Annotated in this window: 123 protein-coding genes and 3 pseudogenes; 69 read left to right on the top strand and 57 right to left on the bottom strand. The window is 45.9% G+C overall.

The window, feature by feature from the left end; genetic code table 11:
- Positions 1-6 precede the first annotated feature (6 nt).
- The 6 genes from AC0TWI_RS14590 (at position 7) to lepB (AC0TWI_RS14565) (ending at position 4,769) form a co-directional block, all read left to right on the top strand.
- Positions 7-378, top strand: coding sequence for a GntR family transcriptional regulator (locus tag AC0TWI_RS14590; RefSeq protein ID WP_488127065.1), 372 nt, complete (start codon positions 7-9; stop codon positions 376-378).
- A 5-nt stretch (positions 379-383) separates the two neighbouring features.
- Entirely contained in the window at positions 384-1,250 is an 867-nt protein-coding gene (locus tag AC0TWI_RS14585; RefSeq protein WP_488127064.1) for an ABC transporter ATP-binding protein, read from the top strand.
- Positions 1,243-1,848: an ABC-2 transporter permease gene (locus AC0TWI_RS14580; protein WP_488127063.1), complete on the top strand. Its 606-nt coding sequence runs from the start codon at positions 1,243-1,245 to the stop codon at positions 1,846-1,848. The genes AC0TWI_RS14585 and AC0TWI_RS14580 overlap by 8 nt, the downstream gene beginning before the upstream one ends.
- A 458-nt stretch (positions 1,849-2,306) precedes the next feature.
- Entirely contained in the window at positions 2,307-3,524 is a 1,218-nt protein-coding gene (gene lepB / locus AC0TWI_RS14575) for a signal peptidase I (RefSeq protein WP_488127062.1), read from the top strand.
- Complete coding sequence (locus tag AC0TWI_RS14570; protein ID WP_488127061.1) at positions 3,496-4,071, top strand: hypothetical protein; 576 nt, start codon at positions 3,496-3,498, stop codon at positions 4,069-4,071. The genes lepB (AC0TWI_RS14575) and AC0TWI_RS14570 overlap by 29 nt, the downstream gene beginning before the upstream one ends.
- 38 nt (positions 4,072-4,109) lie before the next feature.
- A complete protein-coding gene (lepB, locus tag AC0TWI_RS14565; protein ID WP_488127060.1) occupies positions 4,110-4,769 on the top strand; it encodes a signal peptidase I in 660 nt (219 codons plus the stop codon).
- Between the two features lie 279 nt (positions 4,770-5,048).
- On the opposite strand, the gene AC0TWI_RS14560 is transcribed toward lepB (AC0TWI_RS14565), so the two are convergent.
- Both AC0TWI_RS14560 and AC0TWI_RS14555 read right to left on the bottom strand, forming a co-directional pair.
- Positions 5,049-5,807, bottom strand: coding sequence for a ZIP family metal transporter (locus AC0TWI_RS14560; RefSeq protein WP_488127059.1), 759 nt, complete (start codon positions 5,805-5,807; stop codon positions 5,049-5,051).
- A gap of 233 nt (positions 5,808-6,040) precedes the next feature.
- A complete protein-coding gene (locus tag AC0TWI_RS14555) occupies positions 6,041-6,283 on the bottom strand; it encodes a YczI family protein (RefSeq protein WP_488127058.1) in 243 nt (80 codons plus the stop codon).
- Between the two features lie 144 nt (positions 6,284-6,427).
- Here AC0TWI_RS14555 and AC0TWI_RS14550 point away from each other — a divergent pair, with 144 nt between their 5' ends.
- Together AC0TWI_RS14550 and AC0TWI_RS14545 are read left to right on the top strand one after the other, a co-directional pair.
- Positions 6,428-6,961, top strand: a complete 534-nt coding sequence (locus tag AC0TWI_RS14550; RefSeq protein ID WP_488127057.1) for a sigma-70 family RNA polymerase sigma factor — start codon at positions 6,428-6,430, stop codon at positions 6,959-6,961.
- Positions 6,948-8,228: a DUF4179 domain-containing protein gene (locus tag AC0TWI_RS14545; RefSeq protein WP_488127056.1), complete on the top strand. Its 1,281-nt coding sequence runs from the start codon at positions 6,948-6,950 to the stop codon at positions 8,226-8,228. The genes AC0TWI_RS14550 and AC0TWI_RS14545 overlap by 14 nt, the downstream gene beginning before the upstream one ends.
- Positions 8,229-8,439: 211 nt before the next feature.
- Here AC0TWI_RS14545 and AC0TWI_RS14540 read toward each other — a convergent pair whose 3' ends face one another.
- Positions 8,440-8,721, bottom strand: a complete 282-nt coding sequence (locus AC0TWI_RS14540) for a hypothetical protein (RefSeq protein WP_488127055.1) — start codon at positions 8,719-8,721, stop codon at positions 8,440-8,442.
- 210 nt (positions 8,722-8,931) lie between these two features.
- On the opposite strand from AC0TWI_RS14540, the gene AC0TWI_RS14535 reads away from it, so the two are divergent.
- Complete coding sequence (locus AC0TWI_RS14535) at positions 8,932-10,179, top strand: GTPase family protein (protein ID WP_488127054.1); 1,248 nt, start codon at positions 8,932-8,934, stop codon at positions 10,177-10,179.
- A 442-nt stretch (positions 10,180-10,621) separates the two neighbouring features.
- Here AC0TWI_RS14535 and AC0TWI_RS14530 read toward each other — a convergent pair whose 3' ends face one another.
- Positions 10,622-10,819 carry a hypothetical protein gene (locus tag AC0TWI_RS14530; protein ID WP_488127053.1) on the bottom strand — a complete coding sequence of 66 codons (198 nt, stop codon included), beginning with the start codon at positions 10,817-10,819 and terminating at the stop codon, positions 10,622-10,624.
- Between the two features lie 331 nt (positions 10,820-11,150).
- Between AC0TWI_RS14530 and AC0TWI_RS14525 the strand changes: the two genes are divergently transcribed.
- From AC0TWI_RS14525 to AC0TWI_RS14515, 3 genes are all read left to right on the top strand, one after another.
- Positions 11,151-11,426, top strand: coding sequence for a hypothetical protein (locus AC0TWI_RS14525; RefSeq protein ID WP_488127052.1), 276 nt, complete (start codon positions 11,151-11,153; stop codon positions 11,424-11,426).
- 31 nt (positions 11,427-11,457) lie between these two features.
- Positions 11,458-11,766: a hypothetical protein gene (locus tag AC0TWI_RS14520; RefSeq protein ID WP_488127093.1), complete on the top strand. Its 309-nt coding sequence runs from the start codon at positions 11,458-11,460 to the stop codon at positions 11,764-11,766.
- A 71-nt stretch (positions 11,767-11,837) separates the two neighbouring features.
- Positions 11,838-12,638, top strand: a complete 801-nt coding sequence (locus AC0TWI_RS14515) for an MBL fold metallo-hydrolase (protein ID WP_488127051.1) — start codon at positions 11,838-11,840, stop codon at positions 12,636-12,638.
- Positions 12,639-12,676: 38 nt separating this feature from the next.
- On the opposite strand, the gene AC0TWI_RS14510 is transcribed toward AC0TWI_RS14515, so the two are convergent.
- Both AC0TWI_RS14510 and AC0TWI_RS14505 read right to left on the bottom strand, forming a co-directional pair.
- A complete protein-coding gene (locus AC0TWI_RS14510) occupies positions 12,677-13,204 on the bottom strand; it encodes an isochorismatase family protein (protein ID WP_488127050.1) in 528 nt (175 codons plus the stop codon).
- A complete protein-coding gene (locus tag AC0TWI_RS14505; protein WP_488127049.1) occupies positions 13,182-13,439 on the bottom strand; it encodes a hypothetical protein in 258 nt (85 codons plus the stop codon). Before AC0TWI_RS14505 ends, AC0TWI_RS14510 begins: the two co-directional genes overlap by 23 nt.
- A 423-nt stretch (positions 13,440-13,862) precedes the next feature.
- On the opposite strand from AC0TWI_RS14505, the gene AC0TWI_RS14500 reads away from it, so the two are divergent.
- The 3 genes from AC0TWI_RS14500 (at position 13,863) to spoIIP (ending at position 16,818) form a co-directional block, all read left to right on the top strand.
- A complete protein-coding gene (locus AC0TWI_RS14500) occupies positions 13,863-14,363 on the top strand; it encodes a hypothetical protein (protein ID WP_488127048.1) in 501 nt (166 codons plus the stop codon).
- Positions 14,345-15,649 carry a replicative DNA helicase gene (dnaB, locus tag AC0TWI_RS14495; RefSeq protein WP_488127047.1) on the top strand — a complete coding sequence of 435 codons (1,305 nt, stop codon included), beginning with the start codon at positions 14,345-14,347 and terminating at the stop codon, positions 15,647-15,649. Before AC0TWI_RS14500 ends, dnaB begins: the two co-directional genes overlap by 19 nt.
- A gap of 83 nt (positions 15,650-15,732) precedes the next feature.
- Positions 15,733-16,818, top strand: a complete 1,086-nt coding sequence (gene spoIIP / locus AC0TWI_RS14490) for a stage II sporulation protein P (protein WP_488127046.1) — start codon at positions 15,733-15,735, stop codon at positions 16,816-16,818.
- Between the two features lie 34 nt (positions 16,819-16,852).
- On the opposite strand, the gene lexA is transcribed toward spoIIP, so the two are convergent.
- The gene (lexA, locus tag AC0TWI_RS14485; RefSeq protein ID WP_488127092.1) at positions 16,853-17,473 is read right to left on the bottom strand and encodes a transcriptional repressor LexA; all 621 of its coding nucleotides are present in this window, start codon (positions 17,471-17,473) and stop codon (positions 16,853-16,855) included.
- Between the two features lie 159 nt (positions 17,474-17,632).
- On the opposite strand from lexA, the gene yneA reads away from it, so the two are divergent.
- From yneA to AC0TWI_RS14440, 9 genes are all read left to right on the top strand, one after another.
- Positions 17,633-17,962, top strand: coding sequence for a cell division suppressor protein YneA (yneA, locus tag AC0TWI_RS14480; RefSeq protein ID WP_488127045.1), 330 nt, complete (start codon positions 17,633-17,635; stop codon positions 17,960-17,962).
- 7 nt (positions 17,963-17,969) lie between these two features.
- On the top strand, positions 17,970-18,638 hold the full coding sequence (locus AC0TWI_RS14475) for a YneB family resolvase-like protein (RefSeq protein ID WP_488127044.1): 669 nt from the start codon (positions 17,970-17,972) through the stop codon (positions 18,636-18,638).
- 160 nt (positions 18,639-18,798) lie between these two features.
- Entirely contained in the window at positions 18,799-19,032 is a 234-nt protein-coding gene (locus tag AC0TWI_RS14470) for a DUF896 domain-containing protein (protein ID WP_488127043.1), read from the top strand.
- Positions 19,033-19,157: 125 nt separating this feature from the next.
- Positions 19,158-21,164, top strand: a complete 2,007-nt coding sequence (tkt, locus tag AC0TWI_RS14465) for a transketolase (protein ID WP_488127042.1) — start codon at positions 19,158-19,160, stop codon at positions 21,162-21,164.
- A gap of 200 nt (positions 21,165-21,364) precedes the next feature.
- Positions 21,365-21,799, top strand: coding sequence for a sporulation inhibitor of replication protein SirA (sirA, locus tag AC0TWI_RS14460; RefSeq protein ID WP_488127041.1), 435 nt, complete (start codon positions 21,365-21,367; stop codon positions 21,797-21,799).
- A gap of 76 nt (positions 21,800-21,875) precedes the next feature.
- Positions 21,876-22,091: a YneF family protein gene (locus tag AC0TWI_RS14455; protein WP_488127040.1), complete on the top strand. Its 216-nt coding sequence runs from the start codon at positions 21,876-21,878 to the stop codon at positions 22,089-22,091.
- A 207-nt stretch (positions 22,092-22,298) separates the two neighbouring features.
- The gene (locus tag AC0TWI_RS14450) at positions 22,299-22,739 is read left to right on the top strand and encodes a GNAT family N-acetyltransferase (RefSeq protein ID WP_488127039.1); all 441 of its coding nucleotides are present in this window, start codon (positions 22,299-22,301) and stop codon (positions 22,737-22,739) included.
- Between the two features lie 254 nt (positions 22,740-22,993).
- A complete protein-coding gene (locus AC0TWI_RS14445) occupies positions 22,994-24,745 on the top strand; it encodes an ABC transporter transmembrane domain-containing protein (RefSeq protein ID WP_488127038.1) in 1,752 nt (583 codons plus the stop codon).
- Positions 24,745-26,532, top strand: coding sequence for an ABC transporter ATP-binding protein (locus AC0TWI_RS14440; protein WP_488127037.1), 1,788 nt, complete (start codon positions 24,745-24,747; stop codon positions 26,530-26,532). The genes AC0TWI_RS14445 and AC0TWI_RS14440 overlap by 1 nt, the downstream gene beginning before the upstream one ends.
- Positions 26,533-26,605: 73 nt before the next feature.
- Here the strand turns inward: AC0TWI_RS14440 and AC0TWI_RS14435 are convergent, their stop codons facing one another.
- A complete protein-coding gene (locus AC0TWI_RS14435; protein WP_488127036.1) occupies positions 26,606-26,815 on the bottom strand; it encodes a Spo0E family sporulation regulatory protein-aspartic acid phosphatase in 210 nt (69 codons plus the stop codon).
- A 317-nt stretch (positions 26,816-27,132) separates the two neighbouring features.
- Between AC0TWI_RS14435 and AC0TWI_RS14430 the strand changes: the two genes are divergently transcribed.
- The 3 genes from AC0TWI_RS14430 to AC0TWI_RS14420 all read left to right on the top strand — a co-directional run bounded on the left by AC0TWI_RS14430 (position 27,133) and on the right by AC0TWI_RS14420 (position 28,834).
- Positions 27,133-27,825, top strand: coding sequence for a cytochrome c biogenesis CcdA family protein (locus AC0TWI_RS14430; protein WP_488127035.1), 693 nt, complete (start codon positions 27,133-27,135; stop codon positions 27,823-27,825).
- 29 nt (positions 27,826-27,854) lie between these two features.
- Positions 27,855-28,214, top strand: coding sequence for a response regulator (locus AC0TWI_RS14425; RefSeq protein ID WP_488127034.1), 360 nt, complete (start codon positions 27,855-27,857; stop codon positions 28,212-28,214).
- A 140-nt stretch (positions 28,215-28,354) separates the two neighbouring features.
- Positions 28,355-28,834, top strand: a complete 480-nt coding sequence (locus tag AC0TWI_RS14420) for a CcdC family protein (protein WP_488127033.1) — start codon at positions 28,355-28,357, stop codon at positions 28,832-28,834.
- An 89-nt stretch (positions 28,835-28,923) separates the two neighbouring features.
- Here the strand turns inward: AC0TWI_RS14420 and AC0TWI_RS14415 are convergent, their stop codons facing one another.
- Positions 28,924-29,634 carry a MerR family DNA-binding transcriptional regulator gene (locus tag AC0TWI_RS14415; RefSeq protein ID WP_488127032.1) on the bottom strand — a complete coding sequence of 237 codons (711 nt, stop codon included), beginning with the start codon at positions 29,632-29,634 and terminating at the stop codon, positions 28,924-28,926.
- 150 nt (positions 29,635-29,784) lie between these two features.
- On the opposite strand from AC0TWI_RS14415, the gene AC0TWI_RS14410 reads away from it, so the two are divergent.
- Positions 29,785-30,660 (top strand): alpha/beta fold hydrolase, encoded by an 876-nt coding sequence (locus AC0TWI_RS14410; protein ID WP_488127031.1) that lies wholly within the window; start codon positions 29,785-29,787, stop codon positions 30,658-30,660.
- A gap of 116 nt (positions 30,661-30,776) precedes the next feature.
- Here the strand turns inward: AC0TWI_RS14410 and AC0TWI_RS14405 are convergent, their stop codons facing one another.
- The 3 genes from AC0TWI_RS14405 to AC0TWI_RS14395 all read right to left on the bottom strand — a co-directional run bounded on the left by AC0TWI_RS14405 (position 30,777) and on the right by AC0TWI_RS14395 (position 32,070).
- Complete coding sequence (locus AC0TWI_RS14405) at positions 30,777-31,136, bottom strand: fluoride efflux transporter FluC (protein ID WP_488127030.1); 360 nt, start codon at positions 31,134-31,136, stop codon at positions 30,777-30,779.
- Positions 31,133-31,513, bottom strand: a complete 381-nt coding sequence (gene crcB / locus AC0TWI_RS14400) for a fluoride efflux transporter CrcB (protein WP_488127029.1) — start codon at positions 31,511-31,513, stop codon at positions 31,133-31,135. Before crcB ends, AC0TWI_RS14405 begins: the two co-directional genes overlap by 4 nt.
- Positions 31,514-31,641: 128 nt before the next feature.
- Positions 31,642-32,070, bottom strand: a complete 429-nt coding sequence (locus AC0TWI_RS14395) for a DUF2621 domain-containing protein (protein WP_488127028.1) — start codon at positions 32,068-32,070, stop codon at positions 31,642-31,644.
- 142 nt (positions 32,071-32,212) lie between these two features.
- On the opposite strand from AC0TWI_RS14395, the gene AC0TWI_RS14390 reads away from it, so the two are divergent.
- From AC0TWI_RS14390 to AC0TWI_RS14365, 6 genes are all read left to right on the top strand, one after another.
- Positions 32,213-32,428, top strand: a complete 216-nt coding sequence (locus tag AC0TWI_RS14390; protein WP_488127027.1) for a DUF1659 domain-containing protein — start codon at positions 32,213-32,215, stop codon at positions 32,426-32,428.
- A 38-nt stretch (positions 32,429-32,466) separates the two neighbouring features.
- Positions 32,467-32,685, top strand: coding sequence for a DUF2922 domain-containing protein (locus tag AC0TWI_RS14385; protein ID WP_488127026.1), 219 nt, complete (start codon positions 32,467-32,469; stop codon positions 32,683-32,685).
- 63 nt (positions 32,686-32,748) lie between these two features.
- Positions 32,749-32,895, top strand: a complete 147-nt coding sequence (locus AC0TWI_RS14380) for a YvrJ family protein (RefSeq protein WP_488127025.1) — start codon at positions 32,749-32,751, stop codon at positions 32,893-32,895.
- Between the two features lie 104 nt (positions 32,896-32,999).
- Positions 33,000-34,145 carry an exonuclease SbcCD subunit D gene (locus AC0TWI_RS14375; protein ID WP_488127024.1) on the top strand — a complete coding sequence of 382 codons (1,146 nt, stop codon included), beginning with the start codon at positions 33,000-33,002 and terminating at the stop codon, positions 34,143-34,145.
- Positions 34,142-37,267: an SbcC/MukB-like Walker B domain-containing protein gene (locus tag AC0TWI_RS14370; protein ID WP_488127023.1), complete on the top strand. Its 3,126-nt coding sequence runs from the start codon at positions 34,142-34,144 to the stop codon at positions 37,265-37,267. The genes AC0TWI_RS14375 and AC0TWI_RS14370 overlap by 4 nt, the downstream gene beginning before the upstream one ends.
- 446 nt (positions 37,268-37,713) lie before the next feature.
- Positions 37,714-37,893, top strand: coding sequence for a hypothetical protein (locus AC0TWI_RS14365; protein ID WP_488127022.1), 180 nt, complete (start codon positions 37,714-37,716; stop codon positions 37,891-37,893).
- Positions 37,894-37,945: 52 nt separating this feature from the next.
- Here the strand turns inward: AC0TWI_RS14365 and AC0TWI_RS14360 are convergent, their stop codons facing one another.
- From AC0TWI_RS14360 to AC0TWI_RS14340, 5 genes are all read right to left on the bottom strand, one after another.
- On the bottom strand, positions 37,946-38,098 hold the full coding sequence (locus AC0TWI_RS14360; RefSeq protein WP_488127021.1) for a hypothetical protein: 153 nt from the start codon (positions 38,096-38,098) through the stop codon (positions 37,946-37,948).
- Positions 38,099-38,179: 81 nt separating this feature from the next.
- The gene (locus AC0TWI_RS14355; protein WP_488127020.1) at positions 38,180-38,383 is read right to left on the bottom strand and encodes a hypothetical protein; all 204 of its coding nucleotides are present in this window, start codon (positions 38,381-38,383) and stop codon (positions 38,180-38,182) included.
- Positions 38,384-38,893: 510 nt separating this feature from the next.
- Positions 38,894-39,730 carry an MBL fold metallo-hydrolase gene (locus tag AC0TWI_RS14350; protein WP_488127091.1) on the bottom strand — a complete coding sequence of 279 codons (837 nt, stop codon included), beginning with the start codon at positions 39,728-39,730 and terminating at the stop codon, positions 38,894-38,896.
- Between the two features lie 69 nt (positions 39,731-39,799).
- The gene (locus AC0TWI_RS14345; RefSeq protein WP_488127019.1) at positions 39,800-41,332 is read right to left on the bottom strand and encodes a solute symporter family protein; all 1,533 of its coding nucleotides are present in this window, start codon (positions 41,330-41,332) and stop codon (positions 39,800-39,802) included.
- Positions 41,329-41,712, bottom strand: coding sequence for a DUF485 domain-containing protein (locus AC0TWI_RS14340; RefSeq protein ID WP_488127018.1), 384 nt, complete (start codon positions 41,710-41,712; stop codon positions 41,329-41,331). The genes AC0TWI_RS14345 and AC0TWI_RS14340 overlap by 4 nt, the downstream gene beginning before the upstream one ends.
- A 243-nt stretch (positions 41,713-41,955) precedes the next feature.
- On the opposite strand from AC0TWI_RS14340, the gene AC0TWI_RS14335 reads away from it, so the two are divergent.
- From AC0TWI_RS14335 to AC0TWI_RS14325, 3 genes are all read left to right on the top strand, one after another.
- Complete coding sequence (locus AC0TWI_RS14335; RefSeq protein ID WP_488127017.1) at positions 41,956-42,375, top strand: general stress protein; 420 nt, start codon at positions 41,956-41,958, stop codon at positions 42,373-42,375.
- A 132-nt stretch (positions 42,376-42,507) separates the two neighbouring features.
- On the top strand, positions 42,508-43,332 hold the full coding sequence (locus tag AC0TWI_RS14330) for an STAS domain-containing protein (RefSeq protein ID WP_488127016.1): 825 nt from the start codon (positions 42,508-42,510) through the stop codon (positions 43,330-43,332).
- A gap of 30 nt (positions 43,333-43,362) precedes the next feature.
- Positions 43,363-44,019, top strand: coding sequence for a lytic transglycosylase domain-containing protein (locus AC0TWI_RS14325; protein ID WP_488127015.1), 657 nt, complete (start codon positions 43,363-43,365; stop codon positions 44,017-44,019).
- Positions 44,020-44,063: 44 nt separating this feature from the next.
- Here the strand turns inward: AC0TWI_RS14325 and AC0TWI_RS14320 are convergent, their stop codons facing one another.
- Positions 44,064-44,327 carry a GlsB/YeaQ/YmgE family stress response membrane protein gene (locus AC0TWI_RS14320; protein ID WP_488127014.1) on the bottom strand — a complete coding sequence of 88 codons (264 nt, stop codon included), beginning with the start codon at positions 44,325-44,327 and terminating at the stop codon, positions 44,064-44,066.
- A 419-nt stretch (positions 44,328-44,746) separates the two neighbouring features.
- Here AC0TWI_RS14320 and acnA point away from each other — a divergent pair, with 419 nt between their 5' ends.
- The 6 genes from acnA (at position 44,747) to AC0TWI_RS14290 (ending at position 49,364) form a co-directional block, all read left to right on the top strand.
- Positions 44,747-47,464 (top strand): aconitate hydratase AcnA, encoded by a 2,718-nt coding sequence (acnA, locus tag AC0TWI_RS14315; protein WP_488127013.1) that lies wholly within the window; start codon positions 44,747-44,749, stop codon positions 47,462-47,464.
- Positions 47,465-47,648: 184 nt separating this feature from the next.
- Entirely contained in the window at positions 47,649-47,777 is a 129-nt protein-coding gene (locus tag AC0TWI_RS14310; protein ID WP_488127012.1) for an FbpB family small basic protein, read from the top strand.
- A gap of 215 nt (positions 47,778-47,992) precedes the next feature.
- Positions 47,993-48,220 carry a small acid-soluble spore protein Tlp gene (tlp, locus tag AC0TWI_RS14305; protein WP_488127011.1) on the top strand — a complete coding sequence of 76 codons (228 nt, stop codon included), beginning with the start codon at positions 47,993-47,995 and terminating at the stop codon, positions 48,218-48,220.
- A gap of 99 nt (positions 48,221-48,319) precedes the next feature.
- Positions 48,320-48,772, top strand: a complete 453-nt coding sequence (locus AC0TWI_RS14300; RefSeq protein WP_488127010.1) for an acyl-CoA thioesterase — start codon at positions 48,320-48,322, stop codon at positions 48,770-48,772.
- The gene (locus AC0TWI_RS14295) at positions 48,757-49,080 is read left to right on the top strand and encodes a hypothetical protein (RefSeq protein ID WP_488127009.1); all 324 of its coding nucleotides are present in this window, start codon (positions 48,757-48,759) and stop codon (positions 49,078-49,080) included. Before AC0TWI_RS14300 ends, AC0TWI_RS14295 begins: the two co-directional genes overlap by 16 nt.
- Positions 49,077-49,364 carry a HesB/YadR/YfhF family protein gene (locus AC0TWI_RS14290; RefSeq protein WP_488127008.1) on the top strand — a complete coding sequence of 96 codons (288 nt, stop codon included), beginning with the start codon at positions 49,077-49,079 and terminating at the stop codon, positions 49,362-49,364. The genes AC0TWI_RS14295 and AC0TWI_RS14290 overlap by 4 nt, the downstream gene beginning before the upstream one ends.
- Positions 49,365-49,397: 33 nt before the next feature.
- On the opposite strand, the gene plsY is transcribed toward AC0TWI_RS14290, so the two are convergent.
- Positions 49,398-49,985 carry a glycerol-3-phosphate 1-O-acyltransferase PlsY gene (gene plsY / locus AC0TWI_RS14285; protein WP_488127007.1) on the bottom strand — a complete coding sequence of 196 codons (588 nt, stop codon included), beginning with the start codon at positions 49,983-49,985 and terminating at the stop codon, positions 49,398-49,400.
- 149 nt (positions 49,986-50,134) lie between these two features.
- On the opposite strand from plsY, the gene AC0TWI_RS14280 reads away from it, so the two are divergent.
- The 11 genes from AC0TWI_RS14280 (at position 50,135) to AC0TWI_RS14230 (ending at position 65,696) form a co-directional block, all read left to right on the top strand.
- A complete protein-coding gene (locus AC0TWI_RS14280; protein WP_488127006.1) occupies positions 50,135-50,548 on the top strand; it encodes a CoA-binding protein in 414 nt (137 codons plus the stop codon).
- A 446-nt stretch (positions 50,549-50,994) separates the two neighbouring features.
- Positions 50,995-52,968 carry a DNA topoisomerase IV subunit B gene (gene parE, locus AC0TWI_RS14275; protein WP_488127005.1) on the top strand — a complete coding sequence of 658 codons (1,974 nt, stop codon included), beginning with the start codon at positions 50,995-50,997 and terminating at the stop codon, positions 52,966-52,968.
- Positions 52,965-55,406: a DNA topoisomerase IV subunit A gene (gene parC / locus AC0TWI_RS14270; RefSeq protein WP_488127004.1), complete on the top strand. Its 2,442-nt coding sequence runs from the start codon at positions 52,965-52,967 to the stop codon at positions 55,404-55,406. The genes parE and parC overlap by 4 nt, the downstream gene beginning before the upstream one ends.
- 356 nt (positions 55,407-55,762) lie before the next feature.
- Complete coding sequence (argC, locus tag AC0TWI_RS14265) at positions 55,763-56,797, top strand: N-acetyl-gamma-glutamyl-phosphate reductase (RefSeq protein WP_488127003.1); 1,035 nt, start codon at positions 55,763-55,765, stop codon at positions 56,795-56,797.
- Positions 56,798-56,821: 24 nt separating this feature from the next.
- Positions 56,822-58,051, top strand: coding sequence for a bifunctional glutamate N-acetyltransferase/amino-acid acetyltransferase ArgJ (argJ, locus tag AC0TWI_RS14260; RefSeq protein WP_488127002.1), 1,230 nt, complete (start codon positions 56,822-56,824; stop codon positions 58,049-58,051).
- Between the two features lie 21 nt (positions 58,052-58,072).
- Entirely contained in the window at positions 58,073-58,852 is a 780-nt protein-coding gene (gene argB, locus AC0TWI_RS14255) for an acetylglutamate kinase (protein ID WP_488127001.1), read from the top strand.
- Positions 58,849-60,015 carry an acetylornithine transaminase gene (argD, locus tag AC0TWI_RS14250; RefSeq protein WP_488127000.1) on the top strand — a complete coding sequence of 389 codons (1,167 nt, stop codon included), beginning with the start codon at positions 58,849-58,851 and terminating at the stop codon, positions 60,013-60,015. Before argB ends, argD begins: the two co-directional genes overlap by 4 nt.
- A 99-nt stretch (positions 60,016-60,114) precedes the next feature.
- The gene (locus AC0TWI_RS14245) at positions 60,115-61,140 is read left to right on the top strand and encodes a carbamoyl phosphate synthase small subunit (protein ID WP_488126999.1); all 1,026 of its coding nucleotides are present in this window, start codon (positions 60,115-60,117) and stop codon (positions 61,138-61,140) included.
- Positions 61,133-64,231, top strand: coding sequence for a carbamoyl-phosphate synthase (glutamine-hydrolyzing) large subunit (gene carB, locus AC0TWI_RS14240; RefSeq protein ID WP_488126998.1), 3,099 nt, complete (start codon positions 61,133-61,135; stop codon positions 64,229-64,231). Before AC0TWI_RS14245 ends, carB begins: the two co-directional genes overlap by 8 nt.
- Position 64,232: 1 nt before the next feature.
- On the top strand, positions 64,233-65,177 hold the full coding sequence (gene argF, locus AC0TWI_RS14235; protein WP_488126997.1) for an ornithine carbamoyltransferase: 945 nt from the start codon (positions 64,233-64,235) through the stop codon (positions 65,175-65,177).
- 60 nt (positions 65,178-65,237) lie between these two features.
- Positions 65,238-65,696: a staygreen family protein gene (locus AC0TWI_RS14230; protein WP_488126996.1), complete on the top strand. Its 459-nt coding sequence runs from the start codon at positions 65,238-65,240 to the stop codon at positions 65,694-65,696.
- 177 nt (positions 65,697-65,873) lie between these two features.
- Here AC0TWI_RS14230 and AC0TWI_RS14225 read toward each other — a convergent pair whose 3' ends face one another.
- The gene (locus AC0TWI_RS14225; RefSeq protein ID WP_488126995.1) at positions 65,874-66,245 is read right to left on the bottom strand and encodes an rRNA methyltransferase; all 372 of its coding nucleotides are present in this window, start codon (positions 66,243-66,245) and stop codon (positions 65,874-65,876) included.
- A gap of 232 nt (positions 66,246-66,477) precedes the next feature.
- On the opposite strand from AC0TWI_RS14225, the gene AC0TWI_RS14220 reads away from it, so the two are divergent.
- Positions 66,478-66,591: a putative holin-like toxin gene (locus AC0TWI_RS14220; protein ID WP_488126994.1), complete on the top strand. Its 114-nt coding sequence runs from the start codon at positions 66,478-66,480 to the stop codon at positions 66,589-66,591.
- A 231-nt stretch (positions 66,592-66,822) separates the two neighbouring features.
- On the opposite strand, the gene AC0TWI_RS14215 is transcribed toward AC0TWI_RS14220, so the two are convergent.
- The 4 genes from AC0TWI_RS14215 to fabG all read right to left on the bottom strand — a co-directional run bounded on the left by AC0TWI_RS14215 (position 66,823) and on the right by fabG (position 70,063).
- Complete coding sequence (locus AC0TWI_RS14215) at positions 66,823-67,299, bottom strand: DUF2306 domain-containing protein (RefSeq protein ID WP_488126993.1); 477 nt, start codon at positions 67,297-67,299, stop codon at positions 66,823-66,825.
- Positions 67,300-67,505: 206 nt separating this feature from the next.
- Complete coding sequence (locus tag AC0TWI_RS14210; RefSeq protein ID WP_488127090.1) at positions 67,506-68,210, bottom strand: DinB family protein; 705 nt, start codon at positions 68,208-68,210, stop codon at positions 67,506-67,508.
- A gap of 27 nt (positions 68,211-68,237) precedes the next feature.
- Positions 68,238-69,083 carry an AraC family transcriptional regulator gene (locus tag AC0TWI_RS14205; RefSeq protein ID WP_488126992.1) on the bottom strand — a complete coding sequence of 282 codons (846 nt, stop codon included), beginning with the start codon at positions 69,081-69,083 and terminating at the stop codon, positions 68,238-68,240.
- A gap of 236 nt (positions 69,084-69,319) precedes the next feature.
- A complete protein-coding gene (gene fabG, locus AC0TWI_RS14200; protein WP_488126991.1) occupies positions 69,320-70,063 on the bottom strand; it encodes a 3-oxoacyl-ACP reductase FabG in 744 nt (247 codons plus the stop codon).
- 145 nt (positions 70,064-70,208) lie between these two features.
- Here fabG and AC0TWI_RS14195 point away from each other — a divergent pair, with 145 nt between their 5' ends.
- Positions 70,209-70,520: a hypothetical protein gene (locus AC0TWI_RS14195; protein ID WP_488126990.1), complete on the top strand. Its 312-nt coding sequence runs from the start codon at positions 70,209-70,211 to the stop codon at positions 70,518-70,520.
- A 488-nt stretch (positions 70,521-71,008) separates the two neighbouring features.
- Here AC0TWI_RS14195 and AC0TWI_RS14190 read toward each other — a convergent pair whose 3' ends face one another.
- The 4 genes from AC0TWI_RS14190 to AC0TWI_RS14175 all read right to left on the bottom strand — a co-directional run bounded on the left by AC0TWI_RS14190 (position 71,009) and on the right by AC0TWI_RS14175 (position 74,963).
- On the bottom strand, positions 71,009-71,815 hold the full coding sequence (locus AC0TWI_RS14190) for a CPBP family intramembrane glutamic endopeptidase (RefSeq protein ID WP_488126989.1): 807 nt from the start codon (positions 71,813-71,815) through the stop codon (positions 71,009-71,011).
- Positions 71,816-72,106: 291 nt separating this feature from the next.
- Entirely contained in the window at positions 72,107-72,946 is an 840-nt protein-coding gene (locus AC0TWI_RS14185; RefSeq protein WP_488126988.1) for a PP2C family serine/threonine-protein phosphatase, read from the bottom strand.
- Positions 72,939-73,391, bottom strand: coding sequence for an HIT family protein (locus AC0TWI_RS14180; RefSeq protein WP_488126987.1), 453 nt, complete (start codon positions 73,389-73,391; stop codon positions 72,939-72,941). Before AC0TWI_RS14180 ends, AC0TWI_RS14185 begins: the two co-directional genes overlap by 8 nt.
- Before the next feature lie 1,005 nt (positions 73,392-74,396).
- Entirely contained in the window at positions 74,397-74,963 is a 567-nt protein-coding gene (locus AC0TWI_RS14175) for a DUF6609 family protein (RefSeq protein ID WP_488126986.1), read from the bottom strand.
- A 220-nt stretch (positions 74,964-75,183) separates the two neighbouring features.
- On the opposite strand from AC0TWI_RS14175, the gene AC0TWI_RS14170 reads away from it, so the two are divergent.
- The 3 genes from AC0TWI_RS14170 to AC0TWI_RS14160 all read left to right on the top strand — a co-directional run bounded on the left by AC0TWI_RS14170 (position 75,184) and on the right by AC0TWI_RS14160 (position 77,495).
- Positions 75,184-75,585, top strand: coding sequence for a hypothetical protein (locus AC0TWI_RS14170; RefSeq protein ID WP_488126985.1), 402 nt, complete (start codon positions 75,184-75,186; stop codon positions 75,583-75,585).
- Positions 75,586-75,864: 279 nt separating this feature from the next.
- Complete coding sequence (locus AC0TWI_RS14165) at positions 75,865-76,977, top strand: NAD(P)/FAD-dependent oxidoreductase (protein WP_488126984.1); 1,113 nt, start codon at positions 75,865-75,867, stop codon at positions 76,975-76,977.
- Positions 76,978-77,000: 23 nt separating this feature from the next.
- Entirely contained in the window at positions 77,001-77,495 is a 495-nt protein-coding gene (locus tag AC0TWI_RS14160; RefSeq protein ID WP_488126983.1) for an N-acetyltransferase family protein, read from the top strand.
- Between the two features lie 364 nt (positions 77,496-77,859).
- Here the strand turns inward: AC0TWI_RS14160 and AC0TWI_RS14155 are convergent, their stop codons facing one another.
- From AC0TWI_RS14155 to AC0TWI_RS14135, 5 genes and pseudogenes are all read right to left on the bottom strand, one after another.
- A complete protein-coding gene (locus AC0TWI_RS14155; RefSeq protein WP_488126982.1) occupies positions 77,860-78,492 on the bottom strand; it encodes a type 1 glutamine amidotransferase family protein in 633 nt (210 codons plus the stop codon).
- A 76-nt stretch (positions 78,493-78,568) separates the two neighbouring features.
- On the bottom strand, positions 78,569-79,531 hold the full coding sequence (locus tag AC0TWI_RS14150; RefSeq protein WP_488126981.1) for a helix-turn-helix transcriptional regulator: 963 nt from the start codon (positions 79,529-79,531) through the stop codon (positions 78,569-78,571).
- Positions 79,532-79,592: 61 nt separating this feature from the next.
- Positions 79,593-79,846, bottom strand: a pseudogene (locus AC0TWI_RS14145) (helix-turn-helix domain-containing protein); the annotation flags it as partial.
- 77 nt (positions 79,847-79,923) lie between these two features.
- Positions 79,924-80,799 carry a putative RNA methyltransferase gene (locus tag AC0TWI_RS14140; RefSeq protein WP_488126980.1) on the bottom strand — a complete coding sequence of 292 codons (876 nt, stop codon included), beginning with the start codon at positions 80,797-80,799 and terminating at the stop codon, positions 79,924-79,926.
- Positions 80,800-81,143: 344 nt separating this feature from the next.
- Positions 81,144-81,188 carry an erythromycin resistance leader peptide gene (locus AC0TWI_RS14135; RefSeq protein ID WP_116354017.1) on the bottom strand — a complete coding sequence of 15 codons (45 nt, stop codon included), beginning with the start codon at positions 81,186-81,188 and terminating at the stop codon, positions 81,144-81,146.
- Positions 81,189-82,033: 845 nt separating this feature from the next.
- On the opposite strand from AC0TWI_RS14135, the gene AC0TWI_RS14130 reads away from it, so the two are divergent.
- On the top strand, positions 82,034-82,714 hold the full coding sequence (locus AC0TWI_RS14130; protein ID WP_488126979.1) for an AbiTii domain-containing protein: 681 nt from the start codon (positions 82,034-82,036) through the stop codon (positions 82,712-82,714).
- A gap of 499 nt (positions 82,715-83,213) precedes the next feature.
- Here AC0TWI_RS14130 and AC0TWI_RS14125 read toward each other — a convergent pair whose 3' ends face one another.
- Both AC0TWI_RS14125 and AC0TWI_RS14120 read right to left on the bottom strand, forming a co-directional pair.
- Positions 83,214-83,774 carry a histidine phosphatase family protein gene (locus tag AC0TWI_RS14125; RefSeq protein WP_488126978.1) on the bottom strand — a complete coding sequence of 187 codons (561 nt, stop codon included), beginning with the start codon at positions 83,772-83,774 and terminating at the stop codon, positions 83,214-83,216.
- Positions 83,775-83,946: 172 nt separating this feature from the next.
- Complete coding sequence (locus AC0TWI_RS14120) at positions 83,947-84,747, bottom strand: RDD family protein (RefSeq protein ID WP_488126977.1); 801 nt, start codon at positions 84,745-84,747, stop codon at positions 83,947-83,949.
- A 282-nt stretch (positions 84,748-85,029) separates the two neighbouring features.
- Here AC0TWI_RS14120 and AC0TWI_RS14115 point away from each other — a divergent pair, with 282 nt between their 5' ends.
- Positions 85,030-86,070 carry a stage II sporulation protein M gene (locus tag AC0TWI_RS14115; protein WP_488126976.1) on the top strand — a complete coding sequence of 347 codons (1,041 nt, stop codon included), beginning with the start codon at positions 85,030-85,032 and terminating at the stop codon, positions 86,068-86,070.
- On the opposite strand, the gene AC0TWI_RS14110 is transcribed toward AC0TWI_RS14115, so the two are convergent.
- From AC0TWI_RS14110 to murB, 10 genes are all read right to left on the bottom strand, one after another.
- Positions 85,988-87,346, bottom strand: coding sequence for a DUF58 domain-containing protein (locus AC0TWI_RS14110; protein ID WP_488126975.1), 1,359 nt, complete (start codon positions 87,344-87,346; stop codon positions 85,988-85,990). The genes AC0TWI_RS14115 and AC0TWI_RS14110 overlap by 83 nt on opposite strands.
- Positions 87,297-88,226: an AAA family ATPase gene (locus AC0TWI_RS14105; RefSeq protein ID WP_488126974.1), complete on the bottom strand. Its 930-nt coding sequence runs from the start codon at positions 88,224-88,226 to the stop codon at positions 87,297-87,299. Before AC0TWI_RS14105 ends, AC0TWI_RS14110 begins: the two co-directional genes overlap by 50 nt.
- The gene (locus AC0TWI_RS14100; RefSeq protein ID WP_488126973.1) at positions 88,223-89,377 is read right to left on the bottom strand and encodes a DUF4350 domain-containing protein; all 1,155 of its coding nucleotides are present in this window, start codon (positions 89,375-89,377) and stop codon (positions 88,223-88,225) included. The genes AC0TWI_RS14105 and AC0TWI_RS14100 overlap by 4 nt, the downstream gene beginning before the upstream one ends.
- The gene (locus AC0TWI_RS14095) at positions 89,355-90,008 is read right to left on the bottom strand and encodes a DUF4129 domain-containing protein (RefSeq protein WP_488126972.1); all 654 of its coding nucleotides are present in this window, start codon (positions 90,006-90,008) and stop codon (positions 89,355-89,357) included. The genes AC0TWI_RS14100 and AC0TWI_RS14095 overlap by 23 nt, the downstream gene beginning before the upstream one ends.
- A gap of 67 nt (positions 90,009-90,075) precedes the next feature.
- Complete coding sequence (locus AC0TWI_RS14090; RefSeq protein ID WP_488126971.1) at positions 90,076-91,002, bottom strand: DUF7847 domain-containing protein; 927 nt, start codon at positions 91,000-91,002, stop codon at positions 90,076-90,078.
- 110 nt (positions 91,003-91,112) lie between these two features.
- Positions 91,113-92,090 (bottom strand): SPFH domain-containing protein, encoded by a 978-nt coding sequence (locus AC0TWI_RS14085; protein ID WP_488126970.1) that lies wholly within the window; start codon positions 92,088-92,090, stop codon positions 91,113-91,115.
- A 32-nt stretch (positions 92,091-92,122) separates the two neighbouring features.
- Positions 92,123-92,911 (bottom strand): TPM domain-containing protein, encoded by a 789-nt coding sequence (locus AC0TWI_RS14080; protein ID WP_488126969.1) that lies wholly within the window; start codon positions 92,909-92,911, stop codon positions 92,123-92,125.
- Positions 92,908-93,936 carry a TFIIB-type zinc ribbon-containing protein gene (locus AC0TWI_RS14075; RefSeq protein WP_488126968.1) on the bottom strand — a complete coding sequence of 343 codons (1,029 nt, stop codon included), beginning with the start codon at positions 93,934-93,936 and terminating at the stop codon, positions 92,908-92,910. The genes AC0TWI_RS14080 and AC0TWI_RS14075 overlap by 4 nt, the downstream gene beginning before the upstream one ends.
- Before the next feature lie 62 nt (positions 93,937-93,998).
- Positions 93,999-94,676, bottom strand: a complete 678-nt coding sequence (locus AC0TWI_RS14070) for a PspA/IM30 family protein (RefSeq protein WP_488126967.1) — start codon at positions 94,674-94,676, stop codon at positions 93,999-94,001.
- 534 nt (positions 94,677-95,210) lie between these two features.
- Entirely contained in the window at positions 95,211-96,128 is a 918-nt protein-coding gene (murB, locus tag AC0TWI_RS14065; protein ID WP_488126966.1) for a UDP-N-acetylmuramate dehydrogenase, read from the bottom strand.
- A gap of 228 nt (positions 96,129-96,356) precedes the next feature.
- Between murB and AC0TWI_RS14060 the strand changes: the two genes are divergently transcribed.
- Both AC0TWI_RS14060 and AC0TWI_RS14055 read left to right on the top strand, forming a co-directional pair.
- The gene (locus AC0TWI_RS14060; RefSeq protein ID WP_488126965.1) at positions 96,357-96,728 is read left to right on the top strand and encodes a hypothetical protein; all 372 of its coding nucleotides are present in this window, start codon (positions 96,357-96,359) and stop codon (positions 96,726-96,728) included.
- Positions 96,729-96,758: 30 nt separating this feature from the next.
- Positions 96,759-97,247, top strand: coding sequence for a hypothetical protein (locus tag AC0TWI_RS14055; protein ID WP_488126964.1), 489 nt, complete (start codon positions 96,759-96,761; stop codon positions 97,245-97,247).
- A gap of 87 nt (positions 97,248-97,334) precedes the next feature.
- Here the strand turns inward: AC0TWI_RS14055 and AC0TWI_RS14050 are convergent, their stop codons facing one another.
- Positions 97,335-97,613, bottom strand: coding sequence for a DUF1292 domain-containing protein (locus AC0TWI_RS14050; protein ID WP_488126963.1), 279 nt, complete (start codon positions 97,611-97,613; stop codon positions 97,335-97,337).
- 172 nt (positions 97,614-97,785) lie between these two features.
- On the opposite strand from AC0TWI_RS14050, the gene AC0TWI_RS14045 reads away from it, so the two are divergent.
- The 3 genes from AC0TWI_RS14045 (at position 97,786) to AC0TWI_RS14035 (ending at position 100,656) form a co-directional block, all read left to right on the top strand.
- Complete coding sequence (locus tag AC0TWI_RS14045) at positions 97,786-98,739, top strand: L-lactate dehydrogenase (protein WP_488126962.1); 954 nt, start codon at positions 97,786-97,788, stop codon at positions 98,737-98,739.
- A 109-nt stretch (positions 98,740-98,848) separates the two neighbouring features.
- On the top strand, positions 98,849-99,433 hold the full coding sequence (locus tag AC0TWI_RS14040) for an HAD-IA family hydrolase (RefSeq protein ID WP_488126961.1): 585 nt from the start codon (positions 98,849-98,851) through the stop codon (positions 99,431-99,433).
- Positions 99,434-99,690: 257 nt separating this feature from the next.
- Positions 99,691-100,656, top strand: a complete 966-nt coding sequence (locus tag AC0TWI_RS14035; protein ID WP_488126960.1) for a hypothetical protein — start codon at positions 99,691-99,693, stop codon at positions 100,654-100,656.
- A 349-nt stretch (positions 100,657-101,005) separates the two neighbouring features.
- On the opposite strand, the gene AC0TWI_RS14030 is transcribed toward AC0TWI_RS14035, so the two are convergent.
- The 9 genes and pseudogenes from AC0TWI_RS14030 to AC0TWI_RS13990 all read right to left on the bottom strand — a co-directional run bounded on the left by AC0TWI_RS14030 (position 101,006) and on the right by AC0TWI_RS13990 (position 105,651).
- Positions 101,006-101,197: a hypothetical protein gene (locus tag AC0TWI_RS14030; RefSeq protein ID WP_488126959.1), complete on the bottom strand. Its 192-nt coding sequence runs from the start codon at positions 101,195-101,197 to the stop codon at positions 101,006-101,008.
- A gap of 175 nt (positions 101,198-101,372) precedes the next feature.
- A complete protein-coding gene (locus AC0TWI_RS14025; protein ID WP_488127089.1) occupies positions 101,373-101,813 on the bottom strand; it encodes an N-acetyltransferase family protein in 441 nt (146 codons plus the stop codon).
- Between the two features lie 18 nt (positions 101,814-101,831).
- The gene (locus tag AC0TWI_RS14020) at positions 101,832-102,365 is read right to left on the bottom strand and encodes a hypothetical protein (RefSeq protein ID WP_488126958.1); all 534 of its coding nucleotides are present in this window, start codon (positions 102,363-102,365) and stop codon (positions 101,832-101,834) included.
- Between the two features lie 61 nt (positions 102,366-102,426).
- Positions 102,427-103,230, bottom strand: coding sequence for an aminoglycoside 6-adenylyltransferase (locus AC0TWI_RS14015; protein ID WP_488126957.1), 804 nt, complete (start codon positions 103,228-103,230; stop codon positions 102,427-102,429).
- Between the two features lie 56 nt (positions 103,231-103,286).
- Positions 103,287-103,469 carry a PspC domain-containing protein gene (locus AC0TWI_RS14010; protein WP_488126956.1) on the bottom strand — a complete coding sequence of 61 codons (183 nt, stop codon included), beginning with the start codon at positions 103,467-103,469 and terminating at the stop codon, positions 103,287-103,289.
- A gap of 20 nt (positions 103,470-103,489) precedes the next feature.
- Positions 103,490-104,068, bottom strand: a complete 579-nt coding sequence (locus AC0TWI_RS14005) for a histidine phosphatase family protein (RefSeq protein WP_488126955.1) — start codon at positions 104,066-104,068, stop codon at positions 103,490-103,492.
- A gap of 20 nt (positions 104,069-104,088) precedes the next feature.
- Positions 104,089-104,652 (bottom strand): GNAT family N-acetyltransferase, encoded by a 564-nt coding sequence (locus tag AC0TWI_RS14000; RefSeq protein WP_488126954.1) that lies wholly within the window; start codon positions 104,650-104,652, stop codon positions 104,089-104,091.
- Positions 104,653-104,673: 21 nt separating this feature from the next.
- Positions 104,674-104,927: pseudogene (locus AC0TWI_RS13995) on the bottom strand (HNH endonuclease); the annotation flags it as partial.
- A 135-nt stretch (positions 104,928-105,062) separates the two neighbouring features.
- Positions 105,063-105,651, bottom strand: a pseudogene (locus AC0TWI_RS13990) (recombinase family protein).
- A 207-nt stretch (positions 105,652-105,858) separates the two neighbouring features.
- Here AC0TWI_RS13990 and AC0TWI_RS13985 point away from each other — a divergent pair.
- A complete protein-coding gene (locus tag AC0TWI_RS13985) occupies positions 105,859-107,457 on the top strand; it encodes an HNH endonuclease (RefSeq protein WP_488126953.1) in 1,599 nt (532 codons plus the stop codon).
- A gap of 428 nt (positions 107,458-107,885) precedes the next feature.
- Here AC0TWI_RS13985 and AC0TWI_RS13980 read toward each other — a convergent pair whose 3' ends face one another.
- On the bottom strand, positions 107,886-110,495 hold the full coding sequence (locus AC0TWI_RS13980; RefSeq protein WP_488126952.1) for a DEAD/DEAH box helicase: 2,610 nt from the start codon (positions 110,493-110,495) through the stop codon (positions 107,886-107,888).
- 38 nt (positions 110,496-110,533) lie between these two features.
- Positions 110,534-110,986, bottom strand: coding sequence for a hypothetical protein (locus AC0TWI_RS13975; protein WP_488126951.1), 453 nt, complete (start codon positions 110,984-110,986; stop codon positions 110,534-110,536).
- A 122-nt stretch (positions 110,987-111,108) separates the two neighbouring features.
- Here AC0TWI_RS13975 and istA point away from each other — a divergent pair, with 122 nt between their 5' ends.
- Both istA and istB read left to right on the top strand, forming a co-directional pair.
- Positions 111,109-112,671: an IS21 family transposase gene (gene istA / locus AC0TWI_RS13970; protein ID WP_488126950.1), complete on the top strand. Its 1,563-nt coding sequence runs from the start codon at positions 111,109-111,111 to the stop codon at positions 112,669-112,671.
- On the top strand, positions 112,668-113,435 hold the full coding sequence (gene istB / locus AC0TWI_RS13965; protein ID WP_488126949.1) for an IS21-like element helper ATPase IstB: 768 nt from the start codon (positions 112,668-112,670) through the stop codon (positions 113,433-113,435). The genes istA and istB overlap by 4 nt, the downstream gene beginning before the upstream one ends.
- The last annotated feature ends 36 nt before the right edge of the window (positions 113,436-113,471 follow it).

Genomic DNA, 113,471 nt, shown 5'->3' with positions numbered 1-113,471 from the left:
GATTTTATGCAAATTATCATTTCGAACAGTTCAAAGGAGCCGATTTATGAACAGATTGCCAATCAGGTCAAGTCATCCATTTTAGCAGGGGAGTTGCAGGAAGGAGATGCGATCCCTTCTATGCGTAACCTCGCAAAAGATCTGCATATCAGTGTGATAACGACGAAACGTGCTTACGAAGAATTGGAGAAAGCGGGCTTTATCTATTCAATTGTCGGTAAAGGTTCCTTTGTTGCTGAACAAAATTTAGAAGTCATCCGGGAGAAGAAGCTGAAGGTCATCGAGGAGCAGCTGGGCGAGGTCATCGTGAACAGCAGGGAGATCGGGCTCTCACTTGAAGAGTTGAAGGAATTATTGGGAATTTTATATGAGGGGTGAAAAGGGTGGAAAACGTAGTAGAAATGAAAAATATATCAAAGCGATTTAAAGGATTTTCCGTAAAGGACATTAATTTGGAAGTGAAGCAAGGGTTTGTAACAGGGTTTATCGGGGCAAACGGAGCAGGTAAATCGACAACGATAAAGATGATGATGAATCTGTTGCATCCTGACAGTGGAGACGTCAAAATATTCGGCTTGGACTACAAAACACATGAAAAGGAGATAAAGGAGCGGATTGGGTTCGTTTATGACGGCAATGTATTTTTCGAAGGACTCAACTTGAAGGATATCAAGCGGATTGTTGGGCCGGCGTATAAGCGATGGGACGATACCTTGTTTTACCGGTACGTCGAGCGTTTTGAATTGCCGCTGAACAAAGCGATCAAGACCTTCTCAAAAGGGATGCAGATGAAAGCTTCATTGGCAATCGCGCTTTCACATGATGCCGAGTTGATTATCATGGACGAACCGACGGCGGGTCTGGATCCGATATTCAGGCGGGAACTGCTGGACCTCTTGCAGGAATTTATGATTGACGGAAATCGGACGATTTTCTTTTCTACACATATTACAACGGATTTGGACCGGATTGCCGATTATATCGCGTTTATCCAAAAGGGGGAGTTGGTCTTTAATCAGTCCATCCATGAAGTTGCTGAAAATTATGCGCTTGTGAAAGGCAGAACCGATCTGCTTGACAGTGATACGGAAAAGGCTTTTCTCCATGTTAATCGGGCTTCCACAGGGTTTGAAGCTTTAACCAATAATAGCAGCAAAGCGAGAAAGATGTTTGGGGATAGCGTCGTCATCGAACCGGCGTCGCTCGAGGATATTATGTATTACATGAAAGGGGGAGTGCAGCATGTTTAATTTGATGAAAAGAGATCTAATCTTGCAGAAAAGACAGCTGCTCATTTATATTCCATTTATAGTATTCTTTATCATCATGAAATCACACCCAGCACTGATTTTTCTCGTTGCCAGTATAATGGTTCCCTTTAATACGTATGCATACGATGAGAAAGCAGAGACGAATATTTTGTTGAATTCACTGCCTTATACGCGGAAGGAGATCATCGCTTCACGTTATTTGGGTGCGATTGTTTATATGAGCCTGTCCGTTGGATTGACCAGCTTGACGTTACTCGCTTTTAGAAAATCGTTTACTCTAACCGATATTGCGATTGGTGTCGGACTATTTCTTCTTTTTTCCGCGTTGACGTTTCCGTTGTTTTACATCTTTAAGCCCGGTTACATCTTTCCTGCCGTACTCATCTCCTTTATCGTATTGTCGGGTGTGGGACCGGGGATTGTGAGCTTTTTGGCAGGCAAGCTGCCAGCGATCGTTGATTTTGTTTCCGGTCTGTCCATTTCGGCTCTTTATACAGCAGGAGCCCTGGTGATTGTCGTACTTTATGGTCTATCTTGGGTTTTGACGACAGCCATCTATCAAAGGAAGGCGTTTTGATTGGGATTAATCTGGAAATGTATGGAATTAGGTTTCGGACTATTGTACAATTGAAGCAATCCAACTAGAGGGGGCATCCATATGGGCTGGATTAATCTTTCGATTGTCGTCGTGATGGCCGTTGCAGCGGTTTGGGGATGGACTGCTTGGGCAAAATGGATGCAAAAGCAGGCAGATAAATTGAAGAAATAATATTGCAGAAAAGGCCTCTTAGGGGCCTTTTTTTAAATAGGATATGTAATGTTTGAGCGCTGTGGGATTGATTCTAGAGCTCTCCAGATAAGGATTGAGCAATGTATTTTCTAAATGTTCGTTACTTTTTCTCCTTTCAAGTCGTCTAAGAAGTAACAAGCAAAGTAAAGTAATGTAACTCCGTCTATATCTTGACAGAATATTGAAATATAGAAAATGAATTCCTATAAGAGGAGTCGGCAGTTGCAGAAAAGGGAGGGATCCGATTGAAACAAATACCTGAAGATGACTTGCAAAAGGGAGATGGCGAAAGTTCTTCTGTTCAAGAGCATGGGAAGTTTTCTAGGCAGGCAGCTCCTGGAAGGAGGCATCTATGGTTTCTTATTGTCTTTACCTTGCTAGTATTTTTTGCAGCCATTACAGGTGCCTATATATTTATTAACGGCGTGGCTAGCAGCGACCAGTATATAACAGATTCGTCAACACCGGAGAGACTGCCCCAAGTTCCGCAGACGGAAACTTCCTTTCTAGTCGAATGGGGCATTGATTCAATGGACAGGGGCAATCATGATTTCGAGGCACATGAGCATGGGAAATTGGTTGTTGAAAAGGCGTTCGGCGAACTGAAAAGGGGGGAGGCGGTATATTATAAGCTCCCAGAATTTGAACATCCGAACAAAGAAGCGAATATTTCCGATATGCAAATTGGAAGAGTGATCGGTCTGCCAGGAGAAACCGTCGAAATTAGAGGTGGTCAGGTCTATATTGAGGGAAAGCAGCTTGACACCTTTTATGGCAAAGCGACAATGCACGGTATGGGGGAAGAGGAATATTTCAGAGTGACGGATTCGAAAAATATTTATAATGAAGCAAGAGAGTACTTCAATACGAATATGGAAAAAGTGGAGGTCGGAGAAAACGCCGTCTTCCTTCTAGTGGATCAATGGTGGAGAGGGGTCGACAGCCGAGATTTTGGCCCGGTGCGTGTGGAACGCATTTTGGGTGTTGTTGCTGGGCATGAAGACGAGAAAAGTGAGGAGGAAGAGGAACTTTTCGATTCGGAATCTGCTGCAGTAGAAAAAGGCGTGAAGAGTGACTATGGCATTACGGATGGCGTAGTAGGGAAACTGAATTATCGAAATGAAACATATTATGTATTCCGCATTCATCAGTTAAACGGACTAGGAATTAGTAAAGTAACAGAAACCGAAAATGGGCAATTTAAATGGGAGACTTTCCCGACGAAGGTTAGCTTCGGAACAATTGATACTTCGGCCGGTTACTTATGTGCCTATATGCCAATTTCTGAAGAGGCAAACATCCTGCTGGGGCAGGTGGTAAAAGATAGTGTAATGCAGATTAACATCACCGGTTTGGATGAGAAGGATATCATTTACGACCGCACCTCCGGTTTTTTTGCAGCTATTGTTCCGAAAAACTTGGAGTCGTTTAACATTGAATTGGTTGCTATTGGAAGAAATTGAAATTGTCATCAGAAACCAAGGGGGAATCTTATTGCGCATAATGCCCTTTGCTTTTATAATCGCATTCCTTTTATTGACAGGTTGTTCGGCTGATGAGGAAAGTGAGTTGCAAGAAGAATTATACGATTCGGAAGCGGCTGCAGTGGAAAACGGCTTAAAGACTGCTGAAGCAGCAAGAGAGGGAGTTATCGGAAGGTATCCCCATGGCGAGGAAACATACTATGTTTACCGGATTCATCAAGAAAATGCAATAGGGATCAGCAAAGTGATTATAAACCAAAAAGGGCAGTATAAATGGGAGTCATACTCCCCAATGTATCGATTTGGTCCAGCAGATCCTTCGGTCGGTTACGCGGTTCTTTATAAGCCTATTTCTGAAGATACAAACATTATGCTTGGACAGGTGCTAAAAGAAGGAGTCGAGAACGTTTCAATCGTAGGGATAAATAAAGACGATATTAGTTACGACCAAAGGTCAGGTTTTTTATCGGCCATCCTTCCAAAAAGCATGGAGCTGTATGAGGTAAAATTGTCCGGTGGCGAATGAGATTAACTCGGAAGGCTGTTAGGAAAGTGGGGAAATGGATGATTGTTTTTATATATATAGGATTAATTTTATTTTCTACTATGTTTTTTTCATGGGTGGGCTTTATTGCCGGCTTGGTCATCGCGTGGGGCATTCATGTCCTCATTTTGCTATACAGGGTCTTACGAAAGTTTAATGAAATCAGCGAAAAAATGACAGAGGTTGGGCCGGGACGAATTGTTGATAGCGAATCGCCGTATCAGCCAGATGAACTTGCCAATTTCGTTGTAGACAAGGAATATGATGAGCTTAAAAGAGGGCAGATGGTTTCTTATCGAACACCTGTTGTCCAATTTAAAAGGGAAGGTGCTTCCGTTCCCAAAATGAATATTGGAAGAATCATAGCGTTGCCTGGAGAAACGGTTGAGATTAAAGAAGGCCAGGTTTATATTGATGGGAAAATGCTCGAAGCTCCCTATGGCAGGGCGACTCTCAACGGGTACAGCGAAGAGGAATATTTCAATATCGCAGGCTCACAGGCAAATTGGGATGATGCCAGCATAAGTGAATACTTTAAAACGAGTATGGAACGAGTAACGGTTAAAGTGGACACCGTCTTTGTCTTGGTGGATGAATGGTCAAAGGGTTTTGACAGCCGAGATTTTGGACTGCTGCCGATTGGAGCGATCGAAGGGGTAATTGTCGGGCACGAAGCGTGATGTGATGGAAAAAAACATCAAGAATTTCATTCTACTATTCATACCCATCCTGATCATCATTTAGCAGGAATGATTGTTCATGGAGGAAAGGGCCACTCTTTGAATAGGATGTCCAACAGCTGGCTGATAAGGGATAGCCGGTCAACCAGGGGGATGATGTCGTCTACTCCCCCTCTTGTCTGTCTTTTTCTCTCCGACTGCGCCATGCACACCGGGGAGACGGGTGCGATGCTAATTGCAAAAATCTTCTGTTGTCTTATTCCAGACTCCGTATGCTGTTTAATCGGCAGGCTTTATTTGCCAATCCACCGATACCTCCCCCTCCAGATCATCTCCTGTGACGATGATTGCGAGTTCGGCGTCTTTGTTTGTATGAATCCGCAGTCTGTTTTCACCGAGTTCTTCCATTGAGATATATTTTTTTCCTTTCCCTTCGACATGATAGCCGTGGCCGCCGCCGTTTTCGTTGGTGACGGTTATGGAGAAGTCCAAGTTTTCCCCTTTTTTCACTTGAATAGGGATTCTGTGTTCGCCGTTAAAATAAGTGAACTTGGCATGAAAGAAAGTCGGCGTGCTTTCCTCTGTCCAATCTCTTTTCACCGTAAAATCAACCGTTAAAAAGAAGGCCAATAGCAAAGGGATCCCGAAGGCAAATCCATACTTCCAGCGTTTGCTTTTTGAAGCAAGAACCGCTCCTGCAAATCCAAGAGCTGCGAAGATAGCGCCGATGAAACCGGCAAACAGGCTGAATATAGAAATTCCGCCGACCGCAAGGAAGACCGCCATTCCGAAAAAGATGTACAGAGCGATGCGAATCTTATTTTTTCGATGGTCGTGAATCCGCAAAACAAGCAGATCAACTAGATAAGAACAGAAGATCCCATAAGCAAAAAAGAGCAAATAGAGCCAGTGGTTTCCAATCAAGTCTGAAAACCGATACATGTCAAAACCCTCAGAAAGCAGGAGATAGGCTGCAAAAACGGCAAAAGAAAAGCAAGCACCGGCCCATTTTTCAAGTAAACTATTCATCCTTTCCATCAAGTTACCCCATTCCGATCGTGTATTCGGTTGTTAAGATTTATGTTTTAGCAGTTCATTTACTTGCTATAAACACCATCACGCTTGAAAATTTATCGATCACTTATTGTTAATGCTTTCTGGGATGGCAAGATCCACTACTTCATCTAATCGTTCAAAAACTAATATCCGAATATCCTGCATCTTCTAATTAATTAGTTTGGTGAAGATTACTACCCTTCTTATGTTGATGATTAATAAAAATTATGCGAAAAATATCCGTCTATTGATACATATAACGAAAATAAAAAGACAACAACTAGAAACGAGCCCATTACTTTTCGTTCATTCTTATATTCCTCGATACCCAAAACCAACATCGTAAGACCTAAAAAGAAAATCATAATATCTGCAAACGTAAAATCTTTCGTTATTACTCCATAAGAAGCAAATAAAAGAGTTACTAGTGATAATACATAACGAAGAATTTTTAACAAAATGATCCCTCCTTTACCCAAAACAAACCTGTTTACATTCTGTTAACCGCTCGAGCTTTTGTCTCTTTCATATTATCATAATTTTATTGAAAATAATCTGAACGTTTTCCTATTCCCATGGCTCTTAGGAAGAGAGGTGAAGGCATGAATGTTGGACGGCTTGTAAAAAAGGCGAAAAAAGGGGATAAAGAGGCGCTGATTGCGCTGCTGGCAAAGGAGCAAGATGCATTTTACCGGCTGGCGCTCGCGTATATGAAAAATGAGCATGATGCATTGGATGCGATTGATGAAATGACAGTACTCGTTTATGAAAAAATTGGCCAGCTGAAAAAGGACGCGGTTTTCTATAGTTGGAGCAAAACGATCTTGGTCAATTGCTGCAAAAGGCTGCTGAAGAAGCAGAAAAGAGTCGTCCTGCTGGAAAATCCGGAAACGGTAGAGGAAGCGGGCCATAATCCGTACGCAACTGCGGACCGGCAAATGGACATCGATTCGCTGCTTGGCCTATTGAATGAGAATCAGCGGGAAGCGGTTATTTTGCGGTATATTCATGACCTGGACATTGACACGATTGCCGGGATGACGGATGTGCCGCCCGGTACGGTAAAGTCGCGAATTTCGAATGCACTGAAGAAAATGCGGGAATGGAAAGGCGGGGAGTTTAGTGGCGGATATTGAAAAAAGCTTGGAAGAGCGGAGAAAGCGGATAGAAACGATTTCTGCTCCTGAAGAGATGGAAACGAGAATCCGGAAAGCGCTGGAAAATGCCCAGCCGGTAAAGAAGAAGCCGGCATGGAAGCCTTGGCTGCTTTCAGCGGCTGCCCTCTTTTTTCTCGTCCTGATCAGCTCCCAATATAACGCCCTTGCCTTTTATGGGAAGAAGCTGTTAGGCTTTGATGAAATCATGGATGCTCCGATTGCCGAGCTGAATGAAAAGGGGATGGGTCAGCCCATCGGTAAAACGGTCACTCTGAAGGGTGGGTCAAAATTGACGATTGATGGAATCTTATCGGATGACAATCAGTTGATGCTTTTTTATACGGTGACGAATCAGAATGGGATTGATTGGGACAATGGCGATCCTTTCTCACCTACTACTATTTCCGGATTCCGTACGAAATCTCATATAGAGTCTGGAACGAGCACGACAACAGAAAACGGCACTCTCCAGAAAGGGCAATTTTCTTTTGAGCCGGTGAACCCATTTGCCAAAAAACTGACATTGTCTTTTTTTGAGCGAGAAGGCGGAGTCGAACGGACCATCACTTTCCCGTACGAGCCGAACCGGGCGATGCGGGCAGGGGTGCAACAGCGGATCGGAAAAACGTTGATGGTGGACGGCGGGAAGGTTCGTTTCGATTCCATTACCGCTACACCGACGATGACGATCGTGAAAGGGAGGGCGTCTGTGGAAAATCTCGATCGGGTTTCGGATCCGTTCGGGGGGATTGACCTTGTCGTAGACGGGGAACCGCTCGCATCTACCGGCGGAGGAACCACTTCAACGATCAGCGGCGGGGTCAAATTCGAAGTTCGCTATCATCCGCTGCCCGACGGGGTGAATAGTCTGAAGCTCGATATGAGGGCATTTGCTGGCTATAGGAAACTGGATGCCAAAGAGGCGGTTGACAAAATGAGCACCATTCCAATCGGCGGGAAACGCCTTTTCATCACAGGGATGAACCAGAATGGAGATGACCTCGACATGACGATCCGGACAGAGGAAGACGTTATGCTCGATAAGGTCGTCCTTTTGACAAAAGCCGGCGAGGTGCCGCTTAAAACAACGAAGAGAATGGATTATGTGACGGACGAAAGTGGGGAGATTTGGAAAGAACGGGTGATATCCTTTAAAACAAAGGACGAACCGACACATTTGATGATCGGTGGCATGCATTATATGAAAACATACCATCAGACGGTTGACATACCGCTGCGCAAGTGAAGGGAAAGAGACGGTGGTCTCTTTCTTTTTTGTAGTGTAGGCATCTAGTCTTGATAATCGATACTTTCTTTTATATACCTCGCATCGTCTTGGTTGATTTGGTAATAAGAAATTTGATCCCAGCTTTCCCCAGCTCGCTCCCCGATAATGGCACCAGCATCGGTGAACCACACTTTTGACTCAATCAAGCGGGTATACTGCTTCGGACTGTTTACCCAAATATGGATATCCGGCTCGCGACAGCTTTTTGTTCCCCATCAGGGAGTGGCTGCTTGTGAAGGTAGATCATCATAAAGTTATCAACAACACTTTGGCTATCGAGATCAGTAATCACTTTGTTGAAATCGATGATTTGCCTTGCGTTTTTTGTATTGGCATATCCGATCATTATTTCGCGTGATGCTTCCCGTGCAGTTGTCTTCCCCAATAAAAAGCCACCTAGAAAAACGATGAGTATGAGTGCAGAGATGCTGATCTTTATCTTCCAGTGCATGACTTCCCCCCCTTTAAAATGGAAATTACTCTGATCTCTTACCATTTTACATTGTTTTTAGAGTATTTAAAATGTAATTCAGTAAATCAAACGCGAACAATTCTTACACATTCGGGGTATGTATATGGAAGAGGACCTGCTCATTCCTAGACAAGCAGTAGCGGTTCATTCATACTTTTAGACACAGAGCCATGAGGAGGAAGTCGTTCTATGAGCGAAATCGAAGAGAAAAAGAAAATGTCCGATTTAATCGGTTCGATTTATGAAGGACTGGCGAAAGCGAAAATGCCGGAGAAGATGAAGAAGACGATTCGAATTGAACTGGAGTCGCTCAAGTCATTTACGGTTGATGCCCGGCCGGCAAGAATTGCGATTGTCGGCAGAAGGGGCGCTGGGAAATCAAGTTTGATCAACGCGATATTCGGCGAAAAGCGCGCGGAAGTCGGCGATGTAAAAGCAAGGACAGGCGCCGGAAAATGGCACTCCTATTCTTCGGATGTCGGTACGCTTGATATTCTTGACACGCGCGGACTCGGCGAGGCGGACAATCCGGAGGAAGCGTTCTCTGAAACGACAGCTTTGGAAGAAGTGAAAGCATCTATTAAGGAAAAATGTCCGGATGCTATTCTGTTTCTGAGCAAGGCGAAGGAGGTCAGCTCGCGGATTGACGAGGACTTGGCCCAGCTTTTGGAATTGAAGAAAACGATTCAGGAAGTCCATGAATACGATGCGCCGATAATTGGTGTCGTCACACAGGTGGATGAATTAAGCCCCAAATCGGCGGACAAGCCGCCTTTTGACCATCCGGTGAAGCGAGAGAATATCGAGGAAGCGATGGATGTTCTCTCGAAGAAACTGCGGGATGCCGTATCAGAGCCGGTTCATGTTATTCCGGTTGCGAGCTACATGGAATTTGAAGACGGCAACATTGTCTATGATATACGCTGGAATATCGATGTGCTGCTCGATTATTTGATTGAAACACTACCGAATGAAGCGCAGATGATTTTGGCAAAGCTGTCAAAAATCCGCTCGGTCCAGAAAAAGGTAGCACGTCGCCTGGGAAAGAGTATAGCGGGGATCACAGGTGCGGTCGGGGCAAGCCCGATTCCGATAGCGGACATGCCGATCATTACCGGCCTGCAGACAGCGATGATCGCCTCGATTGCAATGATTGGCGGACAGAAGCTTGGCAAGAAGGCGATCGCTGAATTCATGGGGGCGCTTGGCGTCAACGTGGCAACCGGCATCGTGCTGCGGCAGGTAGCACGCCAGCTTGTCAAGCTGATTCCGTTTGCCGGAAGCGCCATCTCGGGCTTCATTGCATCAGCCGGAACATACGCGCTTTGCGAAGCGGCGGTCGCCTACTTCATCGACAGCAAATCGATGGACAAGGTGAAAGAAACGTATGACCGGGAGTTTGAGGAGAGGAAGCAAGAAGAGGAAGAAGGGCAATAAAGAGAAGGCAGTGCCGAAAGAGAGGCACTGCCTGTTTTTATGTAGTGCCGGGTGTAATATGGTCAATTAAAAAACTTCTACCTGATAACGATGTAAGTCAAACTCCTCCAGCTGGCCTTCAAAATACCTTTTGATTTCTTCTCCATTATTATTTTTGCAATTTACTCTAACTTGAAAAGAATGTTAACTTTTCATAATTCTCATAGCCTTTCTTCAGCCTCTTCATAAATGCCAGCCTGAAAAAACTTTTCGATTGCATATTTTTCGGTTGGTGTAATTGAAAGAAATTTAATTCCATATCCTAATACAAATAGGACAGCCAGACAGAGTAAAAAACCACGTACTTTTTTTTCATACTCAGCGCCCTCTTATACATCAACTCGCATAACGACCGATCAGTAACCAAAAGCGGAAAGGGGATAGCACCCCCTTATCCCGCTTTCTACAGGGCCCAAATTACTGAATTGATGAACAAAATGGCCAATGCAGCCACGGCAAGATACTTTCCGATTTTTTGAACCAATGGCCTTTCAAATACGCGAATAAATAAGAAAAGAAAGCCTACAATCCAGATACCATCTTTAAAGAAATTCGTAAAAGCATTATAGAATACTTTTAAGGAAAACAATAAAAACTCCACATTTAATCCCCCTTTGATTAACTAGACGTCTAACACGGGATAAAGGATTCTTTTTCATTGGCAATTTTATAATTGAACTTGGCAAGCTCAGTTCCCAATAACAATTTTTCAAACGAGAGAGTTCACCACTCTGTGTCCTTTAAGGTGTGAGTGACAATATGGCAGACACAGCATGCGGGTAGGGACCGATCTGCTTTGTCTAGTAAATGAAAATCTCTTGCTGTTATTTTCCATATAACTGTTACAATGTTTGTACACTTCAAATAATCTTCTTTTGTAAAGAAGAAAGGTGTGGGAATGGACGTCATATACTTCATTTGGAGGTGAATAGATGAAAAGAATCATCATTGGCGGTTTTTCCCTGCTGGGTGGGCTCATGCTCGTTTTGACCATTATTATTGTGGGAGCTAATTATGCACCTCACATTTCATCGTGGTCGGGACGGTCAAAGCTGTGGTATGCCATCTTTGGCGAGAAACAGTTTGCGGGCGAAACGGTCGATTCGCTATTTTTGGGCTTTCCTTTCATAGCCGGGGTGATTTTGACGGTTATCGGTCTAGTCATCTTGGGGTATGAGTATTTCCAGTCGATTCGCTCAGAAAAATGATGAGGATAGGGGGCTGATTTACTTGGGAGAGATGAAAAAAGCTGTGATTGGATCGATTGAAGGCTTATCCGTTTTGGCGATTGGCCTGCTTGCAACCGTCTATGTTTTAAAAATGGTTTATGCGAATTACGGGATTTCGTTCGAAGGGAACGTTTGGGTAAATTGGTTTGCGCTATCTTATCTATTATTCGGTTTGTACACAATTGTGATCGGTTTTTTTATCTCCAAGAAAAGCATTTTCTTTAACAAGCGGCTAAACTCGGTGCGATTCTGGCTGCTTTGTCTTGCATCGTTGTTTATCGTTGTTTTTCCTATTGCCATCGGAGAGAATCCGTTTTAGTGCATTCTCATAATCTAAAATTAGACATGCAGCTAGATTTAAGGTTTATTAGGAAAGCGAGAGGTGTTTTCATGATTCACTATCAGCAAGGCAATCTTACGGTTTTTCAAAGCGCTTTGTATAAGACAACGACGGCCGTCATCGAATCGGCTGAGGCCGTGATTCTGACGGATCCCAATTGGCTGCCGGGTGAAATTGATGAAATTAGAGATTTCGTTGATCAGCGCAAGGGCAATAAGGAGCTTTATATTGTATATACGCATAGTGATTTTGACCATATCATCGGGTCAGGAGCCTTTCCTGAGGGAAAGGTTATTGCCACCGAAGAATTCCAGCAGCATCCTACTAAAGAAGCGGCGGTCCAGGCAATTCTTGAGTTTGACCAGAAGTATTACATCGAGAGAAATTATACGCCATCGTATCCGGAAGTGAATTTCACGGTCGTAGCAGATGGTGAAACGTTGAAGGTGGGCGATTTGACCTTGACGTTTTACAAAGCTCCCGGGCATACGAACGATGGTTTGTTCACCGTTGTGGAGCCATATGGAATTTTCCTGGCAGGAGATTACTTGTCGGATGTCGAATTACCGTTCATTTACAGCAGTTATACGGATTATCTCAATACGGTGGAAAAAGCTCAGCATATTTTGGATACATACGATCTCAATCAATTGGTCCCGGGGCATGGTTCTGTGACGGACCAAAAGCGGGAGATGGAAGAGCGAATTCGTTTTTCAAAGAGTTATTTGCAGCAGCTGCCTAGTGATAGCGGAGAACTCGAGAAGGAATGCCGGGAGAAATTCCGGTTTTATGATGGAATGAAAGGCAGCCATTTAGACAATGTGAAAATGGCAGAAGAAACTAATTACTGAGCTGTTACAGTGTAAAGAGAGGGATGCCGCGGCATCCCTCATTTATTTGCTTCCGCATATTCCTCCCAGTCCAGTACTTCAATAGCCTCGGACCAGTGGAGCACCGTGCCAACAAAGTCCTTGATGTCGAGACCCGGCATTTCATATGTATATGCTGTGTTGGCCGTTCCCGTCGCACTTTCTATAAACGTCACTTCATAGCCGCGGTCAAACGCAGCGATGGCGGTGAACATGCAGCAGAATTCGGTATTGAATCCGATTATATATACGTGATTTATGTCTGATTTGCGGAGGAAGGAGTCCAGTTCTGTTTTGAAAAAAGAACTGGGTGTCGTCTTCTCAACAATTTCATCAGCAAAGTTTTTTAGCGAGTCATGCAGCTCTGACCCGGCAGATCCGCGGAACAGCGAGCTTTCTTCATTTTCATCAATATGCTTCACAAAAATAATCGGAAGGTCTTGTTCGCGAAAATCCTGAATGACCCTTTCCATCTTCGATAATTCTTCCTTGAAATCCCCCAACTCGACAATTCCATTTTGTACGTCAATCACCAACAGTGCTTTCACTCGACTCACTTCTTTCTTTGGTTTCTTTGTCTTTCAAATATTGCTCGTACACCAGCTGCGCCCTGTCTTTTTTCGGAACATGTGCAAAGGTGCGGGCGTGCAGATCGTTCAGCAAATATAAAATCCTGAACAAGCAGCCGGCAACAATGGCGAATGCGATAATTCCGCCTGCAATTGGCCCCCAAGAGAAGCAGCAATGCACCAAGAGTGGTGGCGAAAATAATGGCCAATGCAAGATTCATTCCTTTTCCTCCCCATCCAACTTTCTTCTTTTTCCACTAGCTCTTACAAGTCGAATCAGCTGCAGTCCGTCACTTTCCATTCCGTCACGATAGGTGAAAGGAAGGAGAGAGAAGAGCGCAATCAAAAAAGAATAGAGGATAAAGTTTTGGTAAAGAAACGCAAACTCTGGATTCTCCCAAACCTATAACGCCGTTCAGGTTAACACGTTAAATAAAATGCCGCCGCCGAATAGAAAGAAGCGCTGAATGGTCGAGAACTTAGAATAGCGATCACCTCTTTAAAAGTAGCAATTTTGCAATAATTTGTAAATGGGAATTAAGAGATAGGGTGTCCTTTTTCTCTCTTGCTCCCTATGTGGGAGGTGAATGGGTCGGATTGAGTTAGTCGGCCCTCTATACATAAGGAGGCGGTTTAGGTGAGTGGATGGTTTCGCATCGATCGGAAGTTGCTCGGTTCAAGAATTTGGAAGGAGCCGGTCACGTTCCGGCTATACGTCTGGCTTCTGGCAAATGCGGCGTTCCAGGAGGGAAGAGAGTTGGAGGGATATGAGGTGCAGAAGGGGGAATTCATCCGGTCCTACTCCAAGCTGGCGGAAGATTTGGCTTATCGTGAAGGAAGAGGGCTGAAGCAGCTTTCAAAAAGCACTGTAAAAAGATCGGTCGATTCGCTTGTGAATGAAGGATTTATCAGCGTTCGCGAAACGGGCTTCGGCACCGTTTTTACAGTGGTGGCGCGACCTGCGGACAATGAGAAGCCGTTCGGCGAACGTTCGGGAAACGTTTCGAGAACGTTCGCCGAACAAAAAGAAGAAGGTAAGAAAGAAAGAAGGGAAAAGAAAGAGGCCAAAGCCGATTTCTTTCAGCTCTTATCGGGATGGAAACGAGAGGGGGAGAAAAAGTGTACAACGCACATGTAGGCTTTTCCCAGCAGGAAATATGGTTCGATCCAGAAGGAATGGTTATTGGCGGAATCTTGCTTGAGCCCTCGGCTTTGGCCGGGCTCACCCTTCGACCGGAGCATTTTTCGCAAACACGCAACCGCCTGATTTTCACAGCGATGCGGGAACTGGAGAAAGACGAGATCGAGATAGATATCGTTACCATTGCTGAAAGGCTAGGGAGCAACCTGGAAAGTGCCGGAAACTACTCGTATATGACAGATTTGGCGGTAAACTGCCCATCTGCTGCAGGGGTCAGCCGCTATGAAAAGATGATCTTGCAAAAACACCGGCTCAACGAAATGGGAAAGGCGGCTGCAGGCTTTTTGCGAAGTCCGTCTGAGGCAGCGGGTGACCAGCTGCTGGAGGCACTGATCGGAATGGAACAGAAGCGGGCAAAAGAAGTCCAGACAACAAGCAGTTTACTCGCTGAGATTGAGGGTGATTTGAGAGCCGATAAGGGTGAAGTGAGCGGAGTGGAGACCGGATACAATCAGCTCGACGGAATGACAGGCGGCTTGCAAAGCGGGGATCTGATCATCCTGGCGGCAAGGCCTTCGATGGGAAAAACAGCCTTTGTGCTGAATCTCGCCAAAAATGCGTGTCAGCGTGGCACATCTGTCGACCTTTTCTCTCTTGAAATGCCGGCAAAGCAGCTTCTTCAGCGGCTGCTGAGCACCCTCTGCCAAATCCACGGATCAAAATGGCGGAATCCATTCCGTTATTTTTCGGAGAGGGAGGAGGAACTCGTCAGCCGGGCGATCCGGCATATCGAGGACTGGCACCTCCGGATCCATGACAAAAGCGGCCAATCGATTGCCGATATTCGTTCCGCCATCCAAATGACAAAGCAGGAACTGCCGGAAAGGAAACGTATGGCCATCATTGATTACTTGCAGCTGATGGATACGGATGAAAGGCAGGAGCGTCATGACCTGGCGATCGGCCGGATTACGCGGGAGCTGAAGGCGACGGCGCGCCAGCTAGAGGTGCCCATCATCCTCCTTTCTCAGCTTTCGCGCTCGGTTGAATCGCGGAATGACAAGCGGCCGATGCTCTCCGATCTGAAAGACTCCGGAAGCATTGAGCAGGACGCGGATCTCGTTCTCTTTTTGTACAGGGATGACTATTACAGCCGGAACACCGAGGAGACGAATGTGACGGAGTGCTTGATCGCCAAGCATCGCAATGGCCCGATTGGAACACTCCGTTATCATTTCCGCAAAGAGACCGGGCAGTTTACCGAAGAGAGTCTCGCAAACTAGCAGCGGCAAAAACGAACAGGAATACGAGTGGCGGTTTTACATATACATGGGATATATCAACTCTTATAAAAAGGATGAAATGGATGCTGAAAATCGCCGCAAGGTCTGTACTCTTTATCACTGCCGCCTTCCTGATCGTATCGGTCATCGCATTTTCCAGCCTGAAAATCAGTTTCCTGTCCATTGCAGGCAAAAACGCCGCCAGTTCCGAGTCTCTGCTCTATTTCATGGCAATGGAGTCGCGAGCCCTTCACTCCGTCCTGCCTGAGATGGATGATGTCTCTTTTACAAAAAGCACGCTAGAATTTCTGACCCATTTGAACGTCAGCGATATCCGCACGTTTCTCGTAAGCGAGATTCCGGGGCTGCAGGCAGCGATGCCGAGACAGCTTGTGGCAGGTGATGACGACGAGTTCGGCCACCTTCCGATCGAATCTCCTGTTCCCCCCGATTTCGGAGACTGGGAGAGCAATGAAGACAAGGAAGCGCCTGTTCAAGAAAAGCCTGAACCTCCTGCTAATCCGGCTGCCTTGATATATCACACTCATACAAGAGAGTCATATCTTCCGTTTAAGCCAGGCGTAACAGACATCAATCAAGCCTTCCATATGGAGAAGAATGTAACGTTATTCGGCAAACGTCTTGGAGAAAAGCTGGAGGAAAAAGGGATAAAAACGCTCGTCAATACGGATGATGTATCAGACATCCTCAATCAGCGGGGAATGACCTATAGTCAAAGCTATAAGGTATCAAGAGAATTGGTGACGGAAGCACTGGCGCAAAACAAGGAAGTTCAGCTTGTGCTCGATATTCATAGAGATACAGCTCGAAAGGATAAAACGACTGCCATGATCAATAATATCAGTCATGCAAAGGTGCTGTTCATCGTCGGAACCGGCCACCCTAATTATGAAAAAAACCTATTGTTTGCAGAAAGGCTGAACAGTTTACTGAAGGCGAAATATCCGTCGCTCTCTCGAGGCGTATGGGACAAGCCGCGTGATTATTACAACAATGGGATATACAACCAGGACCTTGCTGAAAAATCAATTGTCATCGAACTGGGAGGGGTAGACAACACGCAGGATGAACTGAACCGGAGCGTCGACATACTGGCAGAAGTGATCAGTGAATATTACTGGGGAGAAGCCGTTGAGGCAAATAACTAGAATAAGAGCCTGAATGTATATTCAGGCTCCGATATCAATGGATTTGATGTCTATATAGGGCAACAACTTTGCCGAGGATGGAAACAGATTCCAAAATGATCGGTTCCATCGAAGAATTTTCCGGCTGCAGGCGGAAATGGCCCTTTTCTTTATAAAAACGCTTGACGGTCGCTTCGTTTTCTTCCGTCATCGCAACAACGATGTCGCCGTTGCTTGCAGTCTGCTGCTGGCGGACAACCACATAGTCGCCATTATGGATGCCGGCTTCAATCATACTTTCCCCGACGATTTCCAGCATGAAGATATGCTCATCAGCCGGAACGAGATGATCTGGCAGCGGAAAATACTCTTCAATGTTCTCAACAGCAGAGATCGGAATACCTGCCGTAACTTTACCGACAAGCGGCACGTTGACAATATTATGCTTTGGAACCTGTTCATCATCCAGTTGAAGGATTTCAATCGCACGGGGCTTAGTCGGATCCCTTCTGATCAGGCCTTTGCTTTCAAGCCGGGCCAGGTGACCGTGCACGGTCGAACTGGAAGCAAGTCCGACTGCTTCACCGATTTCTCTGACCGAAGGCGGATAGCCCTTGGATTTCACCTCGAGCTTAATAAAATCCATGATATCCTGCTGCCTTTTGGATAGCTTCATTTCTTCATCACGCTCCGCAATTCTTTTATTATCCACATTATAGCATGGTGAGATTTGGAATACAAACATAAGTTCGAACAAGTGTTGACAACAAACAAGTGTTCGTTTTATAATCAAATCAATACATACGAACAAATATTCGATTTTGGGGGATTGGATATGTCTATCATTTGGAAAAAATATTCTTTTGTTATTTTGTTTTTCACTGCAATCGTGCTGATGGCTGCATACTTGGCTTTCCAGGAAGGGCAGGAGAAGAACCGATTTGATACAATAACTGTGAGACAGGGTGAAACATTATGGGAGCTTGCCGACCAGTATGCAGAGAAAGCTGGCATGCACCGCGCCGAATTTGTTGAGAAGGTCCGGCAAGAAAACAATCTGGCCGGAAGGATGATTAAAGACGGCGACTCGATTGTAATTCCTGCACCGCCGGAGAGCTGGCATTCAGGTGAAAGCCAGCTCGCGTTCAGCGCTAAAAGGAAGTGACAGCCAGATGAAAGTGATCATATATTGCCGGGTCAGCACGGAAAAAGAGACACAGGAAACCTCCCTTGCCCGGCAGGAGGAGGAATTGACGGCCGCAGCCCGTGCCTGGCAGTTTGAAGTGGATGCGATCATTCGCGAACAGGCGAGCGGGTATTCGCTCGACCGGCCTGGGGTGCTCGATATGCTTGACCGGATCAAAGAGGAGCAGATTGATGCCGTCCTGATTCAGGATGAGACGCGGCTCGGGCGCGGAAACGCAAGAATTGCGCTCCTGCATTGCCTGATGAAGGAAAATGTCCGGGTGTACAGTTTTGCTCATAATGGTGAATTGCAGATTTCCGAATCGGATTCGATGGTGCTCAAGATCGTCAGCATGGTGGAAGAGCATCAGCGCAAGCTGCATAACTTGAAAATCCAGCGCGGCATGAAGCGGGCTGTGGAGCATGGTTACCGGCCCGAAAAAAACTTGAAGAACCGAGGAAATTTGGAGGGGCGCGAACGGAAAGAGCTTCCCGTCGACGAAATCATCCGGCTGCGGCAAAACGGACTCACGTTCGAGGAGATCGCGGCAACGATGAGGGGGTTCGGCTATGCCGTCTCAAAAGCGACCGTCCACCGGCGCTACAAGGAGCATATGGAGGAGCAGGCCCTCCATGATAATAGTGATAGGACGTAAGAAATCCTCGTATCATCTTTGATAAGATGATACGGGGATTTTTTTATTACGGCATCGATAAAGCTTGAAATTTGTTCTCTACCGCCATTTCTAGTAAGATGGCTTTAATCAAAAAACTTTCCCTCCCAGGTTGGAAATTTTAACGAAAAGGGGTTTTTCGATGCTATCAAAAGAAAAGCTTGAGCGTATTAACCAACTGTCTAAAAAATCGAAGGAAGAGGGGTTAACTGCAGAAGAAGCGAAGGAACAATCAAGTTTGCGCGCCGAATATCTGCAGGTTTTCCGCTCCACGATGAAAGATACAATTGAGCATGTACGTGTATTCGATGAAACAGGAGAAGAAGTGACGCCTGAAAAAGTACGAAAGATCCAGGCAAAGAAAAAACTTCATTAATCTTGAAGGACTTGACCCGGCCATGCACTTGCTGTTTTCTTGCAATGTCGGATTATGTTTGTATTATCGGTCAATTCCGATTATGATGAATATTGACTATTACGTAGATGGAGAGGTTGTTGCACATGTTTGAGAAAATTGATCAACTCGCGGTAAATACGATCAGAACATTGTCGATCGATGCGATCGAAAAAGCGAATTCCGGACACCCAGGCCTGCCGATGGGTGCTGCTCCAATGGCTTACACATTATGGAGCCGCTTTATGAATCACAATCCGAAAAATCCAGCATGGTTCAACCGTGACCGCTTTGTGCTGTCTGCAGGACATGGATCGATGCTGCTTTACAGTCTGCTGCACTTGTCAGGCTACGGAGTGGAGATGGAGGACATCAAAAACTTCCGTCAGTGGGGAAGCCGCACACCGGGACATCCCGAATACGGCTATACGCCTGGTGTAGAAGCGACAACAGGTCCGCTCGGCCAGGGAATCGGTATGGCAGTTGGCATGGCGATGGCAGAAGCGCATCTTGCTGCGACGTACAACAAGGATGATTTTAAAGTAGTCGACCACTTTACATACGCATTGTGCGGAGACGGGGACCTGATGGAAGGCGTTGCATCTGAAGCCGTTTCACTTGCTGGTCACCTGAAGCTTGGAAAACTGGTCATGCTCTATGATTCAAATGACATCACGCTTGATGGCGAGCTGGACAAGTCGTTCTCCGAGAATGTCGGCAAACGTTTTGAGGCATATGGCTGGCAGTATCTGCGTGTAGAAGACGGAAATGACATGGATGAAATCGCGAAAGCAATCGAAGCAGCGAAGGCGGACACATCCAAGCCGACACTGATCGAAGTGAAAACAGTTATCGGCTATGGCGCTCCAAACAAATCCGGCAAATCTGCCGTCCATGGCGCTCCGCTAGGCGAAGCTGAAATGAAGCTGACAAAAGAGGCGTACAAGTGGACATATGAGGAAGACTTCTATGTTCCATCTGAAGTGTATGACCACTTTGAGACTGTGATGGTAAAAGCGGGAGAAGAGAAAGAAGCTGCTTGGAATGAGCTTTTTGAAAAATACAAAGAGGCCAACCCTGAAATCGCGGAACAGCTCAGCAACGCAATAACTGGTGAACTTCCAGAAGGCTGGGATAAAGACGTCCCTGTCTATGAAACAGGAAAAAGCCTTGCTTCCCGGGCTTCGAGTGAGCAAGTGTTGAATGCGATCAGCCAGAACCTGCCTACACTTTTCGGCGGTGCTGCCGACTTGGCAAGCTCCAACAAGACGATGATGAAGGAAAAAGGCGATTTTGACGCATCCAACTATGCGGGAAGAAACGTCTGGTTCGGTGTCCGTGAATTCGGTATGGGTGCAGCGATGAATGGGATTGCCCTTCATGGCGGCCTGCGTGCATTCGGCGGAACATTCTTCGTCTTCTCTGATTACCTGCGCCCGGCCATCCGCCTTGCTTCATTGATGCAACTGCCGGTCACATACGTATTTACCCATGACAGCATTGCGGTCGGTGAAGATGGCCCGACGCATGAACCTGTTGAACAGTTGGCTGCCTTGCGCGCTATGCCGGGATTGTCTGTCATCCGTCCGGGAGACGGAAACGAAACGGCGGCTGCCTGGAAAGTGGCGATGCAGTCGAAGCACCGCCCGACGGCCCTTGTTTTGACAAGACAGAACTTGCCGACCATCGAAGGTACCGATAAAACAGCTCAAGAAGGAGTCGAAAAAGGGGCTTATGTCATTTCGCCTGCTAAAGATGGCAATGCTGAAGCGCTTTTGATTGCAACCGGATCTGAAGTCGGCCTTGCGGTGGACGCTCAGAAAGAGCTTGAAAAAGAAGGTATTTCCGTGTCCGTCGTTTCCATGCCTGCATGGGATCGCTTCGAAGAGCAGTCTGCGGAGTATAAAGAATCCGTCTTGCCGCGTTCGGTGAAAAAGCGCCTTGCGATTGAAATGGGCTCATCTCTCGGCTGGGCAAAATACGCCGGCGATGAAGGTGAAATCATGGCGATTGACCGTTTCGGTGCATCTGCGCCTGGCGAAAGAATCATCGAGGAGTACGGCTTTACTGTTGAAAATGCTGTAGCAAAAGTAAAAGGTATGCTCGGAAAGTAATAGGGTGGGGCTCTGCTGGGTCAATCGTTCCAGCAATAGGGACACCATGAAAGGAGGGGATAACCATTTCCCCTCTTTTTTGCTGAAAATAAAGGGATTCGTCCTTCCATCACGAATAGATAGGATAAGAGCCCATTCGGGGCACCAAGAAGAACTTCATCCGCATGATGCGAGAGCTAACGGGGGAGTGGAAAATTTGCATGAGGACATATTACATTTATCTGATTGAAGAAGAGGTCGCGGCTCATTTCTACGGCCGTGAAAGCAAATTTTATGAATTGTTTGCAGCCAATCATAGGGATGCCCGACTGAATGATATTATCCAAAAGCAAATTGACTACATTACCAAACCTCTGCCCTATTTTGAGCTGCACCGCCATTTGGCTTCCTATCTGCCAACGAGACAAATTGCAATCCGCGGGAAAATTTACAAGGCGCTGACGCGGAGCGGCGAAGAAAGTGCCGAGCTGATGATCAGCAAACGCTGCCTAAAGCTGCGGGCATGGGGAGGCTATGATTCCGAGTCGGTTTTTTTCGAAGTTCTGCGGAAATTCGACGGCCGATTCCTCGCGCTTGACATGGAACACAACCAATACGGCTGGATCAAGCCGATGAAGGAAAGAAAATATGTCTGAAATGTTCCGCCAAGATTGTATATTTCATGCGGATTTAGTAAACTTGAAACAGACAACTTGAAGGAGGAAACACAAGATGACCTGGCAATTCATATTAACGGGGTTCATCTGCTTGCTCGCTGGGGTCGCTCTAGGCTTCTTTATCGCTCGTAAGTACATGATGAATTATTTGAAGAAAAACCCGCCGATTAATGAACAAATGCTCAAAATGATGATGATGCAGATGGGAATGAAACCATCCCAGAAGAAAATCAATCAAATGATGCAGGCAATGAACAAGCAGATGAAATAATCTGCTTCCAAAACCACTTTCCCTGAAGTAAAGGAGAAGTGGTTTTTTGCGTTCCTTCTATATTGCACAATACGCTGGTAAAGACCAGTTCCCAAAGACTGAAAAGTGTGAAGACAGTGCTGTGCAAAATAGACATTGCTTTTTCTTCCGTCTGCATTTAGCCCCTTTACCGATCATCCACGCATGTTTACATACAAGGAAGGAGTGATGAATTTGGAGATCGTCAATATTGAAGGTTTCCCTAATCAGAACATACTCGATCAAATTTTGATTTTGCATGAAAATATCTTTAAAGATTCTGTGGAACTTGTCAGCAAGGCGAAGGACAAACGGAACCTATTATTTACCGTCGGTTTGGAAAAGGACCGGGTAGTCGGATATAAAATCGGTTATGAACTGGACTCTGACTGTTATTATAGCTGGCTTGGCGGGGTTGATGAACGAGAGAGAAAGAAAGGGATCGCTTCAAAGCTGATGGACTGCCAACATTTGTACCTGAAAGAAAAAGGGTACAAGATCGTGCAAACGAAGACGAAAAACAAATGGCGTGGCATGCTTCTGTTAAATATCAAAAGCGGCTTCGATGTGATTGGGACCTATACGGACCGTAGCGGAGAACCGAAAATCATCCTCCAAAAGTGTTTGTGAACAGTCGGGAAGAAGGCCTTATCCCAATAGAGATGTGGACATAGATTAAAGGCACGCGTGCCTCTCGAGGTTGCAATGTCCGATTTCAGAGAATTCATCTAGACAGAGACCATATTTTCAGGTATATTTTTCTTAATTGTGAGAGCGGCCGGACGATTCAGATAGTTGCAGCAGAAGACCGGGTTCAAAAGTGAACTTCACTTTTGGGCCTTTTTCATGCGCGATCTTGCCGCTGGGGTATAGGGGGAGTGGGGTTGAAGGTATTTTTCGATTTGATGTGGTTTTTTAAGCAAGAGAAGAAGGCGTATCTTTGGGGCGTTGTCATGCTGATGGCTGTGGCGCTTCTTCAGCTGATTCCGCCGAAGGTAGTCGGTATTGTCGTGGATGCGATTGCGAGCGGGACTTTGACGGGCCGCACGCTTATGCTTTGGGTTGTGGTTCTTGCCGGGGCAGGTATTGTGATGTATGTGCTCCGCTATTATTGGCGGATCATGATTTTCGGTTCTTCTGTGAAATTGGCGAGGAATTTGAGGCAGGATTTGTTTCGCCATCTGTCAAAAATGTCGCCGTCGTTTTACCAGAAGAATCGGACGGGGGATTTGATGGCTCATGCGACGAATGACATCTCTGCCGTCCAAGGTGCAGCCGGATCGGGTGTACTGACCCTCGTTGATTCGATTATGACCGGAGGAGCAGTCGTCATTGCGATGGCCGCGACGATCAGCTGGAAATTGACACTGATCGCCTTAATCCCAATGCCGTTCATGGCGGTGCTGACAAGCTATTACGGAAATTTGCTGCATAAGCGGTTTGGCACAGCACAGGAAGCGTTCTCGGCGCTGAACGACAAGACGCAGGAAAGTGTATCAGGCATTAAAGTGATCAAGACGTTCGGCCAGGAGAAGGAGGAAGTGGAATCGTTCCGTGAACAGTCGGCGGATGTCGTCCGCAAAAACGTGGCGGTGGCAAAGGTTGATTCCCTGTTCGATCCGACGATTTCGCTTATTGTCGGCCTGTCGTTTTTCCTCTCCCTTGTGTTTGGTGCGAAATACGTCATTGCCGGAGAGCTGACAATCGGGCAGCTCGTTTCCTTTACAACGTATCTCGGCTTGCTCGTCTGGCCAATGCTTGCGTTCGGCTTTCTGTTCAACATAATGGAAAGGGGCCGGGCATCATACGACAGGATCCAGCTGTTGCTTGCACAAAAGCCGGAGATCGAGGACCGGAAAGGTGCGGGTACTGTCCCTCCAAGCGGAGATGTTTCCTATGCGTTGGAGCGTTTCGCGTATCCTGGCGAAGAAGTGGCCGCTCTCGAGGGCATTCATTTTACATTGGAAAGAGGCGGTACGATCGGAATTGTCGGGAAGACAGGTGCGGGCAAGACAACACTGCTTACATTGCTGCTGCGCGAGTATGACGAGTATGAAGGGACTCTATCGATCGGCGGGAAGCGAATTGAGGATGTGACCCAGTTTGCGCTCCGCTCTGCAATCGGCTTTGTGCCGCAGGATCATTTTCTTTTTTCCGCGACGATTCGTGAGAATATCGCATTCGCCAAACCAGATGCGACACAGGAAGAGATTGAAGCGGCCGCTAAAGCTGCACATATCCATCAAGACATCATCAACCTGCCGGACGGGTATGGCACGGTTGTAGGTGAGCGCGGTGTCTCGCTTTCAGGCGGACAAAAGCAGCGGATTTCGATTGCGCGGGCACTCTTGCCGGATCCTGAAATTCTCATGCTCGATGACTCGCTGTCAGCCGTCGATGCAAAAACGGAGGCGGCAATCCTTTCTTCTCTTAGGGAGGAAAGGGACGGAAAAACCACGATGATAACGACACACCGGCTGAGCGCCATCCAGCATGCCAACCTCATTCTCGTGCTTGAAAATGGGAAAATTGCGGAAAGAGGGACACATGAAGAACTAATGGATGAGGACGGCTGGTATAAAATGATGTTCATCAGCCAACAGCTGGAAGAATTAGTGGAACAGGGGGGAGCATGATGGAGAGGAAGACGATTACCGGCAAGGAACAGAAGGAGATTCTTCTCAGACTGCTTGCCTATGCCAAACCGCATAAAAAAAAGCTGAGCATCGCTTTTTTGTTGCTCCTGTTTGCTACGCTCTGTGACATAGTTGGCCCGATTTTCATCAAAGTGTTCATCGATGATTATTTGACGCCGCGTCATTTCCCGGCTGGACCGCTGATCGTGATTGCTTCGATGTTTCTTTTTATTCAGCTGGCAAATGCCGTCTTTATGTATTTTCAATTCGTAACGTTCCAGGAGGTCGCCTTGTGGATCATCCAAAAGCTCAGGGTCGATATTTTTGCGAAAGTACAAAAGCTCGGGATGCGTTATTTTGACAAGACACCGGGCGGCGGCATCGTCTCGCGGGTAACGAATGATACGGAAGCGATCAAGGAGATGTTCGTCAGCGTGCTTGTTACCTTTATCCAGGGGGCATTTCTGCTCGTTGGGATTTTCATCGCGATGTTCATCCTGAATGTAAAGCTTGCTGTTTTTTGCTTGTTTATTTTACCCCTGCTTTTTCTGATCATGAGTTTGTACAGGAAATATAGTACGAAGTTTTACATGGATCTCCGTGAGCGGCTGAGCGGGCTGAATGCCAAGTTAAGCGAATCGATCCAGGGGATGGAGATCATCCAAATGTTCCGCCAGGAGAAACGGCTCCGCTCGGAATTCGCGGCAATCAACGAGAAGCATTATGAGGCGGGGATGAAGAACATCAAAATCAACGGCTTACTGCTGCGGCCGGCGCTCGACCTCGTTTATACTGCTGCTTTGGTCGTCGTGCTCAGCTTTTTCGGGATTACGTCCTTTAATAGCCCGATTGAAATCGGCGTACTATACGCGTTCGTGAATTACCTGGACCGTTTTTTTGAGCCGGTCAATTCGATGATGGAGCGCCTTTCCTTTTTCCAAGAGGCGACTGTTGCCGCGTCTCGCGTCTTTCATGTTCTTGATGAAAAGGAACTTGCCCCCATGCAGGAGGAAGTGGAAGGCAGGACGATCCAGGAGGGGAAAATCGAGTTCCGGAATGTCAGTTTTTCCTATGATGGGAAGAGAGATGTGCTGAAAAATATATCGTTTACTGCGAACCCGGGAGAAACGGTGGCGCTCGTCGGCCATACGGGAAGCGGGAAAAGCTCGATCATAAATGTAATGATGCGTTTTTATGAATTTGATCGAGGTGAAATTTTACTGGACGGGCAGCCGATCCGAAGCTACCCGATGGAAGAGCTGAGAAGCAAAATTGGACTCGTCTTGCAGGATCCTTTTCTCTTTTACGGGACGATCGGCGACAACATCCGGCTCCATAACGGAGAGATGTCAGACCAGACAGTCCAGGATGCGGCGGAGTTTGTTCAGGCAGATGCGTTTATCGAAAAGCTAGCCGACCAGTATGACCACCAGGTGACCGAGAGAGGTTCCACGTTTTCCAGCGGTCAGCGGCAGTTGATTGCCTTCGCTAGGACAATGGCGGCCAAGCCGAAGATTCTTGTTCTCGATGAGGCGACCGCAAATATCGATACAGAGACAGAAGAAGCGATCCAACATGCTCTTGGGAAAATGCGGAAGGGGCGGACGACGATTGCCATTGCCCATAGGCTCTCGACCATCCAGGATGCGGAACTGATCCTCGTTCTTCATGAAGGGGAGGTTGTAGAACGGGGGAACCACCAGGAGCTGCTGGCCAAAAAGGGGCTTTATTATAAGATGTATCTGCTCCAGAACGGTTTGCAGGAAAAAATGGAGGAAGTGTTGTAAAATGGAAGAGAGCGTGCGCATTAAACAACCCGGCAATCAAAATTGCCGGGTAAATGTCAGACTGTGCTCTTGCTTATTTCCTTACAGGCGTGCGGCGCGAAACAGTGAGATATCTGGCATCCTGGCTGCCGGAAGTCTCAAGTCGCCGGTATTGATTCAGCAGCTGGTCGAGCTCCATGCTGTATTGCAGGGCAAGCGCTGAAGTCAAGCCGGTTTTCATGCCAATGGCGATCAATTGGGCACGCTTTTCCTCAATCTCTTCAAGAAGCTTATGAGTAGGCAATGGTAAAGTTCCTTTCTACTGAGAAATGAGTATGTCTTCTATGGTTGCCGATTTTATATGTCAGAATAAAGTATATCAAACTTCCATAGGGTTGCCAAAATAAAACCCGCTGGACACAAACCATTCACAAACTTAGAGGACCTTCTCCCGGCCATTCTCTGGTAGAATGAAGGAGAGTGCAGGTTTTAGCCGGATACCCGCAATTTGTTGTCCTCATGCAGGATGCGGGTAAAGGGGCGGAATCTGCGGTAGGTCCTGCATGGTTTCTGTTACGGAGAACCGAGGCGGACAAATGGCTTTTGGGAGTGGTTATTAGCATGAATGGTGATATTAATCTGTTGCTCGCTTTCGGTGCAGGTTTTCTGAGCTTTATTTCCCCGTGCGTCCTGCCTTTATACCCGGCATTTTTATCTTATATTACAGGGATGTCGGTGAAGGAGCTAAAGACAGAAAATGCGATGCTGCGACGCCGAAGCATGCTGCACACGTTGTATTTCCTGCTCGGATTTACGGCTGTCTTCATTATACTTGGTTTAGGAACTTCATTTATCGGCAGTTTGTTTAATGAATACAAAGACTTGATCCGCCAGGTCGGCGCTATTTTTATTGTGGTGTTTGGACTGGTTGTTGTCGGTATTTTCTCGCCTGATTTCCTTATGAAGGAAAGGCGGGTCCAGGTGAAGAACCGCCCTTCAGGCTTTATTGGCAGTGTTTTGATCGGAATGGCGTTTGCGGCGGGCTGGACTCCGTGCACCGGTCCAATTCTCGGTATGGTCCTTGGATTGGCGGCGTCAAACCCAGGTTCCGGCGTATTTCTAATGATTGCGTATTCGCTCGGTTTTGCGATACCGTTCATCATTCTCTCCTTTTTCGTCGGGAGAATGGATTGGATCCGCAAGCATAATTTATTGATCATGAAAATTGGCGGGTACTTGATGATTCTTGTCGGCATTATCTTGTTTTTCGACGGAATGACCTTGCTAGTCGGCATTTTTTCTACTTATTTTTAAGTATAAGCGCATATATTGGAGGGAACGAAGTGGCACGGATTTTAATTGTGGATGATGCAAAGTTTATGAGATTGACACTTGGTAATATGCTGGCCAATGGCGGCCATGAAGTCGTCGGGGAAGCGGAGAACGGTTTGCAGGCGATTGAGAAATACGACGAGCTGCTCCCGGATCTGGTCACGATGGACATAACGATGCCAGAGATGAACGGCATCGAGGCAGTAAAGCGGATCAAAGAAAGCCATCCACTGGCACGGATGATTATTTGTTCGGCGATGGGCCAGCAAAAAATGGTCGTCGAAGCAATCGAAGCCGGCGCAAAAGATTTTATCGTCAAGCCTTTTGACGAAGGCCGCGTTCTCGACGCAATTTCTAGAGTACTGGAATAGTAGAAGACGGACAGCGGCGAATTGCCGCTGTTTTCAATTGAAAATCAATAAGGCGGATTGACAACAAACGCCTGTTGGATTATTCTTGGTGGGAGCTTTTCCAAGCAGCATACAATTATAAAAAGCAAGGGTTGATTGCAGTGAAATTATTGTTGCCATCGATATTTGCCCTGTTGATGGGGATTGCGGTCATTTTTGTCCGGATTAAGGCCTCGGAACGGCCTGTTTCCGCCAAGAAGATTTTATTGCCGCCCGTTTTCATGAGTACAGGGGCATTGATGTTTGTCCTTCCATATTTCCGTGTGACAGGTTCCGAGATTTTGGAGGCAGTCGCGGTTGGTTTGGTCTTTTCAATCTTTTTGATCAAGACGTCTCGCTTTGAAATTAAGGACGAAGACATTTACTTGAAGCGATCGAAAGCATTTGCTTTTATATTGATCGGTCTTTTGCTAATCCGGATCGCATTCAAGTCGGTGCTGGCCCAGACAATAGAGGTCGGTCAGTTGAGCGGCATGTTCTGGATTCTTGCCTTTGCGATGATCGTTCCATGGCGGGTCGCCATGTTTGCCCAATATAAAAAATTGGAGAAGCAGCTGAAGCAATCAGTTGCGGTTTCATAGAAAAAACGGACGAATTCGTCCGTTTTTTTGTTTATAATTGACGCTCAAACAATCGTTTTCTTTGGTAGATAGGCGTGTGCCCATCTACTTTAAGCATATGATTCCTGGTAAAAATGTATATATTTCGTCAGTTCTGCGATTCCTTTTAATTGAAGTACGAGCTGCTTGCTCAGATTTGCCAATGCCAGCTGAAATGAACGTTCGATTTGATCATAGTTTTGTGTGTCTACTTCATCTACTACTTTCTTCATGTTTTCTATAAAATAAACGGTTTTTCTTAAACTGCTTATGACCAGTATTTTGCGAAGTTCACGTATCGAAAATATTCTATAACCGTTTTCATGATTTCTATCTGACTTAACCAACCCCTCATTTTCCCAGTGGCGGATAGCTGAAGTATTTACTCCGGCTATTTTTGCTGCGTCTCCAATACTCATCCCATCCGTTAATTTCACGTTTTTATATTGGGTAAATTCAGCATGATGAATCATCGTCAGGATTTCTTCCACTCGCTGTTTCTCCAATTGTATATGGAATTGTTGTTCATTCACTAACCATAGGGCTTCTTCAAAATTTGAACTTTTAATGTTTCTCATAACCTCGTAGACAACGGGGATGTCATACCCTTTTAATAAGGCTCTAATCGCTATAAAAGCTTGATAGTGAATCGTTTGATAATAACGGTGATTACTATTCGTTCTCGGCACAAGAGGAATAAGGCCTTGTTCTTCGTATCTTCTCAAAGTTGTTGTGCTTACCTTCAAGGCATCTGCAATTTGTTTAGGGGTATATGTCTCCATTGATTTACTCCTTTTTAAAGTAAAACCTTCAAGTGCTACGATAACATATTTTAAATCAAATCCTCACTATATATGGGGAGCATAGCGAAAAACCGGAATATTGCATGAATGTTATATGATAAAAGTATAAACAACGTAGGAGTGATAAATATGGAAAAGAGGATAAGACTTACGGATGGGTCTGAATTAAAGGTTGGGTTAGTTGGCAATCCCGACTATCCAACCATCATGCTTCCAGTCGCTAAGAAGTCCGTTTATGGACAAGAAGCTGAAAATGTAAAGTTGTGGGGAGTGGACCCCGAATTGGGAAAGCATTTTATAGAGGGATTAGTGGACATGTTCCAAGTTCTTTATTTCGATTACGAGGGGCACCGACTGAAACATCCGATCCCTGAAAATCTCACACCGGACAATATCGTAAAAGATTTGATAACGATTGCTGATGAAATGAACGTGAAGAGGTTTAGCTATTATGGATATTCCTGGCTAGCTTTAGTTGGATTACAATTAGCCATCCGGACAGATCGATTAGAAAGCTTGATCATGGGTGGTTTTCCGCCAATCGATGGTCCCTATAAAGAAATGAGGGTGGTAACGAATAAAACATATGAACAAGCTTTGGCTAATCAAGCCTCTCCAGTGATTGACGAATATGAGCATATGAATCCTGATGAGGTGGAGTGGGATAACATACAAGTAAAGATTGACCCGAATCAAACGAAACAATTTGTTACGATGTACAAAAATTTGATCGATTTTGATGATCGAGAAATTCAACAAAAGTTAGTTATCCCAAGATTGGCGTTCGCCGGGGAACAAGACACGATTGTTTATGGTGAAAACTTTGGCAATGTTACAGTCGACATTGTCGGTATGCTTCAAAAAAATAAACAACAATTAGAACAGCTAGGATGGGATATAGAAATCATCCAAGGAATTGATATGGATCACACGAAAGCTATGCAGCCTGGAACAGTACTCTCATTGATAAAACACTGGCTGAATAAAAATTTGATAAGAAAATGATCTGGTACTTTGCAAAGGATGAACAACTATAATTCCTTCAACCCATGAGAATCGACATAAGAAGATGATAAAAAGGGAAGCGATCTAAACTCCTTAGCGGTTTCCCGGTTGCTTGTTTATTTCAGCGCAGTTCCGAGCAAAAGCCCGAGAAACGCGAGCACAATGCCGATCAGGTAGCTTCCCGCCATATACAGGTAAGCAATCCTCTTCCTGCCGTCTGAGGTACGTTCATGGATTTCAGCGTGCATTGTTGAAAATGTCGTATAGCCGCCGAGAAAACCGGTGCCGATCAGAAGGTGAAGTGATTCAGGAACCGCTAGCCCTATCAGCAGCCCAAGAACGAAGGCGCCCGTTCCATTGACGAATGCGGTTCCTGCCGGAAAATCGGCAAACCCCAGTTTTTTGGAAAAGTTCGCAGCACCAAATCGGGCGATCGCGCCGAAAAAGCCGCCGAGCATGACAAGAATGAGATTCAATTTGCTACCTCCTTCTTACCTAGCTTGCGGCCGGCTGCAAAGCCTGCCGCTGTGAAGAGAAGTCCAGCAGCCGCACTTCCAGAAAAATAGAGGAGTGCCGTGAGCATTCTCCCTTCATTCGCAAGTGACGCGACCTCTGTAGAGAAAGCAGAAAACGTTGTAAACGATCCGATCACCCCGGTTGTGAGCGCTTTGTACAGTTTTTCAGAGACGGCCGACTTTTCGAGCCATTCTGTCAGCATGCCAAGCAAGAAACAACCTGCCAGATTTGCGATCAACGTCCCAGCCGGAAAGGAAGCCCCGGCAAGTGCCAGACCAATCAGATAGCGTAATGCGCTCCCTGCCATCCCGCCGATGCCGACCCATATATACGTCAACGGTCACCCCTCCTCATCCAATAAAAATGCCGGGCCTCAAAAGGTGAGACCCGGTAAACTGCCCGCTTCGGGCGGGCTGAGCACCATCCGTCAAAGCCGGATGCCTCCTTATGAAAAAGCCGGATGTCCTAGAACAAATGTTCATACGGCGATGAGTCGATCTTCATCTGATCGAGCTTTTTGCGGAGAAACTTGTGGTCCCGCTTCGGTGTTGCCATGATGTAGCCGCGGATGACGACATCCTCATCAATCTGCCGGGCTTTTTCCTTTAAAGCAAGTTCACCGATCTTGCCGGCAATCTTCTGCCTTGCCACATCGCGGAAAAGCTCAGGCACAGGGCTGACGAGCTCATCAAGTAAGCTGTTCACTTCCGGCACCCAGAGTCGCTTCGTCTTTTTCACATAATATTCTTCCCAGTCCATGTCTGATTTCCCGTCGGCTTTCGGCATCCGCTTTAAAAACTTGCGGAACATGAAGAAACCGCCGATGCCCATGAGGGAGATCAATACGACAACCCAGAAAAGAATGAACCATAAAAACCAGCCGCCGAGCTGCATGTCATTCACCTCTGAAAAATAGTTCTTTACCTTTCATTATAGCGAAATGCCCACGTCTCTGACAAGCGGTGGAATAGATTCATGCCGAAAGGTGTCCATTCTGTGAGCTGCCTCCTATATGATCGGTGAAGGGGGTGAGAAAATGGCACAAGCCTTTTTGACGGGGACGAAGCTGAAGCTTGTTTTCGATGATGGGGTGGATGAGAATGACAAGCCGAAGGTGAAGACGAAAACATTCGCCAATATTCGGCATCAGTTGCCTGCCGATCGGCTGAACGCCGCGGCCCAGGCGATTGGTTCGCTGTCTGCGCTGAGGCTGCAGGATGTGGAGAAGAATGAGGCCTATCATATCGGCTGACCGCATTAAGCGGAACCAGGAGGGAGGTGGGGAGCAGAATGAAAGTGCTGGAGCTTGTTTTTGATGCATCTGAAGGAAAAACGATCCGGATCAGCGTGGATCAGCCGCAGGAGCCGCTCGATGAAACGGCGGTCCGGGCAGCGATGGAGGCGATCATCGAGGCCGATATTTTCATTGATTCTGAAGGGGGCGGCCTTTCCGGGATCAAATCGGCCAGGGTTGTGGAAAGGAATATTACAAGTCTCAATGTGATTTGACTTGTCGGAGAAGGCTTTGCCGCATGGCAGGCCTTTTTCTGTTAAAAAGGAGGTGAACAAAGAATGGAACAGCTTCTCCCTTTGCTCAGCGAGGTCGGCTTTCCAGCGGTCGTCACCTTTTACGTGCTGCATCGGCTTGAAACCAAGCTTGAATTGGTGAACAAATCGATTCAGAGCTTGCCCGAGAGGATGGCGAAGGCGAAAAATTGATCGGAACTTGAAGGGATGGAGGGGGCCGCTGGCGAATTTTCGCCGGCGTCTCTCTTTTGTTTTTGCTATAATAAGAGGAAAGATAGACAGGGGATGTGAGGAAAATGAAATTTATCCATACGGCAGACTGGCATTTAGGGAAGCTTGTCCATGGTACATATATGACCGAGCAGCAGCGGCATGTGCTTGATCAGTTCATCACACTTGTGGAAGAGGAAGCGCCCGATGCGGTCGTTATCGCCGGCGATTTGTACGACCGTTCCGTGCCGCCGACAGATGCGGTCGCCTTGTTGGAAGATGTGTTTTACCGGATCAACATTGAACTCGGCATCCCGATTCTTGCGATTTCCGGAAACCATGACAGTGCAGAGCGGCTTTCATTCGGCTCGTCCTGGTACCGGAACAGCGGATTGTACATCAACGGCAAAATCGGTGACTGCTTTGAGCCGGTACGGATTAACGGCGTCAATTTTTACTTGGTTCCCTATACAGAGCCGGGCATCGTTCGCGAATATTTTGATGATGGGTCCGTCCATTCCCATGAGACGGCAATGCAGCGGGTGATCGGGAAAATCGAGGAGTGCCTTGATCCGACTGTGCCGAACGTTATGGTCGGCCATGCATTCGTTCTCGGCGGCGCGACAAGCGATTCCGAACGGACACTATCTGCCGGAAATGCCGGATGTGTTGGTGCCAGCTGCTTTTCGCCTTTTACATATACAGCGCTCGGGCATCTGCATAGCCCGGATGCGATTAAGCATGAAACAATCCGTTATTCGGGTTCCCTATTGAAATATTCATTTTCCGAGGCGAATCATAAAAAGAGCGTTTCGATTGTGACGGTCAGTGACGATGGAGGATATACACTCGAGACGCGGGAACTTGCGCCGAAGCAGGACATGCGCGAAGTGTCCGGCTTCCTCGAGGAACTGCTTGATCCGCAATTTTATGGCAGCCAGAAGACGGATGACTTCTTGAAAGTGACGCTCCTTGATGAAGGTGCGCTCATCGATCCGATTAACAAGCTTCGGTCGGTTTTCCCGAACGTGCTTCATCTCGAACGAAAAATTGAAGCGGTCGACCGGAGGAAAAAGCAGTCGTATCGGGCTGGCAGCCGTGAAAAGAAGGACGAGCTGGAGCTGTTCGGCGATTTTTACGATGAAATGACGACTCTCTCGTTTACCGATGAGAAACGAGAAATGATGGCGCAGGTGATCAATCTTGTGAAAAAGGAGATGCAGCCGCTATGAGGCCGATTCAACTGACAATGCAGGCATTCGGCCCCTATGCCGGTGTGAACGAAATCGATTTCCGTGAGCTTGGCAGCCGGACGATGTTTGTCATCTCCGGTAAAACCGGCGCGGGAAAAACAACGATATTCGATGGGATCACATTTGCAATTTTCGGCCGGGCAAGCGGAGATGATCGGTCGGGAACCGATCTTAGAAGCCAGTTTGCAGCCGATGAACTGCCAACGGAAGTATCGCTCCGGTTCAGGCTGAAAGGCAAGGAGTACGATATTTGGCGCGCTCCCCAGCAGGAAAAGAAAAAATCACGCGGCGACGGATATACGATTGTCGGAGCGAAAGCGGAGCTGTATGCGATCAAAGAAGACGGCACCCGTGAACTGCTTGCCGCGAACGTGCGTGATACCGATGAAAAAGTGAAGGAGATCATCCAGCTTGATGTGAATCAGTTTCGTCAGATTTTAATGATACCCCAAGGGGAATTCCGCAAGCTCCTCGTCTCGGAAAGCAAAGAAAAGGAACTGATTTTGCAGAAGCTGTTCCATACGGAATTTTATAAAAGAATTGAAGAGAAAATGAAAGAGATGGCGGGCGATGTGAAACAGCAGGTTGCCGCCGCAACGGAAGAGCGGAGCCGACTTTTTCGCGGGGTGATGACAGACGGGCATGAAGGCATGGAAGCAGTCCTTGCCGAAGAGCCTGACAATGAAAGGGCGATCGCCGAGTTGCTTCCAGCTGTGATTGAAGAGCTGAAAGAGAAGGTCGCTGCACTCAAGCTTGAGATTCAGGATACGAATAAAAAGCGCGACGAAGCAAAACGTCGATTTGATGAAGGTGAAGAACTGCGGAAACAGTTTCTTCTAAGAGATGAGCTGCGGGCGAAAAAGGCGGAGCTGGACAGCCGGGAAGCCGAAATAACAGCTATGAAAGAAAGCATCGTCATGGCTGAAAAAGCGGACAGGCTGGATCAGCAGGAACGTCTATGCATGAGGCTGAGTGAAACGTGGAAACGATATGACCGCAATCTTGCCGAACAGTTGAATAAGCTTGCAGAGGCGCAGGAAAAACTGGAAAAGACGAAAAGCCGTCTCGACGAGGAAATGAAGAAACAACCAGAGAGGGAAGAGGTCCAGCGGGAAATCGCCAAGCTTGCCGGCATGCAGGAAGAGATCGAGCAGTTTGATTCACGCGAGAAAGCGAAAAAGGGTCTTTTCCAACAACTGCAGGAAATGAAGGAAGTGCGGGAGCGAGAAGAAAAGCAGCTTGTGCAATTCAAGGCCGAGCTTGTGGAAAAAAAGGCGCTACATCAGGAACTCGGATCATTGCGCATTTCCCTCTTCGAACGGGAAAAGGAACTGTCCGCAAAAAAACAGAGGCTGCAAGTATTGGCCCAGCTCGATTTATTATGGGAAAAAGCGGATAATTTGAAGTGCCAGATGCAGGAACAGGTTGGGAAAGAAGAGAAAGCCAAGACTGTTGCTGAAGAGGCCGGGACCCATCTCGCCGCGCTCGAACAAAAATGGCAGGATGGCCAGGCGGGTCTGCTGGCAGTGCAGCTGAAAGAAGGAGCAGAATGTCCGGTCTGCGGCTCGACCCACCATCCTGTACCCGCAGCCCATAAGGTCGACCTGCCATCGGAAGCAGAGCTGAAGACAGCGAAGCGGAATGCGGAGGAAGCAGGCAAGCGACTTCATGAAGTAGAGGCGGTCCGTTACCGACTCGAAGCCGAGTTGGATGCGCTGGAGAGAAACATTTCGCAATGGCAGGGAGAGCTCGACGACGAAACGACGAAAGAAACGGTCAAAACCAGCTTACGTGCGGAACGGGCCGATTTTGCCGAAAAACAAAACAGCATCGCAAAAGATAAGCAGGCACTCGAACAGCTAGAACCGTTGGCCGACGAACTTGTCCGGGTGGAAAGGCAGAATGAAGAGCTTCAAGCTGCAATCCAGCAGCAGGCCGCCGCCCAAAACGAGCTGGAGATCCGCTATGCTGAAACGGCTGCCACACTGGAAGCTTCCATCCGAAGAATTCCCGCTCATCTCCGTTCAAAAGAAGCATATGAGAAAGCGATCCAAATCGAGACAGCACGGAAGCAAAAGCTCGAAAAAGATTACGAGGAAGCGAGAACCGCCTATTCGCAGGCAGGGGAAACGCTTGCCGGCATCGCAGGATATGTTGAGAACCTGAAGACACAAACTGAGGAAGCAAAAATAGAGCTGGATGCCGAACGAGACATTTTCATGCGAAAAATGAAAGAGGAAGCGTTCGCGAACTATAAAGAATATGCTGCTGCGAAAAAGACGAAAGCTGAAGTGGAAAGCTTGCACATGGCGATCCAGCAATACGGGGAAGAACGGCGCTCGGTTATGGACAGGCTCGAAGAATATGAACTCCGTCTGCAAAACACCGCGCCGCCTGAACTGGATTTGCTGAAACAGGCTTGGCAGCAGCAAGAGGAACAATGTTTGGCACTCGGTGACCGCCAAGCGGCATTATCGCTTGCGCTCCACAGGAACGAAGAGATTTTTCGCGAGACAGAAGCAATCAACGAAGCCATCCGGGAAGCGGAAAAACAGTATGAAATTATCGGCCATCTTGCGGATATCACGAGAGGCCAGAATACATACAGGCTGACATTCGAACGCTTCGTCCTAGCCTCCTTCCTCGACGACATCCTTGCTGCCGCCAACGCCCGGCTGCAAAAAATGACCGGAGGCCGATACGAATTGCTGAGGAAAACCGACCGATCGAAAGGCAATGTCCAAAGCGGCCTGGAATTGCTCGTCTTCGACCAATACACAGGCCAGGAGCGACATGTCAAAACGCTCTCTGGCGGTGAAAGTTTCAAAGCCGCACTTTCCTTGGCTCTAGGGCTCGCTGACATCGTTCAAGAACATGCCGGCGGCGTATCACTCGAAACGATGTTCATCGACGAAGGCTTCGGCACCCTCGACCCCGAGTCCCTTGACCAGGCAATCGAAGCACTAATGGACATCCAAAGCAGCGGCCGCCTCGTCGGTATCATCTCTCACGTACCGGAACTAAAAGAACGAATCGACGCCCGCCTCGACGTCACCGCCACCCAAACCGGCAGCCAAACCCAATTCCATATGTTATCTTAAAAGCGGAGGGCGGCTGACTAGGGGCGACAAGCATAAGACGAGCAAGAAAGAAGGCGCTTTTTGCCTTCATTCTTGTTTGGCTTATGACCTCGAGCCCCTGCCGCCCGTAGCTGGATAGGATTAAAAGCGGAGGGGGCTTGTTCAGCTGCGACAAGCATAAGGCGAAGGCGGAGAAAAAGGCGCTTTTCAGCCTTTATCCGCCTTTGACTTATGACCTCGAGCAGCTAGCCCCCGTAGCTGGATAGCTTAAAAGCGGAGGGGGCTTGTTCAGCTGCGACAAGCATAAGACGAGCAAGAAAGAAGGCGCTTTTTGCCTTCATTCTTGTTTGGCTTATGACCTCGAGCAGCTAGCCCCCGTAGCTGGATAGATCAAAAGCGGAGGAAGTCTGCCAAAAACAAAGGCCTGAAAAAGCACAGCGTCTAGTAACCGAGAAGGAGGAAGTCCTATGGAAAAAACCTATGTAGTGGCAACACTGATTTTTGGCTGGTTCATCACTTTGAGCCTCGCCGCCTTTACAGTTGTCGCCTTTAAGCTCGGCTATTTGCTTATCGGCGCCGTCACCCTCCTGATAGCAGGTGCTGGCGGATTGCTGAATGTGAAAATTATGCGCAATTGGCGTGTATGATCGATGTAAATTGAAGAAGCGGCCATTCCTAATCGGATCGGCCGCTTCTTTATTACTGGTCTTTTTGTTGTTTTTTGTTTTTATTCATGACAAAAAACAGAGCGATCAGTCCGGCGAACATGACGAACATGATGCCCGCCAGCATGACTGCCACAATGGTTGTGCCCATTCCGGCCACCTCGATTCCTGCTTGTTCACCTCCCATCTTACCATGATTCCTGTTCGTGCCGCCAGCAGGTCAAAAAAGGCTGTTCCCTAAAGGAACAGCCCAAAGCGGTCGATGGGTCTATTTGCCGAACAGCTTGATCAAGGCTTTGACGACAATTACTGCGGCAAACAGGATGATCAAAATTACAGCGATCACCTGCAGAGCAGTTAGTACAGCCCCGAGCAATGCAGCAATTGCAGGAATCAGCGTCAATGCTAGCAAGGCAAAAGCGGCAAGCACGGCACTCAAGTAGAGCGAGATGTTTCCTTCCACTCGCATCATTTCCATCCACCTCCTTACGACAATTTATGTACAAGAAGAAACAGCGGTGTCGGCAGGAATTAAAATTGATTTAGCTGAAGGAGAGGAAGGTTTCTTAGGCCTCGTAACATGTTGACTATGAAAGGGAAAAGAGCGGCCAAACAAATGTTCATGCGGTTTCTTTCGGGCAGTAGGAGAAAACTAGTAACCTAGATTACTTTATGTGACCGACGCCACACCGCTTTGTATATATGGATTTAATAGAGGTGAACTATGTAACCTTCGCAGTCAAAATCCTTGTAACTCGGTCACATAGAAGTGTTCAATGTTCCCCTCATGCCCAGCAGCTGCATGTGTCGGTCACATAGAATGGTGCAAGGCGCCCTTCATGCCCGCCAGATGCATGCGTCGGTCACATAAGATCTCCCCAATGCACCTCTTGTCACATAACCACGCCAATAAAACATAAAAACCGCCACAGAAAGCCAGCTCAAGCTGGGTTTCTGTGACGGCAGCTTTTCAAAAATCCCTTCAATCTACGTATTTTCCGTGATCCGGTATTGCAATTTTATCGAAGTCCCGGGCCAGGACGGCGAGACCTTCGGAGAGCTCCTCACCGGATAATGGCAGGCCGTGTCCGGTGACGGCAACAGCAGGGTGCAAGGCTTCGAGTTTGCGGACGGATTCCCAGGCAGCCGGCCAATCAGGTGTCAAGTAGCGCGGCGGGCCGTTCACTTCTTTTTCTTGAAGCAATACTTTCAGGAACTCGTCTTGCTTTACGGTAACGAACGCGTCGCCCGCAATGAGTGCCTTGTCCGCATCGCGGAACAACGACACATGGCCAACTGAATGTCCAGGTGTATGAATCCATCTCCAGCCGGGCATCTCTGGCACCGATCCGTCATCCGGCAGGGGCTTTACGTGATCGCCGAGGTTGACCGGCTCGACCGGGAAGTAACCGGAGATTTTTGCAACCATTCCGCCTTCTACCGTCGGGTCGGGATCAGGGTATTTCATTTTTCCTGTTAAATACGGTATTTCCAGCGGATGTGCATAGACGGGAACTTGCCACTTTTCCGCCAGTTCAACAACCGCGCCGACATGGTCGAAATGTCCGTGTGTCATGATGATGGCCTTTGGTTTCGCATCAGGACCGAAGCGGTCTTCCGCGGCAGAAATGATCATTTCCTGTGACTGCGGCATACCGGCATCGACCAGCACCCAATCGTCTCTTTTGCCTTCTTCTCCAACAAAAGCGATGTTGACAATCTGTACAGGGAAACAGAAAAGGTCGGGAAGGACTTCCATGCCATTTCCGCTCGATACGGAAGTCATCGGGATATATTTGTCGTCCATCGGATTGTTCATGCTTGTCATCGGGCATCCCTCCTAAAGATCAGTCTATTTAGGGTTACCCGATAAATGGGGAAGTATGCATCAAGGCTCCCGGAATCCGGTGTTTGCGCGTACCTTTACTTCCGCATATTTCACTGCATCGCTCCTGCCTCCGATCAGAGAGCCGACGTATCCGCCGAGGAAGCCGAGCGGCACTGAGAAAAGCGCCGGATTTGTCAGTGGGAATATTGGATTTCCCGTAAAGATGGCAGCGCCAGGCTCTGGAGAGAGTACACTCGGACTGATAGCAACGAGGATTAGCGCAGACAAGAGTCCTGTCAGCATACCTGTTACAGCGCCAGTCGTATTGAACCGTTTCCAGTAAATTGTATACACGATGATTGGCAAGTTGGCACTTCCTGCAACACAGAAGGCGAGCGAGACGAGAAAGGCTACGTTCATCTTTTGTGCTGTCAGAGCAAGAAGGATCGAAAAGACAGCAACGCCGATTGATGCATAACGCGCGGCGAGCATTTGCTCTTTTTCTGTGGCTTTCCCTTTTTTGATAATTTGTCCGTAAATGTCATGTGCAAAAGCAGAGGCCCCTGACAGAACAAGACCGGCTACAACAGCAAGGATCGTAGCAAAGGCAACCGCTGATACGAATGACATAAGGAAGTCGCCGCCAAGAGCCTGGGCAAGAAGCGGAGCCGCCATGTTTCCAGCAGGGTTCGCCGCTTTGATCACGTCCGAACCGACAAAAGCGGCTGCGCCGAAACCGAGGAAGATCGTCAGAATGTAGAACAGGCCAACAATCCAAGTCGCCCACATGACCGAGCTCCTTGCCGTCTTCGCATCACGCACGGTAAAGAATCGCATTAAAATATGCGGAAGTCCGGCAGTACCAAATACGAGAGCGATCATCAGGGAGATTGTATCCCATGGATCGGTATAACGCACGCCCGGATTCAAATATTTCTCGCCAAGCGGCGTGGCGTTTTTCACTTCGGTGAACATAGAGCTGATGTTAAAATTAAATTTGGCGAGCACAAGTACGGAAATAAGCACTGTGCCGATCATAAGCAGGACAGCCTTGATAATCTGGACCCAGCTCGTTGCCGTCATGCCGCCGAACAGGACGTAGATGGTCATCATCACGCCGACAATGAGAACAGCCTGCCAATATTGGATGCCGAATAATAACTGAATGAGTGCACCGGCGCCGACCAGCTGGGCAATCATATAAAAAATGACGATGGTGATCGTGCTTAATGCCGCAGTGGCACGGACCTTCTTTGCATTAAAACGGGCATTGATCATATCAGCGAGCGTGTATTTCCCCAAATTCCGGAGCGGTTCCGCAACAATGTAGAGCACAACGAGATAGGCGACGAGGTAGCCGAGGCTGAACAAGAAGCCGTCAAAGCCGAACAGGGCGATTGCCCCGGCTATACCGAGGAAGGATGCTGCAGAGAGATAGTCTCCGGCGATCGCGAGTCCGTTCTGCCAGCCAGTCAGGCCACCCCCGGCCGTGTAAAATTCATTGGCTGTATTGGTCCTCTTGGCGGCAAAATACGTAATAATAAGGGTGGATGCGACAATTAATAAAAAGAGAGTAATAACTGTGCCGTTCATGCTTTCATTCCACCGTCCTTCAGCTCTTCTTCAAGTACTTCTTCTACTTGCTCATCAAAACGGGCCGCGCGTTTCATATACACCATGCAGAGCACCCACGTCATGATAAACTGGGCGAGGGAATAGATCCAGACCCAGGATATATCTTTAAAAAAAGGCTTATGCAGCAACGTTGTAAACGCTGCCAAAATAGGCAAACCAAAATAAATCGCCAAAAACAAGACCGTACGGGAGGCGATAAAGCTTTTCTTTTCTTTCATCAACTGCTTGAATTTCGGGTTTTCCTCGACCTTCACAAAAAAACCGGGTGCTGTATTACCCGCCATACTGTCTTTCATTTCTGGAGATGAAGACTTTGTTTCAGCTATCGGGGAAGCCATTGGGATAACCACCTTTCCTTTTGATTTTAAGGTAATTCGATCGAATTAGTACGAGAGTAAAATATTCCGAAAGTTTTGTCAAACAACAAGTGACAAAAATATCAGCTTTTACATAGAAGAAAATAGGTATTACAGTAAGATGATACTTTTGTCTTATTTCCGTACGGTCCTAAACCATTAAGATTGCGGGTCCGTTTTTTTACTGGCCGGATTGGGTATTTTAAACGGAGAGGAGGGATTCGTATGGCAGTCCGAATGATCGGCATGTATGCTAGTGAAGAGGAAGCAGTCAGCAAAATAAGACAGCTGGAAGCAGCAGGGACGGATCCGGCGTCCGTTTCCGTCCTGGCTCGTGATGAAGAGGTTGCCGAATCGATTGCAGAGGCAACGGAAGCAGAAGAGAGGCATCCGGGGAGTGAACGTGCACTCGGCATTTTAAGCGGATTTCTAACGGGAATCAGCGGAGGGTTTATTATTCCGAGTCTTGTTGTACCGGGAATCGGGCCATTGCTTGCAGCGGGTCCGTTTGCTTCAACGATGGAAGGGGACAACGAACAGGAGCTGTCCCATATGCTGTTCTCCATCGGCTTGAATGAGCGGGAAGCGGAGCAGTATGCAAATGCGGTTCATGAAGGGCGCATCATACTTTTTGTGGAAGAGTAGCGCGGCAGGCAACAAGCTTGCGGCGCTTTTTTTCTGTTCTCGATTAGCATCATTGTTTTTACTTGAAATAAATCTTGTTTTTTCCGATAATGTAGTGAAAGAGAGATTAATGAGTGGGACAGGAGCGTTGTTATGACAAATCTAGATGAAAAGCTCTACCAATATATGATGGAAAACAATGAAAACATGACGAAAGACTGGTTCAACCAAGTTTTCACAAGTGGTGCAGGCGAATATGCCCAACCGAAACATTCACCAACTTTTCAAAAACTCGGTGAGATGAACGGCATCTACAACCGGGCCATCACCGACTCGATCCTCGGCAAAGAGGCAAAGTTGCAGGATTGGGCGGAGCAGATTGCGGCTTCCCGTACAAATACGGCAACCCCCCTTCATGATGTCATCACCAACTTTTCCATCTTCCGCAGCATCTATTATTCCTATCTCGAGAAATTCATTGATGCAAATGACGTGCCAGGCTCAAAAGTAATCGACTGGATCCGCCTCGTCAGCCGTAATTTTGACAAGGCAGTCCAGCTTGTAACGAAGAAATACATTGATGACTATGAAAACATTTTCTCTGCTCAGCAGGAGACGATCATTGCGCTCGGCACGCCAGTCATCAAAGTCGATGAGGGACTTGGCATTATTCCGCTTGTCGGGGAAATTGATACATACCGTGCTGGCAAGATGATGGAGTCCGCTCTTTACCGGGCGAGTGAGCTTGAACTGGAATACATTATTCTCGATCTTTCCGGCGTTCCGATCATCGATACGATGGTCGCAAATCAAGTGTATCAGCTTGGCGAATCATTTTCCTTGCTCGGTATTACGATGATCATCACCGGGATGCGTCCCGAAATCGCCCAGACAAGCATCAGTCTCGGCCTCGACTTTTCGAAAATGCAAACATTCGCCCACCTGTATCAGGCCATCCGTCATATTCGCAATCTATGATGGCGCCGTTTTTGAAAGGAGAACACCAAATTGTCTTTATCAAAAAAAGGCAAGCCGTCGTCTGCGGGCCGGAAGAAAGAAGCTGCACGGCGTAGAAAGCTGCTGCTCATTTTCGCCGTGCCGGTTTTCCTGATTATCCTTCTTGCGATTTACATCGAGAAGCCGATTCAGGAGAAGATCAAGATGAACAGCGAAGTGCCGGAGCAGTACATCCCGATTTACAAGGCGGCGGAGAAGGAATACGGCGTCCCTTGGTATTTGCTTGCCGCCCATCACCGGGTAGAAACGATTTTTTCCACAATGGATCCGATGCTTTCGCCGGCAGGGGCGGAAGGGCCGATGCAGTTTATGCCGTGCACTTTCGTCGGCTGGTCACATGAATCATGCGAAGGCCTCGGCAAAGGAAACATCCCTGAAAATGAAAAAACCGATCCTGCAGTCATAAAGAAATACGGAGGGTACGGTGTCGACGCCAATGGGGACGGCATTGCCGATCCGTTTGACCTCGAAGACGCGATATTCAGTGCAGCCAACTATTTATCAAAAAACGGAGCAGCCGACGGCGAACTCCGCAAAGCAGTCTTTGCTTATAATCACAGCAATAAATATGTCGATGACGTTCTCTATTATGCCCAGGTCTACAAAGAAGAAGAGGAAAAGCAGAGAGCAGCGGCAGCTGAAAAATAGAACACAAAAAAACGGGCTTTCGCCCGTTTTTTTGCTGCATCCTATTAAGAATGTCTGCGGCCTTTGTGCATAGCTCCCATAATGAGGCTTAGTACAAAGACAAGAATCAACGCACCGATAAGCGCAGGTACGATCGCAATGTCAGCCATATGCGGACCCCAATCACCTAGCAGCGATCCGCCGATCCAAGCACCGATGATACCAGCGATAATGTTGCCGATAATGCCGCCCGGAACGTCTTTACCCAAGATAAGTCCTGCGATCCAACCGATCAGTCCACCTACGATTAAATATAGTAAAAAGCCCATTTTCCTTCATCTCCTTTGATGAGTTTTTTCTTTCCGACTTGGTTTTAGTATTTCCGTTTGGACAAGGAGCTAAACATATTTTGGCTGTTCTGATGCCTGGAAAAAACTTCTTTTTCTATCCTGTTTTTTAATGAGAAAAAGTTGGTATAGAGTAAGTTGTCCATTTTTCGTCCGGTCGAGAAGGATATTGCAAGTCCATGCCAGCCGCCGCTATCTTTCCAATTTGAACCTCATTTGGTATGATAGAAGGTGGCGGGCTTTTTTCGTATAAGCAGACTGCCCGATAAGTTTTTGTTATGGAAAACCATAACATTCTTATTATTTACTTATGTATCTTCCTGTTATAAGATGGATACGGGGTAAAATTCCTAACTTATTATTAACATTTGTATTTTACTGGGGAAAGAGGAGGTTGTATCATGGCACAATCTAAGAACGATGTTTTTGGTGCTCGTTCTTCCTTTGAGCTGAACGGCAAACGTTATAATTTCTATCGTTTGGCCGCACTCGAAGAAGCGGGAGTTGCTGAAGTATCTCGATTGCCATATTCTATCAAAGTTTTGCTTGAATCCGTTTTGCGCCAAGTAGATGGCCGCGTCATTACAAAAGAGCATGTTGAAACCCTTGCCAAATGGGCAGAGGCGAAAGCGAATGAGGGAGAAGTTCCCTTTAAACCTTCCCGCGTCATCCTTCAAGACTTCACAGGCGTTCCTGCCGTCGTTGACCTTGCGTCTCTTCGGAAAGCGATGTCAGACATGGGCGGAAATGCGGAAAAGATCAACCCTGAAATTCCGGTTGACTTAGTTATTGACCATTCCGTTCAAGTTGATACGTACGGAACTCCAGAATCACTTCAAGTGAACATGGACTATGAATTTGAAAGAAATGCGGAGCGTTACCAGTTCCTGAGCTGGGCTCAAAAAGCATTTGACAACTACCGTGCGGTTCCACCTGCAACCGGTATCGTTCACCAGGTAAACCTTGAATATCTTGCGGATGTTGTCCATGAGATCGAAACGCCAACTGGCGACTATGAAGCGTATCCGGATACACTAGTCGGAACAGACTCCCATACGACGATGATCAACGGCGTCGGCGTTCTAGGTTGGGGTGTCGGCGGCATCGAGGCGGAAGCCGGAATGCTCGGACAGCCGTCTTATTTCCCTGTGCCTGAAGTTGTCGGCGTCAAGCTGACAGGCGAACTGCCAAACGGCGCAACAGCAACAGACCTTGCCCTAAAAGTGACGCAAGTATTGCGTGCACATGGCGTAGTCGGCAAATTCGTCGAGTTCTTCGGACCAGGCGTTGCTACTCTGCCGCTTGCAGACCGTGCAACAATCGCCAACATGGCACCTGAATACGGAGCTACTTGCGGATTCTTCCCGGTTGATAATGAAACACTCAACTACTTGCGCCTGACTGGCCGTCCTGAAGACCATATCCAAGTTGTCGAGCAGTACCTGAAAGAGAACGACATGTTCTTCACAGTCGACAAGCCGGAGCCGGTTTATAAGGATGTTGTTGAAATTAATCTGTCCGAAATCGAAGCAAATCTTTCTGGTCCTAAGCGCCCGCAAGATTTGATCCCGCTTTCCGGAATGCAGAAAGCATTCAAGGCTGCCCTTGCTGCTCCTGTCGGCAACCAAGGATTCGGGCTTGAGCCTGCTGAAATTACAAAAGAAGTGACTGTGAATTTCGCAGACGGAAGCGAAGCAACAATGAAAACTGGTGCTGTCGCGATTGCTGCAATCACAAGCTGCACGAATACTTCCAACCCATACGTCATGCTTGGTGCGGGCCTGCTCGCGAAGAAAGCCGTCGAAAAAGGTCTGGAAGTACCGAAATATGTGAAAACATCACTCGCACCTGGTTCTAAAGTTGTTACAGGCTACCTGCGTGATGCTGGCCTTATGCCATACATGTCGAAACTAGGTTTTGATCTCGTCGGCTACGGCTGTACAACATGTATCGGAAACTCCGGTCCATTAAAGGATGAGATTGAAAAAGCGATCCAAGAAAGCGATCTGCTCGTTACATCCGTTCTTTCCGGTAACCGGAACTTTGAAGGCCGTATCCATCCGCTTGTCAGAGGCAACTACTTGGCTTCACCGCCGCTTGTTGTCGCTTATGCGCTTGCTGGAACAGTCGACATCGACCTGAACAATGAGCCGCTTGGCAAAGACAAAGACGGAAATGACGTCTTCATGAAAGACATCTGGCCATCCAGAGAGGAAATCGTTGAAGTCGTTCATAAGACAGTCACTCCTGAACTGTTCCGTAAAGAATACGAGCATGTTTTCGATGACAACAAACGCTGGAACGAAATCAAAACAAGCAACGACCCGCTTTACAAATGGGATCAGGATTCCACATACATCCAGAACCCGCCGTTCTTTGAGAACTTGTCAACTGAAATCAAGACAGTTCAGCCATTGAACAACCTGCGCGTTGTCGGCAAATTCGGCGACTCCGTGACAACTGACCATATTTCACCAGCAGGTGCGATCGGCAAAGATACGCCTGCAGGCAGATACTTGCTTGAAAATGGTGTGGAACCACGCGAGTTCAACTCTTATGGTTCACGACGCGGAAACCACGAAGTCATGATGCGCGGAACATTTGCAAACATCCGTATCCGAAACCAAGTCGCACCTGGCACAGAGGGCGGATTCTCGACATACTGGCCAACAGGTGAAGTAAGTTCCATTTATGACACTTGCATGCGCTACAAAGAAGATGGCACTGGTCTTGTAGTCCTTGCAGGCAAAGACTACGGAATGGGCTCTTCCCGTGACTGGGCTGCCAAAGGAACAAACCTGCTCGGCATCAAAACAGTTATTGCGGAAAGCTTTGAGCGTATTCACCGTTCGAACCTGGCAATGATGGGCGTTCTGCCGCTTCAGTTCAAAAAAGGCGAAAATGCAGATGTCCTTGGCCTGACAGGCAAGGAAGTCATCAATGTCCAGATCGACGAAACAGTTAAACCGCGTGACATCATTAAAGTTACTGCGATTGCTGAAGATGGAACAAAAACAGAATTTGAAGCACTCGTGCGTTTTGACTCCGAAGTCGAAATCGACTACTACCGTAACGGCGGTATCCTGCCGATGGTACTTCGCGGCAAAATGGCTGAGTAATTTCGGCTGCAGCACCCTTTCTTTTACGGAAAGGGTGCTTTTTTTTATACTTTGTGAACAGAAATCGAAATGTTTGAAAATTATGTTTACAATCGGTCGTTCAAGGCCATATTAAATAGGGAGTGGGATGCGGAGGTCAGTTTTAGTCTCCAGCCCTTTTTATGATGAAAAGGATGTGAAGAAGATGAGAAGACCTGGCAAAAAGACGTTCTCCGACCTCATCCATGAGAATCGGCAAGCCTTGTTGAAGGACCGAGAAGCACTTGAGCGGATCGAAGACAAGCTCGAGGAAAAATATATGCGCCAAGGCTAATGTAGTGCATACATAGCCAGAAGCTCCTGTCACCAAGACGGGAGCTTTTTACATATCCCGTCAATCGCGACGCCCGGAATTTACTTTTTATCTTGTTGCCTTACCGGAAACTTCCCGGATAAATCGGTTCTCTTTGGCAAAAATAAGACTGAACAGCGTATGTGCCTGTTCTTCAATTTTCAGGACATCATGAATAGAAAAGGGGAGATTCGATCATGTCGAAATACAAACCGAAACCGGATGACCGCAGCGATAACGTGGAGAAGCTGCAAAACATGGTTCAAAATGCGCAGGAAAACATTGAGCTTGCGGAAGAGAGCATGGAATTTGCGAGCGAGCAGCAAGTGGAAGCAATCAAGGAGAAAAACGAGCGCCGCCGAGAAAGCATTGAAGGTATGCGCGAAGAGATCAAGGACGAAGCAGCCCATCAGCGCAAACAGTAACAGAACAGGAGCCGGCCACTCGCCGGTTCCTTTTGCTTTGTCGGCTTTCTTAACTTTGATACTATAGAAGTATCCCATGACAGTAAGGTGGTTGACCAAATGAAGATTTCGGAAACGGCGGTCGATGTCCGCTACGCGGAGACAGATCAAATGGGCATCGTGTATCATGCCAATTATCTCGTCTGGATGGAAATCGGGCGGACAAAATTGATCGAAGACCTCGGTTTTACATATGCAGGGATGGAAGAAGACGGCATCCTCGCACCTGTACTGGAAGCAAATGTCGTGTACAAGCAACCATTTAAATATGGGGACAGGGCGCTCATTAAAACATGGATAGAGGAGTATAACGGGCTCCGGGTTACCTATGGCTATGAAATCTGGAACGGAGATATTTTATCCATTACCGGGTATACAAAACATGTGTGTGTAAAAAAAGACAGCTTCCGGCCTGTCTCGCTGAAAAAGTTGTTCCCGGACTGGCATGAAGCGTATGAACGCGCAAAAAAACAACCATCAGAGGCAGGCGGGGACGATTGGCATTCGGCATAAACAGAGCGGAGCTGCGAAAATGGAAGCAGCAGATCGACAAAGGGGGCATCGCTTTTTTGACTCATTTTTGGGTCGATGAGCGTTTTCCTGGAACTAAAACAGTTACGAAGGTCGGTTGCAGCGATCTAGCTGAGCTTGCAGATTGGGGCAAAAAGTACGGACTGCGGCCTGAATGGATTCACGGGCGCACGGATGGCTACTCCCATTTCGACTTGATCGGACCGCGAGAAAGGGAGATCCTGCTAGCGGAAGGTTTGCAACCGCAGCTTGATCGGCTATACAAAGAAGACAGGGAGGATGCAAGATGAATATACATTTTACGGATGAAGCATTAGCATGGTTTATGGAGGAAATGGAGTTAGAGCAAGGAGATACTGTCCGCTTTTATGCAAGATACGGTGGATCAAGCCCCCTTCATGAAGGCTTCTCCCTCGGCATGAATAAAGAGGAACCGATGGAAATCGGCGCTGAAACGGAAAAGAACGGCATCAAGTTTTTTGTTGAAGAAAAAGACCTGTGGTTCTTCCAGGAGCATGATTTGTATGTAGGGTACGATGAGAAGCTGGATGAACCGAAATATGAATACAAATAAAGAGCTTGCGCTGGCAAGCTCTCCGTCTATCCGTTAAATCCATTTTACTTTCGGTTCGGTTTTCTCACGGATCCGTTTAATATTCGCCCTGTGCCTGTAGACGACGAAAGCCGTCAGGAGGGTAATGATCGCGATGAGCGGCCAGTCGTCCAGATGGAAGACGAGACAGTACACGATCCCAGCTAGGCCGGCGACCATCGAGGAGAGCGAAACGTATTTCGAGATTTTCAACACGATGAAAAAAACAGCAAGAAGAAATACAAACAGCAACGGCGCATGGCCAAGCAGGATTCCAGCTGATGTGGCCACGGCTTTTCCACCTCGGAAACCGGCGAAAACAGGAAACATATGGCCGATAGCGGCAAATACGCCAGATAGAAGCGGGTTCATATCTACACCGAAGAAGAACGGCAAGAACGTGGCGAGCGTACCCTTCAAAATGTCAGCGATCGTCACGATCAGGCCAGCTTTTACGCCTAAAATCCGGAATGTATTCGTGGCGCCGAGATTTCCGCTCCCGTGCTCACGGATATCTGTCCCATAAAAAACCTTGCCGACGATCAACCCGGACGGAATGGAACCGATCAAATATGATAAAATGATGATAAGTGCATAGAGCATCCACAAAACCCCTTTACCTTTCTACTCACACTAAGACCGGGGGAATGTCATTCCATTCCAGCCGTGCAACTGCAGAAACTTTCATCTTATTGTACCATGACAACTGGAAAAAGAGACAAAGATTTTTAATTTCAAAGGAGGCAACCATCATGCAAATCGAAAACCCGGATCGGAAAGAAATCGGCGCTATTTTAAAAAAGGCAAAAACGATTGCGGTTGTTGGATTGAGTGACAAGCCGGACCGTACCTCATATATGGTTACCGAGGCAATGCAGAAAGCTGGATATGAAATCATCCCTGTCAATCCGTCGGTAGACGAAGTGCTCGGTGTGAAAGCAGTCGCGAGCCTTAAGGATATCGGCAGGCATGTGGACATCGTCGATGTTTTCAGAAGGTCGGAATACCTCCCTGACATTGCCAAGGAATTCTTAGAAATTGATGCGGATGTGTTCTGGGCCCAGCTCGGACTTGCCAATGAAGAAGCATACAAGCTGTTGAAGGACAACAGGAAAACCGTCATCATGGACCGCTGCATCAAAGTCGAACATGCGATGACAAAATAGACAAAAACGGAAGCAAGCGCACCGGATTGCGCTTGTTTTTCTTTGTTCTTTGGAGTATCTTGAGAAAGCAACGGCCGGGACGATTTGCCAAAACCGGCGGAACGGTTATAAAATAAAAGGCATATGTGGATTTATAAGCCAAGCCCCGAGTGTGGGAGTGGGCGGGATAAGTCAGCTGTTCGAGGCGCCTCCGCTTTTCTGTGTCCAGCTCTGGGCGATAGGGGCTCGAGGTCATAAGCCAAGAACGGATAAAGGCTGGAAAGCGCCTTTTTCCGTTCTCGTCTTATGCTTGTCGCCCCTGTTCAATCGCCCTCCGCTTTTCTGTTCGCCTTATGCTTGTCGCAGCTGATCAAGGCGCCTGCGCACTTAGTTTAAGTATGGTATAATATACGAACGGGTGTTTGTTAGAGTGAAAAACGACTAAATATACAATAAGGGGAATGTAAGTGAATAGGAATGTGACAGATTACAATGATGAATCGATTCAGGTGCTGGAAGGCCTTGAGGCGGTCCGAAAGCGGCCGGGCATGTACATCGGCTCTACGGATGCAAGAGGCCTTCATCACCTCGTATATGAAATCGTCGACAACTCTGTCGATGAAGCGCTCGCCGGCTATGGCAGCGAAATTGACGTGACCATCCATAAAGATAACAGCATATCGGTCAAAGATAACGGGCGCGGCATGCCGACTGGGATTCACAGTACGGGGAAGCCGACGACCGAAGTCATTTTGACGGTGCTCCATGCAGGCGGAAAGTTCGGCCAGGGCGGCTACAAGACGAGCGGCGGCTTGCACGGTGTTGGTGCGTCGGTTGTGAACGCGCTTTCTGAATGGCTGACCGTAACGATCTGCCGCGATGGCTTTATTTATAAACAGGAATTCCGTGACGGCGGAAAGCCGGTCACGACACTAGAGAAAATCGGCACAACAAAGAAAACCGGTACGACGATCCATTTCAAGCCGGATCCGTCCATTTTCAGCACGACGGTATACAATTATGAATCGCTTGCGGAAAGACTTCGGGAATCGGCCTTTTTGCTGAAGGGGATGAAGATTGTCCTCACCGACCTGCGCAACGACGAGAAAGAAACATTCCATTATGAAAAAGGGATCGAGGAATTCGTCGCCTACCTAAATGGTGAAAAAGATGTCCTCCACCCTGTCGCCTATATCGAAGGGGAAGCATCAGACATTGAAGTAGAATTCGCCTTCCAATTCAATGACGGCTACTCGGAAAATATCCTTTCCTTCGTCAACAACGTCCGCACAAAAGACGGCGGTACGCATGAAGTCGGCGCAAAGACTGCGATGACGCGGATTTTCAATGAATATGCCCGAAAAGCAGGCTTGCTGAAGGAGAAGGACAAAAACCTTGAAGGAACGGACATCCGCGAAGGACTGTCTGCCATCGTCTCGGTCCGGATTCCGGAGAATATGCTCCAGTTCGAAGGGCAGACGAAAGGGAAACTAGGAACGAGTGAAGCGCGTTCGGCTGTCGATACAGTTGTAAGCGAGCATCTCGCCTATTTTCTAGCGGAAAACCCGGATGTCAGCTCTTTGCTTGTGAAAAAGGCAATCAAAGCCTCTCAGGCCCGGGAAGCGGCAAGAAAGGCAAGAGAAGAGGCGAGAACCGGCAAAAAGCGGAGGAAAACCGATGCTCTTTTATCCGGCAAGCTTACTCCGGCACAGTCTCGCAACCCGCAGCGGAACGAGCTGTATCTCGTTGAGGGAGACTCGGCGGGCGGATCGGCTAAGCAGGGGCGTGACCGCCGTTTCCAGGCGATCTTACCGCTTAGGGGAAAGGTCATCAACACGGAGAAGGCGAAGCTTGCGGATATTTTCAAAAACGAAGAGATCAACACGATCATCCATACGATCGGTGCCGGCGTCGGTGCTGATTTCACTGTAGAGGACGCCAATTACGATAAAGTCGTCATCATGACCGATGCCGATACGGACGGTGCCCATATCCAGGTGCTCCTTCTTACCTTCTTCTATCGCTACATGAAGCCGCTTCTTGAAGCGGGGAAAGTGTTCATCGCCCTGCCGCCGCTTTATAAAGTGAGCAAGGGCTCCGGCAAGAAGGAAGTTGTGGAATACGCATGGACAGACGATGAACTCGATAAAGTGACGAAAAAAGTCGGCAAAGGCTATATGCTCCAGCGTTACAAAGGACTTGGGGAAATGAACCCTGACCAGCTGTGGGAAACAACGATGAACCCGGAAACGCGAACATTGATCAGAGTAAAAATTGATGATGCAGCCCGTGCGGAGAAACGCGTCACGACCCTGATGGGAGACAAAGTGGAACCGCGGCGCAAATGGATCGAATCAAACGTAAAATTCGGACTTGAGGACGATCACAGCATCCTAGAAAACGAACATGTGTCAAATGAAGGGGGACCAATGTTTCCATGAGTGTTGAAGAAAGATTTCAAGATTTGCCTTTGGAAGAAGTGCTCGGCGACCGCTTCGGCCGCTATAGTAAATATATAATTCAAGAACGTGCGCTTCCGGATGCCAGAGATGGCTTAAAGCCGGTTCAGCGGCGGATTCTGTTTGCGATGCATACCGAAGGGAACACAGCGGACAAAGGCTTCCGTAAATCCGCTAAAACCGTCGGGAACGTCATCGGTAATTATCATCCGCACGGCGACAGTTCCGTTTATGAAGCAATGGTGCGGATGAGCCAGGATTGGAAGGTCCGTAATCCTCTGATCGAGATGCATGGCAACAACGGCTCGGTTGACGGCGACCCTGCCGCCGCGATGCGTTACACAGAAGCGAGGATTTCTCACATCGCTTCTGAGCTGCTCCGCGACATCGACAAGCGGACGGTCGATTTCATTCCGAATTTCGACGATACATCTACCGAACCGACCGTGTTACCAGCGAGGTTCCCTAACCTGCTCGTCAACGGTTCGACTGGAATTTCGGCAGGGTATGCGACTGACATCCCTCCCCATCAATTGGGTGAAGTGATCGATGCCGTTCTCATGCGGATGGACCAGCCGGGCTGTTCTGTCGACGAGCTGATGACCGTCATGAAGGGACCGGATTTCCCGACAGGCGGCATCATCCAGGGCGTTGCCGGCATCAAGAAGGCATATGAAACCGGCAAGGGCCGGATTATCGTCCGGGGCAGGACGGAGATTGAAGAGATTAGAGGCGGCCGAAAACAGATCGTCATTACAGAAATCCCGTACGACGTCAACAAGGCCAATCTTGTGAAAAGAATCGACGAGTTCCGGATCGACCGCAAGCTCGAAGCGATCGCCGATGTTCGCGACGAGACCGACAGGACCGGTCTCCGGATTGTTGTCGAATTGAAAAAGGAAGCCGATGCAGAAGGGATTTTACAATACCTGTTTAAAAACAGCGACCTGCAAATCACATACAATTTCAATATGGTGGCAATCGAAGACCGGCGCCCGAAGCTGATGGGCCTTGCCGAATTGCTCGATGCCTACATCAATCACCAAAAAACAATCGTCACCAACCGGTCGCGCTTTGATCTGGAAAAGGCACAGGAACGCCAGCATATCGTCGAAGGTTTGATGAAAGCCTTGTCGATTCTCGATGAAGTGATTGCGGCAATCCGCGCTTCAAAAGACAAACGCGATGCGAAGGAGAACCTGATCGCCAAATTCGGCTTCAGTGAAAAACAGTCCGAAGCGATCGTCTCCCTGCAGTTGTACAGACTGACGAATACCGACATTACGGCACTCCGTGAAGAAGCGGAGGAGCTGCAGAAAAAAATTGAAGAACTGACCTCAATTCTCGGCAGTGAGAGGAAGCTTGCCAGTGTCATCAAGAAGGAATTGAAGGAGATCCGCAAAAAGTACAATGACGAGCGTAAAACGGTCATTGAGGCGGAAATCGCCGAGATTAAGATCAACCTTGAAGTGATGATTCCAAATGAAGACACGATGGTAACGGTGACAAAGGAAGGCTACGTAAAACGGACAAGTCTCCGCTCTTATTCTGCCTCAAACGGCCAGGACTTCGGGATGAAGGAAACCGACCGGCTTCTGTTCAAGGAGGAGCTGAACACGACCGGCACTCTCCTTTTATTCACAAACAAAGGCAATTACATTTACATGCCGATCCATGAAATCCCCGACATCCGCTGGAAGGATCTTGGCCAGCATATTGCCGGACTTGTGCCGATTCCACGGGATGAGGATATCATCAAGGCGATGCCGATTAAAGATTTTACCGAAGACCAATTTTTGCTGTTCATCACGAAAAACGGAATGGCGAAGAAGAGCGTATTGTCGCTTTACAAGGCTCAGCGCTACTCCAAGCCGCTTGTCGCCGTGAATGTGAAAAACGATGACGAGGTCGTCGATGTGCATTTGACGGACGGAAAACAGAACATTTTCATCGCGACGAACCAGGCGTATGGTGTTCTTTTCCCAGAAGAAGAAGTCGGTCCAGTCGGAGCGCGTGCAGCCGGCGTCAAAGGGGTTAACTTGAAGGAGGGCGATTATGTTGTCGGCGGAAAAGTCTTTGCTGATACAGAAAACCCGGCTATCGTCCTAGCGACGCAAAGGGGCGCCGTCAAAAAAATGAAGCTGTCTGAGTTTGAAATGGGTTCGCGGGCGAAAAGAGGCGTTGTCATGCTCCGTGAACTGAAAAGCAATGCCCACCGCGTAATTGGAATCGAGCTTGTTCATGACGGAGGCAAGCTGCTGCTCCGAAGCGAAAAAGGAAAGATAACCGAAATTGATACCGCGTCCCTGCGTTTCGTTGATCGTTATTCAAATGGTTCATTTGTCATGGATGAAACGGAAAGCGGTCATGCTGTCGAATTGTATAAAGAGCCTTCTCAGCCACCTGAGCAGCAAGGATGAGCCGGGCCCATGCACGATTGAAGATAAAATGAATAATATCCGGTCGCTGAATGGTTAAGACGACCGAAAAAAGCTGATTTTCCCGCAATATGCGGTGGAATCAGCTTTTTTTTATACCTTCAAACGGCTGATGCTTACATTGCTTCATGGTGTTTTTTCATAGATCAAAAGTGGTTTTTTTAATTTTTTTGAAAAATGCATGTTAATACAGTTGAATAAATTTTTATTCAATGTATAATAAAATAAAACTTCGGCAGCTGAAAAGATTTTGAAACTGGAAATTGAAATCACCCATTAAGAGTACAGAGGCAGGCTGTTTAAAATAGGCTAAGAGAAGAGAAAAAGGAGGAGACAGAATGAAAGCTGGCATTGTCGGAGCGACAGGGTATGGCGGCGCAGAATTGATCCGTCTGCTCCTCGCCCATCCAAAGTTCACCATTTCCGCATTGTATACGTCTTCCAAGGACGGTGCGGAAATTGCATCACATTACCCGCATTTGACCGAGATTGTCCCGATGAAGCTCGGGGCGATCGATCCCGATACGATCAAAAATGAAACGGATGTCGTGTTCCTCGCTGTCCCGACGGGGGTGGCTTCAGAGCTCGCTCCCCAATTGAGGGAAGCTGGCTGCACCGTCATCGATCTATCCGGAGATTTCCGGCTGAAAGAAAACGGCCAGTACGAAAAATGGTACAAAAAAACGCCAGCAGAGGAAAAATGGCTTGATGAAGCGGTCTACTCCATCCCTGAGTTGAACGGGGAAAACGTAAAAGGGAGCTCCTTCATCTCCAATCCCGGCTGTTACCCGACAGCCACGATTCTCGGCCTCGCACCGCTCGCCAACGAGAACCTCATCAAAGAGGACTCCATCATCATTGATGCGAAATCTGGCGTTTCCGGAGCCGGCCAGACGCTTTCATTCGGCACTCTATATAGTGAAGCGAATGAGAATCTATCCATTTATAAAGTAAATGAACATCAGCATATACCGGAAATCGAGCAGGCGCTCGCCTCGTTCGGATATACCCGGCCGATCACTTTCAGCACACATCTTGTCCCGATGACGAGGGGCATTATGGCCACCATCTACGTTCAGCTGAAAGAACAGACGGACGAAAAGGCAATCCGTGATCTATATAAGAAATTTTACGAGAATAAACCATTTGTCAGAGTAAGAGAAGCAAAAAGTTACCCGAAGACGAAGGAAGTGGCCGGATCCAATTATTGCGACATTGGCATTTCGGCCGATCCGCGCACAGGAAGAGTGACGATCATTTCTGTCATCGATAATCTCGTCAAAGGAGCAGCAGGGCAGGCGATCCAGAATGCGAATCTTCTGTTCGGCTTTGAAGAAACCGACGGGCTCACCCAGTCGCCATACTATCCATAAACCGATTACCCAGGAGGGAACAAGATGCAGGCAACGAGCAGCATAACAATCACACCGGTGAAAGAGGGGAATATCCTCTCGCCAAAAGGCTTTTCAGCCGCCGGAATCCATTCGAAAGTCAAAAGAAAAAGAAAGGACCTCGGGCTGTTGTATTCGGAAGTCCCGGCTGAGGCGGCCGCTGTCTATACGACGAACCAGATTGTCGCTGCCCCGCTTACGCTGACAAAGGAAACGATTGCGAAGGAAGGGAAAATCCAGGCAGTCATTATCAACAGCGGAAACGCGAACGCCTGCACAGGCAGACAAGGCATGCTCGATGCGTATCGGATGCGAAACGAAACAGCGGAAATGCTTTCGGTTCCGGAAGGATATGTCGCTGTCGCATCGACAGGCGTTATCGGCGAAGCAATGCCGATGGAGAAGATTTCTGCAGGGATCAAACAGCTCATTCCGCAGACAAATGAACAGGCCGCGGACGATTTTAACGAAGCGATCCTGACGACGGATACATGTAAAAAGTCAACATGCTATGAAACACTTATCGGCGGGAAAAAGGTGACGATGGCCGGCTCGGCAAAAGGCTCGGGCATGATAGCACCGAACATGGCGACAATGCTCGCATTCATTACAACGGATGCGGCTGTCACTGCTGAACATTTGCAGAACGGACTGAATATAGCTATCAATGAAACTTTTAACCGGATCACCGTCGACGGAGATACGTCAACGAACGACATGGTCCTTGCCATGGCAAACGGACTTTCCGGCAATGAGCCGCTCTCCCCGGACCATCCGGATTGGAAGGTATTCGTCGATCTATTGAAACGTGTATGTGAAGACCTTGCTGTCGCAATTGCAAAAGATGGTGAAGGTGCGACGAAACTAATCGAAGTAGAAGTATACGGCGCGCATTCCGATGAAGAAGCAGGAATGGCAGCAAAGAAAATTGTCGGCTCCGACCTCGTGAAAACGATGGTCTTCGGTGCAGACCCGAACTGGGGACGGATCATGGCGGCACTTGGCGCAAGCAGCATCACACTTGACCCAGAGTCGATTGACATCAAAATCGGCGGCTATCCGCTGCTGTTGAAAAGCCAGGCGGCAAACTACTCCGAAGACGAGCTGAAAGCATACCTGGGCAATGAAAAAATTGAAATCGCAGTCGATCTCCATGTCGGGGAAGGAAAAGGCAAAGCATGGGGCTGCGACCTGACATATGACTATGTGAAAATCAATGCGAGTTACAGAACATGACCGACTAAGGAGTGCGTAGGCATGAAGAATATCATCGTCCTCAAATGCGGCGGCAGTATGATCAATGAAATGACAGACGAATTTTTTCAAAGCATCAAAATGCTGCAGGATAGCGGCACAGATCTCGTCATCGTCCATGGCGGCGGTCCGGCGATCAATGACCTGCTCGGAAAGCTTTCGATCGAATCAGAATTCATCAATGGCCTTCGCAAAACGACAGCTGAAACGATTGATGTTGCAGAGATGGTGCTCTCCGGCTCCATGACGAACCGGCTCGTCCGTTCCTTGCAAAAACAGGGCGTCCGGGCGCTCGGCATGACGGGCTTCGACGGGGCTTGCATCCAGGCGAAAGCGAAGGATTTTTCGACGCTCGGCTACGTCGGCGACATCGTCCATGTAGACGGGGAGTTTATTGAGACGATTCTTTCGATGGGCTACCTGCCGGTCATTTCTCCTATCGCTCTCGGCATCGATGAAGGCGAGCGGTACAACGTGAATGCCGATACAGCGGCGGCTGCAGTTGCGGCTGCTCTCGGCGCAAAGACACTTCTTTTCATCACGGATGTACCGGGTATTCTCAACAACGGAGAACTGATACCGGCTGCAAATGAAAATGAGATTGAAAAAATGATCAGCGAACGCGTGATCACCGGAGGCATGATCCCAAAGGTGGAAGCTTGCCTTGCAGGCCTCTCACAAGGTGTGGAGGAAACGATGATCGTCAGCGGACGGGAACCGCTCCTGCAAAACGGCAAACTCGCAGGAACGGTAATTAAAAAGGAATTGGAGGCAATCAAGTGATGGATCATGTATTCGGCAATTATGGCCGCTGGGATCTTGAAATCGTATCAGGAAAAGGAGCCAACGTTACCGGTGCGGACGGAAAAAAGTATCTCGATTTCACTTCCGGCATTGGCGTCTGCAATCTCGGCCACTGCCATGAAGCACCTGTTCTAGCGGTAGAGGAACAGCTTCATACACTCTGGCATGTGTCCAACCTTTTCAACAGCTCACTACAGGAGGAGACAGCCGAAAAACTTGTTCCATCAGATGAATATGTCGCCTTCTTTTGCAACAGCGGGGCTGAAGCGAATGAAGCGGCGATCAAACTCGCCAGAAAATATACAGGCAAGCATAAGATCATCACGTTTAACCAGTCCTTTCACGGACGGACGCTTGGCACGCTTGCCGCTACAGGTCAGGACAAAGTAAAGGAAGGGTTCGGGCCATTGCTTGAGACGTTCGTCCATTGCCCGTTCAATGACTTGGATGCCCTCCGTTCGACGATAGATGGGGAAACCGCTGCTGTTATGCTGGAAGTGATCCAGGGCGAAGGCGGCGTACACGTGGCAGATGAGGAATTTCTGAAAGGTGCAGAAAAGTTATGTCAAGATCACGGACTGCTGCTCATTGTCGATGAAGTGCAGACGGGAATCGGCAGAACAGGAAAGAAATTCGGCTACGAGCATTATGGAATCTCTCCTGACATTATCACCTCGGCCAAAGGGCTTGGCAACGGCTTTCCGGTCGGCGCGATGATCGGGAAGAAAAAGCTCGGTGGGGCTTTCGGTCCGGGCAGCCATGGTTCAACATACGGCGGAAACCCGCTCGCCATGAGAGCAGCAGGTGCCGTACTTGGCGTCATGGAAAGCCCTGGCTTCTATGAAGAAGTGACAGAAAAAGGCGAATGGCTGAAAGAACAGGCAGCATCCCTTTTTGCAAAAGTAGAAGGGTTCAAGGAAGTACGGGGGATAGGCTTGATGCTCGGCATCGAATTTGCCGATGACACCACTTCCTGGATTAAGAGTTTGCGAGAAAACGGTCTGCTTGTGCTGCCAGCCGGCCCGAATGTCATCCGATTCCTGCCTTCGCTCACGATTAGCCGCGAAGAGCTGAAAAAAGGACTCGATATGATCCAAAAAACAATCCTTGAAAAGTCTGCCTGCGAGACAAACCTCGTCTGACAGGCCTGCTTTCGAAGAACCAGAGGAAAACAATCGCTATAAATGCATAAAAATTCGAAAACATAAGTAAAAATGCGCAAAAGAAAAGAGGAGATCATCATGGAAGGTGCACTTATGCTGGGCAATGGCCAAGTATATAAAGGCCATTGGTTCAGCGAACCGAAGACGATAACCGAGGAAGTGATTTTTTTCACCGGGATGACCCGTTTTCAGGAGTTCATCACCGATCCGCTGGCAAAAGGAAAGATTGTCATCGCTACCTATCCCGGCATTTTTAACGAAAAAGCCGATGAAAAGCGGTTCGAGAGCGGTACAATCCAAATCGGCGGCCTGATCACACAGCAGGAGCCTTCCGGAGAATGGCTGAATCACTTTCAAAACGCCGGTGTGCCGATATTGCTTAGCGAAGACACGAGGGCGATGATCAAAAACCGAAAAGATATCGGAGAGTTGCCAGCTGTAATCTCCTGCGGGAAGGAGAACAAAGCCACAGTCCCGGCAAAAGAAGAGACCAGTGTCCCGGTGACCATTAATACTAAAGGCAGCAGCCACCTTCTTTTGATCGATTTCGGCGCTTCACGCTCCCTGCTTCGTTTTTTAGAGGAGGAAGGCTACAAAGTCACCGTTGTAAAACCAGCGTCAGCGTTTGAACAAGCAAAAGCTCTCTCACCCGACGGCATTATATTTTCGGGAGGACCCGGTCGTCCAGAAGAACACTCTGCTTTCAGTAAAATGTTTGGAGAAATCGCCAAATCCGCACCGACAATCGCTTTCGGGCTCGGAGCACAGCTCATCGCCTCGGCATTCGGCGCCAAGATCGAGAAGCTTGCAACCGGCCACCGCGGCTTTGCCCAACCCGTTGTTGAGCAAGAGTCGAATAAAGTGTTCATGACAAAACAGAACCACTTGTTCTCTCTAAAAGAAAATGCGATGAAACCGAGCGGTCTTCTTGTCACGTACCGAAATGTTCAAGACCAGACCATTGAAGGCTACAAGCATGAGCGCTATCCGATCCAGGGCTTCCAGTTCCACATTGATCGTGCCGAGAAGTCTCTTGCAAAACGAATGTTCAGCGATTTCAGCAATCAGATCAAGGAAAGAAAAGGAGCAACCGTCTATGCCTAAGCATCCTACCTACAAAAAAGTACTCGTCATCGGCTCCGGACCGATCGTCATCGGCCAGGCGGCAGAATTTGATTACGCCGGCACTCAAGCATGCGCAGCACTTCAAGAGGAAGGCTGCGAAGTCATCCTCGTTAACAACAACCCGGCGACCATTATGACCGACCATGAATTCGCCAATGAAATCTACTTTGAACCGCTCACCGTTCCAAGTTTGACGGCTATCATCGAAAAAGAGAAGCCGGACGGGATTCTTGGAACGGTCGGCGGTCAAACCGGTCTGAATCTTACCGTAGAACTGCACCAGGCGGGCATATTGGAGAAATACGGCGTCAAAGTACTTGGCACTTCGCCAGAATCGATCATCCAGGGAGAGGACAGGGAAGCGTTCCGCTCTCTGATGCATCAGCTTGGCGAACCGGTGCCTCCGAGTGAAATCATCGGAACGGTCGAGGAAGCATGCGAATTTGCCGAAAAGATCGGTTTTCCGCTCATCGTCCGTCCAGCCTACACGCTCGGCGGAGGGGGAGGAGGCATCGTCGATACGCTTGAGCAGCTGACGAAGGTGGTCCAAAACGGACTCGATGCGAGCCCGATTACCCAATGCCTATTGGAGAAAAGCATCGCCGGCTTCAAAGAGCTGGAATTTGAAATGATGCGCGACGACAACGATACATGCCTTGCAATCTGCAGCATGGAAAACTTTGATCCGGTCGGCGTCCATACAGGCGACTCGATCGTAATCGCCCCGCAGCAGACACTAAGCGGCGACGAATATGAAGCCTTGCATGCGTCGGCATTGAAAATTATCCGTGCGCTGAATATCATCGGCGGCTGCAACATCCAGTTTGCCCAGGATCCGGACAGCAGCCAATACTACCTGATCGAGGTCAACCCGAGGCTAAGCCGTTCCTCCGCCCTCGCATCAAAAGCCGTCGGTTATCCGATCGCGAGGATTGCCGCAAAAGTAGGCCTCGGCTATCATCTCCATGAAATCCTAAATCCCGTCACTGGCATGACATTTGCCAGCTCCGAACCTGTTGTCGACTATACCGTCGTAAAAATGCCGCGGCTTCCGTTCGATAAATTTTCCGAGGCGGAAACGAAACTAGGTACTCAAATGAAGGCGACCGGTGAAATCATGGCGATTGAAAAGCAGCTGCCGCAAGCACTGCAAAAAGCAATCCGCTCGCTGGAAGTGAAGCTTTCAGGACTCGTTCTTGATGGCATCGGCGAAGCTTCAGATGAGCAGCTCTGGAAATCGGTCAAGGAAGCGGATCACATCCGCCTATTTTCGATCCTTGAACTGATGAGACGTGGTGTTTCTGTTGATGAAATCGCAGGTGCTTCCCATATTACGAAACGCTTTTTACAAGTGCTCGATCAATTGATTGCACTTGAAAAGGAAGCGAAAGAAACCAATATCGAAGACATCAGCCCGGCTTTTTTACGGACGTTGAAAAAACAAGGATTCACTGACGAGTGGCTTGCTGGAGCATGGGGTTGCGAGGCCGCTGTCGTCAGAGAAAAACGGAAAGAGCTCGGCATCATACCGGTCTACCATATGGTCGATTCTTGTGCAGGTGAATTCCCTGCGGAAGCCCCGTACTTCTATTCAACATGGAATGGCGGCCATGACCGTCCTGCCCAGTTCGACAAGCCGAAAATCGCAATTATCGGCTCAGGGCCGATCCGGATCGGCCAGGGTCTCGAATTCGATTACTGTACGGTGCACGGGGCATGGGCGTTGAAGAAGGAAGGGTATGAAACGGTACTGATTAACAACAACCCAGGAACCGTCTCCACTGATTTCCAGGTGGCGGACCGCCTTTACTTTGAACCGCTCCATCTTGAAGATGTACTGAACGTGCTCCAGCACGAAAAGCCGGACGGGGTCATCGTCTCCTTCGGCGGCCAGACCGCTATCAATCTCGCGGAAGGCCTGGAAAAGGCAGGCATCCCGCTATTATCGATTAATCAGGATCAGATTGACAGAGTCGAAGACCGCGAACGCTTTTACGAGCTGCTTAACCAGCTCGATATTCCGCATATCCCCGGCCTGATGGCAGAAAATGCGAAGGAACTTGCAGAAAAGGCAGAACAGCTCGGGTATCCGATCTTGCTCCGCCCATCGTACGTAATTGGCGGCCAGGGAATGGAAATCGTAGAAGATGAAAATGCACTCGATGCACTGCTGCCGTCCATTCAGTATCCGGTTTTAGTCGATGCTTATTACCGCGGGACAGAGCTTGAAATAGACGTACTTTCCGATGGAAAAGATGTCTTCATTCCCGGCTTTTTCGAGCATCTGGAAAAAGCGGGTGTTCATTCTGGCGACAGCATGGCAGTAACGCCGCCGGTCACAGTAGAAGAACCCTACATGAAACTTGCGGAAGAATACGCGAGGAAGCTGGCAGAAGAGCTTGAATTCAAAGGGCTGTTCAATATCCAGTTTGTCATTCACGAAGGCATATTGTACGTACTGGAAGTAAATCCGCGCGCTTCAAGGACCGTTCCGCTCATCAGCAAAATATCCGGGATCAACATTATCGAGGAAAGCATCAAAACGATGATCGGCAAACCGCTGGCAATCACCCAGCCGGAACCAGCCTTCTATGCATTGAAGAACCCGGTTTTCTCAACCGGCAAGCTCCCAGGTGTCGATCCGGTTCTTACGCCGGGAATGAAATCGACGGGCGAAGTGATCGCCTTTGGCCATACTTTCGAAGAAGCTCTCGCAAAAGCCGTTCATTGGAAAAAGGACGGAAAAAACAAAGCGGCCGTTTATGTCGATGTGCCCGCAGAGGCCGAGAAAGACATCCTGCAGCTTTTGAACGATACAGGCGCCATTGCGGTAACAGAGAAGCAAGGAAGCATAAAAGAGGCTCTGAAACAGCATCCGGGCCTGATCCTATACAGCGAGAAGAAAGACAAAGAAGGGGAAGAGAACCGGATCGCGGCATCACTCTCCCAGCTTCTTGTCATCACGGAAAGAGAAACACTCATCCACCATCTAGCTGCAGAAGCTCCAACAATAGGAGAGCCGCAGACGGTAAAACAATGGCAGACGAAAAACAAGGAAAAGGTGAACTGATATGAAAACAGAAGTCATGGCAATCCAAGGGAAAAGCGTGCTGACGCTCGCAGAACTGACTACAGAAGAAATCCAAAGTGTGCTCGACTTGGCTTCTCAACTGAAAAAAGAACGCCAAAACGGCATCCCGCATGAACACTTGAAGGGCAAGACGCTTGCGATGATTTTTGAAAAATCTTCGACAAGAACACGCGTTTCCTTTGAAGCGGGCATGTTCCAGCTCGGCGGCCATGCCCTATTCCTCTCCCGAAACGATATTCAGCTTGGCAGAGGGGAAACGGTCGAGGACACAGCAAAAACACTATCCCGCTACGTCGACGGCATCATGATCCGCGCCTATTCCCATGAAGGCGTAGAAAAGCTTGCAGAGGCAGCAGATGTTCCGGTAATCAACGCCCTGACAGACGACCACCATCCGTGCCAGGCGCTTGCCGATCTGTTCACGCTGCAGGAGAAAAAAGGGGAGCTGGCCGGCAAAAAACTGGCCTATATCGGCGACGGCAACAATATGGCCCATTCCTTGCTGATAGCCTGCGCCAAGCTTGGCGTCGACTGTGCGATCGCATCGCCTGAAGGCTATGAACCTAAGCAGGAAATCGTTGATGAAGCGAAAGAGATCGCTGCTTCAACCGGCGCCTCAATCCTCATTACCAACAATCCAGAAGAAGCCGCAAAAGATGCGGACGCCATCTACACAGACGTCTGGACGAGCATGGGCTGGGAAGAGGAGGAAGCAGCGCGCCTCGAAGCATTCCGCCCGTACTGTGTAACAGAAAAACTGCTATCGATTGCGAATTCGGACGTGATCTTCATGCATTGCCTGCCGGCGAAAAGGGGGGAGGAGGCGACTGCATCCGTCGTGGACGGCCCGCATTCGGTCATCTTCGACCAGGCCGAAAACCGTCTCCACGTCCAAAAAGCGCTGCTCGTTTCATTGATGTCCTAAGCACCAATCGTAGGCTTTTGCCATATGATGCAGTATGACAAGTAAAAGGGGAGCTGCACGATGGAAAAGCTGCAAACAATCCGGTTCACGGTCATCGTCATTCCACCTGCGACCAAATACGGACCGGTTGACGGACGAAAATATACGATGACAAAAGAAACGGCTACATCAGAAGGCGTACTCAATATCGGCATCGACTACCAGTATCCATCAGAAGAACAAAATCCACATTGGATGCTGAGAGCCGAATGGATGCCGCGCCTCGGCGAATACGTTTTGACTGGAACACTGGTGAATTTCCTTGAAAAAGACGAAGAAACAGCTGAAGACCAATTTCTGGAATTGCAGGCGTGCATACCGGAAATACTCGGAACATTGATCAAAAAAGACGAAGCGTTATACCAGCACGTGCCATGGCTGCTGGATGCACCGATATACCTGAACTACGAATCGAAATATCCGCAGCTGCGTACAGTCGATCAGTACGGAACTCCGAGACGTTACTTGCTGAATGGATAAGTAAAATCACAAAAGACCGCAGAAAAAAACGTAACCGCGGATCTTTTGTGATTTTTCATTTCGTCTCACTATTAATAGTATACTTTTGATACGAGACATTTAACGCTTTGTTTCTTCAACTTCCGATAATTTATATTATGTCCATGGCGTTCCGTTAAAATACAAAATGCTATCCCCCTATTCTACTCGGTGCCGAAAACTCTGCTTTTTCAGGCTGGCAAGGTCAATGAAAGAAACGCTGTGCTCAATCACATCATTGATAAATAACTTATGCTCTTTAGCAAATTCTTTTGTTCTCGTAAGAAGTTCTTCATCATACGTCGTTTTATACTGAATCCGATCCTTTGGACGCAATTCCTTGTTGTATGTAATGACATTATGTTTCATCAGATTTCCCAAGCCATTCTCAAGCAAATAATTCACATGCGTGTAATTCCGATCAGCCATGATCTGCAGCTCTTCAAGCAGCGATTTGCTGATATTCGTCCGGAATGCAACCCTGGATTTGTCTGTAACCGGCACAAGGCCGTCTTTTGTTTGTTTCCACATGTATATCAACCTTTCCACGTATTTTTATAGCTCATTTCAGTATACCACATGAAAGAACGAACGTTTGCCTGTTACTCTTTACTTTCTTACATACATAACTAACGTTCTCATGTCCCATCATGTGAAATTTTACTTTTCTTAAAATTTCAGCCGATTAAGTGATAGAATAGAAATTGCAGTGACATATTTAGCGGATGGGCGGTTGGCACTCCCTTGGGAAAGGGGGTGTTACATGATGGTGACTTACGAGGCAATCAATATGATGTTCCAATTCGGAATGTTCCTAATGGCGACGGCAACAGCCATTGTTGCGTTGATTGCTCTATACACCAATAGAAAAAAGTAACCTCCCTCCGCTACGGTCCAAGTAGAATGGGCGGTTACTTTTTCTAAGGTAAACTTCCTAATTTGCGGCCAGCCGCACTTCATGCGGATGTCAGCTGCGATCGACCGGGTGTTGACGCACTCGGTCTTTCTTATTATATATTCAGTTTACCACAGTTATACGGAATATACACCTGTTTAAAGCCTTCCCGAAACGCTCCATTCAATCACCTGTGCTTTTGAATTGTTCCCATCAGACAGCTTTCTTTTGCTTTGTGCCCCTTGGTTTATATTTATTCCCTGTGACAAAAATGAAAGGCGTTCCAATGATGGTCGGCAACAGCCAGAAGAAAATAACCGGCAGTTCATTGAGTACTGGTATGTTGGGCACGTTCACTACGATTGTTGCTGTTACGATGCCGATATAAGATCCCAACATCCCGCCTATATGGACACTCAGCCAATTTTTCCGCCTGTTTTTAGCGGATAAATAACCGGTTAGAGCAAGTGCATAGGAGAATACAGCGATGTAAAAGAGATAGGCACTCTCTTCCCAGTGCATAATAGACAAGAAAACAGCCGAAATAAATACCAAAACATAAGACCAATGATAAATTTCACCGGAAGTAGTATGCTTACCCCGTCTTTTTCTCGACGACATGGCGAAAATACCACTAACCAAACAAATAATGCCTGTTACAATATGGATAATTAAAAACAATTGGAACAAAAAATATCCTCCCTTTCCATACATTTCCCAAACGTTTGAATACTGGCTTCAAAGTAATGCTTCTTTTAATCACGGTTTGCAAATTTGCGAACGCAGCTATTCTCCCGATGCAATGAATCATTTACGGCAACTTCATTATGATCAGCTGAACCCTGTCAAAATCCCTTCCTCGCTGGATGAACCGTCCCCTCCTCCGTTCTTGGCTCTTACATCGTTATCCGGTTCGTTGGACCGAGCATCTTCTTCATTTTCTCTTTAATCCGAATGCATTTGTTCAAATGCAAGAAGTTATGGCGGGTTGCAGGCATGGCTAGCAAGCCGGCAATTGTTTTCCTGCTCCAATAGCCAGCCACCCATGCCGAGCTTGTGGAAATGGCGTTTTCCTCGAATAAGCGATTGATTCGGGCGGGATCCACTTTCTCTTTGAGCTGGCCGGCTTCCAGCGAGGAGATAATGCGCTGTGTCTTTTCTCCAACCGCACTTCTGTAAGCAAACAATGCATTCATCTCAATGTCTGCGCTTAATTTGGCCAGTTCTTTCTCATTCATCTCATTGCCGGAGGTCGTGAAGGGAATTCTCAACTTTTCAAACCAGTGCTCCGTATAGAGAACTTGCTGCTCATCTGCAATCAATATATTCATCGTCATGTCTTCAATCCGGGCACAATGCCATACATGCCATGCGATCGAGTTCGTTGTGTCACGTACAGGAGGCGGAACCTGTCTGAATATGGATTCATCCAAATCATCCAGCAAAGCATCTTCCATCGTCTGTCTTTCCCTCTGAAGAGAGCCGTGCAACAATCCGTGTTGGGACAGAAATAATTCAATGGCTCGTGAATGCTCAGAAGGCTGCAGAAGGATTTCTTTCATAAGCTTGTGGTTTTCATTCCAAATCTTCCTTTGATCCATGTCCAACCTTATCACCCTTTTCGTTTTTCATTTCGGGATGACCGGCACCCAAAGCTCATGGCGCGGCTTATGTTTTGGCCCGTAGTAGCATTCAATGCAAGGCAAATTGGCCAGTTCATAGCCCGAAGTGGGAACCCATTCGGTGTACAGCCGGTTCCATGCCTCCACGATATTCGGGAAAACAGCCCACGTACTTGGCGGCAGTGTCAAAATCTCCATATCAGCGGGCGGTTCTTCATCATAGCGGACACCCATAAAGTACGTAAATTCCTCATCCATGATTGCAGCTTCCGTCCCGCATACCCCGAGAAGGCTCTCGAGGGTACATTTAGGTTTTTCCCACGCCATATCCTTTAATTCCTGCATGAACCCCTCTTTCTTCGCTCGGTTCCACAGTGACGGAATGCTTTTAAAAGCCCGGCTAGTTTTTACCTGTTCGCCTCTCCCGATGATTCTTAATTCATAATCAAGCTGTTCGATTCTGTACTCCATTTCAGTGTCTCCTTTGATTGTGATTTGAAAGGAGATTTTTGGAAAGGCCTTTAATTGTACACCCTGGTTACGGGCATCTGAGGGCTTCAACCCATGTGTTTTTTGAAAGGCACGGGAAAAGGAATCCGCAGAGCCATAACTATATTTGACGGCGATGTCGAGGATCCGCATATCACGTTTCTGAATGTCAAAAGCTGCAAGTGTTAAGCGCCGGCGCCTTATATACTCTGAAAGAGATACACCTGAGATCGAGGAGAACATGCGTGAAAAATGATACTCTGATGTACAAGCGACTTGCGCCAGCTTCTTATAATCGATCTCTCCGTCCAAATTCGCTTCAATGTATTCCAATGCATTGTTCATTCGCTCCAGCCAATCCATACTTTCATCCTTTCCGTATGAAGACTGTACTATGAATGATGGGCTGCTGGTCCGACTTTCTCTGCACAAAGAAGTCGGACGTCAGTTTCCCCAAAATAGGTCGAAAAAGATGTGAAAAATATCAGAAAGAACGGTCCCAACCTGTTTGCTTTTGGTTGGCTTTTTCAACTACTTCAGCTTTCAGCGCCGCCACCCTATCGGTTCGATACATCCAATCCATCCCTTTTTATTTACACTTAAACCATCAAAAACCCGCCATTCACTCCGATGCATTCTCCGTTTACAAAGCTGGAGTCATCCGATGCAAGGAACGCAACGACCGAAGCGACTTCAGAAGGCTGTCCCGTCCTTCCTGCCGGCGTCAGCATCGTCGCCATCAGTTTGACATTTTCCGGAAGATCCCTTGTCATGTCCGTATCGATCTGGCCTGGAGCAATGGCGTTGACGGTGATGTTCTTGCTGCCGTTTTCCTTCGCCAGTGTCCGTGTCAGGCCGATAACACCAGCTTTGGAAGCGCTGTAGTTTGCCTGTCCGACATTCCCCCAGCTCGACACCGAAGCGACATTGACGATTTTCCCGTATTCCTGTTTGCGCATTTGCGGGATGACTGCCTGGCATGTATGGAACATGCTGTTCAAGTTCACATCAACGACGGTACTCCACTGTTCCGCCGTCATTTTATGAAACATCGCGTCCCTTGTAATCCCAGCATTGTTGATGAGAATATCCACTTTTCCATATGTATCGTAAATCTCTGTGAAAATGTTCTGCACGTCTCGGCCATCCGCCACATTGCATACAAACGCCCCGCATCTATCCCCGGATGGATCCAGCTCTTTTACCGTTTCAAGCAGTGTTTCCTTCTTAATGTCGATAGCAGCAACGAGCGCCCCTTCCTTAAGAAGCCTAGCTGCAATTACAGCACCAATTCCCTGTGCTGCTCCTGTGATAGCAGCGACTTTTCCAGTTAAACGATCCATAACCATTTCCCCCTGGTAGAATTCATAATATTATGCATTTATCATAACTCATATGGCAGTGTACAGGAAGGCTTTTTCGAATGCACTTCCCATGTTGTCGGACTCTTGCTATATTGAAGGAAATCAAAGAAACGGGTGAAGACGCATGTCCTCTAAAGCAAGCTCGGTCATTGCATCCCTGCTCGCTCTCCTGCTTTATTATGGGTGCCGGATCAGCGAAATGATGTACAGCAGTTCCTTCCCTTTCTATCGGGAATTAGCATTCATTCTTGCGCTGATTTCACTTTATTTTTCTTGGCATGCGAGTAAAACGAGCAAATTACGGCTGTTGCCCGTACTTCCTGCACTGCTTTGTCTGTTATTCGCCTATAAGACATACACTTTTATACATACAATTTCACATTCAAAGGCGGGGAACCCTACAATCGCCCGATTGATTCGCCTGACAAGAAGATGACAGTCCAAGCCTATTTCAAAGAGTATGGAGGCGCAGCCGGCGGCGTCAACATGTGAGTTACCGTCATCCATCACGGTGATGCGGACCGCCCGGAAACCGTTTATTTCAGCGATGCGAAAGATTCACTCCAGATGACTTAGCTCAGTAATGATACACTCTCCATCATTCATAAAGATCCTGCCTATCCCGACTCCGACCGAAGCGCAGAACTGAGGATCGGCCGAGACGTTTTCGACGGAAACGGCAGCGCCTGCAAAACTCCGTATGTGAAAAGAACATATGGGAACTGCTATTCATATCGCTAAAAAGAGAAACTGAAGATCGTAGCAAAAGAAAAAGAGGGGCATTACGCACCTCTCAGAGTGTAGTCAAACTACCTTTCTATAGTTTCTTTATTCAGTTATTGTATATAAATAAAACACACCTGATGATTTATGATAACTGGTGTCCTAGTGACTTGTTCTTAAATTGAAGTTAATGGCTTAACATCATGCTAATACTACTCGCCTGTTCTTCTTGTCGTATATCACAACGGTTACAATCGAAACAAGAACTATCACAGCATTTGCGGCAATGGTTCCCACCCAAGTCATAGTCATGGTGCCGAAGATGGGGGATGCCGCATTGAACATGGTGTGGAATAATACGCACATAAACACACGGCCTTTTCCTGATATTTTGTAGATTGCCCCGTTGAAAAACCGAAATGCAATGAGTTGAACTGCAAACATCCAAAAGTTAATGAGTCCCTCTCCGTGATTCGTCCCCGGAATGAAGAAGAGAGGGATATGCCATAACATCCAAATGATTCCTACAAAAACAGAAGACAAAACAAAACCGTATTTTTTGTCAAGCTCAGGCTGCAATATGTACATCCAGCCAGCTTCCTCCAAGCCACCGATTATAAGATTACCAAGCAGGGAAAGGAAGAACGTATAAAATGGAAGCACCATTTCCGTGCGGCCTGAAACTGCAAAATGTATCAAAAAATACAGTGTAAGTCCTGCAACAACAAACAAATAGAGAGATATGCTATTTTTGGCATAAAAAACAGTTCTCAACCATTCCTTGAAACCTGCTATTTTGTTATTTTTCTTCAGAACGATATATGAAGCAATAGCGGGCGACAAAATATAGATTGCAAAAGGGATATTCATCCCGAATTGCTGTAACGAGTGAACCCAATTGTGAACCGTATATCCGAATTGCCCAAGAGCAATCAAAGCACCTGACACAAGATAAGCTATGCAAAATGTCAGCATCGTAAATTGTACTGTGATTGTTTTGTCTGTCACGATTTCTTCGCCTCACATTTTAAAGTATACATTGAATTTTAACGGATGGACGCTCAGACTTTTATCACCTAATGTTTGCTTTCTGCCCATTCAAAGTTGCGCGCCGTACAAAATATAAATAGTCTACAGTTACAACTACTAAACCAAATTCTGAATTATTCAATTACAGCAGAGGTGGATTAAAAATGAGGCACTGCATATTTATTATTAAAATATACAGTGCTTCAAGATATAAATGACTTTGTCTACAGTTTGAGAAGTGCATTAAAGAGGTGCATTACGCACCTCTTTTTATATCATACTTTGTTTCTTAATAAATTGATCGCTTGGTTGTGAAGCTTCCGTCAAAATATGTACCTTCCAGTTAACAATCGTCGTGCTATCTCTGACATTGTTCTTTTTGATTGTTTTTAACATGGCCCAAATGACGCCTTCATCATCATTCGGATCATTAAATGATTCAGAAATGCTTTTCGGGTCGGAATATGGTTCATTCGGACATTCAATTAAACCATCGGTAGTAAGGAATAGACGATTTTGGCCTTGTCTTAATTCCCTTTTCCCCACTGTATAGCATGGAACTTCTTGTTCAAACGTGTTCACTTGTCCGATCCATTCAAAAAATTGCCTTTGATTTAACTGATATTGTCCTAATGCAGCTAATTCTTGATGAAACAAGTAAAGAATACAGTCACCGACGGAAAACCACCAAACATATTTGCCTTTTCTACTCACAATTAAACAAGCGGTTTCTCCTGTGACTTTTCGGCATAAGGATAAGAACTCATCTGTTTGAAACAAGTTTACAATCTTATCTTCCAGCCTTTTAAAAGTTTCACAATTTGTCGGTAAGGATAGTAAATCTTTGATTTGGGATTTTTCATTATTGAACTGATTTAGAATTAAGCTTGCACTCTCTGAAGAAAGATGAGCATCCAAAAGGATAATGAACTCCCAATCCTCTTTTTCATCAAACCATACCAAATACCCATCTTCGTTTTTATATTGTCCAGCCGCAGAATTACCGCCATATCGTCCAACTACAATATGATTGAGCTGAAGAACACTCGGTCTATCGACGAAATCCTCTTGACTGCCCACCCAACTAAAATCTTGGTTCGCGTTATTCATATGGATGATTCTCTAGAAATGTTTTCAGACGATTACAAAGTGCAACGACATCATGATTGTCACCCATAGGAGCCCCTTCCCAATCATAAACCTCGGATGCTCCCCAATATTCTTTTGGTGTATGTGGATATCGGGCTACGTGATGCATATGAAGGTGAGGAACGGCATCACCGGAAACAAATGAATAGATATGCTCGGCGTTTTCTGACTCCCTAAGCGCTTTGCTGACCCTGGCCATCATGACACCAAAGGCTTTTGCTTCTTCAATTGTCATGTCTGCAAGCGTAGGGGCGTGTCTTTTTAGATCAATCATAATATGACCAAGATAGTTCGGCATCCCATTTCTATCAATATGTCCAACAAAAACATATTCGTCATCGTAAATCGTGGCTCCTGACGTTTGAATCAAACCAGCGTGTTTATTACAAATAAAGCAATCGCTCACAAAACTCCCTCCTCTTTTTAGATATTTCAAATATTATAGTATAAATGCTGACCGATAAGTGAATTTTTTTAGTCTTTCTATACCGGAATGTCGTATGGCACGCATCATGGTCGAAAAATTTAAGTGAATTTGACTTTGATTCAGAGCTTCGTCTGTGCAAGACCATCTCTCCTGGATCACACAGTACGTCCCCTGAACCGGTTTCTTTTTTTCTATCTATTGGTTTAATCCATGCTATCCTTAAAGGAAAAAGAGGGAAATGAACAATGAATCCTCTCTCTGTCCAGCCTGCAGCGGGAAAAACCATTGTAACCTCGCAAAAAAATAGCCGATTGAGACATGTTAGTGCATGAATAATGCAAATAGCAACCTAAATTGCGTATGGATAAATAGCAAATGAAAATGCTCAATCCTCTGAATGTATTTATCTGCCATACTTCCCCAAGATAGTATTGTGTTTGCGAAACTATTTAGCCTTTGTTTTTCTTTCTGACAGCCAAAAAAACAACGTAAATAACAGCAGAATAATTGGAGCAAGACCTACATATTTTACGCCACTATTTACCCCGGAAAAATAGTATGCAATAGGTATAAAAGTAACCGCACTTATTAGTATGAAAAGCCAAGAACGCCTTATAAATCCGAATGCCAAACTGATAATTGACGTAAGAAGTGCTGCGTACCAAAGTAAAAGCATTTTAATCCCACCTTTTTGCTATTCATCAATCCGGCCCCCTGCTATGCAAAAATCTCGCAATTGTTAACGCAGAATCTTTATAACATATTACCTTATTTTAACATCCATTCATCCAGTTCTTTATCTTGGTAAATCATTACCCCTGAGTTTGGAATATGCCAGCGTGTTTATTACAAATAAAGCAACCGCTCTATAATAGAATGGAACGCCTATAAGTATATTTCTTTTAAATCAGCAAGAAAGAAGACCGCCTTGATCGAGTCGGTCTTTGGTACATATATTTTTAATCTTAACAAAGAGAGCATCCTTTAGTTGAAGTTTCCTGCTGCTTTATCGCTCAGATCGGAACGTTTCGATTGATGCTTTGCAAGGAGCATTTTGCACCCAATGATTATTTTTAACGTACCATCAATTACTGCAAATAAAAGAAAAGGCGCACTGACTAAAAGGATTCCTATTACTGAGTTTATTGTTGTCAACGCTCCTAGCAAGAGCATTATCGTACCTTGGGAAAAATAAAAACCTATGAAATGAATACCGATAATCGCAAATATGCATAGCCATAGCAATCTTAAATCAGTAGAGCCGATAATGAACCCGCAAAACGTGCAGAGAACAATCGTTACCGCAACCGAAATATTATCCATCCGATCTTGAAACTGAGAATTCTTACCATATGATAATTTGTTATTTATAAAAGGAAGGACAAGTATTAACAAAAAACCAATAAAATAGCCAAATCCCATAATATACGGCTGAATAAATAGGTTTTTACCGGTAATCGCTGAAATAATAATAATTACCCCTATGTAAACCAGCCATACCCCGACTGTTCTTTGAGTGTTATATTCTCTTTTGAATTCCCCTGCCTCCATTTTCCTCCCCCTTATCAAAACATCCCTTCACAAATTCTTATACCCACTATAACATAATTATTAATAAATTCTGAATTAGGTTCTTATCTAATTCACCCCCGTATTCCCATGCTATACTTATCCTTGTTGAGCTTGGTTTTTATGGTTTTAAAATCAGAGCTCAAATTTACATAATATTATTACAGGAAATTGATAGTATTCTGCCTGGAGGATATTTTGAATGAGGAAGTTTGCTTTTGTTATGATTGCCCTTTTTTCATTACCTTTGATTACCGGCTGTGTTGCTAACGCCATCAAGCCGATTAAGGCCGATACGATAGATATCAGCTTTGGGCAGAGTTTGTATGAAGGAGCCGGCAAACTCGATAAGGAAACGATCCAGTCGCTCGTAGAGGCATACAACCATATCGAATACAGCGGACAAACAAGCGAACCGATTGATTTTGACAGGGCGATTACGATTATCTATATTTATCAGGATCAAATTTCCGGAACATTGGTAATGGATGAAAACGGAGTATTTGAAATCGGTGATGGCGCAGGTAATTATCATTTCAACCCGGGACAAAATGTATACGGGCAAGCGTTGGACGTCTTTCAACAGCTTGAGCGACAACACTAAAATCCTCTGCCGACACATGCTATACTGAAAGGAAAAAGAGGTGCGGAAATGAACAATGATACCTCTCTTTGTCCAGCCTGCGGCAATAAAAACGATTGCAATCTCACAGAAAACAAACCGATTGAAACATGCTGGTGCAGGACAATGCCAACAGTTCTGGCTGTGCCTGAAACTCGCAAAACTCCAGTCTCCTGTTATTGCTGCGAATGTTTTCAAAAGGTTTTTAGGTAGAATCTCGAATTTACATAACATTATTACAGTACTCTAGGTGGTGTAAATATGCAAACTCATATTGTAATTGGTGCTGGGATCCTAGGTGTATCGGCTGCCTATCATCTTGCCAAACAAGGCGAGAAGGTGCTGCTTGTCGATGATCGGCAGCCTGGTCAAGCTACGGATGCCGCTGCCGGCATTGTCTGTCCGTGGATATCCCAGCGGCGCAACAAAGCCTGGTATGCCCTCGCAAAAAACGGGGCGAAATACTATCCGCAGCTGATCCAAGAGCTGGAGGAGCTAGGGCAAAAGGATGCAGGTTATAAAAAAGTCGGTGCGCTCAGCCTTCACCATGATGAAAAGAAACTGGAGGCGATGGTCGAACGGACACTTAAAAGGCGTGAGGATGCTCCCGAAATCGGCGATGTCCTCCTCCTCTCTCCCGAAGAAACGAAAACACGGTTTCCAGCCCTTGCCGACGGAATCGGCTCTGTATTCGTCAGCGGTGCCGCCCGTGTGGATGGCCGGTCTATCCGGGATGCTCTGCTTGCAGGTGCCGTCCATTATGGAACTGAAGTGGTTTCTGGCCGCGCCGAGCTTTATGCGGCAAACGGACAAATACATCGGGTTCAAGTCGGCCGTACTATATATGAAGCAGATTCCGTTCTTTGCACTGCCGGCGCTTGGGCTCCCGAACTGCTGGCCCCGCTCGGCATCGATTTTAAAATTCATGCCCAAAAGGCGCAGATCCTGCATCTGCAAATGCAGGAGACGAATACAGACGATTGGCCTGTCGTTATGCCGCCGAGCGATCAATACATTGTCTCCTACGGGAACGGTCGGATCGTGTGCGGCGCGACTCATGAAAATGACGTACCGTTCGATACAACGGTGACCGCCGGTGGCATGTCGGAGATTTTGCAAAAAGCGCTTGAGTTTGCCCCGGGTCTTTCCCAGGCCGGCATTCTTGAGGCGCGAGTCGGCTTCCGCCCGCATACACCGGAGTTCCTCCCGGTATTCGGGGAAGTGCCCAGTGTAAATGGTTTATTTGCCGCAAACGGGCTCGGTGCCTCCGGACTGACAATGGGACCGTACATCGGCTCCCTCCTCGCCCGTCTTGTGCTCGGGAAGCCGCTTGAAGTAGATGCTGAAGCTTATAGCCTTTCCAACGCTTTATAATATGTTCCATAAGGAGAATGGAAATGAAAATCCGACCGCTCACACCTGATGACGCAGAAAAATTCCTGGAGCTATCCAAAAAGCTCGATGATTCCGGCTTCATGCTTTATGAGCCGGGAGAGCGGCAGACAACTGTCGAACAGCAAAAAAGGAGTATCGAACGTGTTGTTTCCGATGACAGATCGATCTTTTTCGTCGCTGAAGAGGCTGGCACACTCGCGGGATTCATTGCTGCACTTGGAGGAGCCCAGCGCCGCAAGCGGCATTCCGCTTACCTCGTACTGGGGACAGATGAGGCATTCCGGGGAAAAGGAGTGGCCACCTCCCTATTTGAACAAGTTTTCTCATGGGCGAAAGAAAAAGGGTTCACCAGGCTTGAACTGACTGTTATTAAGGACAACACGAAAGCCTTGAACCTGTACAGGAAAATGGGCTTTACAATCGAAGGTGAAAAAGTCCATTCGCTGATGATCGACGGTAAGCCCGTCAATGAGTACTATATGTATAAGCTGCTGTGAAACGGAACCCCCAGCTTCCAGCAGGAGAATCAGGTTTATTGTAGCCTTCCTACTTTTTTTGTAGAAAGGCTCTTTTTCATTTCTATTTATATAGGTTGCTAAATTCCTATTAAACTAATATTGCCTTGCATAGGCAAGAACTTTGCTCCCTACATCTTTCACTCCGCCTATTTCATCGCTTATTGAGCATACGATTATTGAACATTGTAGGGTAGCATCAGGAAAATGCGGATTAACAATGAGAAGGAAATTCAAATCAAAAAGCCCAACCTCTCTGCAAAGCAAAATAGAGAAAATGAGCTTTTCCGTTACTTCAATATATTTATTTGAACTAATATAAAACTGCTACCTTGATCTTTTAAAATCATCTATTTAATGAATTCATTAACTGGAAAAAGTATTCAGGTTTGTGAGTTTTATTGAGGTTATACCATGCATGTAATGTATCTGGTGCAAATACATCTAATTTTTTCAGTACTTCCATCGCAAATTCCAGAGGTGCTACTCCTGATGCCGTAACTAAATTCGCATCAGATACGACAGGTCCTATCTCATAAAAATTCTCTCCTTTATAATTAGGACACACCATTTTAGTATACTCTAAGTTATTGCTTGTATGCTTTCTAGAATCTAAGTATCCCATATTCGCGAGACCCTCAATTGCACCACAAATTGCAGCAACAATAGTGCCAAGTTTTAAAGTTTCGCCAATTCTTTTCATGATAGGTTGATGAATATCTTCCCCCCAAGTAGTTCCTCCAGGTAAAATTAAAAGGTCTTTACTCTCAAGAGTACATTTATCAAAGGAAATATCTGGTTTTATGCTCAATCCTCCCATTGTAGTAATAATTTCTTCATTCGCTCCCACTGTGACTACTTTTAAAGGTGCTAAATCTTTTTTAAAATATCTTCCTGAGTTTAGTTCAGCAATTAAATATCCATATTCCCAGTCTGACATTGTATTACATACATAAAGATAAACTTTTTTTGTTTGCATTGCATAACACTCCAATCCCAATTGATATATGTAGTATAAAACAACTTCCCTGACAGCTAACGTCAGGGAAGTTGTTTTATTCTTGATGAAATTTTATTAATTCCGACAGAACTTCAATAAGTCTTTTCTTAAGACTGATTGGCTCAATAACTTTAATAGATTTCCCGTATGGTAAAAGTAAATTAGGTACATACGTATGTATTATATCTTTTTCAAGAAGAAAAACTGCTTGATTTGAAGTGCGTTCTTGCAAATAATGTCCTAAAAACCAATGTTGGCAAATATCATCCAAAGCACTTGTATTTCCATAAATAGCCAAAGAAATAATCCCTTCTTTTTCTTCTATAGTTGGAAGGAGGTTTTTCATGAAAAAGTCACGTGCTGAAAAACTTTCTGGCTGGTTAAACGTATTTTTGGTTAACATTAGACTTTCAATTCGATCTGCTCTAAAACTACGGATATCATTCCTGAGATGACAAAATCCAATCAAATACCACTTGTTATTCCAATAAATAATTCTGTACGGATCAACCAATCTATACTTTGATTGCTCTTTGCCACTTTTATGATAGAGAATTTTTATAGAATATCCGTCAGTTACAGCCTGCTCCAAGTCCTTTAAGAAAGGTTTCATAGAGAGAGAACGTAATTGACTTATGACTTCAAGACTAGTTAAATGTTGGTTTACCTTTGTTTCCTGCTCTTGATTTGAATATTTGCTTAGCTTTGAAATAGCCCTATTTAGTGCTTCACCCCCATAATATCCGGCTTCTTCTGCAAAAACAGCAGCGTGAATTAGTGAGGTTTGCTCCTCAAAATCAAAAAAAAGAGGAGCTTCAATAAAATTGTTCAATAAAGTGTATCCGCCGTTATGTCCTGGTTCTGAAATGATTGGTACACCGCTTGTTGAAAGTGTATCTATATAACGATAAACAGTCCTTATATTCATCTCTAGCTTTTCTGAAATTTGTTTTGCAGTTATTTTTTCATCTGAACGAAGCATCCATAGAATTGCTAACATATTGTCTATTTTAGGCATATAATTCCCCCTCTGTATGAAATTTATTTTCTATTATATATTTCCGTCTTTTGGTATAACATCAACTGGTCCTTTCCGATAGCTTTTTATATAATGTGGCCTTCTAACATTTGTAATTTCACAAATTTGATTTACAGTCATATCTCCCTCTTTATAAAGCCTTACTTCATAATTCATTCCTATATGATTTTTATCGTACTTCTTTAACCGACCTTTACTATCCCTCTGTTCAATACCTTCACGCTGCCGCATGATATGATCACGTTCTAATTGGTTTACACCCGCCATAACTTGGCTGAAGAGATTATCTTTTGATTAAACAACAACACCGAAACCAACAATAATCTATTGTTGGTTTCGGTGCAATATTGAGAAAGCAAATCGGGACGAATTTAGCCGCTATTCTTATTTATTCCGACTAGGATATCTACATCAACCGTAATTTCTGCTAGATGATGATTTGTGAATTGATCAATACGCTCCTTTTTCGAATTCCAGCCAAGTGGTGACATTTGAGCTAAATTCAACAGCTCGGATTGCGTTAATTCTTTTGTATAGCGGAGAGGTGAAATGTCTGCCAACTGGAAGTGCTGTTTAAAGAGCGACACTGTTTCATCATTTTTATAAGAGCTTTTATCTGTATCATCAAAAAGGGCTTCTCGTAATTCTTTTAGATAAGCAGAACGTGGAACAACCTTTACTACGAGACCTTCTGGAGCGAGAACTCTTTTGAACTCCGTGTAATTGGCAGGTGAAAGGATATTCAAAATAGCATGACTTGATTGATCCGCTATTGGTAAGTTGGCTAAATCACCGACAAGCCAGATGGATTTTTTGTATTTGCTCGCGGCCATTTTTATGCCTTCCCTTGAAATATCCACACCAACTCCCGTCACATTGCTATATTCCTCTAAAATCTTTTGGACATGTGAGCCCTCTCCACAACCGGCATCAAGAACTATTGCTCGATCATTAAAAACGTTTATCTTTTCATGAAGAACTTCAGATATCTTCTCATGCAGCAAGGCATATAGGGCACTTTCCATAATGATTTTTTGTCTTGCTTTGAATAGTTCTTTGTCGTATTGGCTGTTTGTAAAACGAGTCATCATGTTTACATATCCTTGTTTGGCAAAATCAAATGTATGCGTATTCGCGCAAACAAGGCTTTTTACATTTACGACCTTCATCGGACTTTTACAAAGCGGACAGCTGAATACATCAATATGTCTTCTTACTAACTCGGCGCTTTCTTCTTTGTTTGTCATGTTCTCCTCTTCCTTTCTAATAAAAAAATCACAAGCATCTGCCTGTGATCTTGGAGTAAAGGGAAGGACCTATCCTTTTTCAGTTACCGGCTTTAAAAGCCTTTAGTAAATAAGTCTCCATTTTTTGTAAAAAAAAAGGGTTAAAATAAACGAAATAAAGGAAGGCAGAAATAGCCGCCACATATTTCCTACAAATTAAAGGCATTGGCACCCAATTTAATGGGATTCAAATGCGAGCATATTGCGAAGAAAATTTCACTAATATAAATGTGAAGATTATAAAAAAAGGACAGACTAATCCCGTTTACCCTGCATATACAAACAGAGCCTTTGAACGTATTCAATTATTGGTTCAAAGTCGGGAATCGCAGTCTCATGAAGTGAATCATTTTTTTATAATCCTCCTATCATTCAAATTACAGTGTATTATAACTTATCTGGTAAAAAAGTCAATGGGAAGAAATTTTGGTTCGAATTAGTCAGACCGTTCGTTCAATGAGGGCTACTAATTATTTACGAATAAGCGCTCTCTTTCTAAAAAGGAGCGCCCATTTCATCCTATCTTAGTGCACCAAATGGTGTAATGCATGAACTCCCATAAATTATTTAGCGGTTCCAGACATAATTTATTTCTTTGTAAAATAAAACTCTATGCGTGCATCTTTTAAATTCGCTCATGTTTCCTCCTCCTATTTTTGAGTAGTTTTTGTTGTGCTTTATAAATTTCATCGTGTGTGATTTAACCTACTTTAGTGCTATCGTTATTGGATGCTCTACATTTAATTGGAAAAATCAATAAAGTTCAAGTAAACTAGGAGCCAAATACGGAAATTCTGCCTCTTATCCTTAAGAATCCATATAAGAAACTTTATAGGTGGCAGATATGCTAGCCTAGGGGCAAGATTGTAAAACTATATTATAATGAAAACCCAGAAAATAGATCATCAGTCAACTCACCCTCACTCCATTCGCCATCGATAAGTTACATTTAAACTAACTAGGAAGTTTTATTTACAAGTCAATAAAAAATAAAAACAGTACGCTTTGATTTTCATTTCCGAACGTCGTTTCATTCCTATTTGTAATGTCATTTATAATGCTAAACCTATTTGTATTAATTGTAGTTTCAGTATCAGTTTCTAGTTTATGTAATTTTCAAACTTCCTTTTATTGGACAAACCTATCTTGTTTTTGTTTAATAGAATTACAATATATAAAAGAAAAGGTGACGGGAATGGGAAGAAGTCAGCTATTAAAAGACGCTGTAAGTGGAAAAGAAAGTATCGAAAACATATTATTAAGATTAAAGGTTATATTATCTGATTTGGATAATACGATCATCATGAGCTGGGTTAATGGAGAGTTAGAAGGATATAATGATATAGACACTATCCCTCCCTACAGGATTTTCAAAGGAAGCATTACAGGCACATATTTAGTAAACTTTACCACTAAATACACAAATCAGCCGGTACCGTTAGAATTTCTCATACCCAAAGAAGATATAGAGGAGCTTCGAGCAATTAAAATGACAGATAGTATTGCAGCAATCCAAACCATGCTTCAAGGAGAGAACAAAGAAAATTATGGAGCAGTGATACCAACAGCCTATTGTCATTTTATATCTACAGACGAATTGCAAATCGCAGGAATGAGATTAAACCTTGCGTCAAATCAACTGGAGGGTATTGTTTCGCGTGTTAAATCCAAATTGGTAGAAGTTATTGTGGAGCTTGAAAAGGAATTTCAGGATTTAGACGAATTGGATATTAGAACCCAAATAGAAGAGAAAATATCGACAAAGCAAGTAATCTACAATATCGAAAACATCATTTATGATGAATCAATTAAAGTCGGAGACAAAAACAAAATGAACAAGTCAAGAGTTGGCCATTCTTTTGGAAAGAAGGGGTAAAAAATAAGTATTCGAATTGGAGACAATAATAAGATTAAAAGTTCATCCATTGGCCATCAATATAGCTCAAACGCACGGGATAAAAAACAACCAAAGGATGAGAAAAGATTCCATGAAAAACATCCAGCTCTATTTAGCATCATAATCTCGCTTGCATCTGGTTTCATCCTTCTTTTTTCATTTTGGAAGTCCATTATAATATGGATAGAGAGCGTTTTTAATTAAGTAGGCTATAGATGTCACATATAGCAAACAGTGATATTAGTCCTGCCTAAATGTGCAATAAAAAGAAATAGTCGACTCTTTTAGGGTATTCCGTGGAGTTAAACAATCTTTATTAAAGATCTTCCTTATTTCAATAACGGTGCTTTAGTTCAACAGTCGATTTCTTGAAATCGACTGTTTTACGGGAAACTTTGTAAACCTACTGTTTTATTGCGCTTAACCGTAGGTCCTGCCTCAGATTAAAATCAAACCATGGGCAACACGCTGAACAACCCTATATCTGCTTCCAAATCCTCTTAACATCAATCAGCTTCTTTTTATCAAATGTTAATTTATAAATATCTGGCATATCGAGCTCTTTCCAAAAAGATAAACCATACTTTTCATCAAAGTAATTCATCATGAGCACCATTATATTGCCATGCGTTCCTACTGCTATCTTCTTACCTTCATAGGTTTCTAATACATCTAACATTGCCTTTATTGCACGTTTTTGGGCGTCATTATTGGATTCTCCACCTTCCCATGAGAAGGTCGGCTCCTCCCACACTTTCGTAATTGCTACATTATAATCCTCTACAGGTTCTTCAGACAGATTTCGTTCCCTGAAACAATCTTCCATTATTACTTCCTTACCTGCTAATGCTGCGAATCCCTCAACCGTTTGAATCGCCCTTTTATACGGACTGGTGATGATAATATCGATGTTTTCATTTTTCAGGATGTTAGAAACCATTTCTGCGTCAGCAAGGCCTTTGGCAGTTAATGGTCTTCCTGCTTCATCAGGCGTATAAGTTGAATGGGCATGACGTACAAAATATACATTCGTTAGCAAAATTGTCCTCTCTCCCTCTTCGTAAAGGATTACGATACGAATTTACTCTTACTTTGTGTGTTCTCTAGAGATAGAAGCTTGATACAAACATTGTTATACTTCGCCGCTACTTGCTCTGTCCTAACTAAAAAACAGTCCGAAAGCCAACTCCTCCCGCTTCCGGACTGCATGTTCAAATCTCGTATTCCCATTCTTCTTTTAATCTCAAATACAAAGCCAGCAGCATATCCTCCAGCTGGTGGAGCGGCCTGCCCACTATCTCGAGCCCCGCTTTCGGCAGAAGCAATTCTGCTACTTGCCGTGTCAATTCAGTGCGCTCATGCTCGGCTACGCTAAACAGACGTGTCGAGTAGGTCCGAAGCAGCTTCCAATCCTTGGACGTAAAAACAGTGAGGGATACGCCTTCAAGCGGCAAGCTCTCTTTTGTAACGCCCCTTCTCGCCAATTCTTCTGCAAACTTATCCCGCCGCTTTTTCTTGTTCCTTCGTTCATGAACGACGATTGTCCCTGCGACAAGGTCACCGAGCCTTTTATGCTTCGGATGGAAAAAGACCATCAGGATTCCGACCAGATAACCGAAAGGCAAGGAATCGATCAATCTGAGCAGGTTGCGGATCAGGCTGGACAGGAGCGTAACACTATGTCCATTTTCCTGAATGACCCGGATGCCGAGCGCCTTCTTGCCGATTGTCCGTCCGCCGGAGAAAAACTCCACGGCAAAAAAGTAACCGTAGTTGACGATAAAAATCAGGATCAGGGCTCCGCCGACTATGTATGTATTGACCTGGTCGACCATGGCAATATCCGGCGAACCAACGAGCAGGATCATCAAGCCGATAAAGACCAATATATTAAACGCCCATAAGATGCACTGATCGAGCAGAAACGCTGCTGCCCGGCTGCCGACGCCGGCGAGTTCAAACTTCAGCGACACATATTCAGGTGTTTTAATCCCCACCTGCTGTTCATTCATATGAAAACCTCATTTCTTGCTATATATATTATTCACTTGGTTGCTGGGACTGACTAGGATGCTCTTAGCCAGAGTGGCTGGAAAGCCATCGCCTTATGCTTGTCGCAGCTGACCAAGGCGCCTCCGCTTTTCTTCGCAATTTTCAAAGTTTGTTGTATCCCTTTCGTTTTTCCCCTACAATGGAGAAGAGCCGGGGGTATTCAGGTTCGGTACATAGATTCAGCATCGTTTTTTTTACAGGCTGAATGACATTCTTTTATTCTATGAAAAGCAGGTGAGCATATGCATGTAAAGCAATTTGTCCAGCAGCACCGCGATGAGTGGAAAGAGCTGGAGGAATTGACGCAAGTGATCAGGAAAGACCGTAAGAAGCGCTCGAGCGCAAATCTCCGCAAATTCTACCGGCTTTATCAAAAAGCTGCCCAGAATCTTTCCTACAGTCAAACATACTATCCAGATGAAGATGTGACGAGCTATCTTAATGAACTAGTGACGATGTCGCATAATCTCTTTTACAAGAACCAGGTTTCGAGCGGCAAGCAGATCCGCGATTTCTTCAGCACAAAATTCATCGGGCTTCTGCTAGAGCAGTGGAAATATGTCTTCGTTGCGATGGGTCTTTTCGTCCTCGGTGCGCTTGGAAGTTACTTTTCCATTCTGAACGATCCGCAGCATCTGTACAGCATCCTGCCGGGCGAGATCGCCTATGGTGTGGATCCTGACAGTTTAGGCGCTGCAGACGGGCAGGTTGACTCGGCATTCATGTCGGCATCCATCATGACGAATAATATCAAGGTTGCCTTTCTCGCCTTTGCAGGGGGCATTACCTTTGGAATCTTGACTGTATACGCCATGGTATACAATGGCATCATTGTCGGTGCGCTTGCCGCCCTCTTCTATCTGCATGGAAAGACCTATGATTTCTGGGCATATATCGTGCCCCATGGAATGATCGAACTGACGGCCATCTTCATCGCCGGCGGCGCCGGCCTCCTGATGGGCTACAAGCTGTTCGTGCCCGGCGACTATTCTCGCGGGTATCAGCTCAAAACGAACGCTTTGCGCTCCGTGCAGCTGCTCCTCGGTACGATACCGCTGTTCGTCATCGCCGGGATTATCGAAGGATTCATCACCCCAGCCGCCATTTCACTTGAAGCGAAATATGCGGTCGCCATCCTGACCGTCATCGGCCTGGTCCTTTACATCATCATCGGAAAGCTGCGGCTCGACCGCAATCAAGCTACAGCAGGTTCCGGTTCATCGTTTCGATATAATGCGAAACGGCCGCAACCGCCAGTTTCTCTTCAGGGGCCTCAATCATAATGAGGCCCTGTTTTTCCCACTTGGCCTTTTCCCTCTTTTTGAACAGCATTTCCTGCTGAGCCATGCTCTTCACCATCGCCTCTTTTACATCTACAGGCTCCTCCTCAATCCTTACCTTCAATGTCTCATCTTCCACACCAACCATAAAGAACATATGCCGTCTCCGCAGCCGCTGCAAATAGATGAGCGCTGATTCCTCGTGGAGGAAAGTCCGTATGTCACTGAAAAGGAGGATCAGGCTCCGCTTTTTCTGCATTGCTTCCAGATAGGATAGTACTTGGGCATAATTCGATTCAGCCGGTTCTACTTTCAGGCCGTAGATCGCATGAAGGATTGTCTGCAGATGGGCCATTCCCTTTGCCGGCGGCACAAATACCTTCACATTGTTCGAAAAAGCGAGGACCGCTACATAATCACCATTTTGCAAAGCGGCGGCCGCAACTGTCATTGACGCTTCAAGCGCTTTTTCAAGCCTGTTGCCATGCTTGAGCTCAGCCCCCATCATCCGTCCGCAGTCGATCAGGATGGTAATGTATTTGCCGTGTTCCGGCTCGTACTCATTCGCCATCACTTCCCGCAGTTTCGCCGTCTGGCGCCAGTTGATCTTCCGCGGATCATCACCGACGACATATTTGCGAATCTGGGAAAACTCGCCGCTCCCGCTTGCATGCTTTCGGATTTTATCACCTTCATATAAAAGGTACCGCTGTGCATTTTCAAGATATCGTTTCGATTCAGTCAAATCCGGTATAACTTTTACTTCCTGCGGCATCGACACGGTCCTCTGTTTTTCCCAGAGACCGAGCGGGGTTGTGTAGCGGAAGTACAGCTTCTCTGCCGTATAATCACCGCGTTCCGTAGCTGTCGTCTCATACTCTGCCAAAAAATCCTTCTCGCCATGCGCCTTTCCCCGGAACGGGAAAGGGCGGAGAAAGGAATCCGGAAGGCCGTCGATAAACGAAAAGGAGAACGGTTGCGGAGAGCTTTTCCTTACGACGATTCCCGCTTTGTACGGAAGCCCTCGCTCCATTTCGTCCGGCAGCTGCCGTTCAAATGCAAGCTCCCCTTTTTTCGGTGAAAAGAGCAGATCGAACAAACTGGCAAAGAAGACGGCTAGATTGACGAAAATCGCAGCTTTCCAGGAAAGGTTCCAAATATTGCCGAGTTGCAAAAGCAGATTGAGTGCCGCAAGCAGCAAAATGAGCCGCTTCGTCGGCAATATGCCCTTATCTCGGAACAGGAATCGAGCCAATAAGTTCTTCGATGACTTGGTCAACGGCAGCTCCCTCCAGTTCCATATGCGGGGATAATTGAATGCGGTGCCGGAGTGCCGGCTTCGCGACCATTTTGATATCATCCGGCGTCACATAATCCCGTCCGGCAAGATAGGCCCAGGCCTGAGCGGCTTTGCCGATCGAGATCGCCGCCCTGGTGCTTGCGCCGAAACGGATGGCATCGGATTCCCGCGTTTTCCGGACGATTTTCATCATATAATCCAACACGCCCTCGCCGACCGTAATCGTTTCGACCTTTGCACGGATAGCACTGAATGTCTCCAAATCGAGCACAGGAGCAGGGGACGTTTTCATCATCGCTTTTTCAAGAACCGCTGCGAGTACTCTTTTCTCTTCCTCAAAAGAAGGGAAATCGATATTCAGCTTGAACAGGAACCGGTCCTGCTGCGCCTCAGGGAGCGGATAGGTCCCTTCGAACTCAATCGGGTTCTGCGTCGCCACAACAAAAAACACATCAGGCAGCGCGTACGTTTCCCCCTGGATCGTCACCTGCTTTTCTTCCATCGCTTCAAGAAGAGCGGCTTGCGTTTTCGCGGGTGTCCGATTGATTTCATCTGCTAGCAGGACATTGGTGAACACCGGCCCCTTCAGCGTATCGAACGTGCCCTCTTTCATGTTGTAAATCGTGCTTCCTGTAATATCACTTGGTAGGAGATCCGGGGTAAACTGAATGCGGTGGAAGCTTCCGCCGAGCAGCCCGGCAAGCGTCTTCACCATTTGTGTCTTCCCGGTGCCGGGCACACCTTCCAAGAGTACATGCCCTCCACTAATGATTGCGGACAGAAGCAGGCGGATATTTGTGCCCTGCCCAAGTATTCTGCTTTCATATTGATCAATTAAAGCTGTCAAGTTTTCATTCATCCTTGTTCCACCTCTTTCCGCAGACGATCCAATTTCTTGGACCAGAAAACGAATTCCTGTTTCGTCAGCTGTTCTTTCTGTAGTATTTCTTCCAGACGGCCAAGCAGCGATTCAAGCTCCTTCGGATTGATGCCAATTTTTCGTTTTTGCAGCCGTTCCGCCACATCTTTCCATGTCATCGCATAGGGAATCCGCCATTTTTCCTGTAGTCTCCATTTTAGATAATCCGCCTGAGACTCAAGTGCATCTTTATAAAGCTTGCTTCGCAAATGCCAGGCTGCGAGGGCTTGGATGCTTTCGTCGCTGAATCGGACCGTTTCTTCCCGAGGGACGAGGACTGGGCCAAAACGCTTGCCTTGATTCCACAGCAATAGAATCATCAGGAACGCCCCTTGGGCAAGCAGCATGATGAACCAGATCGGATAAGCGGAGAGGGTCGTTTCCGCCGAGCCCGAATGATGGACATATTCGTCGAAGAAAATTGGCCCGCTTCCTGCTTCATGCAAGAGTCCAAGGACAAGCGGAATATGATTTTCATCAAGAATATTGTCATTTTGAAGCCAGTTCGGCGCAACAGCAGCGATCAGCTTCCCATCGCCAATCTCACGCTTGATCGCGATTGCCCCGCCCTTATCTTTCAGCAGAACCTGATCCCCCGGCTTGGTTTCGAGCCTTAGAGCGGAAGGCAAGATGCCGCGGAATCGATTTCCGTCCCGGTCCTCGATTTTTTTCTGAAGACCTTCTGCCCCTCTGTACTCCGCATCGAGATCAAACAGGCTTGTCGGATTTTCGGTAAACAGCAAAATGGTGTTCCCCGCTTTTATATAATTCTCGTATTCTTCCATCTCCGGGGTGTCCGGAATCTTAGACGGTGCTATCATGACCAGCACCCTTCCCGACTCGTCCTCCGGCAGCTGTGCAGGCGGGCGTTCCCACCTTGTCACCTCTATATTGCCTCGTTCCAAATATGTATAAAATGCCTTTGTTCCAGTCGGAGATGGCGAGTCCGATACATAGGCCGGATGGTATTCCGGCTCTGGCGAAAAGGAGATGAAGCTGGCAATCAAAAAGATCGCAAGCAGACCTGCCAAAAGCAGCCAAGTTTTTTTCGATCCATTCAACAAAACGTCATTGCCAACTCCTTTCCTCATCGCCGGCTTTCTCCAATGCCGACAGCCACGTTACAATATCATCGCGGTAACGGATGTATTCTTCCTCCTGCACGTTGCGCTCACCGTAATTCGCTTCATCGAAAAACTGTGCGAGACGGTAAAACCGGCCGGCACTCTCCTGGTCTCGCCTTTGCAGCTCAGCATAATACTCCCAGTTCGTCTTCCAGATTCGTGCCTCAAGCCAATTCTTCTTATTGAAGAAGAGGAGTAAAGCAAGAAAAAGATGCCGTGACGCCTTTCTATATTGGCCGTTTTTCTCAAGCTTCGCGCTTTCTTCCAAATGCCGTTTATACGACCAATCCAGCTCCCTCATTGATTGCAGCGGCTGATTGGCACGGAACTTCCTGGCCTTCTGCGCTCTCCGGACAAAATAAAAAATCACGAGAGCAAGCAAAATGACGACCGCGATGACGATGAGGACGAGCAGGATCGATGCTGCACTATCCACCGTTTTTATCGACGGGAAGAAATGTTCAAGCTGATCGATCAGCCACTTTTTCGCACGGCTCCACAGGCTTTCCAGCCATGTCTCGTTTTGATAGTACACCTGATATTCTTTTTTGCTGAGGATATTCTCAATTTCTTTTCTCGCTATTTCATCATTTGCCATTCATATCATCACCTGACCGCTAAAATCGTGCAGCGGGACCTTTAACGGGCCCCGCTGATCGTTCCGCTTAGTTTCCTACGTGATAATCATCAATCATGTCTTTCAAGTCATCCGCCTCATGGCGTGCACGCAAATCGAAATAAACGACTGCATAGCCAACTGCATATAGAAGACTAGTAACCAAACCGACAACGCTGATAATCAATGAATAAAGAACGCTACTTCCAAGAATCAAGCCAAACACCATTTCGAACACAAAGGTAATCGCCATGATAATCAAACCAAGCACGACGAATAATCCGAATACTGGCCATGCTCTCTTTTTCGTCAATCTCCAACTTCTAGAAAAGCCAGGTGTTTCTTCCCCCAATGCGACCGACGCCAGGTAGAAACTCCAGCGTACGAGCAGATAACCGATCCCGATGAAAATCGCAAGACCGAGAATAAACGTAAGGATCAATCCGGCAACAGGTTCAGCCACAGCTGCTGCCACGGCGATGAACACCAGGATCATCATTGGAATAAAGACAAGGCCGAAGACCATCAAGCCAAATAAGATGCTGCTGCCCAGTATCGGCCAGAAGCGGGAAAATCCGGCTTTTATCATTCCTTTGACAGTGAATGGCTCATTCTTGCGCAAATGGTTGATCGCCAGCAAAATCGCTGCCCAGCCAATTGGCAGAAGAAGATATTCAATCAGCGAAGTAAAACCGTTGAGCAGTGACACGCCGATACCGGCCGCCATCAATGTAGGATCAGCCGCAGTGCCTGCATTAAAATTGTCGATGATTTGATCCCATATTGCCGCTCCGCCGCCCTCGCCCCGGAACAGCCCTTGCCCCAGCATCAAACCGATGAGCGCCCGCAGCAAGTAAAGCGGACCTAAAAGAATTAATAAGATCGTCATGAATTCCTTGAACCGGCCTTTGAATAATTGAAAAACCGTGTCCAAAATCTTGCCGAAGCTTTTCGGCGAGTTTAAATTCGATTCCAAATTTGCATCCTCCTCTTTCCTGTTATACCGCCTATTCTACCATCACTTCCGACTCATTTTTACCGTAAATGAAGAAATAGGCAGAAAATCCCGTTTATCGATCGGTTTGCTCAGACGAGCTTTTGCCCGCAATTTGAGCAGAAATTGGCTCCGCCCGTTTTCTCCCCGCAATTCGGACAGAAATTCGGTCTCTTGCCATCTGACGCGGCTGCCTGCTGTGCCGAACTGCCGCTTTCGTTGCCGGCCCCTTTCATGTTCTTCATCATCTCATTGGCCATGTTCATCCCCATCATCATGCCGGCCATGTCAGCTGCCGCTCCGCCGCCCTGTACTTTTCCGGAGGCGATTCCGTCCGCTACAGAAATCTGCTGGTATTTGCCGACATCGGTGACCATTCCGTGTGAAGCCGTCTTGTTGATCATCTTTTGAACCTCTTCCGGGTAATTGAAGCTCATGACGTTAAAACCGGTAATCGTCATGCCAAGATCCAATAATTCCATGTCGAGGTCCTCGCGGATTCCCTTGGAAATTTCTTGGGCATTCACCTGAAGATTGAACATATCCTTCCCTTCCCGGGAGATCCACTTCATCAGAAGCTGGTCAAGAACGGCTGTAATTCGCAGTTTGACATCGTCGACCAAGTAGCGATCTTTCACGCCGGCGACCTTATCGATCAATGCCACATAATCATTCACTTTAAAAGAAAACGTTCCGTTCGCCCGGATCGGCATCCCGCCCGGAAGCTCCGGTGCTGGAAGGAGAATTGCACTTTTCGTTCCCCATTTAACCGTGAATTCCTTCGTATTGACGAACAATACCTCAACACGCATCCCGCTGTTGAAGCCGAACTTGAACCCTTTTAGCGTTGACAGGAACGGAATGATCTCCGACTCGATATTGTAATCCCCATCATCTTCGAAAATCCCTTCAACCCTGCCGTTATTAAGGAAGATTGCATCCTGGCCAGGCCTGATGATCAGCCTTGAGCCGCGTTTGATCTCGCGATTCCCCCATTTCCAAAAAATCATGTCATCCCTGAATTCTTCCCATTCCACCACGTTGGCGAATTGATTCGAAAAGATCCCCATTCTTCTTCACTCCTTGCTTGTATATTGCCGGATCAGAAGCTTCCTCTGCTGCCGCTGTGCGAGTGGCCGCCGCCAGTTCTTCCGCCGCCTCCACCGCTGCTGAACCCGCCACCGCCAGAACTCTTCTCCGGTTTTTTCGTCTTCGTCGTAACTGTTTTGATGTAGCGATCGTGCTTTTGAAGCACACCGGATCCTTCGCCATCCAGATAGGTGCTAGCGTCGACCGTCCTTTTCCCGCCTGAGTTGATCGCAAGAATCCCGACTACGATTCCGCCGACTGCAACTGCCACGAGTACTTGAAACCAGAGGTCAAAGATCGGCCAGTCGGGGTTTGCCCACGACACATAGTTCATATACCGGTCCGCCTGATCCAGATACAAGCTCATCGCCCCGTAATAATCCTCGCTCCCAAGCAACGGCAGAATGTCGGCATTAATTTTATCCATCCGCGAATCATCGAGGTATTTCTCGGCTTTGTAAAAACCGGCAAGATACGTCTCTCGGGCTTCCATGTTCACCGTCAGGATGGCCGCATTGCCGTGAGGCTTGTCAAATCCCGGAGCCATGTCATCATAAAAATCCTGGGTAAACAGCTTAACGTCCTTTTCAGATTTGGTCGTCACAACGATGAAATCCGTCTGCCGCTTTTCACTCAGCTTTGCCGCCTTTTCTTCAATTGCTGCCTTTTCCTCTTGCGAAAGCAGGTTCGCCTCATCATACACAAGCTGTTTTTCAGCAGCGGCCGAAAGAGGCAGCCAGCCTGATGCGAGCAAAAGAACAAAAAGGAAAAGTACGGATAGGAGTGCTCTCGTTTTTCTCACCAGAAACCGCCTCCCATCGCAAACGATGCCGTTTTCAAAGCAAGAAAAACAGTCGCCGCAATTCCGCCAAACCATATGCCGGCTTTGCCCCAGCTGATCGGCGGCTTTCCGACCACCTTGCCCGTTTGTCCGTTCATTGCAAAAATATGCTCCGATTTTGCAAAATCGTAGTAGACCATCCAGACAGGAAGGAGCGTATAATACGCACGCCGCCGATTCGTATCGATCTTTTTCTGCTCATAGTTGATGGATGAGTACCCGGAAAAAGTGGAATGAATGTATGTATCGATATAGTCGGAAATTTTGGAAGCGGCCCTTGGCTGAAGCTCCTTGTCATCGTATTGGTATTTTTCAGCGAGATAGCCGGCAAGATAAGGAGTCTTGAAGTCTTTCAGTTCATTATAATAGTAAGGTTCAAGCTTATCCATCAATGCATCGTCCATTTTCATCGACGCATCCGCAGGGACTTTCTCATATTCCAGATTGATTTTCCTATAGACATCATAATAGCTCGTTTCCGTATAATCATAGTCGCCGCGGGAATAGGTGCGGATCTTTGTTGCGGTTGCCGATACATCAATCTTGCTGTTGAAGTCATAAAGCCAAAACGGCACGTACATACCCGTAATCGATTTGATCCGGTTCGCCGCTTTGAACTCCTGTGGGGCAAGCTTGCCTTTGCGGCACCATTTGCGGAATGATTCGGCCGCCTCTTCCTTGCTGATCATGAAGGGAATAACTTTGGCTGGTGCCAGCGTGCCCGACACCCTTTCCGCAAGCACAACACCCGCATCGCAGAAACTGCAATTTGTTGCTACCGTGTCAGGGTCAGTGAGGATCACTGCCCCGCAATTGTCGCAATGGTATTCCTTCGCATCCTCCTCCGTTAAAGACATATGGATGAGGTCCTCGGAAAATGTCTCAATATTGTCTTGGTGTCCGCAGCTTGGGCAGGATAACGTCCCGCTTTCGGCATCAAATTTCATGTCGGAGCCGCAATTCGGACATTTATAATGGATGACCATGATTCTCCTCCCCCTTTCTTGAAAAAGCGGAGCGGGAAGGAAGCCCTCCCCGCTCCTTTCGTTTATTCTTTATGGGCCAAACTCGCCTTCAGTGCAGCCAGTTCATCTTCGACATCTGGTTTGGAGTCATACTTTGCCGCCAGGTCCTCTACTTCATCCGTCGGGACCGCATTCAGCTCCGACAGGGCATTCGCCTCGTCAAGGATCCGGTTTGCTTTTTCTTCCATCCGCTCAAAGGCATCGATCGATTGGCCAGCCCCTCCGAGTGAAGAACCCATTTTGTTCATTCGGCTCTGCGTCTTGGCGACCGACAGCTTCGCTTTGATCATAGATCTTCTTGACTCAAGTTCTCCGATATCGCCGACAAGCTTGTCGTGCATCTGTCTCATCTGGGTCGTGTTCCCTGCAGCTAGCTGATACGCCTGCTCAAGTTCCTTTTCTTTTGCCGCAAGCTCTGTTTTCCGTTCAAGGAACTTCCTCGCATCGCCTTCATTTCCTGCTTCCAGCGCCTTGATGGCGTACGACTGCATTTTTTCAACATCCGCCTTGCACTCATCCAACTGCCGTTTCGCCCGTTTTTCCTCCGCCATGATTGAAGCAGTCTCGCTTTTCACTTTACCGAGGTCGCGGTTCAGATTGCGCAAATATTGATCGATCATCTTCTCCGGATCCTCCGCCTTATCCAACAGAGCATTGATATTGCTTGACATGATATCTTTGAATCTAGCTAAAATTCCCATATTCAACTCTCCTTCTTTACGTTAGTAATAAGTATACGGCTGTTTCAACGTGAAAGATTCATTTTGGTTATCCGCCTGTTAAAAATATGACAATTGACCTATAGTCAAAAGTCTGAATGTTCCAGAAGGATGAATAATCTGACTCGGGTTTCGCCAAAAAAGCCAAAGGTGCTTTTGGCATTTCCTTTGGCTTTACAGGATTGCAAGAATAAAAGGATGGGGAGCTTGCCTGCTCCTCTTCCTTTGGCTGCTGTGGACGATAAACGTCGCCTTCTGCTCTCAGTTTCTTCTAGCTGCAGGCGCCAGTCCCTCGAGGTCGCTTCGAAAAAGATCAGGTGGGTTGGAAAGCACCCACCCGCTCTTTTCCTCCAGCGCTTGTCGGGTCTTGTCGGGCGCCTTCCGCTTTAGTTTCATCCAGCTGCAGGCGCCAGGGGCTCGAGGTCGCTTCGGAAGGTCACGGGTGGATTGGAAATCATCCATCTGTGTCCTTCCTCCAGCGCTTGTCGCCCCTAAGCAGGCGCCTTCCGCATTTGGTTATTCCTCACCAATGATTTTTACTTCTGTTTCCAGGTCTACGCCGAATTTTCCTTTGACGGTTTTTTTCACGTGTTCGATTAGCTGGAGGTAGTCGGTTGAGGTGGCTTGGTCGATGTTGACCATGAAGCCGGCGTGTTTTTTGGATACTTCGACGCCGCCGATTCGGGTTCCTTGTAAGCCGCTGTCTTGGATCAGCTTGCCGGCGAAATGGTTGGGCGGACGCTTGAAGACGCTGCCGCATGACGGGTATTCGAGCGGCTGCTTGGACTCCCGCAAAAATGTATTCTCATCCATCTTCGCCTTGATTACGGCAGGATCCGCTTTTTCCAGTTCAAATACCGCATCTACGATAATATGGTTTTCTTTTGCAAAAATACTGTTGCGGTAGCCAAAATCAAATTCGCCTTTTTTCAGTTCGAACATCTCGCCGGTCCGGGTGATCACCTTGGCACTGACGAGCACATCCTGGACCTCACCGCCGTATGCGCCCGCATTCATGATCAGGGCGCCTCCGACTGTGCCCGGAATGCCGCAGGCGAATTCGAGACCCGATAATTCATAGGCAAGAGCTAGCCGTGAAACATCAATGATGCTCGCCCCGCTTAATGCCGTGATACGATTTCCTTCCACACTCATGCCGTCCATGTTTTCCAGGCTGGCAACAATGCCTCGGATTCCGCCATCACGGATGATTACATTCGTTCCGCGTCCGAGAATCGTCAGCGGAACCTTATTCTTATGTGCATACTCAACGAGCTTCTGCAGTTCGTCTGCGTCAACCGGCATCACATATAGATCACACACTCCGCCAGTTTTGATAAATGTATGTTTGGAGAGCGGCTCTGATACGAGTATGCCGGCATGCTCCAGCAATGCCTCCAACTCTTGTTTAACGTTCATTTTGTCAAAATTCATCATTATGCCTCATACCTTCTTATTTAAAATCCTACTCTTCAAATCTTAAAGGAAACGGCGAGTCAAATCAATGGCGAACCTCCGTCCCTTTCTCAGTATATACGTCCAATGAATTTTTGTTCACAAACACAGAGAGGCCCATGGTAAAATAGACCAAACTCCAATCAGAAACAAACATATATGCTACAAATTTGAATGGCACTAACAAACGAAGGGAATCGAAAGAGTATGAAAGCACAGAAAGAATTCTTCATTAACTGGGGTGTCATCTCCATCCTTCTCGGCATTTTGTATGGAGTAGTTTTTGCCCAGCTTGATAAGCCGGACGATGGGATAAGCGGTCCGGAAACGAGCATATTATTCATGATTTATTTCCTGCTCGGCTTTGGTTTTAATACGATTTGCAGCCTGCTCCTTTTACTGTCAACCTGGGTCGCAAAGGGAGTCCTTCGCACTCGTCTCCTGCTCTTTGCTATTTCCAGCCTTCTTGTCACAGGAGCGGCCTATTGGCTCGTAAAGGAATCTGCAGTTTTACTCTTGCTGCTCACTCCATCGGTGCTTGCCGGTCTTGCAGTGAAACTAGAACTGTCGCCAAATTGAAAAGAAAATATAGTTCACGGAGGTGAAAAAATGCGAAAAGTTTATCTGGATAGAGCAGAAATTCTTGGAGCCATAGCTGTGTCTTTAGAAGATACTGAGGTTATATTCGCAGGAACAACAATGTTTCCTATGAGTGTCCAGCATAGAAATGAGGAGTATCAAAAATATGCTGACGACTACGATATTCAATTTATATTTGACGATGCCGTTCCCCAGGTTGAATTTTTTACGGTTCCACATGTGGATATTATGGCAATAGACAGTAACGGCGGATTTATCGGAACCGTTGGCCGACAATCTGACCTGGAAACTGACGCGCCCATTTGTTACATCAATAAGGACTTAGAGTGCTTTATCCTTGCAGAAAACGGAGAACAATTTTTGAGCACTAGAGAATCATGGCAAACCAACTTGAAACCCTTTGATAAAATTACCGTTTATCGTTCGAAGGTAGAAGCAGAAAAGGAACTGGAATTCTTTGATTTACGGTCATTTGGAAGAAGTTCAGGTAATCTGTAAATATTAAAGGCGCGATTATTGCATTAAAAAAGGATAGATGACAGGAATTCGAATCCCGTTCATCTATCCTCTCTTTTGGCTTATTACTTACGCTTCTTCGTCTTCTTCATCCATCATCGCTTCCAAAGCCTGTGATACCTTTTCAAACTCTTCGTCGCTTTCAATGGCGGCAAGATCTCCGTCCTCATCAAGCTTCAGGAAGAAAATATCGAAGTCTTCCTCGCTCATCTCCCGGATGTCTTCCACAAATCCGACCGCCATATAGTCTGTTTCGTCCAGTGTCAGTGTAGCGAGCACCTCTACCTCATGTTCTTTTTCGTCCTCATCTGTAATGGTGAACACTTCACCGATTTCAATTTTTTCCATCGTCAAATCCCCTCCCGTCTACGACCTTTCTGTACTGTACTATTTGTTTTCCCCAATTGAAAGCAATTTATCCTGAATTCACCAAGAAATTTGCTTGGAGAGAACCAGTAGTGTATAGATAAGAATGAAGGGAAATACATACAAGAATCATCGGGAAAGAGAGGAGAAAAAAATGAAACCATTTAGCAGAAAAATTGCGGTCATCGGCACCGGTTTTGTCGGGGCAAGCTATGCATTTGCGCTTGTTGCCCAACAAATGGCAGCGGAAATTGTCCTGATCGACCTTAACGAAGAGAAAGCAAAAGGGGAAGCCCTCGACCTGAATCACGCCATGCCGTTCGGGTCTCCGATGAAAATCAGTACCGGCCATTATGCCGATTGCAAAGATGCCGACCTTGTTGTCATTACGGCGGGAGCAAACCAGGCGCCAGGCGAAACTCGGCTCGATCTCGTCCATAAAAACATCAAGATTTTCGATAAGATTGTAAAAAGTATTATGGAAAGCGGGTTTGATGGCATATTGCTGATTGCGACCAACCCGGTCGACATCCTCACACATGCGACGTGGAAAGCATCCGGCCTGCCGAAGGAGCGTGTCATCGGCTCAGGGACGATTCTTGATTCAGCCCGATTCCGTTACTTGCTGTCCGATTACTTTGATATCGACCCGCGAAATATTCATGCCTATATAATGGGAGAGCATGGCGACACAGAGCTTCCCGTATGGAGCCATGCCCAGATCGCAACCGTACCAATCCAGCAGTTTTTGGACGTAAATAGTGTCGAGGAAGTCGCCTCACATCCTGATATGCAAGCGATTTTCACTAACACCCGCGATGCCGCCTACCAGATCATTAACCGCAAAGGCGCCACCTATTACGGCATCGCGATGGGGCTCGTCCGCATCACAAAGGCGATCCTTAACGATGAACACTCCATCTTGACCGTCTCCGCCTATCTTGACGGCGAATACGGTGAAAGCGGCGTTTACATCGGGGTTCCTGCCGTCATCAACAAACACGGCATCCAAAGTGTCATTGAACTCGAACTGAACGACACGGAAAAAGAACAATTCCGCCGCTCGGCATCGACGCTGAAAGAGACATACCGGGAAGCAATGAAATAACGCATTGTGAAGCGACCTGTAAAAAGCGCGGTCTCACTGCCGCGCTTTTCTACATTTCTATAATCGATAGAAAATAAAATCCAAAACGATGAAAAAAAGGATGGTTGCATTGAACATTTTATGGGATTTTGACGGTACATTATTTGATACGTATCCTGCTTATACGGACCTCATCTCTCAAGTATTGGGAGAAACAATAGAGAAGCAGGAAATCTATGAGAAATTAAAAGTTTCCTTTTCACATGCCGTTCAGTTTTATAACCTGTCAAACGAACAAGCTGAAGAGATTCAGAGAGGCTATAATACAGCTCTGCCCATAGAGATGAAGCCCTTTAGCGGTGTGGAAGAAGTTTTGAAGTTTGCCGATAAGAATGTCATTGTCACGCATAAGCACAGAGAAGGCGTCGATGCCATTTTAAGATACTACGGTTTTGAACCCTATTTTACGGAAATCATTACGATCGACGATGGATTCCCTCGTAAGCCGGATCCGGCGGCCTATCAATTCCTCCATGAAAAGCACGGAATCGACCTTGCAATTGGAGACAGGGAATTGGATCTGCTGCCAGCAAAAGAACTGGGCATTTCAACGTGCAACTTCCAAAACGATGCAGTTGAAGCAGATTATCATCTTCAGGACTACGAGGAATTTTTCCAGGTCATAAAACCGGAAATTCAACCACGCTCGCTTTAAAATAAAAATGTTGCTGGGACATAACAGGTCTCTAATCAGGTGAAAGAGGCAAATTTTCGTCAACCTTTTGATTCCGTTTAGACGAAGCTTCAACCATCTGCCTCACTTTCGCAATAATGTCAGGGCCCTCTGTCGTTTGAATCGTCTTCCCGTTATAGTTATGGGCAACCTAGAATGTGAAATCGCTAGTTTAGTAGCTGTTCTGTTGGCATGCCTATCGAGAAGATGGTAGCAATAAGCACCTCGGGAGTGGAAAAATGAAGAAACTGAAAGAATTGATTGGGATGGCGGCCGTTACAGTATTATTCAGCCTGTTTACATGGGCTCTGGCGGCGTCCTATGTGGAGGAGTACAATCTCTTTTCGTCTGAGAAAGCGACTGTCACCATTGTCGATAAATCAGGAGCAAAAGGCTTATACACGCCCCCCGCCTATTATGTGCGGGTCGAATTGCCGAACGGGGAGGAATCGCCGTACCTGAACCGGATTTCCAAGAAGCGGATGAACGAACTCAAGATCGGAGATTCCATCACCGGGTACTCGACCCGTCCGTCCGATTTTTCCACAGTCCGGGACATTGTCGTGGATAGCATATTCTATCTATTGGGGATTTTCGCACTTGGATTTATTGCCTTCTGCTGCCTCATTGCAACGGTACTTTCCATTCCTGCATTGGAGCAATGGGAACGAAAGGGCTCGTACTTGCGGCAGGCGAAACGGAAACGAAAGAGACGGCAGAAAAGGAAGACGAAAAAGGAAAGAAACGGCTGGAGGATTGTAGGTGTCGTCCTTGTGATCTTTCTTCTGTTCTTGTGGCGCTTCCTCTTGAACCTTATCCGCAAACTGACGCCGCTTGGTAAAACGCAAACGGAAGCCATGATTTTCGACCGCTCTGCGGATGTCTCCTATCGCAAGTACCAAGATTCCGCTTACGAACTGACCATTGCCTTCGAGGACCAGACAGGCGATAACATCCAGGTGATCAAAAACGTCACAAGACACACCTATCAGCAGTATGACCTCGGTGACAAACTGCCGATCGCCTACCAGAATGCAAACCCGTATGATGTGTTCGTCCGCGGCACTTCCTTCCCGGATGTGCTCCAAGCACTAATGACCTGGGAATTGTTCTTCTACATCGTTGCGATTGCTGTCACGCTGTTTGTCGGGTGGGCATTTTATGATAGCCGGTTGAAGGCGAAATGGCGGAAGAAGAAAGAATAGTTGTCACCCTTTTCAATCTCCTCAAAAAACAGGCGCTGCTTGGCGTGAACCTTGCAAGTGCCTGCCTTCTCATGCCTATCCTGCATTTCTATAGGGTCGTCATAAAAAGAGACAAAGCGTAATCCCTTCACGCTTTGTCTCTTTCTTGATTTGGTATATAAATTTCCATCGTCAACCCTATCGTTTCAAAACTTTATTCGATCGCAATGCCAATCACGTTTCTGCCTGCTTCCACCTGGCAAATTCAAAATCTCCGTCATGCACTGTGATGCAGCCCTTCTCAATCCAAGCAATTCGTAAAATGAGATTTTGCAAGGAATACCGCATGGATTACGGCAATCAAGGTTCCTTAGAAATCTTCCAGCGTCTCTACCAGCACTTCCCGGCGTTCGATGTCCAGATGGTTTGTCGGTTCAAAGAGCACGAGCAGATAGAGATCCTGCTGATTACGACAGTATATTAGGAACATTGCAACGCCGCATTTGAAAGGCGGAACGATAGCTTCAAACTGAGCAACCCGCCCGCATAGTAAGCCACCCATCCCCCGTAGAATAGCCATTTGAGTGGAAGCAAGTTTTCGTTATTATTTTTTCCTCGGCCAAAAAAAGTAAGAGATTGAGATAATGAAGAAAGGTGAAATTGAGGGCATCAATTTCACCTTTCTCTTTTTATTGTTTTAGATCTATCAGATGTTTCAGCTGCGTTTTCACGTAAGCTTACAACATTAATTCATAATGTAAAAACTGTGTATCCTTTTCATAGCCATGTTTTTCATACAACCTTTGCGCAGCTAGATTGTCCGGTGCCGTGCATAAACTTATGCTTTTAGCATTCGTCTCAAGCGCGTACTCCTTTGCCTTCTGTAAAAGAATTTCCCCTATTCCTTGATTTCTTGCTTCCGGGGCAACAAACAAATCATTTAGAATCCACATTTTTTTCATCGAGATAGATGAAAAAGTGGGATAAAGTTGAGTAAACCCGATATACTTCCCCTCGTTTACAGCGACGAAAATGGCAGAATCTCCATTCTCTATCCGTTCCTTTATGTAACTTTTCGCTCCTTTTACGTCCGACGGCTGTTCATAAAACATTCGATAGGCATTGAACAAAACCGAAACCTCATCAAGATCTTTACTGGAAGCGTGAATTACATGAATCATCGTGTAACCTCCTTATTATTTTTTCCTCGGCCAGACAAAGTATGAAATGGAAATAATATTATCAATAATGACAATCAAGCCCCAAAGTTTCAGCACATCGAGAAGAACGGTTGTATCTGTTTTGCCATCCAAATAATAATACATCCCTAACAACATAGCTCCGCCGATGATATACGCCAAAACATGCAGCAGCGACCCTTTCATGCTGTGTTTTGCATAGTCGAAGCCGATCCGGCGAACAGGCTTCGGACCTTGCCGTTTCACATAGTACAGAAATCGTTCATCCGCCCACCGGATCATGCTTTTTCCGTACACGATGGACACAGCAAGATAAATCGGCGCAATCGCATGAGCGGTGGTCGGAACCGCTCCCCTATACGTATCAATGCCCGTCACGACAAGTAACACCACATCCACGACCGGAGTCATCGCCAACAGAAAAAGACCTGCTTTTTTCTGGTTAAGAATATACCTCGTCACCAGTCCCGCTACAATAAAGACCCAGAATCCGATTTCACAAGCAATAATCGTCCACGCAATAAAATTCATAAACTGCCTCCCTAACCCCAGTTGTTCGATATATTTACAACCAGCTATTAGGTACTATACTTCAACAACTCTGTAAAAGTTTCATTAAATCGTCCTGCACAGAGAAATTGTTGCTTTTCTGTATCGTTTTTAAAAATAAGCTTCTCAGCTTATCGGCCGAAAGCAGTAACTGATCAGCCGTAATCCCAGCAGGATAGGATGAAAGAAACTCTTCTATAAATTTTTGGTTTAACGTTTCATAGGCTTTAAATTGGTGCAGTTTCACCTTTTCATCCAATGCTTCCATCGTGAGAAGATGATCCCGCATCGCCTCCAACATTTTCGATGCATAAATCAGGTTATTCCTTTTGACTTCTATCTGGAAACGCCACATGCTGAATATAAATTCAAAGCAGAGATCTTCAGGAACATCATATTTTGCATCGTTTGCAGCGAAACGTTCTTGTTCCGCAGCCATTTCCCTTGTAACATTGCCTGTTTTATCGGCAATCACTTTCCACAATGGCGACCGTACACTTAGAAAGGATGTCGGCAGCACGGAAATATTAAATTCCAATTTATTCTCTAAAATGGCGATGATGATATAAACATTTTCACGATGCTTTTTAGCTTTGATATAAATGGCGCCAAAGTCCTCCAGGCATTGATGGACATAGTCCTTTAGACGTTCGACAGTTTCCCGTTCAGCCGTGGAAACCATTAAATCAATGTCTGAATAGATGTCACGGTACCCAGTGACACCAGAGCCGATCCTGACCACACCTTCCACCATTTCAAACGAGGTTAACGCAGATACAATGCTGTTATACAGTCTGTCTCTTTCCTGTGAACTGTACATTTGCTTTGAATTAGCTTCCAATCCCACACATGACAACCATCTCCTTTTGATTCTAATTTCGAGAAGGAGCGCGAAAGTTCCTCCTACAGAGATGGAGGCCTATCAGGCATTGTATTCGCCAGAATGATATAAATGAGCAGACTGGCAGGTAAATTGATGAATAGAAGCCTTACCCCAAGTGATGAAATACCAAAATATTCAGCGATGCCGCCACAAACTCCTTGGATTGACCGGTCAGTAGAAGATTTCCATAACGTCCTTTGCATAAAAACCTCCACTTTTTTGGTTAGTAAATTATTCCTTCATTGACGTATGTCGTGCAACTCCAGTGGGCTGAGCCCGTTCTTTTTTCGCCTTGCCAGCCCTTCTTCTGCAGCTCTTTTGCAATCATCAGATTGAAAATTTCGTGACCGACAAGAACAACCGATGTATGTGTGTTTGCATACTGGATCAATGCTTCCGCCGCTTTTTCCGCCCTCTTCTTTGCCTCGCGATAAGACTCGCAATCTCGTGAATACCCGCAAAACCACAGACAGCGTAAAATGACGGCCCACCGATCGGGTGTCATTTTCATTCGTACCAATTTGCCGGAAGGAACCGGCAGCTCCGTTTCGCGGAACAACGGGTTCGAAATGGATGCTGTTTCTTTTTGTAACAATCGGGCTGATTCGACCGCCCTTTTTAAATCGCTTGTGATTACAATGTTGGCGGATTGGATTTTTTCAAGCGCAGCGCTCGGATACTCCGTTTCCTCGAAGACCCCATGACTGTCATACTGATCAATCCAAGCGCCTACCCCTTTGCAATCGATCCTGCTGTTTTCCGTGCACAAGGAACGCCCGTGCCTGATAAATGAAATCTCCATAAACAATCTCCTAAGCTGTTTTATTGCTTCTCTTCATCATTGATAAAATAGACGAGATGATCGGTCCATGCTTCGTTTTCATAGACAAATGCTTTTCTTAAACACTCATATTCCATGCCAACGCTTTTGGCCAGCTGAACCGATGGAGCATTATCAAGATTGATATGCGCTTCAATCCGATGATAGTTTAGCCCATCGAAAGCAAGCTGAATCGCTGCCTTCAATGCTTCCTTGCCATACCCTTGCCGCCAATACTGATTATGGAGCGTATAGCCGCATCTTGCCCATTGAAAATCCTCTCTCATGAGCGTCGAAAAATCGATGGCCCCCAAGTGAGCGCCATCTTCTTTCCGAAAAACGCCAAAAACATATACTTTATCGTCCACGGCCAAGCTTTGATGATTCTTCACCAAGTCGTCGAACCATTCTCTAGTGCAAATGCTCATATCAATCTTTCCATCATCGTATTTATGCTGTGAGGGAAGACGGTTTTCAAACCCAGATAACCACACAGGGTAATCTTCGGGTTCGAGAGGACGGACAATCAATCGATTCGTTTCTATAAAAAGGTTGAACTTTTCCAAACAAACACCTCATCGCTTCTAACCTACATCTCTCCATCTATTATGACTTTGCATGATAGATGGTTTACTAGCTGTTTTACAGCCTTTACTGGCAATGCTAATTGCAACGATGTTTCCCTTTAAATAATGAAATACTCGGTCACCTTCTTTTACTCTGTCATTCTTCTCCTAGAATGCGGCACATTGCCTCCTTTATCTTGTTGTGGTTACCAAATAACCCCAAGGTCTTTTTCTTCTTGGTAGGTGTGGCCTTGCATAACAATGAAATTATTCAAATTACTTCCCGCTAAACCTACTTATATTAAAATTTCCATTTAACATTAAATGTATATTGAGCCTCGTCTACCTTTCTCATTGTTGAACTGTCAGAAACGTTTGTCTGATGGACATACTATCTTAACCTTATACAATTAAAATCGTATCAGATGAGCAATCCCATTTTTCATTTGTTCTTGTTCATTCTTTCTTCGTGTCAGAGTTCTCTTAGTGATTCCTGTTATCTCTTCAACCTCCTTATATGTATAAGTTTCAAGGAGTTTTATGGCATGTTGTACTTGCTGTTTGGAATGTTTTCGTGGTCTTCCTTCTCGAAAATCATCACTCTGCTTTGCAAGTGCCTTACCTTCTTGTGTACGTTCAACAATAAGGTTTCTTTCCATTTCAGCAACTGCTAGAAGAGTTTGCAAGAAAAACCTTCCCATTGTCGTGTTTTCCAATAAACCTACATTAAGCACATGAACCTTTATACCCTTCTCAAAAAGGCTTTCAATGATTTCAATTCCCTCTTTCGTATTTCGAGCAAGGCGGTCAAGCTTTGTCACTACCAATGTGTCACCCTCTTTTTAATTCACCGAGCAACTTCTTTAACTATGGTCTATCTGTTTTTGTTCCTGTGAACTTCTCTTCAAAGGTAGTCTCGCAACCTTCTTTTTATAGTTCCTTTTTTTGTACAGTAAGGTCTTGAGCAATTGTTGAGATCCTCGCATATCCATATTTCATCTTTTTTAACCTTCATATTTCACTATGTTTTGACACCTTTTAATAAATTGATATTACTGTATACTAAAATAGTGTAAACAGTATTAAGTTTTGTCACCGAACATTAATAATAGGTATATTGTTACCCCTAGTTACAAAATATCGTTTTTCCTATAAATATTATGTAGTAAAATAAAGGAAAACTGTGAGTTGTGAGGAGTTGTATTAGTGAGCAAAACAAAAATAAATAAAATTGAAGCAGCAATTTTTTTAGGTGTTAGTGTTGAACTTATTGACTATTTTACTAATAATTGCCCTAAGTCCGGAGAGAGTAGAACTTTACCAGTTGAAAGAACAGATCATGGAGATTTTTTTTTAAGAGACGATCTCACCCATTATTCTGTTTACCTTAGTAAACCTTGGCCTCGACCAAGAAGTGGTACTAGACCAACCATACCTACCGCTATAAGAGAGGATATCAAAAGGGAGTCACATCACGCATGTGCTATTTGTGGACATATGGAGAATGGTGAAATAGCTCATATAGAGGCAGTAGCAAGAACGTATAATAACAGTCCAGAAAATCTAATATTACTGTGTCCTAATCATCATTCGCAGTACGACTATGGTTATAAACCTGCAAGTAATGTAACGTTTGAAGAAGTTAAAGCCGCAAAGATACTTAAGCGAAACTCACGAAAGCGTATGCTTCAATTTGAAGCGAATGCTACTAATAGTTTAATAGAACTAATAAACACTATAAATAATATTAAAAATGCCCTTGAAAACGAAACCAACGAGAACATCAAGGACATATATCTTAACGAAGCAAAGCAGTTGCTTGTTAAGATCCCAGAGGTAACAAAAAGTGCTATAGAAGCAGCTAAAAGAGATTCAACTAATACCGAAACCGATAAAATTGTTTTAAACTCAATTCCAAACCTAACAAAATCGGTGGCAGGTAAAATGCAAGAATCATTTGATAAGGAAGAAATTAAGGACATAATGTCAGAAGTACTCAGTCAAGCACAAGCTATTATTATAGATATCGAGGAAACATTTTGTCCCAGATGTCGAGGAAAGGGAACTACTGGATTGATTGGCAATTTATGTGCATATTGTAAGGGTTCTTGTTATGTTAGTACACAGCAAGCAAATGATTATGATGAATCAAACATAGATGAAGTCGATTGTCCAAGATGTTATGGAGCAGGAACTACAGGGCTGATTGGCGATTTATGTGCATATTGTAAAGGTTCTTGTTTTGTCAGTACACATGAAGCAAATGATTATGATGAATCAGATATTGATGAGGTGGATTGTCCAAGGTGTTATGGAAAAGGAACTACCGGATTGATGGGTAATTTATGTATCTATTGTAAAGGTTCTCAAACCGTAAGTGGTGAACAAGCTTCACAGTATGATGAAACAGAGATAGATGAGGTGGGTTGTCCAAGGTGTCATGGAAAAGGAACTACTGGATTAATTGGGGTTCTATGTGCATACTGTAAAGGTTCTCGTTTTGTCAGTACAAAGGAAGCAAATGACTATGATGAATCAGTTATTGATGAGGTTAATTGTCCAAGGTGTTCTGGAAAAGGAACTACCGGATTGATGGGTAATTTATGTATCTATTGTAAAGGTTCTCAATTCGTAAGTAGTGAACAAGCTTCACAGTATGATGAAACAGAAATAGATGAGGTGGATTGCCCAAGGTGTCATGGAAAAGGAACTACTGGATTAGTTGGCGACATTTGTAAACTTTGTAAAGGCGAACAGGTAGTGTCTCCAGAAACGTTTAAAGCTTATAAAGAGCAGTTCAATTGATGAAGTTAAACAAAATGCTTTGATAAAATCAATAAGTGACAATCTTTTACAACTATCCAATGCGGAGAATAATAAGCACAATCAAAATAAGACATCCAACTAATTTGGATATCTTTATCACTCCCCATTTTGAAATTCCTAAATTGCTAAACTCGCTCCACTGCCTAGAGTAATTTTACTTTATTATAAATAAAATATCCAATTTACACCATAATTTCTTTCTTAACATGTACCAAAGTGGGGTAGTCTATTCTTATTAATATCACAGTTTTATTAGTTTTAGACTGCCTAGTTTTGAGTACAATCAATATTCTTCAATACGTTCCAATATGAATAAAACCTATAGCAGGGTTAGCATGTTTTTTCTAAGCCAAAGTCATAAACCAATAAATATAATAAAACAGCCTATAAAAATAGGCTGTTCTGACTTATTTACCTTTTTCCATTTCACTAACCCTAATATCCTTCAATAGTTCATCAATATCTCTATATGTTAGATTTTCTTGTTCAATGATTTGGTATATATATTCTTTTGTTAGTAGGGTACTACCATTTTCTTTTGCAATCATACTTCTTATTTTCCTTAGTACTTGAGTTATTTTAAGGGATAATTCTCTAATCTTATCAACTTCTAAATGATATAGTTCCTGTCCGTGTGGTACAGCTTCAGTGTGGATTTTATCCTTATGACTCAAAATAGTAACATTTACAACCTGCTCTTTTTGCAGTTCTTTTTTATGCCTGATCCAATCTTTATGTCCTAAAGCCTGTCTACAAGCACTGATTGAAATACTATGTTCTTTATCCTCTTCTGATTTTGCCTCAAAAGCCCAAATTAGATCTCTTAAAATCCATATTCCATCTGGAACGCCATCCCCAATTGGTCTTTCCGATTCAAACCCTAGAAATTCACCTAACTTACTAATCCCTTTTTCAAATTTTTCACCTTCATCATTTTGGATTAACTCTAAAAACTCATTTACTTTCTTTTCAAATTTCCCACCATTAAGCCCCAAGTTAGATATGAAATCTTCAATATTTTCTGCTTGTAAAGACAGATAGGGATCAATATTAACTACATCCTTACTATCTAGCGATAAGTGACTTATTATTTCTGCTAACCAACTTATTCCATAGGTCATTCTTAGTGCAGCAGAGTAATATTCAGAACTTAATTTTTTTGCTGAAGCAACTGTATCTTTTGCTAAATAAGCCGTATTACCAGCTAAATAATACCACCAAGCCCTATACCCATCTAATTCTTTTCCACCACTTGCTGTATCTAAAATAGATTTAACCTTTTCTAATGACCACTCTAAATCATTTTTCCACATGCCATAAACATATTCTATTTCGTACTTCACACTATCTGTTAATGCACTAGTTGATTTTTGGATTTGTTTTTCATAATCTTCTCTAATACTAGTTATAGCACTATTAATATCTGAAAATAGCTCTTTATCATACATGATATCATTCATAAGTGAAATGACTTCCTCAATTGACTCAAAATTCTCAGAATTCTGAAGGCCGAAATCGATTTCCGCTTGGATTTCTGGATGAAATCCTCTTAGATTGTCGTTATTAGCACAAAACTTAAGTAAGGCTGGATCAACCATTAGAACATTCGCAAAATCATCACTAGAGCGTGTACATCTCCCTAATGCCTGAGTAATCCTTGTCTTTACCAACTCTTTTAAAAGAATGTTTGCATTTAGCCTATTCCACAGAAATCCTTCTTGAAGATTGGTTGCTTCTGGCATTCCGTATAGTACTAATAAGCGACATGACTCCTCAGAAAGGTCAATTCCATCATACCTTGAAGTTAATAGAAGCACAGCTCGTTCCTTACTTGTAAAAGGGTTTAGATTTTCTTCGATTTCTGATGCTTCAACAATAGGTATTTGTGGATACACTTTGGAAAACTCTTGTTTAAAGTAGCTTGATGTTCTGTTATCGGGACATAAAACTAATGCCCTACCATGTTTATTAATTGCATTAAAAGTTAATTCCAATGATTCGCTTTTATTGAATTTCCTATTAGGAAACAGTATCAACCTTCTACCATTACTGTATTTATCCCAACCTTTAGGAATGGGAATCTTACTAATTTTTTTAATTCCAGTAATTCTTTCAAGTTCTCCACCTTCCCCTAATGTTGCTGACATAAATATTCTTTGCTTGGCATTTGCAAAAGGGGAATGTGTAAGTGTAGGAGGGCTTAATGGTCTAATGTTTATTTCTCCCCAAGAAAAGAATAGTTGGCATGCCTCTAGATTATTCCTTATCATAGACCAAGGGTATTTAGCATTATTTCCAATTTTACTTATATTCTCATCTATATAGTGAACTAATTCTGGAAGTTTCTCTAAATATTTTGGATAGGGTAAAAGATCATATATAGGCTTGTTATACTCATAATCCTCTCTAATGATTCTTGAGTAGTTGTAATCAGAGATATCTTCCTTAAATAGCTCAATTAGACTACGGAACACTTCAGGATTTTCTCTTCTGGTTAAAGAAAATGTCCATAAGGAAGAGATGTAATTTTCAGCAGAGTGTGCATCATCAAAAATAATTGTATGTGCATCATTCAGCTTTGGATTGGTATTGAAGATAGCACTATAGGTTGTTATCGCAATTGTGTTACCTGTTAAATAATCACCATAATCCTTCTCAGAATAGTTGGCCTGCGGACCAACTAAGATACATGCTTTAATCCCATACTCCCGTGATTTTTCGTATACCTGATAAGCAAGTTGTCTAGTAGGACATAAATAAATAACTCGTTCGTTTTTGCATCTCCTTCTATACTCAGCGATTAACAAACCTACAAGTGTTTTACCCGTTCCTGTTGGAAGTTCAATTGCAACGTTACCACTATCTTTATATTTACTATAATAATCTCTCAAAATATCTGCTTGTTGTGACCAAAGACCCTTCACACTTGGAATTTGTAGCTCCCTAAATATTGATTCTGGATCTTTTTCTGTATTGTTTCTAGGCTTTGGTACAATAAAACGTGGCTTCTTTTCCATCTTTCCACCTCATTCCTCAAGATTCATATACTTTTTTATCATATTCCTCTGCCATTTCTATACACCATGTATTGGAGCAATGAAGAAGGGAAAAAATGTCGGGCATTATACTTTTGATTTGAGTATTTTTTTATCTTTGAATATATAAAGTCCTCCACCTGCTCAAGAGAGTATGTAAAAAATGTATCTTGATTTCCAATCTCGTGTTCTGTAATAAGTAGTTTCAGTAGATGTTTTTTATTGTGTTGTAGCACAAAGGAACTACTATTATGGGAGAGCATTTCTTTTATCTCCACATCCGAAAATCCAATTCTATTAAGGGCATATTTGACTTTTCTATTTTCAAAAGTTCTGGAAAGATTAGCTCTATAACCTGTTTTTACCTCACATAGAACAGCTAGCACATCATACTCCCCTAGGTGACTAAACAACCTCTCATCCCAGTCTTCCAAATCGCCCCCAATAGGTTCTTTAACATAAGGTAAACGCAAATGTGACTGCTAAACTAAAGTTAACAGTTCTTGCTAAACAGGAATAAACACTCTTCTATCAAATATCACTCCTGTTAAGTTATGCTTGTGCTTCAAGATAACTTAGCTGGGGGCTTGGAGAGATGGAGAAGATATTATTGTATCTGCAAATGCATCAACTAAAAGAGCAGGGCTTCAAAATATCCGCAATCGCAAGAAAGCTTGGGGTTTCAAGGAATACGGTCTACAAGTACGTGGGAATGACCTATGAGGAATTTATAGAGTGGATAAATTCCCTTCAGGACAGGAAGAAAAAGCTAGATCCCTTCCGGGATGAGATTCACAGCTGGCTAAAGGAACATCCAGATCTGTCATCAGCTCAAGTTGAGGACAGGCTAAGGGAGAAATACCCGAACTTGGAAGTTGGCGAGAGCACTGTGAGATTGTACGTGAAAGAAGTAAGGGATTTCTATCATATACCGAGGGTGTTGAGCAGCAGGGACTTTGAGGCTGTGGAGGAACTGCCGGAGGGCAGGCAAGCCCAGGTGGACTGGGGAGAAATGACTGTCAAGGATCTGGAAAACAAGGACGTCAAGCTGTATTTCATCACTTTCGTTCTCTCCCATTCCCGTTACAAATACGTGGAGTGGCTAGGCAGGCCATTCACTACCAGAGACACAATCCGCTGCCATGAGAATGCCTTTCAATATTTTGGAGGAATGCCGGAGGAACTGGTCTATGACCAGGACCATCTGATAACGGTCAGCGAGAATGCAGGAGACATTATGCTTACCAGCGAGTTCCAAGCGTACAGGGGCCAGCGTAAATTCCGCATGCATCTATGCCGGAAAGCCGATCCCCAGAGTAAAGGCAAGGTTGAAAGGGTCGTCCAGTACGTTAAGAATAACTTTGCCAAACACAGGCCCTTTCCAAACATTGATGCCTGGAACGAGAATTGTCTGGCCTGGCTGAAACGGACTGGGAACTACAAGATTCACGACACAACAAAAAAGAGACCGGTTGAAGTGCACGCCGTCGAAAAGCCGCACTTGACCCAAGTCTCTCCCCTGCTCTCAGACGAGAGCAACCATGTGTCCAGTATAACAAGAACTGTCGGCAAGGACAACGTTATTAAGTTTAAATCCAACAGATATTCAGTACCCCTTGGGACCTATCGGCCCAACGGAGATAATAAAGTGTATTTAGAACTGAAGGAAGAGAACCTGATCATCACTGCATTCCAAGGTGAAATCCTGGCCAAGCATAAGGTGTATACGGGAAAAGGAAAGCTGGTCAAGAGCCGCCAGCATACGCGTGACCGATCCAGAGGGATCCAGGCCTATAAAGAGACGGTCATCCAACAGTTCAAAGATGAAGAGAAAGCCATCCGGTTCATCCAGGAGATGAGTGACCGGTTCGCAAGATATGTTCGAGATCAGCTGCAGGTGGTCCAAACTACCATCCAACGTTTCCGTAAGGAAATTGATGAAGCCTTAGATATTTGTATAGAACGCAAACTTTGGAGCGCCAACGATCTCCGGGATGTAGCCATGCATCTCTCCCGCACAAAAGAAAGGAATTCCAGCACCCCTCTGGATTCCTTGGATACCAGGAACCTACCAAACTGTAACCACGCAATACCAACTTCGGCACCCGCCAGAGAATTGGACGGCTATATACAAATATTGGGAGGCACGGGGCAATGAACAGTACGATTAAAACCATACAGGATCAGTTTCGTCATCTGCGATTGGCAGAAACAGCAAACGAGCTTCCAGCCTTCCTCAGGAAGGCTGAGCAGCACTCCTGGACTTACCAAGAGTTCCTTGAGGAACTAGTAACGTTTGAATTAAATAGAAGAGAAGCGAAAAACATAGCAAGAAGAATAAAGTGGGCCAAGTTTCCCTATCTAAAGACATTAGAGGAGTTTAGGCTGGACGAGCAAAAGTCGATCAGTTCAAGGCAGATTAGCCAGCTTAGCGAACTCAATTGGCTTGAGGAGCAATATAACCTCATCCTAATGGGACCGCCCGGTGTCGGCAAAACTCATATCTCTATAGGACTTGGCCTGGAGGCCATCCAAAGGGGATTCAAAGTTGCGTTCTGCACGATGGGCGAGTTAGGGCAGCTACTCAAGACGGAAGAATATCTCTCGAAATCTCGAACTCAATTGAAAAGAATAAGAGAGTCCGATCTGGTGATCATTGATGACCTAATGTACATGGCCATGGATCAACGGGAGGCAAATCTGTTCTTCCACCTAATCAACAGTCTCTACGAACGCAGTTCCATCATTCTGACCTCCAATAAAGGACCTGATCAATGGGGAGAGCTGATGGGAGACGAAGGTATAACAACCGCTATTTTGGACAGACTCCTTCATCGGGTCGAAGTAATCCACCTGAATGAGGACAGTTATCGAATCAAACACAGAAGCACCATATTCAGAGAAGAACATGTTCAATCCTAGTTAGCAAAAAGTGTTCAAAACTACTTGACGGTAACA

The sequence above is a fragment of the Lederbergia sp. B243.17 genome, from assembly GCF_057657925.1.
This window is presented reverse-complemented; position numbering and strand designations above follow the sequence as displayed.

Excerpts from the sequence above, each read along its gene's own strand:
- AC0TWI_RS14590 (WP_488127065.1), top strand. The coding sequence starts at position 7 with ATGCAAATTATCATTTCGAACAGTTCAAAGGAGCCGATTTATGAACAG.
- AC0TWI_RS14580 (WP_488127063.1), top strand. The coding sequence starts at position 1,243 with ATGTTTAATTTGATGAAAAGAGATCTAATCTTGCAGAAAAGACAGCTG.
- lepB (WP_488127060.1), top strand. The coding sequence starts at position 4,110 with ATGATTGTTTTTATATATATAGGATTAATTTTATTTTCTACTATGTTT.
- AC0TWI_RS14560 (WP_488127059.1), bottom strand. The coding sequence starts at position 5,807 with ATGGAAAGGATGAATAGTTTACTTGAAAAATGGGCCGGTGCTTGCTTT.
- AC0TWI_RS14550 (WP_488127057.1), top strand. The coding sequence starts at position 6,428 with ATGAATGTTGGACGGCTTGTAAAAAAGGCGAAAAAAGGGGATAAAGAG.
- AC0TWI_RS14540 (WP_488127055.1), bottom strand. The coding sequence starts at position 8,721 with ATGCACTGGAAGATAAAGATCAGCATCTCTGCACTCATACTCATCGTT.
- AC0TWI_RS14535 (WP_488127054.1), top strand. The coding sequence starts at position 8,932 with ATGAGCGAAATCGAAGAGAAAAAGAAAATGTCCGATTTAATCGGTTCG.
- AC0TWI_RS14525 (WP_488127052.1), top strand. The coding sequence starts at position 11,151 with ATGAAAAGAATCATCATTGGCGGTTTTTCCCTGCTGGGTGGGCTCATG.
- AC0TWI_RS14520 (WP_488127093.1), top strand. The coding sequence starts at position 11,458 with ATGAAAAAAGCTGTGATTGGATCGATTGAAGGCTTATCCGTTTTGGCG.
- AC0TWI_RS14515 (WP_488127051.1), top strand. The coding sequence starts at position 11,838 with ATGATTCACTATCAGCAAGGCAATCTTACGGTTTTTCAAAGCGCTTTG.
- spoIIP (WP_488127046.1), top strand. The coding sequence starts at position 15,733 with ATGCTGAAAATCGCCGCAAGGTCTGTACTCTTTATCACTGCCGCCTTC.
- lexA (WP_488127092.1), bottom strand. The coding sequence starts at position 17,473 with ATGAAGCTATCCAAAAGGCAGCAGGATATCATGGATTTTATTAAGCTC.
- yneA (WP_488127045.1), top strand. The coding sequence starts at position 17,633 with ATGTCTATCATTTGGAAAAAATATTCTTTTGTTATTTTGTTTTTCACT.
- AC0TWI_RS14475 (WP_488127044.1), top strand. The coding sequence starts at position 17,970 with ATGAAAGTGATCATATATTGCCGGGTCAGCACGGAAAAAGAGACACAG.
- AC0TWI_RS14470 (WP_488127043.1), top strand. The coding sequence starts at position 18,799 with ATGCTATCAAAAGAAAAGCTTGAGCGTATTAACCAACTGTCTAAAAAA.
- tkt (WP_488127042.1), top strand. The coding sequence starts at position 19,158 with ATGTTTGAGAAAATTGATCAACTCGCGGTAAATACGATCAGAACATTG.
- sirA (WP_488127041.1), top strand. The coding sequence starts at position 21,365 with ATGAGGACATATTACATTTATCTGATTGAAGAAGAGGTCGCGGCTCAT.
- AC0TWI_RS14455 (WP_488127040.1), top strand. The coding sequence starts at position 21,876 with ATGACCTGGCAATTCATATTAACGGGGTTCATCTGCTTGCTCGCTGGG.
- AC0TWI_RS14450 (WP_488127039.1), top strand. The coding sequence starts at position 22,299 with ATGAATTTGGAGATCGTCAATATTGAAGGTTTCCCTAATCAGAACATA.
- AC0TWI_RS14440 (WP_488127037.1), top strand. The coding sequence starts at position 24,745 with ATGGAGAGGAAGACGATTACCGGCAAGGAACAGAAGGAGATTCTTCTC.
- AC0TWI_RS14430 (WP_488127035.1), top strand. The coding sequence starts at position 27,133 with ATGAATGGTGATATTAATCTGTTGCTCGCTTTCGGTGCAGGTTTTCTG.
- AC0TWI_RS14415 (WP_488127032.1), bottom strand. The coding sequence starts at position 29,634 with ATGGAGACATATACCCCTAAACAAATTGCAGATGCCTTGAAGGTAAGC.
- AC0TWI_RS14410 (WP_488127031.1), top strand. The coding sequence starts at position 29,785 with ATGGAAAAGAGGATAAGACTTACGGATGGGTCTGAATTAAAGGTTGGG.
- AC0TWI_RS14395 (WP_488127028.1), bottom strand. The coding sequence starts at position 32,070 with ATGCAGCTCGGCGGCTGGTTTTTATGGTTCATTCTTTTCTGGGTTGTC.
- AC0TWI_RS14390 (WP_488127027.1), top strand. The coding sequence starts at position 32,213 with ATGGCACAAGCCTTTTTGACGGGGACGAAGCTGAAGCTTGTTTTCGAT.
- AC0TWI_RS14385 (WP_488127026.1), top strand. The coding sequence starts at position 32,467 with ATGAAAGTGCTGGAGCTTGTTTTTGATGCATCTGAAGGAAAAACGATC.
- AC0TWI_RS14380 (WP_488127025.1), top strand. The coding sequence starts at position 32,749 with ATGGAACAGCTTCTCCCTTTGCTCAGCGAGGTCGGCTTTCCAGCGGTC.
- AC0TWI_RS14375 (WP_488127024.1), top strand. The coding sequence starts at position 33,000 with ATGAAATTTATCCATACGGCAGACTGGCATTTAGGGAAGCTTGTCCAT.
- AC0TWI_RS14370 (WP_488127023.1), top strand. The coding sequence starts at position 34,142 with ATGAGGCCGATTCAACTGACAATGCAGGCATTCGGCCCCTATGCCGGT.
- AC0TWI_RS14365 (WP_488127022.1), top strand. The coding sequence starts at position 37,714 with ATGGAAAAAACCTATGTAGTGGCAACACTGATTTTTGGCTGGTTCATC.
- AC0TWI_RS14360 (WP_488127021.1), bottom strand. The coding sequence starts at position 38,098 with ATGGGAGGTGAACAAGCAGGAATCGAGGTGGCCGGAATGGGCACAACC.
- AC0TWI_RS14355 (WP_488127020.1), bottom strand. The coding sequence starts at position 38,383 with ATGATGCGAGTGGAAGGAAACATCTCGCTCTACTTGAGTGCCGTGCTT.
- AC0TWI_RS14350 (WP_488127091.1), bottom strand. The coding sequence starts at position 39,730 with ATGAACAATCCGATGGACGACAAATATATCCCGATGACTTCCGTATCG.
- AC0TWI_RS14345 (WP_488127019.1), bottom strand. The coding sequence starts at position 41,332 with ATGAACGGCACAGTTATTACTCTCTTTTTATTAATTGTCGCATCCACC.
- AC0TWI_RS14340 (WP_488127018.1), bottom strand. The coding sequence starts at position 41,712 with ATGGCTTCCCCGATAGCTGAAACAAAGTCTTCATCTCCAGAAATGAAA.
- AC0TWI_RS14335 (WP_488127017.1), top strand. The coding sequence starts at position 41,956 with ATGGCAGTCCGAATGATCGGCATGTATGCTAGTGAAGAGGAAGCAGTC.
- AC0TWI_RS14330 (WP_488127016.1), top strand. The coding sequence starts at position 42,508 with ATGACAAATCTAGATGAAAAGCTCTACCAATATATGATGGAAAACAAT.
- AC0TWI_RS14320 (WP_488127014.1), bottom strand. The coding sequence starts at position 44,327 with ATGGGCTTTTTACTATATTTAATCGTAGGTGGACTGATCGGTTGGATC.
- acnA (WP_488127013.1), top strand. The coding sequence starts at position 44,747 with ATGGCACAATCTAAGAACGATGTTTTTGGTGCTCGTTCTTCCTTTGAG.
- AC0TWI_RS14310 (WP_488127012.1), top strand. The coding sequence starts at position 47,649 with ATGAGAAGACCTGGCAAAAAGACGTTCTCCGACCTCATCCATGAGAAT.
- tlp (WP_488127011.1), top strand. The coding sequence starts at position 47,993 with ATGTCGAAATACAAACCGAAACCGGATGACCGCAGCGATAACGTGGAG.
- AC0TWI_RS14300 (WP_488127010.1), top strand. The coding sequence starts at position 48,320 with ATGAAGATTTCGGAAACGGCGGTCGATGTCCGCTACGCGGAGACAGAT.
- AC0TWI_RS14290 (WP_488127008.1), top strand. The coding sequence starts at position 49,077 with ATGAATATACATTTTACGGATGAAGCATTAGCATGGTTTATGGAGGAA.
- plsY (WP_488127007.1), bottom strand. The coding sequence starts at position 49,985 with ATGCTCTATGCACTTATCATCATTTTATCATATTTGATCGGTTCCATT.
- AC0TWI_RS14280 (WP_488127006.1), top strand. The coding sequence starts at position 50,135 with ATGCAAATCGAAAACCCGGATCGGAAAGAAATCGGCGCTATTTTAAAA.
- parC (WP_488127004.1), top strand. The coding sequence starts at position 52,965 with ATGAGTGTTGAAGAAAGATTTCAAGATTTGCCTTTGGAAGAAGTGCTC.
- argC (WP_488127003.1), top strand. The coding sequence starts at position 55,763 with ATGAAAGCTGGCATTGTCGGAGCGACAGGGTATGGCGGCGCAGAATTG.
- argJ (WP_488127002.1), top strand. The coding sequence starts at position 56,822 with ATGCAGGCAACGAGCAGCATAACAATCACACCGGTGAAAGAGGGGAAT.
- argB (WP_488127001.1), top strand. The coding sequence starts at position 58,073 with ATGAAGAATATCATCGTCCTCAAATGCGGCGGCAGTATGATCAATGAA.
- AC0TWI_RS14245 (WP_488126999.1), top strand. The coding sequence starts at position 60,115 with ATGGAAGGTGCACTTATGCTGGGCAATGGCCAAGTATATAAAGGCCAT.
- carB (WP_488126998.1), top strand. The coding sequence starts at position 61,133 with ATGCCTAAGCATCCTACCTACAAAAAAGTACTCGTCATCGGCTCCGGA.
- argF (WP_488126997.1), top strand. The coding sequence starts at position 64,233 with ATGAAAACAGAAGTCATGGCAATCCAAGGGAAAAGCGTGCTGACGCTC.
- AC0TWI_RS14230 (WP_488126996.1), top strand. The coding sequence starts at position 65,238 with ATGGAAAAGCTGCAAACAATCCGGTTCACGGTCATCGTCATTCCACCT.
- AC0TWI_RS14225 (WP_488126995.1), bottom strand. The coding sequence starts at position 66,245 with ATGTGGAAACAAACAAAAGACGGCCTTGTGCCGGTTACAGACAAATCC.
- AC0TWI_RS14220 (WP_488126994.1), top strand. The coding sequence starts at position 66,478 with ATGATGGTGACTTACGAGGCAATCAATATGATGTTCCAATTCGGAATG.
- AC0TWI_RS14210 (WP_488127090.1), bottom strand. The coding sequence starts at position 68,210 with ATGGATCAAAGGAAGATTTGGAATGAAAACCACAAGCTTATGAAAGAA.
- AC0TWI_RS14205 (WP_488126992.1), bottom strand. The coding sequence starts at position 69,083 with ATGGATTGGCTGGAGCGAATGAACAATGCATTGGAATACATTGAAGCG.
- fabG (WP_488126991.1), bottom strand. The coding sequence starts at position 70,063 with ATGGATCGTTTAACTGGAAAAGTCGCTGCTATCACAGGAGCAGCACAG.
- AC0TWI_RS14195 (WP_488126990.1), top strand. The coding sequence starts at position 70,209 with ATGTCCTCTAAAGCAAGCTCGGTCATTGCATCCCTGCTCGCTCTCCTG.
- AC0TWI_RS14185 (WP_488126988.1), bottom strand. The coding sequence starts at position 72,946 with ATGAATAACGCGAACCAAGATTTTAGTTGGGTGGGCAGTCAAGAGGAT.
- AC0TWI_RS14175 (WP_488126986.1), bottom strand. The coding sequence starts at position 74,963 with ATGGAGGCAGGGGAATTCAAAAGAGAATATAACACTCAAAGAACAGTC.
- AC0TWI_RS14170 (WP_488126985.1), top strand. The coding sequence starts at position 75,184 with ATGAGGAAGTTTGCTTTTGTTATGATTGCCCTTTTTTCATTACCTTTG.
- AC0TWI_RS14165 (WP_488126984.1), top strand. The coding sequence starts at position 75,865 with ATGCAAACTCATATTGTAATTGGTGCTGGGATCCTAGGTGTATCGGCT.
- AC0TWI_RS14160 (WP_488126983.1), top strand. The coding sequence starts at position 77,001 with ATGAAAATCCGACCGCTCACACCTGATGACGCAGAAAAATTCCTGGAG.
- AC0TWI_RS14155 (WP_488126982.1), bottom strand. The coding sequence starts at position 78,492 with ATGCAAACAAAAAAAGTTTATCTTTATGTATGTAATACAATGTCAGAC.
- AC0TWI_RS14150 (WP_488126981.1), bottom strand. The coding sequence starts at position 79,531 with ATGCCTAAAATAGACAATATGTTAGCAATTCTATGGATGCTTCGTTCA.
- AC0TWI_RS14140 (WP_488126980.1), bottom strand. The coding sequence starts at position 80,799 with ATGACAAACAAAGAAGAAAGCGCCGAGTTAGTAAGAAGACATATTGAT.
- AC0TWI_RS14130 (WP_488126979.1), top strand. The coding sequence starts at position 82,034 with ATGGGAAGAAGTCAGCTATTAAAAGACGCTGTAAGTGGAAAAGAAAGT.
- AC0TWI_RS14120 (WP_488126977.1), bottom strand. The coding sequence starts at position 84,747 with ATGAATGAACAGCAGGTGGGGATTAAAACACCTGAATATGTGTCGCTG.
- AC0TWI_RS14115 (WP_488126976.1), top strand. The coding sequence starts at position 85,030 with ATGCATGTAAAGCAATTTGTCCAGCAGCACCGCGATGAGTGGAAAGAG.
- AC0TWI_RS14105 (WP_488126974.1), bottom strand. The coding sequence starts at position 88,226 with ATGAATGAAAACTTGACAGCTTTAATTGATCAATATGAAAGCAGAATA.
- AC0TWI_RS14100 (WP_488126973.1), bottom strand. The coding sequence starts at position 89,377 with ATGAGGAAAGGAGTTGGCAATGACGTTTTGTTGAATGGATCGAAAAAA.
- AC0TWI_RS14095 (WP_488126972.1), bottom strand. The coding sequence starts at position 90,008 with ATGGCAAATGATGAAATAGCGAGAAAAGAAATTGAGAATATCCTCAGC.
- AC0TWI_RS14085 (WP_488126970.1), bottom strand. The coding sequence starts at position 92,090 with ATGGGGATCTTTTCGAATCAATTCGCCAACGTGGTGGAATGGGAAGAA.
- AC0TWI_RS14075 (WP_488126968.1), bottom strand. The coding sequence starts at position 93,936 with ATGGTCATCCATTATAAATGTCCGAATTGCGGCTCCGACATGAAATTT.
- AC0TWI_RS14070 (WP_488126967.1), bottom strand. The coding sequence starts at position 94,676 with ATGGGAATTTTAGCTAGATTCAAAGATATCATGTCAAGCAATATCAAT.
- murB (WP_488126966.1), bottom strand. The coding sequence starts at position 96,128 with ATGAATTTTGACAAAATGAACGTTAAACAAGAGTTGGAGGCATTGCTG.
- AC0TWI_RS14060 (WP_488126965.1), top strand. The coding sequence starts at position 96,357 with ATGAAAGCACAGAAAGAATTCTTCATTAACTGGGGTGTCATCTCCATC.
- AC0TWI_RS14055 (WP_488126964.1), top strand. The coding sequence starts at position 96,759 with ATGCGAAAAGTTTATCTGGATAGAGCAGAAATTCTTGGAGCCATAGCT.
- AC0TWI_RS14050 (WP_488126963.1), bottom strand. The coding sequence starts at position 97,613 with ATGGAAAAAATTGAAATCGGTGAAGTGTTCACCATTACAGATGAGGAC.
- AC0TWI_RS14045 (WP_488126962.1), top strand. The coding sequence starts at position 97,786 with ATGAAACCATTTAGCAGAAAAATTGCGGTCATCGGCACCGGTTTTGTC.
- AC0TWI_RS14035 (WP_488126960.1), top strand. The coding sequence starts at position 99,691 with ATGAAGAAACTGAAAGAATTGATTGGGATGGCGGCCGTTACAGTATTA.
- AC0TWI_RS14030 (WP_488126959.1), bottom strand. The coding sequence starts at position 101,197 with ATGGGTGGCTTACTATGCGGGCGGGTTGCTCAGTTTGAAGCTATCGTT.
- AC0TWI_RS14020 (WP_488126958.1), bottom strand. The coding sequence starts at position 102,365 with ATGAATTTTATTGCGTGGACGATTATTGCTTGTGAAATCGGATTCTGG.
- AC0TWI_RS14010 (WP_488126956.1), bottom strand. The coding sequence starts at position 103,469 with ATGCAAAGGACGTTATGGAAATCTTCTACTGACCGGTCAATCCAAGGA.
- AC0TWI_RS14005 (WP_488126955.1), bottom strand. The coding sequence starts at position 104,068 with ATGGAGATTTCATTTATCAGGCACGGGCGTTCCTTGTGCACGGAAAAC.
- AC0TWI_RS13980 (WP_488126952.1), bottom strand. The coding sequence starts at position 110,495 with ATGGAAAAGAAGCCACGTTTTATTGTACCAAAGCCTAGAAACAATACA.
- istA (WP_488126950.1), top strand. The coding sequence starts at position 111,109 with ATGGAGAAGATATTATTGTATCTGCAAATGCATCAACTAAAAGAGCAG.
- istB (WP_488126949.1), top strand. The coding sequence starts at position 112,668 with ATGAACAGTACGATTAAAACCATACAGGATCAGTTTCGTCATCTGCGA.